This window comes from Belliella pelovolcani (assembly GCF_900156785.1).
GTDB lineage: Bacteria > Bacteroidota > Bacteroidia > Cytophagales > Cyclobacteriaceae > Belliella > Belliella pelovolcani.
The window spans coordinates 288357-403699 of sequence record NZ_FTOP01000002.1 but is presented as its reverse complement, the minus strand read 5'-3'; the positions used below and the strand labels follow the sequence as shown (position 1 = coordinate 403699).

The 115343-nt window shown below is 39.8% G+C and carries 99 protein-coding genes and 1 tRNA gene (2 of these 100 cut by a window edge); 39 read left to right on the top strand and 61 right to left on the bottom strand.

The window, feature by feature from the left end:
- Positions 1-198: the 5' portion of a hypothetical protein gene (locus tag BW935_RS03930; protein ID WP_076498759.1), read on the bottom strand. The gene continues 78 nt to the left of window position 1, outside the view; the window shows 198 of its 276 coding nt (coding positions 1-198); the start codon lies at positions 196-198; its stop codon lies beyond the left edge, outside the window.
- Positions 199-417: 219 nt separating this feature from the next.
- On the opposite strand from BW935_RS03930, the gene BW935_RS18300 reads away from it, so the two are divergent.
- On the top strand, positions 418-579 hold the full coding sequence (locus BW935_RS18300) for a hypothetical protein (RefSeq protein ID WP_175606632.1): 162 nt from the start codon (positions 418-420) through the stop codon (positions 577-579).
- Positions 580-634: 55 nt separating this feature from the next.
- Positions 635-1066 carry a DUF6169 family protein gene (locus BW935_RS03925; protein ID WP_076498757.1) on the top strand — a complete coding sequence of 144 codons (432 nt, stop codon included), beginning with the start codon at positions 635-637 and terminating at the stop codon, positions 1064-1066.
- Between the two features lie 293 nt (positions 1067-1359).
- On the opposite strand, the gene BW935_RS03920 is transcribed toward BW935_RS03925, so the two are convergent.
- Entirely contained in the window at positions 1360-2202 is an 843-nt protein-coding gene (locus BW935_RS03920; RefSeq protein ID WP_076498756.1) for a hypothetical protein, read from the bottom strand.
- A complete protein-coding gene (locus BW935_RS03915) occupies positions 2199-3026 on the bottom strand; it encodes a HipA family kinase (RefSeq protein ID WP_076498754.1) in 828 nt (275 codons plus the stop codon). Before BW935_RS03915 ends, BW935_RS03920 begins: the two co-directional genes overlap by 4 nt.
- 249 nt (positions 3027-3275) lie before the next feature.
- Here BW935_RS03915 and BW935_RS03910 point away from each other — a divergent pair, with 249 nt between their 5' ends.
- The 4 genes from BW935_RS03910 (at position 3276) to BW935_RS03895 (ending at position 6256) form a co-directional block, all read left to right on the top strand.
- Complete coding sequence (locus BW935_RS03910) at positions 3276-3935, top strand: hypothetical protein (protein WP_076498753.1); 660 nt, start codon at positions 3276-3278, stop codon at positions 3933-3935.
- Between the two features lie 74 nt (positions 3936-4009).
- On the top strand, positions 4010-4204 hold the full coding sequence (locus BW935_RS03905; protein WP_076498751.1) for a PLDc N-terminal domain-containing protein: 195 nt from the start codon (positions 4010-4012) through the stop codon (positions 4202-4204).
- Positions 4205-4316: 112 nt separating this feature from the next.
- Positions 4317-5219, top strand: coding sequence for a phospholipase D family protein (locus BW935_RS03900; protein WP_076498750.1), 903 nt, complete (start codon positions 4317-4319; stop codon positions 5217-5219).
- Positions 5220-5413: 194 nt separating this feature from the next.
- Positions 5414-6256 (top strand): tetratricopeptide repeat protein, encoded by an 843-nt coding sequence (locus tag BW935_RS03895; RefSeq protein ID WP_076498748.1) that lies wholly within the window; start codon positions 5414-5416, stop codon positions 6254-6256.
- Positions 6257-8104: 1848 nt separating this feature from the next.
- Here BW935_RS03895 and BW935_RS18535 read toward each other — a convergent pair.
- The 14 genes from BW935_RS18535 to BW935_RS03825 all read right to left on the bottom strand — a co-directional run bounded on the left by BW935_RS18535 (position 8105) and on the right by BW935_RS03825 (position 26253).
- On the bottom strand, positions 8105-8353 hold the full coding sequence (locus BW935_RS18535) for a hypothetical protein (RefSeq protein ID WP_076498747.1): 249 nt from the start codon (positions 8351-8353) through the stop codon (positions 8105-8107).
- Positions 8354-9829: 1476 nt separating this feature from the next.
- Positions 9830-10420, bottom strand: a complete 591-nt coding sequence (locus BW935_RS03885) for a precorrin-2 dehydrogenase/sirohydrochlorin ferrochelatase family protein (RefSeq protein WP_076498745.1) — start codon at positions 10418-10420, stop codon at positions 9830-9832.
- A 370-nt stretch (positions 10421-10790) separates the two neighbouring features.
- Positions 10791-11561: a uroporphyrinogen-III C-methyltransferase gene (cobA, locus tag BW935_RS03880; RefSeq protein WP_076498744.1), complete on the bottom strand. Its 771-nt coding sequence runs from the start codon at positions 11559-11561 to the stop codon at positions 10791-10793.
- Entirely contained in the window at positions 11558-13660 is a 2103-nt protein-coding gene (locus tag BW935_RS03875) for a HEPN domain-containing protein (protein ID WP_076498742.1), read from the bottom strand. Before BW935_RS03875 ends, cobA begins: the two co-directional genes overlap by 4 nt.
- A gap of 190 nt (positions 13661-13850) precedes the next feature.
- Entirely contained in the window at positions 13851-15107 is a 1257-nt protein-coding gene (locus BW935_RS03870) for a sulfate adenylyltransferase subunit 1 (protein ID WP_076498740.1), read from the bottom strand.
- Positions 15108-15424: 317 nt separating this feature from the next.
- The gene (cysD, locus tag BW935_RS03865) at positions 15425-16324 is read right to left on the bottom strand and encodes a sulfate adenylyltransferase subunit CysD (RefSeq protein ID WP_076498738.1); all 900 of its coding nucleotides are present in this window, start codon (positions 16322-16324) and stop codon (positions 15425-15427) included.
- Between the two features lie 480 nt (positions 16325-16804).
- On the bottom strand, positions 16805-17509 hold the full coding sequence (locus BW935_RS03860; protein ID WP_076498736.1) for a phosphoadenylyl-sulfate reductase: 705 nt from the start codon (positions 17507-17509) through the stop codon (positions 16805-16807).
- On the bottom strand, positions 17484-17756 hold the full coding sequence (locus tag BW935_RS03855) for a DUF2061 domain-containing protein (protein ID WP_009035139.1): 273 nt from the start codon (positions 17754-17756) through the stop codon (positions 17484-17486). The genes BW935_RS03860 and BW935_RS03855 overlap by 26 nt, the downstream gene beginning before the upstream one ends.
- Positions 17757-17829: 73 nt before the next feature.
- Positions 17830-18246, bottom strand: a complete 417-nt coding sequence (locus tag BW935_RS03850; RefSeq protein WP_076498734.1) for an RrF2 family transcriptional regulator — start codon at positions 18244-18246, stop codon at positions 17830-17832.
- Between the two features lie 90 nt (positions 18247-18336).
- Positions 18337-18717, bottom strand: a complete 381-nt coding sequence (locus BW935_RS03845; RefSeq protein WP_076498732.1) for a hypothetical protein — start codon at positions 18715-18717, stop codon at positions 18337-18339.
- Between the two features lie 52 nt (positions 18718-18769).
- Positions 18770-20452: a DUF885 family protein gene (locus BW935_RS03840; RefSeq protein WP_076498731.1), complete on the bottom strand. Its 1683-nt coding sequence runs from the start codon at positions 20450-20452 to the stop codon at positions 18770-18772.
- A 56-nt stretch (positions 20453-20508) separates the two neighbouring features.
- The gene (locus BW935_RS03835) at positions 20509-21498 is read right to left on the bottom strand and encodes a D-alanine--D-alanine ligase (protein ID WP_076498729.1); all 990 of its coding nucleotides are present in this window, start codon (positions 21496-21498) and stop codon (positions 20509-20511) included.
- Positions 21499-21613: 115 nt separating this feature from the next.
- The gene (locus tag BW935_RS03830; RefSeq protein ID WP_076498727.1) at positions 21614-23107 is read right to left on the bottom strand and encodes a RagB/SusD family nutrient uptake outer membrane protein; all 1494 of its coding nucleotides are present in this window, start codon (positions 23105-23107) and stop codon (positions 21614-21616) included.
- Positions 23108-23118: 11 nt separating this feature from the next.
- Entirely contained in the window at positions 23119-26253 is a 3135-nt protein-coding gene (locus BW935_RS03825; protein ID WP_076498725.1) for a SusC/RagA family TonB-linked outer membrane protein, read from the bottom strand.
- 322 nt (positions 26254-26575) lie between these two features.
- Here BW935_RS03825 and BW935_RS03820 point away from each other — a divergent pair, with 322 nt between their 5' ends.
- From BW935_RS03820 to BW935_RS03800, 5 genes are all read left to right on the top strand, one after another.
- Positions 26576-27466, top strand: a complete 891-nt coding sequence (locus BW935_RS03820) for a dihydrodipicolinate synthase family protein (protein ID WP_076498723.1) — start codon at positions 26576-26578, stop codon at positions 27464-27466.
- Positions 27467-27861: 395 nt separating this feature from the next.
- Positions 27862-29307 (top strand): aldehyde dehydrogenase (NADP(+)), encoded by a 1446-nt coding sequence (locus BW935_RS03815; RefSeq protein WP_076498721.1) that lies wholly within the window; start codon positions 27862-27864, stop codon positions 29305-29307.
- A 368-nt stretch (positions 29308-29675) separates the two neighbouring features.
- Complete coding sequence (locus tag BW935_RS03810) at positions 29676-30674, top strand: 4-hydroxyproline epimerase (protein ID WP_076498719.1); 999 nt, start codon at positions 29676-29678, stop codon at positions 30672-30674.
- A gap of 479 nt (positions 30675-31153) precedes the next feature.
- Positions 31154-32398: an NAD(P)/FAD-dependent oxidoreductase gene (locus BW935_RS03805; RefSeq protein ID WP_076498717.1), complete on the top strand. Its 1245-nt coding sequence runs from the start codon at positions 31154-31156 to the stop codon at positions 32396-32398.
- A 47-nt stretch (positions 32399-32445) separates the two neighbouring features.
- Positions 32446-33294 carry a DNA/RNA non-specific endonuclease gene (locus tag BW935_RS03800; protein ID WP_084565785.1) on the top strand — a complete coding sequence of 283 codons (849 nt, stop codon included), beginning with the start codon at positions 32446-32448 and terminating at the stop codon, positions 33292-33294.
- A 79-nt stretch (positions 33295-33373) separates the two neighbouring features.
- Here BW935_RS03800 and clpB read toward each other — a convergent pair whose 3' ends face one another.
- Both clpB and BW935_RS03790 read right to left on the bottom strand, forming a co-directional pair.
- A complete protein-coding gene (gene clpB / locus BW935_RS03795; RefSeq protein WP_076498714.1) occupies positions 33374-35986 on the bottom strand; it encodes an ATP-dependent chaperone ClpB in 2613 nt (870 codons plus the stop codon).
- Positions 35987-36283: 297 nt separating this feature from the next.
- Positions 36284-36763: a hypothetical protein gene (locus BW935_RS03790; protein WP_139325487.1), complete on the bottom strand. Its 480-nt coding sequence runs from the start codon at positions 36761-36763 to the stop codon at positions 36284-36286.
- Between the two features lie 157 nt (positions 36764-36920).
- Between BW935_RS03790 and BW935_RS03785 the strand changes: the two genes are divergently transcribed.
- Positions 36921-40052, top strand: a complete 3132-nt coding sequence (locus BW935_RS03785) for a histidine kinase N-terminal 7TM domain-containing protein (RefSeq protein WP_076498711.1) — start codon at positions 36921-36923, stop codon at positions 40050-40052.
- 78 nt (positions 40053-40130) lie between these two features.
- Here the strand turns inward: BW935_RS03785 and BW935_RS03780 are convergent, their stop codons facing one another.
- Entirely contained in the window at positions 40131-41372 is a 1242-nt protein-coding gene (locus tag BW935_RS03780; protein WP_076498709.1) for a dipeptidase, read from the bottom strand.
- 183 nt (positions 41373-41555) lie between these two features.
- Between BW935_RS03780 and BW935_RS03775 the strand changes: the two genes are divergently transcribed.
- The 3 genes from BW935_RS03775 (at position 41556) to BW935_RS03765 (ending at position 45029) form a co-directional block, all read left to right on the top strand.
- Positions 41556-42431, top strand: coding sequence for a YncE family protein (locus tag BW935_RS03775; RefSeq protein WP_076498708.1), 876 nt, complete (start codon positions 41556-41558; stop codon positions 42429-42431).
- Between the two features lie 130 nt (positions 42432-42561).
- Complete coding sequence (locus BW935_RS03770; RefSeq protein WP_076498706.1) at positions 42562-43563, top strand: acyl-ACP desaturase; 1002 nt, start codon at positions 42562-42564, stop codon at positions 43561-43563.
- Between the two features lie 611 nt (positions 43564-44174).
- Entirely contained in the window at positions 44175-45029 is an 855-nt protein-coding gene (locus BW935_RS03765; RefSeq protein WP_076498705.1) for a pirin family protein, read from the top strand.
- Positions 45030-45162: 133 nt separating this feature from the next.
- On the opposite strand, the gene BW935_RS03760 is transcribed toward BW935_RS03765, so the two are convergent.
- From BW935_RS03760 to BW935_RS03735, 6 genes are all read right to left on the bottom strand, one after another.
- Positions 45163-45939 carry a Rossmann-like and DUF2520 domain-containing protein gene (locus tag BW935_RS03760; RefSeq protein WP_076498703.1) on the bottom strand — a complete coding sequence of 259 codons (777 nt, stop codon included), beginning with the start codon at positions 45937-45939 and terminating at the stop codon, positions 45163-45165.
- A gap of 61 nt (positions 45940-46000) precedes the next feature.
- The gene (locus BW935_RS03755) at positions 46001-46663 is read right to left on the bottom strand and encodes a phosphatidylserine decarboxylase family protein (protein ID WP_076498701.1); all 663 of its coding nucleotides are present in this window, start codon (positions 46661-46663) and stop codon (positions 46001-46003) included.
- 212 nt (positions 46664-46875) lie between these two features.
- A complete protein-coding gene (locus BW935_RS03750) occupies positions 46876-48153 on the bottom strand; it encodes a Glu/Leu/Phe/Val family dehydrogenase (protein WP_076498698.1) in 1278 nt (425 codons plus the stop codon).
- 75 nt (positions 48154-48228) lie between these two features.
- Positions 48229-49086 carry a phosphatidate cytidylyltransferase gene (locus BW935_RS03745; protein WP_076498695.1) on the bottom strand — a complete coding sequence of 286 codons (858 nt, stop codon included), beginning with the start codon at positions 49084-49086 and terminating at the stop codon, positions 48229-48231.
- The gene (locus tag BW935_RS03740; RefSeq protein WP_076498693.1) at positions 49070-49276 is read right to left on the bottom strand and encodes a putative signal transducing protein; all 207 of its coding nucleotides are present in this window, start codon (positions 49274-49276) and stop codon (positions 49070-49072) included. Before BW935_RS03740 ends, BW935_RS03745 begins: the two co-directional genes overlap by 17 nt.
- Positions 49251-50210 carry a CPBP family intramembrane glutamic endopeptidase gene (locus BW935_RS03735; RefSeq protein WP_076498691.1) on the bottom strand — a complete coding sequence of 320 codons (960 nt, stop codon included), beginning with the start codon at positions 50208-50210 and terminating at the stop codon, positions 49251-49253. Before BW935_RS03735 ends, BW935_RS03740 begins: the two co-directional genes overlap by 26 nt.
- A 38-nt stretch (positions 50211-50248) precedes the next feature.
- Here BW935_RS03735 and dusB point away from each other — a divergent pair, with 38 nt between their 5' ends.
- On the top strand, positions 50249-51244 hold the full coding sequence (gene dusB, locus BW935_RS03730) for a tRNA dihydrouridine synthase DusB (protein WP_076498689.1): 996 nt from the start codon (positions 50249-50251) through the stop codon (positions 51242-51244).
- A gap of 67 nt (positions 51245-51311) precedes the next feature.
- Positions 51312-52211 (top strand): DMT family transporter, encoded by a 900-nt coding sequence (locus BW935_RS03725; protein WP_076498687.1) that lies wholly within the window; start codon positions 51312-51314, stop codon positions 52209-52211.
- A gap of 31 nt (positions 52212-52242) precedes the next feature.
- On the opposite strand, the gene BW935_RS03720 is transcribed toward BW935_RS03725, so the two are convergent.
- Genes BW935_RS03720 through gltX form a run of 5 tightly spaced genes read right to left on the bottom strand, consistent with a single transcriptional unit; the run spans position 52243 to position 56432 of the window.
- Positions 52243-53319: a DUF3810 domain-containing protein gene (locus BW935_RS03720; protein WP_076498684.1), complete on the bottom strand. Its 1077-nt coding sequence runs from the start codon at positions 53317-53319 to the stop codon at positions 52243-52245.
- A 6-nt stretch (positions 53320-53325) separates the two neighbouring features.
- Complete coding sequence (locus BW935_RS03715; protein WP_076498682.1) at positions 53326-53907, bottom strand: NifU family protein; 582 nt, start codon at positions 53905-53907, stop codon at positions 53326-53328.
- A 60-nt stretch (positions 53908-53967) separates the two neighbouring features.
- Positions 53968-54633 carry a porin family protein gene (locus BW935_RS03710; protein ID WP_076498680.1) on the bottom strand — a complete coding sequence of 222 codons (666 nt, stop codon included), beginning with the start codon at positions 54631-54633 and terminating at the stop codon, positions 53968-53970.
- A gap of 7 nt (positions 54634-54640) precedes the next feature.
- Positions 54641-54847: a hypothetical protein gene (locus BW935_RS03705; RefSeq protein ID WP_076498678.1), complete on the bottom strand. Its 207-nt coding sequence runs from the start codon at positions 54845-54847 to the stop codon at positions 54641-54643.
- 46 nt (positions 54848-54893) lie between these two features.
- Positions 54894-56432, bottom strand: a complete 1539-nt coding sequence (gltX, locus tag BW935_RS03700; protein WP_076498677.1) for a glutamate--tRNA ligase — start codon at positions 56430-56432, stop codon at positions 54894-54896.
- A 264-nt stretch (positions 56433-56696) separates the two neighbouring features.
- Between gltX and BW935_RS03695 the strand changes: the two genes are divergently transcribed.
- On the top strand, positions 56697-57596 hold the full coding sequence (locus BW935_RS03695; RefSeq protein ID WP_076498675.1) for a M23 family metallopeptidase: 900 nt from the start codon (positions 56697-56699) through the stop codon (positions 57594-57596).
- Positions 57597-57821: 225 nt separating this feature from the next.
- On the opposite strand, the gene rplS is transcribed toward BW935_RS03695, so the two are convergent.
- The 4 genes from rplS to BW935_RS03675 all read right to left on the bottom strand — a co-directional run bounded on the left by rplS (position 57822) and on the right by BW935_RS03675 (position 60075).
- Positions 57822-58193, bottom strand: a complete 372-nt coding sequence (gene rplS / locus BW935_RS03690) for a 50S ribosomal protein L19 (protein ID WP_076498673.1) — start codon at positions 58191-58193, stop codon at positions 57822-57824.
- A 90-nt stretch (positions 58194-58283) separates the two neighbouring features.
- Entirely contained in the window at positions 58284-58970 is a 687-nt protein-coding gene (gene trmD, locus BW935_RS03685) for a tRNA (guanosine(37)-N1)-methyltransferase TrmD (RefSeq protein ID WP_076498834.1), read from the bottom strand.
- Between the two features lie 2 nt (positions 58971-58972).
- Positions 58973-59503, bottom strand: coding sequence for a ribosome maturation factor RimM (gene rimM / locus BW935_RS03680; protein ID WP_076498672.1), 531 nt, complete (start codon positions 59501-59503; stop codon positions 58973-58975).
- A 14-nt stretch (positions 59504-59517) separates the two neighbouring features.
- Entirely contained in the window at positions 59518-60075 is a 558-nt protein-coding gene (locus BW935_RS03675) for a 30S ribosomal protein S16 (protein ID WP_076498832.1), read from the bottom strand.
- Between the two features lie 359 nt (positions 60076-60434).
- Here BW935_RS03675 and BW935_RS03670 point away from each other — a divergent pair.
- The 3 genes from BW935_RS03670 (at position 60435) to BW935_RS03660 (ending at position 61344) form a co-directional block, all read left to right on the top strand.
- Positions 60435-60506: transfer RNA gene (locus BW935_RS03670), tRNA-Arg, on the top strand.
- A 235-nt stretch (positions 60507-60741) separates the two neighbouring features.
- On the top strand, positions 60742-61098 hold the full coding sequence (locus BW935_RS18845; RefSeq protein ID WP_076498670.1) for an RDD family protein: 357 nt from the start codon (positions 60742-60744) through the stop codon (positions 61096-61098).
- Between the two features lie 12 nt (positions 61099-61110).
- Positions 61111-61344: a hypothetical protein gene (locus BW935_RS03660; RefSeq protein ID WP_076498669.1), complete on the top strand. Its 234-nt coding sequence runs from the start codon at positions 61111-61113 to the stop codon at positions 61342-61344.
- 304 nt (positions 61345-61648) lie between these two features.
- Here the strand turns inward: BW935_RS03660 and metK are convergent, their stop codons facing one another.
- The gene (metK, locus tag BW935_RS03655; RefSeq protein ID WP_076498667.1) at positions 61649-62902 is read right to left on the bottom strand and encodes a methionine adenosyltransferase; all 1254 of its coding nucleotides are present in this window, start codon (positions 62900-62902) and stop codon (positions 61649-61651) included.
- 328 nt (positions 62903-63230) lie between these two features.
- Between metK and BW935_RS03650 the strand changes: the two genes are divergently transcribed.
- The 3 genes from BW935_RS03650 to BW935_RS03640 are packed head-to-tail and all read left to right on the top strand — an operon-like array spanning position 63231 to position 65090.
- Entirely contained in the window at positions 63231-63677 is a 447-nt protein-coding gene (locus BW935_RS03650) for a hypothetical protein (RefSeq protein WP_076498665.1), read from the top strand.
- A gap of 1 nt (position 63678) precedes the next feature.
- Entirely contained in the window at positions 63679-64872 is a 1194-nt protein-coding gene (locus BW935_RS03645) for a GTP-binding protein (protein WP_076498664.1), read from the top strand.
- Positions 64873-64907: 35 nt separating this feature from the next.
- Positions 64908-65090 carry a hypothetical protein gene (locus BW935_RS03640; RefSeq protein ID WP_076498662.1) on the top strand — a complete coding sequence of 61 codons (183 nt, stop codon included), beginning with the start codon at positions 64908-64910 and terminating at the stop codon, positions 65088-65090.
- A 56-nt stretch (positions 65091-65146) separates the two neighbouring features.
- On the opposite strand, the gene BW935_RS03635 is transcribed toward BW935_RS03640, so the two are convergent.
- Genes BW935_RS03635 through BW935_RS03625 form a run of 3 tightly spaced genes read right to left on the bottom strand, consistent with a single transcriptional unit; the run spans position 65147 to position 67805 of the window.
- Positions 65147-65986: a mechanosensitive ion channel family protein gene (locus BW935_RS03635; RefSeq protein ID WP_076498660.1), complete on the bottom strand. Its 840-nt coding sequence runs from the start codon at positions 65984-65986 to the stop codon at positions 65147-65149.
- 35 nt (positions 65987-66021) lie between these two features.
- Complete coding sequence (locus BW935_RS03630; RefSeq protein ID WP_076498658.1) at positions 66022-66729, bottom strand: methyltransferase domain-containing protein; 708 nt, start codon at positions 66727-66729, stop codon at positions 66022-66024.
- Positions 66726-67805: a type III polyketide synthase gene (locus tag BW935_RS03625; RefSeq protein ID WP_076498657.1), complete on the bottom strand. Its 1080-nt coding sequence runs from the start codon at positions 67803-67805 to the stop codon at positions 66726-66728. The genes BW935_RS03630 and BW935_RS03625 overlap by 4 nt, the downstream gene beginning before the upstream one ends.
- A gap of 90 nt (positions 67806-67895) precedes the next feature.
- Here BW935_RS03625 and BW935_RS03620 point away from each other — a divergent pair, with 90 nt between their 5' ends.
- Entirely contained in the window at positions 67896-68786 is an 891-nt protein-coding gene (locus BW935_RS03620) for a UbiA family prenyltransferase (RefSeq protein ID WP_076498655.1), read from the top strand.
- Here BW935_RS03620 and BW935_RS03615 read toward each other — a convergent pair whose 3' ends face one another.
- A complete protein-coding gene (locus BW935_RS03615; RefSeq protein ID WP_076498653.1) occupies positions 68787-69899 on the bottom strand; it encodes an NAD(P)/FAD-dependent oxidoreductase in 1113 nt (370 codons plus the stop codon). It abuts the gene before it with no gap.
- Positions 69900-70019: 120 nt separating this feature from the next.
- On the opposite strand from BW935_RS03615, the gene BW935_RS03610 reads away from it, so the two are divergent.
- Together BW935_RS03610 and BW935_RS03605 are read left to right on the top strand one after the other, a co-directional pair.
- Positions 70020-72524, top strand: a complete 2505-nt coding sequence (locus BW935_RS03610; protein ID WP_076498831.1) for a zinc-dependent metalloprotease — start codon at positions 70020-70022, stop codon at positions 72522-72524.
- A gap of 161 nt (positions 72525-72685) precedes the next feature.
- A complete protein-coding gene (locus tag BW935_RS03605) occupies positions 72686-73108 on the top strand; it encodes a Fur family transcriptional regulator (protein WP_076498651.1) in 423 nt (140 codons plus the stop codon).
- On the opposite strand, the gene BW935_RS03600 is transcribed toward BW935_RS03605, so the two are convergent.
- Complete coding sequence (locus tag BW935_RS03600; protein ID WP_076498650.1) at positions 73105-73338, bottom strand: hypothetical protein; 234 nt, start codon at positions 73336-73338, stop codon at positions 73105-73107. The genes BW935_RS03605 and BW935_RS03600 overlap by 4 nt on opposite strands.
- 169 nt (positions 73339-73507) lie before the next feature.
- Between BW935_RS03600 and BW935_RS03595 the strand changes: the two genes are divergently transcribed.
- Positions 73508-73984, top strand: coding sequence for a YcxB family protein (locus tag BW935_RS03595; protein ID WP_076498648.1), 477 nt, complete (start codon positions 73508-73510; stop codon positions 73982-73984).
- A 242-nt stretch (positions 73985-74226) separates the two neighbouring features.
- On the opposite strand, the gene BW935_RS03590 is transcribed toward BW935_RS03595, so the two are convergent.
- Positions 74227-74727 (bottom strand): fasciclin domain-containing protein, encoded by a 501-nt coding sequence (locus BW935_RS03590; protein ID WP_076498647.1) that lies wholly within the window; start codon positions 74725-74727, stop codon positions 74227-74229.
- A gap of 187 nt (positions 74728-74914) precedes the next feature.
- On the opposite strand from BW935_RS03590, the gene rlmH reads away from it, so the two are divergent.
- The 4 genes from rlmH to BW935_RS03570 all read left to right on the top strand — a co-directional run bounded on the left by rlmH (position 74915) and on the right by BW935_RS03570 (position 82530).
- Positions 74915-75388 carry a 23S rRNA (pseudouridine(1915)-N(3))-methyltransferase RlmH gene (gene rlmH / locus BW935_RS03585; protein ID WP_076498645.1) on the top strand — a complete coding sequence of 158 codons (474 nt, stop codon included), beginning with the start codon at positions 74915-74917 and terminating at the stop codon, positions 75386-75388.
- A gap of 134 nt (positions 75389-75522) precedes the next feature.
- Entirely contained in the window at positions 75523-78321 is a 2799-nt protein-coding gene (locus BW935_RS03580; RefSeq protein WP_076498644.1) for a M16 family metallopeptidase, read from the top strand.
- Positions 78322-78761: 440 nt separating this feature from the next.
- Positions 78762-79496, top strand: a complete 735-nt coding sequence (locus BW935_RS03575; RefSeq protein ID WP_076498642.1) for a LytR/AlgR family response regulator transcription factor — start codon at positions 78762-78764, stop codon at positions 79494-79496.
- Positions 79486-82530 (top strand): sensor histidine kinase, encoded by a 3045-nt coding sequence (locus BW935_RS03570; RefSeq protein ID WP_076498641.1) that lies wholly within the window; start codon positions 79486-79488, stop codon positions 82528-82530. The genes BW935_RS03575 and BW935_RS03570 overlap by 11 nt, the downstream gene beginning before the upstream one ends.
- A 32-nt stretch (positions 82531-82562) precedes the next feature.
- Here the strand turns inward: BW935_RS03570 and guaB are convergent, their stop codons facing one another.
- Entirely contained in the window at positions 82563-84041 is a 1479-nt protein-coding gene (gene guaB, locus BW935_RS03565) for an IMP dehydrogenase (RefSeq protein ID WP_076498639.1), read from the bottom strand.
- A 541-nt stretch (positions 84042-84582) separates the two neighbouring features.
- On the opposite strand from guaB, the gene BW935_RS03560 reads away from it, so the two are divergent.
- Positions 84583-86049, top strand: coding sequence for a glycine--tRNA ligase (locus tag BW935_RS03560; RefSeq protein WP_076498829.1), 1467 nt, complete (start codon positions 84583-84585; stop codon positions 86047-86049).
- A 325-nt stretch (positions 86050-86374) separates the two neighbouring features.
- On the opposite strand, the gene BW935_RS03550 is transcribed toward BW935_RS03560, so the two are convergent.
- The 15 genes from BW935_RS03550 to BW935_RS03480 form a co-directional block, all read right to left on the bottom strand.
- Positions 86375-86899 (bottom strand): hypothetical protein, encoded by a 525-nt coding sequence (locus tag BW935_RS03550; protein WP_076498636.1) that lies wholly within the window; start codon positions 86897-86899, stop codon positions 86375-86377.
- Between the two features lie 264 nt (positions 86900-87163).
- Entirely contained in the window at positions 87164-88132 is a 969-nt protein-coding gene (locus BW935_RS03545; RefSeq protein WP_076498635.1) for a hypothetical protein, read from the bottom strand.
- A 336-nt stretch (positions 88133-88468) separates the two neighbouring features.
- Positions 88469-89566 (bottom strand): hypothetical protein, encoded by a 1098-nt coding sequence (locus BW935_RS03540; RefSeq protein ID WP_139325486.1) that lies wholly within the window; start codon positions 89564-89566, stop codon positions 88469-88471.
- A gap of 622 nt (positions 89567-90188) precedes the next feature.
- On the bottom strand, positions 90189-90863 hold the full coding sequence (locus tag BW935_RS03535; protein WP_245802633.1) for a 3'-5' exonuclease: 675 nt from the start codon (positions 90861-90863) through the stop codon (positions 90189-90191).
- Complete coding sequence (locus BW935_RS03530) at positions 90863-92809, bottom strand: DUF294 nucleotidyltransferase-like domain-containing protein (protein WP_076498630.1); 1947 nt, start codon at positions 92807-92809, stop codon at positions 90863-90865. Before BW935_RS03530 ends, BW935_RS03535 begins: the two co-directional genes overlap by 1 nt.
- A 241-nt stretch (positions 92810-93050) precedes the next feature.
- Positions 93051-94943: an acetate--CoA ligase gene (gene acs, locus BW935_RS03525; protein WP_076498628.1), complete on the bottom strand. Its 1893-nt coding sequence runs from the start codon at positions 94941-94943 to the stop codon at positions 93051-93053.
- Positions 94944-95044: 101 nt separating this feature from the next.
- Positions 95045-95401 (bottom strand): response regulator transcription factor, encoded by a 357-nt coding sequence (locus BW935_RS03520; RefSeq protein WP_076498627.1) that lies wholly within the window; start codon positions 95399-95401, stop codon positions 95045-95047.
- A complete protein-coding gene (locus BW935_RS03515) occupies positions 95394-98132 on the bottom strand; it encodes a sensor histidine kinase (RefSeq protein ID WP_076498625.1) in 2739 nt (912 codons plus the stop codon). The genes BW935_RS03520 and BW935_RS03515 overlap by 8 nt, the downstream gene beginning before the upstream one ends.
- Positions 98125-98334: a hypothetical protein gene (locus tag BW935_RS03510; protein WP_076498623.1), complete on the bottom strand. Its 210-nt coding sequence runs from the start codon at positions 98332-98334 to the stop codon at positions 98125-98127. The genes BW935_RS03515 and BW935_RS03510 overlap by 8 nt, the downstream gene beginning before the upstream one ends.
- A 111-nt stretch (positions 98335-98445) precedes the next feature.
- Positions 98446-100149, bottom strand: coding sequence for a sodium:solute symporter family protein (locus BW935_RS03505; protein ID WP_076498621.1), 1704 nt, complete (start codon positions 100147-100149; stop codon positions 98446-98448).
- 20 nt (positions 100150-100169) lie between these two features.
- Entirely contained in the window at positions 100170-100433 is a 264-nt protein-coding gene (locus BW935_RS03500; protein ID WP_076498620.1) for a DUF4212 domain-containing protein, read from the bottom strand.
- A 22-nt stretch (positions 100434-100455) separates the two neighbouring features.
- Positions 100456-101907: a porin gene (locus tag BW935_RS03495; RefSeq protein WP_076498618.1), complete on the bottom strand. Its 1452-nt coding sequence runs from the start codon at positions 101905-101907 to the stop codon at positions 100456-100458.
- 136 nt (positions 101908-102043) lie between these two features.
- Positions 102044-102466, bottom strand: coding sequence for an IS1/IS1595 family N-terminal zinc-binding domain-containing protein (locus BW935_RS03490; protein ID WP_076498616.1), 423 nt, complete (start codon positions 102464-102466; stop codon positions 102044-102046).
- 136 nt (positions 102467-102602) lie between these two features.
- Positions 102603-103376 (bottom strand): ZIP family metal transporter, encoded by a 774-nt coding sequence (locus tag BW935_RS03485; RefSeq protein ID WP_076498615.1) that lies wholly within the window; start codon positions 103374-103376, stop codon positions 102603-102605.
- A 31-nt stretch (positions 103377-103407) separates the two neighbouring features.
- Entirely contained in the window at positions 103408-104469 is a 1062-nt protein-coding gene (locus tag BW935_RS03480; protein ID WP_076498613.1) for an FAD:protein FMN transferase, read from the bottom strand.
- 150 nt (positions 104470-104619) lie between these two features.
- Here BW935_RS03480 and ruvB point away from each other — a divergent pair, with 150 nt between their 5' ends.
- Together ruvB and queG are read left to right on the top strand one after the other, a co-directional pair.
- On the top strand, positions 104620-105654 hold the full coding sequence (gene ruvB / locus BW935_RS03475) for a Holliday junction branch migration DNA helicase RuvB (RefSeq protein ID WP_076498611.1): 1035 nt from the start codon (positions 104620-104622) through the stop codon (positions 105652-105654).
- 157 nt (positions 105655-105811) lie between these two features.
- Positions 105812-106753 carry a tRNA epoxyqueuosine(34) reductase QueG gene (gene queG / locus BW935_RS03470; RefSeq protein ID WP_076498610.1) on the top strand — a complete coding sequence of 314 codons (942 nt, stop codon included), beginning with the start codon at positions 105812-105814 and terminating at the stop codon, positions 106751-106753.
- A gap of 29 nt (positions 106754-106782) precedes the next feature.
- Here queG and BW935_RS03465 read toward each other — a convergent pair whose 3' ends face one another.
- Positions 106783-106974, bottom strand: a complete 192-nt coding sequence (locus tag BW935_RS03465; RefSeq protein ID WP_076498608.1) for a hypothetical protein — start codon at positions 106972-106974, stop codon at positions 106783-106785.
- A 114-nt stretch (positions 106975-107088) separates the two neighbouring features.
- Here BW935_RS03465 and BW935_RS03460 point away from each other — a divergent pair, with 114 nt between their 5' ends.
- The 4 genes from BW935_RS03460 to BW935_RS03445 all read left to right on the top strand — a co-directional run bounded on the left by BW935_RS03460 (position 107089) and on the right by BW935_RS03445 (position 111703).
- Positions 107089-108540 carry a BatD family protein gene (locus tag BW935_RS03460; protein ID WP_076498606.1) on the top strand — a complete coding sequence of 484 codons (1452 nt, stop codon included), beginning with the start codon at positions 107089-107091 and terminating at the stop codon, positions 108538-108540.
- On the top strand, positions 108533-109612 hold the full coding sequence (gene aroC, locus BW935_RS03455) for a chorismate synthase (protein ID WP_076498605.1): 1080 nt from the start codon (positions 108533-108535) through the stop codon (positions 109610-109612). Before BW935_RS03460 ends, aroC begins: the two co-directional genes overlap by 8 nt.
- Before the next feature lie 19 nt (positions 109613-109631).
- Complete coding sequence (locus BW935_RS03450; protein WP_076498603.1) at positions 109632-110981, top strand: dicarboxylate/amino acid:cation symporter; 1350 nt, start codon at positions 109632-109634, stop codon at positions 110979-110981.
- A gap of 245 nt (positions 110982-111226) precedes the next feature.
- Positions 111227-111703 carry a DUF4890 domain-containing protein gene (locus BW935_RS03445; RefSeq protein ID WP_076498602.1) on the top strand — a complete coding sequence of 159 codons (477 nt, stop codon included), beginning with the start codon at positions 111227-111229 and terminating at the stop codon, positions 111701-111703.
- Between the two features lie 143 nt (positions 111704-111846).
- On the opposite strand, the gene BW935_RS03440 is transcribed toward BW935_RS03445, so the two are convergent.
- On the bottom strand, positions 111847-113319 hold the full coding sequence (locus BW935_RS03440; protein WP_076498600.1) for a glutamate synthase subunit beta: 1473 nt from the start codon (positions 113317-113319) through the stop codon (positions 111847-111849).
- A gap of 1 nt (position 113320) precedes the next feature.
- Positions 113321-115343, bottom strand: the end of a protein-coding gene (gltB, locus tag BW935_RS03435; protein ID WP_076498599.1) for a glutamate synthase large subunit. 2468 nt of this gene lie beyond the right edge of the window; only the last 2023 of its 4491 coding nucleotides appear in the window; its start codon lies off the right edge, out of view; its stop codon occupies positions 113321-113323.

The following is a 115343-nucleotide window of genomic DNA, read 5'->3' as shown; positions in this document are numbered from 1 at the left end:
TTTCATTCTCTTCTTGAGAAGTATATTATCTTCATTAGAAGGAAAGATAATCAATCTAGTGAAGGGATTTTCAAAGTTTATAGGTATAAGAGGGAAATCCTCTCTTCGGAAAGGTCTTCCCATTCTTTTTTGCAAGCATTCTAGACAGAGCATTCCATTCCCTACTCCATATTTATTCCAGATTTCTTTGGTCACCATATAGTAATTGCATCTAAGTTCTATGTCCCTATGTAAGAATTTGAAAATGAGTGCTTAATATCCTTATTTTCTATTTGAAAGAAATGGGAATTTGTATATATTAAATAATTATACATTATCTTTGCAATGTAGAAGGGTATTAATGCCTACTTGATTATTGGATTTAATATGTAATTTATAAATTCTGATAATTGGTTCTTCAAATAAATCGTAAATCAAATGGAAAAAGTAATTGTAAAAACTGAAAAGAATGCTAAAGTTTTCGATTACATTCAAAAAAAGGTCGAAAATAAAAATGCAATCATTTCTTATATTCGTGAGGGGAAGGATTTAAAAGAGCTCCAAGAAAATAGGGACATTAAATTTGTCAAACCTATATAAAATACACCAAACTGAATCAGGGTACTCCTTTGTTACAGACAAAGGAATACCTTATATGATTATTTTAGAAAAATCATCTTTCATTCCTCCTTATGGAGATTTTTTATATGATTTCTCATTTTTCCCATTAGCTGCTAAAGAGAAAAGAAATAAAGATCAAAACGGTTTTGATCACAAAATTCATCTAACACTCCTTAATTTTCTTGAAGATCTTTTCTCTCAAGATGTGAGAAATACAATAGTTTATATTTGTGATAGTCAAGATCAACGTGAATTTTACAGAAAGATTTTATTTGATAAATGGTATAATGAATTCTCAATAGAGAGATTTGAGAAACTTGATTTTAAACTCGTTAATGATGGATCAGATTATTTGATAACAACTTACATATCAATTGTTACTTTAAGGGAAAACCCTCATTTGGATGATTTGAAAGATTTCACCAAGTCAAATATGGAAGAATTTGAAAACTACAAGTTTGAATAGCTGACATTAATTCAATTCCCTTCTCCGCTTTTCGGAATTTGCAATTCCGAAACCAGATATTACCTGCTATTCGGAATTTGCAATTCCGAAACAAGATAAAAGGAATTTGTAATTCCAATCACCCTTCTGGTTCAATTCCCTATCGGTTCAAGTCTTCAGACCTGTCCGATGCAGGCGGGCTCAGACTTGGACCTAAACCATCGCAGTTTTCAAACTGAACCATATTGTTAAACTAGAAAATTAGCACAGGAAATTCATATAGGCCGTATCCATTATAATAAGTAGTTCAAAAATTATTCAACTTCAAAAGGTCTAACATCATGTTTCTCGAAGTATTCTTGGATACTTCCCAATTCATCAGGAGGTACTATTTCTACGATCTTTTCTTCAATCAATGGCGATTTTAACAAATTCTCCCAAATTTGATGTTGTTTGCTCAAATTAGACTCAGGTTTTTGGCCAACAATAAAAAATTTACCAATTTTATTTTCCTTGATCTCAAATGGTTTGATCAAACTTACATAGTTATTAACTCTGTGCTTGATAGTTTCTGCACTTGTTTGAAAATCAATAAATTGAGTCAAAACAGGAACCTCATTTTTCCCAATCATATCCACATTAAAATCAAATACTACGAAATCAAAGGATGATGCTCTTAAAGTGAAATTTACATTGACCCTATCTTTAACCTTTGGAATAAAGTTATGCTTTATATCCATTAGATTAGATTGAGCCTTTACTCCCAGATTTGGCAAGCTTGAAATTTTGTAAACATATTGCTCAAATAATTTATCGAAGACCGCCTGATTCGCATCAATATCTATGACCTTCGGTGGCGTTAGAGATATCAAATTATTGGTGTAGTTAGATAGATATTGGATATAATCAGCTCTTAGATTACTGTATGCCACCTGCAAATTATTGTCTGTATTTGATATGTTTTCAAATGATGACAATTGTATTTTCAATAATTTAAAGGACTCAGTAGATAGAAGCTTTTTTAATAAATATAACTTTTCCTCAGAAAATTTCATCATACTTATCCCATCCTCCTGAGAAAGTAGGAGACCTAAATTAATCCTTTCATTACCTAATGCTGAAAGTGAAGTATAAATAATGGAATAATATGTTTTCATGGTCTTTGGTACATTAAGCCTGCAAATTGAAGATATGTTTGACGGACTCTTCCCATCCACTCCTCAGAAAATAGATTTTCATTCAAAGATTCTTGGACTTGATTCCTATCATATCCCCACTCATAGGGTATCTGTTCAACGATTTGACTTAACTGACTGAAACATAAAGAGCATAAAGGTTGCAAAGATGCTTCAATTTCGTGAATTAATTTAATATTTCTTCTATTTCTTGATCCAAATACTTTACGAAAAAGATAAGTGTAAAATAAGGAATCCTCGTAAGTTATTTCCAATAAAGGCCTAAACAAACTACCTGAATTAAATATTTTCTCGTTATCAATAAGTATAGGTTTTAAAATATTTGAATCAAGATTTATTAATAGATTCATATTGCCAGTATTGCGATCCTCATTGCTTAACCAGATATCAAAAAGAGCTATTTTCAGCAGAAGGTGTTTATCAAATTTTGAAATTACATTAGAAGTATAACCTTGTGCTATTTCATCAATTAATTCTGTTATTCCTTGAATCTTAAGAGAACTTATTAAAGGAACTTCTATTGAAATGTAATTAAGCTGCATTCCAAGCATTTGGGCTGGAAGATGTTCTCTTTTTAAATCAATTAATTTCATCTCAGGAATTGGCAATCCCCAGATTTTAGCAAAATTATAGGCCAAGTATTCATTTAACAATTTTGAGTCTTGCCAGTGATACGGATACTTACAAATATAGAATTCCATATCCGAGGCATGAATCAAAAGTGGCCTACTGCCTGCTGTCTCATAACGCTTATTGACTTCCTCGATGGAATATAGTCTATCCATTTATCTGAAAAATTCATTTTGAACTTGAAACTATTATGAAATTTCTAAGCTCTTACTTCTTTTAATTTTCTTGAATATACTAAAATATTTATATCTGCTTTCACACCAGTAGCCATATTTTATTAGGTACATACCTAAAATTCAGCTATTGTCGACCGTCGTCAGTCGACGATTATCCGCTTGATCCTTTCGTTTTATTGAATTACTGGTGTCATTGCGGATAATCATAATATTTTAAATCTTTATAGAATGAAACAGTTTAAATCCTTAATTCTTATTTTAATTGGCACTTTCATCACAGCAAATAGTATTGCACAAGAGAAGGTGCCAGCAAAAACCCAAATCATGTTGGGTAACATTTTTTTAATCTATTCTAATGGTAGCCAAAAACAACTAACATATAATGAATCTGATATTGAGGCTTTAATTGTTCCTAATTCTAAGGAGGTGGTTTTTATTAGACAAGTGCCTAGGAGAAGTGGTAGTAATGAATATTTCGCCCATAAAATTATGATCGTGGATCATAGCACTTTGATTGAAAAAGTAATCACAGATTCCAAACCATATCTTGATGGTCTTGATGGAACCTCAGAGATTTTAAATGTAGGCAATCTAACAATATCTCCTGACAATCAATTTATCTATTTTATAACAGAAAAATATGCCACTAGTAGCATATTGGCGAAAGTAAATCTTAATTCCGGTAAATGGATTGAATTTTTTCCAGCTCAGTCATTCTCTATAGTAGAAAAAGGACAATTCAAAGGATCTTTTTTTGTTGGAGTAAGCGAAGTAGGGGCCAAAGGCAGAGATATTTATTATAAATTAGCTGATGAAAATGGTAAAATTCTAAAAGAATTTGAATCCTATGAAGCCATGATCAGCTTCAGAAACGAAATCCTCGATTAAATTCAAATCTAAAATCATAAATTCAATTAATAGGAGAGTTCCTCTTCTTTTGTTACCTTTAAACAAAACCTAAAATGGACAGTCAAGACTCAGTGATCTTAACGACTTATGGGTTCATTGCCTTCATATGGTTTATACCCATTCTAATCATTATTTTCTCTAGTAAAACATCTGGTAGCGAAAAAATAGCATGGATTCTCGCAGTATTATTTATCTCCTGGTTTGCATGGATTTTTTATGCACTTCTAGCACCTATCAAGAAGAGATAATTTATTCTTTAGATTAATTTTTTAATTATCCACCTATCATTTAACTACCAATGTTAAGCTTCATTTTAAATGAATTTTATATCTTCACCATTTCTCTATTTGAAGCACAGATATGGCAGAATTTTTAAATACAGCTCTAATTAATCAATGGATTCCAAGATTAATCAATGAATCAACCAACGAGCTAGTAATCATAGTTCCCTATATCAAAACGTCTGAAAATACTTTTAATCAATTATTAGAAGCAGATACAAGGGGAATTGAGATCACGATCATATACAGAGAAAATGAATTGTCTCAGCTAGAAAAGATAAAACTTAGTCAACTCAAAAACCTGAATTTACTTTGCCACCCAAATATCCACGCAAAGCTATACATGAATGAAAGGAACTTAATTATTTGCTCTATGAATCTTTATGAATATTCTGAGCGGAACAATAGAGAAATGGGAGTTTTATTCAATAGATGCTATGGGCATAGCGCTTTAAAAAATAGACTAAACGACTCAAAACCAGTTAAAGATGCAATTGATGAAATTCGACAAATTGTTAACGCCTCTACATTAGATAGAAAAAGTTGTTCTACTGAAAAATTTGGTTTAAATCTTGAAATATTAAAATCTACTAGGGAGTTGGCCGAAGAAGAGTATAGCTATTTGAAGGAAATTTTTAACCATAAAAAATTTGAATTTTATGAAGAGAATGAAAAGCTAATACCAATTTTTAAAAATTATTTCGATAGGGTAGATTTAATTTTGGGCGATAGGGCAAGTTTAAAATTAAACTTTGACGAGGAACGGAAATCGAAAATTTATGAAAAATTCATACCCTTAATCGAAGAAAATATCATTCCTGGATTTAAATTTTATTGGAATAACCACAAGAGCGATTTGATGCTTTATCGAAATTCTAAGATGGACACTTCATGGGATACACTTTCCAAAGACGATTGTATAATTAAAATGAAATCAGGTGTTGATGAAATCATTAAACTTCTAAAGCCCCACCTTTACTAATCAAAACCAAAATACAAGTTATTAAATTTTAAGTAATTTAAGACTTCTTATCTTCAAATCCTTCATACTTATCTTAGAGTGCTTAGCTCCTCCGCCGACCTTTGCGAGAATTCCTCCTAACCAAATATCTATCAAACTTTTAAAACTAAATTCCAAAAACCCGCTATATTTATAGTCATCTAGCATCTTTTAATATGAAAATTATAGCAACAATAGGCTTGTGCTTCCTTTTAAGCACAGCTGCTTTCTCTCAAACCGCCCAAGAACTCAATTATCAAGGTATTGAGTTTGCTAAAAATGGAAAATTCGACGAAGCATTTAAGATTTTTGAAAAAGCAATAAACCTGTACCCAGATGCTTCTGGTCCATATACGAATAGAGGAAACATTTATAGAATGCGCAAGTCCTATGATCTTGCTATAGCCGATTATTCTAAATCTATAGAATTATCTCCAGATAACTTGGACGTAAATTATGCTAGAGCGAATGCATACTTAGATGCAAGAAATTTCGAAATGGCAATTCTAGATTACTCTACAATTATAGAGCGAAACCCCTCTTTTAAGGACATTTTTTTCGATAGAGCTTATGCTTATATCATGTTAGAAAATTTTGAAGGAGCTAAAGCTGATTTAGAATCTCAACTGGAAATCACTCCTAGTGACTTTAAGTCTCAAGCAAACTTGATAAATATTAAAAAGAAACTTGAGTTATATGATGAAGCCATCTTAGACTATGATAAGTTAATCCGAGAATTTCCAAATCAACCAGACCTACATATAGTTTACAATAATAGAGCAGATCTTTATTCTAAAATCGGAAATCATGTATTGGCTTTACAAGATGTTAACAAAGCCATTGAAATTAACAATGAATATGATTTAGGGTTCTTAAATAGAGCTTCTATCCAACTTAATTTAGGCAATGAAAAAGAAGCCTGTAAAGATTTCAAAAAGGCAATAAAACTTGGTGTAGAAAATAATAAACACTTCAAAATAGATGATGACTATGAAAAACTAAAAAAGCTTTGTCAATAGCTTTAAAGTCCCTATCGATTCAAGTCTTCAGACCTGTCCGATGCAGGCGGACTTGGACCTAAACTACCCTTGTGGTTCAAGTCTCCTGACTTGGACTTAAACCATCACAGTTTTCAAACTGTCCAAACCGTCAGACGGTTCAATAACCTCCCGTCAATCCGCTTTTCGGAATTTGCAATTCCGAAACCAGATATAAAGAATTTGCAATTCTAATCACCCTTCTGGTTCAAGTCTTTCCGCTTTTCCGCTTCTCGAAATTTGCCCCGATTCCTCGGGGTTCGAGATAGAGATAAATAGAATTTGTAATTCTAATCAATATCTATCTATCTTCATGCTCCCCATGACCCTTCTGGTTCAAGTCTTCAGACCTGTCCGATGCAGGCGGGCTTGGACCTAAACCATTACGGTTCTCTAACCGCTCTCTAATCCACAATCTTGCAACCTATAATCCAAAATACAATCCCTCTGCGTTCCTCTGTGCCCTCCGCGGCAAAAACTAAAAGACCCAGTTCGTTCAAGTTTCTTCAGACCACAGTGTCCACCAGTGTTCATCTGTGGTAATAATCTATCAACGGAATCCGCACGAGCTCCCATTCTTTTAATCCCCAATCCACTAAAAAAATAAATTCCCCTTAATCCGCGTAATCTGCGAGAGCCCCAATCTTCTAATCCCCAATCCCCCAATCATCTAAAAAAATAAATTCCCGTAATCCGCGTAATCTGTGCGAGCCCCCAATCTTCCAATCAAAAATTCAAAATACAATCCCTCCGTGCTCCTCCAATCCTCCGTGGCCAACACCCGCTTCCCCCTACTTTTCTATCTCAATCCGATTTGTCAAAAACCAATCTTTTAGCCTTCTTATCTCCCTACTTTTTACATCGTACTTTATACCTTGCACACACTAAATTACCCTAATTTTTCAATATAAAAAAAGTACAAATCAATCTAAAATATTCATATTTTATTCAAAAATCACCCCATTTTCCCCCGTCTCTCTACCGACCGTGTTCCGACCGTGTCCCGTATGCCTCCCGACCATTCGCCGACTTTTGGCGAAAAACCAAGAAATCATATAATTATTCTAAGAATATAAACATTTGATTTTCAAGCCCATTTTCAGTACAATTTTTTAATCCACTATTTTCACATATTATTTATTATGCTTATCCGCTTTCGTACCTCCTAGATTCCTCAGCGAAACTCTGTGGAACCCCTAAAACCTACTGTATCAGAAAAATAATCAATTCAGCCATACCCCATAAAACTACCATACCCCTAAATCTGAATTCTACCATCTAAAATCTAAAATTCATTTGCTTTTCGGAATTTGCCCCGATTCCTCGGGGTCCGCATCCAGATAAAAGGAATTTGCAATTCCGATCATTAAATAATCCTTTATCCCCCTCAAATCACCCGCCCCTTATCGTCCCGATCTCGATTCCTTTCCCCCATATCTACATCCCCCGGGACTCACGGTCATTCGTGCGCACATCTCAACCCCGCACTGCGGCGCCTAGCGAATATTTTGACTACAACTACATCCTCACGCCTTGTACGGGGCTACTAAGTGTTAAGCCCACTCAGGAGCCTGCCCCGCAGCATTGCGGGGGCTTCGATTTGTGACTATTTGATTTCAATTTACGTTTAAATGCTTTCCTTCTTGATCTACTTTTCGCCCTTTGCATCTTGGCCGTACCCTCCCGAGTATCGGGACAAGTTCTGCTCGATCCATTCGTGCCAATCCCAGCACTTCAGCGCTCCAAATTCAAAAACTCCTAAAACTCCCTTAACCATCATTTTCAAAACCTCCTTCACATCTCAAACTCCTAAAATCCAATTTCGTGTAATTAGAGTAATTCGTGGTTCCCTTTTTTCTTTCCTCCTTTACTTGATTCACCTTGTCCGCCGTGGCGGATTGTACTTTGTACTTTGTACCCCTTTTCTCTTTCCCCTCCCATCCCCTCCGTTGCGTTCGCCGCGCCTTTCGTTGCGCCCGTTGCGAGAAATCCTTTACCCTTATTCCTTTTTTCTTTCACCTCAAACCCTCCATGCTCCTCCCAGCCTCCGTGGCAATTACCAAAAAAACCTCTGAGCATCCCATTCGTGCCAATCCCAGCGCTTCAGCGCCCCAAATTCAAAAACTCCTCAAACTCCCTTAACCATCATTTTCAAAACCTCCTTCACATCTCAAACTCCTAATACTCCCCTTCGTGAAATTCGCAAAATTCGTGGTTCCCTTTTTCCATTAACCTTTTATCTTTTCCCTTCCTCTTTCCCGCCTTACTTGGTTCAACTTGTCCGCCGTGGCGGATTGTACTTCGTACTTTGTACCCCTTTTCTCTTTCCCCTTCCACTCCTTTGCACCTCAGCACCCTCCCGTACCGGGACAAGTTCTGCGAGCAGGAGAGCCCTAGCAAAGTAGTACCAAAGTAGTATCAAAGTAACACCAAAGTAGTACCAAAGTAAGGGATAGTGCGACCTTTATGTTTAATTCCTTTCTCCTCTTATCCCATTTTCTTCCGATCCCCCGGGGCTAAAATAACCAACCTTACAACCTGGCCCGTCACTAAAATGATCCAATGGGATCATTTCTCAACGTTCCGTCCTCCTTTAACCTTTTATCTTTCCCCTAATTCAACTTACCCCTTATCGTCCCGACCTCAATTATCTTCCCCCATATCTATATCCAACGGGACTCTCGGTTGTACGTATGCACATCCCAACCCCGCACTGCGGCGCATATCGAACATTCTGACTACAGCTACATTCAAGCGCCTTGTACGGGGCTACTAAGTGTTGATCCCCCTCTGGGGATCCGTTTTGTGACTATATGATTTCAGTTTACGTTTAAATGCTTTCCTTCTTGATCTACTTTTCGCCCTTTGCATCTTGGCCGTACCCTCCCGAGTATCGGGACAAGTTCTGCTCGATCCATTCGTGCCAATCCCAGCGCTTCAGCGCTCCAAATTCAAAAACTCCTCAAACTCCCTTAACCATCATTTTCAAAACCTCCTTCACATCTCAAACTCCTAAAATCCAATTTCGTGTAATTGGAGTAATTCGTGGTTACCCTGGATATAACGGTTCGAATTGTGCCACCCTTTTCGGTCTAATTGTGCCAAGCATTTCGGTTCAAACTGTGCCATTTTGGGCGTTAAGCGTTCACTGTTAAGTGTACAAAAACCATAAATTCAAAACTTATCCCCACATTTAAATATTACCCTCCTTCCTAAACAGTTAAGCAGTTAAACTTAAAATGATTATTCGGTTATTTGACCCGAGGGGTCGGGGTTGTTTAATTGAAATGCTATTTGAGAGGTTAAGATAAACGATTAAGCAGCCCCGACACTTCTTGGCAGTTAAACATTGTTTTTTTCCTTCGTAATTCGATATTTTACTGATGAACTTCGAATTCTGACCAACTCTCCATATATCGCCGAAGGCAAATAGCTACTATATATCGCAAAGCATATATCAAACTCTACCCCATTTAACCTTTCTCCTCATTTCCCTCCTAAACAATTAAGCAACCCCGACACTTCGGGGCAATTAAACATTTTTCCCCTCATCCTTCAACTTTCCTTCCCCTTCTCCACCAATAACTCTGTGATGTCGTTCATGGCTTTGACCTTGTACTCAAAATCTCCTTTGAGCGTATCGCGATAGGCGTTGAGGTTTTGTAGCAGGTCATCAATTTCCTCGGGGAGCACTTCTTCCAGCAATTGTCGAAGCCTTTTGGCTGTAGTAGGAGATTTTCCATTGGTGCTAATCGCAATTTTCAGATTTCCTTTGGTCACAATTCCTCCCAAATAAAAATCACAAAGTTCTGGCGTATCAGCTACATTGACGAGAATATACCTTTCCTTGGCTTCATCATGAATCTGTCTGTTGATCTCGGTAAAGTTCGTCGCTGCAATGACGATATGTTTTCCCCCTAGGTACTTTTCATGATAAATATCTTGAATCAAAGTAACATTAGCCGCTGACTCTGCCAATTCCAAAAATTCAGCATTGAATTCTTTTGAAACTGCTGTCACCTGAGCTTCGGGACTACTTTTGAGCAGAAAACTCAGCTTTTCCGTTCCCACAAAACCTCCACCAACGAGCAGAAAGTTTAATTCATGGGCTTTGAGGAAGATGGGGTATAATGGATTCTTTGACATATATTTTGAATATTGACTAAATTACAAACAATCAAACAAATACAGAGATTATTTGATATTGATTGATATTGGATATTTATGGATATTGGTTCAAAACCTCTCAGTTTTTGGATTATAAAATCCATTTCCTTGTTATGTTACAATAGCTATTTGAGCTTAATTTTTCCGGATCAAAATTCATATTGTAGTAGATCAGTAAGTTGATAGATTGAAACAATAATTTCGTTTGGATCAATATCAATTAGTATCAACTAATATCTTTAAGGAAAAGAATAACAACAATTTTCATTCAATACAGAATTTACCAAATGACACATACTTTTTGGTACTAATATCTATTAGTATCCAATATCCACTAATATCAATTCTCCTATACCGCTATTTTTACTACTTCTTCATAAACCTCCTTTAGACGATAACTTTCCCTCACCACTTCCCCAATAATAATGATGGCGGGGGCGGCAATCTGGGAGAGGCGGGCTTTTTCTTCTATATCGGAGATGGTACCTGCCACCAATTTTTCTTCCTTGGTAGTTCCACTTTGGATGATGGCAATGGGCATGGATGTCCTGCCTTCATGCTGATAGCAAGCGACAATTTCCGATAGTTTTTTGGTCCCCATCAGTATCACTACTGTAGCGGTAGACTTGGCAGCAAGTGCTATGTCTCTGGACATTTCTCCCGAAGTAGTGGTGCCGGTGATCACCCAGAAACTCTCTGAGCTGCCTCTTTTGGTTACCGGAATTCCTACTGCCGCAGGAACAGAAATGGCGGAAGTGATACCCGGAACTACTTCTGTTGGGATGCCAAAGGCCTCGATATAATCAATCTCTTCTGCCCCTCTACCAAATACAAAGGGGTCGCCACCTTTGAGCCTGACTACATGGCCATGCTTGAGTGCATGTTCCACACAGAGCCTGTTTGTTTCATCCTGAGGACAGCTGTGCTTGCCCACTCTTTTGCCTACAAATATCTTGATGGCGTTGTGCGGGGCATGTTTGAGCAAGGATTTATCTATCAGCGCATCATAGAGCACTACATCAGCCTTGTTGAGCGCAAGGATTGCCTTGAGGGTAATCAGCTCTGGATCTCCAGGTCCTGCACCGACTAGGGTTACTTTTGGTTTTGTACGGTTTATCATGCGGTCACCTCCTTTTCTCTAAATGCACTGATAGCTTCAAATACCCCAGCGGCTAGTTCGTAATAAGTTTTTGCAAAATCCTGTGAAGGTTCTTCTTGCTGGATCTGATAGACTATCTCAGCAAAAGGCTTCCCTAGCTCTATCTTGTCAGTTTCGGTGAAAGTTTCGTCAAAAAGCTTGATGATGTTTGCGTAGGAATTGGTGCTTTTGCCCTCGCTGAGCAAGATGGCCTTAGCTGCATTGACCAAAGCGGCATAAGTGTGGTATATACTATCCGACCACCTGGCTTCTTTGTAGGCTTCTTCCGAAAGCTCCAATTTCTCTCTGGCTTCTAATAATAAGGTAGCCACCAAATCGATCACCACACCTGCACATTCTCCTACGCCAACTGCTACTTTATAGGCATCTTCATTGCCCCAGTCGACTTGGTCAGCTTCGGTCAGCGTGGCGGTGTCGGTCAGGACTTTCAGGATATCGTAGAAATATATCTGCCCTTTGCGGTCATAGTAGTCAAGGAAGCTCTCGGATTTTTCCCCAAAAGTTTCGAAGTCTTTGATCAGAATTCTCAAAGCTTCAGGTCCTCTTTTGCTCGGTATTTTGATCACCTTATCTGCAAATCTTCCATTTCCGTTGCCCAATGTTCCTCCTCCAAGCAATACCTGAAGTGCAGGAAACACTGTTTTGCCCACCTTCATGGACATTCCCTGAAAGCCTATGTGTGCCATGTTGTGTTGCCCACAGGCATTCATACAGCCTGAGATTTTAATGGTTAGATCAGTGTTTTTCAGGTATTGTGGGTATTCATTAAGAATCACTTTCTCCAACTCTCTCGCAATTCCGGTGCTGCTGGCAATACCAAGGTTACAGGTATCTGTACCAGGGCATGCGGTAATATCACCAAATGTATTATATCCTGCATCTGAAAGACCGATTTTCTGTAGTTCCTGATAGAAAAAAGGAACAGCTTCCTCTTGTACGTCACGGATCAGGATGTTTTGGCGCAGGGTAAATCTGATTTCGTTGTTGGCGTATTTTTGCACCAATTCCGCCAACTGTCTTGCCTGCTTGGTGCTGAAATCCCCCAAAAGCACTTTCACGCCTATAGATACGAAACCTTTTTGCTTTTGAGGAAATACATTGGTCAACTTCCACTGTTCGTAAGCCAATGACAATGGTGCCTCAACTGCAGGCACGACAGGTCTTGCCTGGGTAATGGTAGATTCGTAAGTCTTGTAATCTATAGGATATTTTTGATAAGGTAGTGCATTTTTTTCTTCATCTACCAACCTCAGAAATTCCTCCAAACCGATATCATTGAGCAAAAATTTCATTCTTGCTTTCATCCTCCTGGCACGCTCACCATGTCGGTCAAATATCCTCAAAACCCCTTCAATGAAAGGAATCAGTTCATCTGTTGGCAAAAACTCTTGGATCAAGTCCGCATGCCTTGGCTGAGAACCTAAGCCTCCTCCAAGAAGCACCTTGAAACCTCTTTGCGCTTGTCCATCGATATTTTTCAGTTGGGGGATAAAACCCAAATCATGTAGGTAAGTCAAGGCAGTATCCTCCTCCGAAGCAGAAAATGCCATTTTGAACTTTCTGCCCATTTCCTGGCAAATTGGATTTCGCAAAAAATACTGGAAAGTAGCCTCAGCATAGGGAGTTACATCAAATGGCTCCTTAGGATCCACCCCGGCGGTCTCAGAGGCCGTCACATTGCGGACAGTGTTTCCACAAGCCTCTCGGATGGTCACATCATCTTTTTCCAGCTCCGCCCAGAGCTGAGGTGTTTCATCCAGACTGACATAGTGGATCTGAATATCCTGTCGCGTGGTAATATGGAGCTTGCCCGTAGAGTATTTCTCAGAAACTTCACATATCCTTACCAATTGCTCACCTGTGGATTTTCCATAGGGCAATTTGATTCGGATCATTTGTACTCCCGGCTGACGCTGACCGTAGATTCCACGGGCCAGACGGAGGCTCCTGAATTTTTCCTCGTCGATTTTCCCATCCCTGAAAAGTTTGATCTTCTTTTCCAGTTCAATGATGTCCTTTTGGACGATGGGGTTTTCTATTTCAGTTCTGAAGCTTTCCATTTTTATTTATTCTCTATAGGTTTAGTAGGTTAAATTTTTGTACAAAGTACCAAGTACGATGTACAAAGATGGTCTGGGTCTTAATGTAGTGAAGGTCGACTTATTAGATACAAGAGTCAAGATGCAAGAATCAAGAAAGAAGAGCAGAAATCTGCAATCTTAAATCTTAGATCCCCCCGATCCCTCGGGGCTAAATTTCAATAAACCCAACACTCACCGTATCATAGCTGCCTTCATCAATCAGGATAAAGCTACCATTGGCTTTATTGACGGTATAGGCATCAAAGTGTATCGGCTTGCTCAGTCTGAAATTGACTTTTCCGATGTCATTGAGTCCCAGCTGGTCGCTTGCTTCTTCTCCTGAGAAGTCTGTATGCACTTTTGAGGAGATGCTTTCCACTTTGGCCAAAACCCTGTTTACGCCATGTTGCAGGGTGTACTTTTGCCCGACTCTTAACGGCTTATTGTTTACTTGACAGATGGTGGCAGAGATATTTTTCTCTGAATGGGGCACCTCACTTGATTTGACCAACATATCTCCTCTTGATATATTGACTTCATCTTCCAAGGTAATGGTAATGGAAGACCCTGGAGTGGCTTCTGTATACGCTTGATCAAAAAACTGAATGGACTTGATCTTGGAGGTAGTGAATGAAGGCAGGATAGTGACATCATCACCCACTTTTAGGTTTCCTCCGTAAAGCTTACCTGCAAATCCTCTGAAATCGTGAAATGCTTCTGTCTTTGGCCTTACAACATACTGAACCGGAAAACGCGCCAATGAACTTTGTTGCAAATCTTCTGGCTCCAATACCTCCAAATGATCCAGTAATGTATTGCCTACATACCAAGGCATCAGATCAGATTTTTTGGCAATATTTTCACCTTTTAGTGCCGAGATTGGGATAAAAGTGATCTGCTCAGATTTGAAGTCACTTTTTTCTACCAATGCCTCGAAGTCTTCACGGATTTTCAGGAATACGTCTTCGTCATAGTCTACCAAATCCATTTTGTTGATGGCTACCACCACATGGCCCATCCTGAGTAGGTTGCTGATGAAAAAGTGCCTATTGGTCTGTTCGATCACCCCTTTTCTGGCATCGATCAGGATAATGGCTACCTGTGAGGTAGAGGCTCCTGTGACCATGTTTCTGGTGTATTCGACATGACCGGGAGTATCTGCTACGATGAAGTTCGTCTTTTCGGTATTGAAATAGATATGGGCCACATCGATGGTGATCCCTTGCTCACGTTCTGCAACAAGACCATCCGTAGCCAAGGAAAAATCCAGGTAATCAAATCCACGCTGCTTGCTGGTCTTCTCAATGGCCTCCAACTTGTCCGTGGTCAGAGATTTGGTATCATAAAGCAGGCGGCCGATCAGGGTGCTTTTCCCATCATCCACAGAACCGGCTGTTGCTATTTTGATCAGTTTTCTATTTTCCATTTGTTAAGATTTTAGATGTGAGACATTAGACTTAAGACTTTGTCAAATCATCACTTTCAATATATTTTTTGCCTCGAAGGCGCAAAGACACTAAGATCAGTCTGAAGACTGTGGGTATTTTGATCCAAGACTGAAGCCCTGAAGCAAACGAGCTAAGACGCAAAGGTTTTTTAGAAAGAGCTTCAAGTGGTTTGAGAGATGCTCAATGCTTGAATTTTTATATCGCCGAACCTGCCTGCCTAAAGACCTTCGAGGTTTCGAAAACCTCAAAGGTCTTACTCGACTCTTATGTCTTGTGTCTTAGATCTTATGCCTTTTTAAAAATAACCTACCTTCTTCCTTTTCTCCATTGCAGCTTCAGAGCGTTTGTCGTCAATTCTGGCACCTCTTTCGGAGATGGTGGAGGCCCTTATTTCATTGACAACGTCTTCCAAACTGGTGGCTTCGGAAAGGACGGCTGCTGTACAAGTCATGTCTCCCACGGTTCTGAAACGCACCATTTTTTCTTCTACTTGCTCGTGTTCTTCTCTGAAAACATGTTCGTTGGCTGTCCAGATCATGCCATCCCTGAAGAAAACTTCACGCTTATGGGCAAAGTAGATAGAAGGAATCTGGATATTTTCTGTTTTGATATATTCCCAAACATCCAATTCAGTCCAATTGGAAATAGGGAAAACACGCACATTTTGTCCCTGCTCTATTTGTCCATTGAGCATGTCAAACAGTTCAGGTCTTTGGTTTTTTTCATCCCACTGTCCGAAGTCATCCCGCACGGAAAAAACACGCTCTTTGGCACGGGCTTTTTCTTCATCCCTTCTGGCGCCACCTATACAGGCATCAAACTTGAATTCTTCAATGGCATCCAGCAAAGTGGTCGTCTGAAGGGTATTTCGGCTGGCATATCTTCCTCTCTCTTCCGTCACTTTCCCTTGGTCGATAGAATCTTGTACATTTCTCACGATCAATTCAAGACCCAATTCAGCTACCAATTGATCACGAAACTCTATCGTTTCCGGGAAATTGTGCCCTGTGTCAATATGCAGCAGTGGAAAAGGAATTCTTGCTGGGTAAAATGCCTTTTGGGCCAGTCTCACCAAAGTAATCGAGTCCTTACCTCCAGAAAAAAGCAGGACAGGTTTTTCAAACTGTGCTGCCACCTCCCTCAAGATATGGATGGACTCGGCTTCTTTTGGATTAGGTATGAATAGGTTTGACATATTTATTTTAGATTTTAGAATTTAGATTTTTGTCGAAAATTGTGACAGCCATCATTTTCATGTTTTTATCTCATTGCCCATTTCTTTTATACTGATCAGGGCATCAGTTCAACCCCTTAAGGGTTGTTGGTACTTGTTTTAACCTTGCCCCCCGGGTTGCAACCCGGGGCTAATCAAAGTTTAATCCCCTTCGGGGTTGAGACTCAGTACAGTCTGAAGACTGCTAGTTCCTGGTCCAAGACTGAAGTCTTGAACCAGGAACCGGGTTTACCGACTTCATTATTCGATATTCAGCGTTCATCATTCGATATTTTAAATCTTGAATTCTGAATGATGAACTCCGAAGTTTAGGAGAGCACCTGTCTTGTGTCTTGTATCTTTCGTCTTGCATCTATAATGATGAATTTCCAAGTTTAACCTCAATTGACGCTTTTCTTATATCGCCTAAGGCATATATCTATTTATATCACGAAGCATATATCATTTTATATGCAACCCACACTCCTTCTTCGACTCTTCCCACCACCATCTCCCGGCTCTTGGATCTTCGCCTTCGGTGATGGCTCGGGTACATGGGGCGCAGCCTATGCTGATAAAGCCTTTGTCGTGGAGCGGATTGTAAGGAATATTGTTTTCATTGATATAGGCGATCATCTGATCGTAAGTCCAGTCGAGTAAGGGGTTGAACTTGATGATCTGATTGGCTTCGTCCCATTCGATTTTTTTCATATCAGCCCTGTTTGGGCTTTGCTCAGCACGGAGGCCTGTTACCCAGACACTGTTACCAGCAAGTGCTCTTTTCAGAGGCTCTACTTTACGTACAAAGCAGCAGTATTTTCTATTTTCCACCGAATCATAGAATCCATTGATGCCGATATCGGCCACCAACTTCTCTACGGAAGTCCTTTCAGGGTAAAGCACTTCAATTCTTTTTTTGTACTTACTTTCAGTCCTGGCAACCAGATCCAAAGTCTCCGGAAACAAGCGGCCAGTATCCAAAGAAAAGATGTGGATATCAAGTAGGTTCTCCGCGATCAACTGCGTGATGACCTGATCTTCTTGTCCCAGTGAAGTAGAGAAGACTACTTTTCCGGGGAAAAGATCCGAAAGCAGTGCCAAGCCATCGGACAGACTTAGACTATCCAGCTTTTCGCCAAGACTATGCAAATTCGTTTTTAGGCTCATCTTTTTTGATTTTGGTTGCTCCTTCCCAAGCACGCTCGTGCAGGTAATACAAGGCGATTTTGGTGACTACCTCTATTGACCCAATGGATAGGGCCATGACCAATTGGCCAGTGACGAAAAAGGAAATCACCATGGTATCGAGTGTACCGACTATTCTCCAAGATATGGATTTGAGAAAGCTCTTGATGTTAGAATCTTGGCCTTTGCTGTTTACAAACCACTTTTTGATAGGTTGGTCTAGGATCATATACTTTTCCAGTTTCAGAATAACAAAAGTATATAAAACCTATAAAAAAGATGGGGTAATTAGGGAAAAAATTTTATTCTTTATCTAAAATATCTGCTAAAGTCTTATTTTCCAGAACTTTAAGCATTTCGTCCCGTACTTGGATCATGACCTTATTTAGCCCACATGCTGCTTCGGACTTGCACTCTATGCAGGGTTCGTAGTAGTTGAGGCTCACACAGGGAAGTAGTGCTATGGGACCGTCCAGCAGCCTGATGACTTTGGAGAGGGCTACATCTTTGGGCTCTTTGATCAGATAATAGCCGCCCCCTTTTCCCTTTTTACTCCCCAGGATCCCGGCTTTTTTCAACTCCAAAAGTATGTTTTCCAAAAACTTATGGGAAATCCCATATTCCTCAGAAATGTCCTGAATCAATACCGTCTTCTGATCACGGTGCTTGCCCAAATAAGTAAGGGCATGAAAAGCATATTTGGTTTTTTTGGATAGCATGGTTACAAAAATAGGCTTTTTATCCGATTTGAAAAGTAGGCTTTGGCGGCTAATATGGATTATGCCAAAGTAAGTCAGCTAATTGGTCTGCTATTTAAATTCAAGGAAGTATTTTAAAAACTTTTCTGGTAAATACTCTCTTCCATAAAGTCTGTACTTTAAAGGCTTTGACTCATCTTTCAAGAAGTTTTGAATACTTGTTTTGATAATTTTGGATGAATTTTCAGCACTTTGGATTGATGGGAAAACTCTAAAAAACACTAACTCATTTCCCTCCCTTCTATAGCTGAGTTTATTTTCTTCTATAAAAGCAAGTAGGTTCGATGATACTTCTGATGCTGACGTTTCCATAGTGGCGACAAAATAAACCTCAGGATATAAAAGTAGTGAAGAATTGCCTTTGGATAGGTTTTCTTGTGCAAAGCTCGGCAGTGCCAATAAAAGGAAAAGAAAGAAAGGGAGCGTCTTCATACTCCTAATACGAAAGTGGAGATGAAAACGCTACAACACATTAAAGCATTATTTATTTCAAAAACTTCCAATTGCTCTTAAAATCTCTTGGTAAATCTTCCTTCATCCTCGCTCTAAGCAATTCTATAGGCATGTAATTCTGGGTGATGAAATAATCGTGGAATTCTTTTTCTGACATCTTGCCACCTTCTACCATCTCTTGTCTCAATTGGTAAACTTGGATACCTCCAATCATGTAGGCCAGTTGATACAAGGGGCCATAGCTTCCTTCGAATGACCTACGAACTTCTGCTTCTGCATTGGCTCTTTCATGTCCTACCGCATCGACAAGATAATCTATACATTGCTGCGGCGTCCATTCTCCAAGATGATACTTGAGCGAAAACACAATCCTAGCAGCTCGGTGCATTCTCCAAAATAGCATGCCGATTTTATCCTCCACATTTCTTGGGAATTCTTTGTCCCATAGGTTAAACTCCCAATATAGCGTCCACCCCTCTACCCAAAATGGTGTATTGAACATCCTTCTATGAGGAAAGTGACGCTGATTCATAAACTGCTGCAAGTGATGACCAGGAATCAATTCATGGTGTACCACAGCCCTCGAAAAATGTGGGTTATTGCCACGCATACTCATCAGCTTATCTTCGTGGGACATCTCTGAAGTAGGATAGGAAATGATAATTGTCTCCCCTCCCAGAAAAAATGGACTTACTTTTTGCCTTTCTGCCGACATCATAGTTGTCCTCCAAGTTTCTTTTGCCATTTCAGGAATAGTCAACAAATCACGCTCCTCCACAAATTCAACGGCCTCTTCAGCCATTTCTACCACCATTCCTGGCCAAACACCAGCAGGAACATATTGGTTTTTGACATATTCGAGTGCTTTTCGCCAATCTTTACCAAAGCCCAACTCTTCTGATGCCTTGATCATTTCAGCCTCACACCAAGCGTACTGCCTTTCACCTTCTTTGATCAGCTCCTCTGCAGTATAGGAGATCATGTTGTATTGGAGTTCTTTTTCAATATTGACTTTACCAATAGGCTTTCCGATGATTCCTGAGCCATCATCTTTGACTATGGTGTTTTCAAAATGATTTTTCAAGAAACTGGAATATGCTCGGAGTGTTTGGTTCAAGCTTTCCATTGGTTTTTTCATCCACCAAGTAAACTCTGGATCATAGTCGAAATAAAAATTGTAGGCTTCATCTGTACTCCTTCTCAAAGACTCTACTACTGATGCAGCCAATTCAGCTTGTTGCCAAGAGGTATAGGGCTTGGATTTTTTCATCTGCTCCATTTTTACTTTAGCGGATCGCTCTACTTGATCAAAAGTGGCTGCTAGTTTCTGAGCATTTGGCTTGATAGCAGCTCTTCTTTTTTGGTAAAAATCTTCCAATGGAGCTCCAAAATCTACCACAGGTTTCACAGCCTTAAACTCTTCATAAGAAGCTTTGTGAAAATACTGCTGCTTCTCTAGATAGTTTTTAAAAATCTGATAGTCCAACTTTCCATCCATGGAATAGCTGTCATAAGGCATCGCCTCAAGCGCTTTCAACCAATCAGAATATAGCTTATCAAATCGCTGAAAATATTCTTCTGAATTGGAGTTGTTGTATTTCCTACTCAAGGCGCTTACATCCGCTTGGTAGCTACTGATAGCAGGATACAATTCGGTAGCAAAGGATGTTTGGATAATCAAAAAACTAAAGCAGAGTAGGATAAGGTTTTTCATATTCGAATGATATTAGTGAATCTTAGATTGAAATATACTAGAAATAAAAGTAGATTTTACTTTTGAAACATCTCTTCGATTAATTCTGAGTAGAATTCTTTTAATGTTTTGCCGATGGCTCTTACCTGCTGACTGATCAAACTGGTCTCTGTCTGTCCTGGGACGGTATTGATTTCGATAAAGTAGAATTTCCCTGTTTCATATTCCAAGAAGTAATCTATGCGCACAGCTCCCTTGCAATTGAGTTTCTGATAGACCTGAGAAATAATTCTATTTACCCTTTGCAATTCCTCGTCAGACATTCTTCCTGGAGTGATTTCTTCGGTGATTCCTGGGGCATACTTGGCCTCGAAGTCAAAGAACTCTTTGCTACTCACAATCTCTGTAGCAGGCAGGACAGTAGTTTGTCCCTGGCTATGATAAACACCAATGGAGAATTCCCTGCCAGATACAAATTCTTCCACCAAAACCTGTGTATCTTCAGCGAATGCCTTATCCAATGCTTCCTGCAATTCGTTTGGATCCTTTACTTTACTCATGCCAATACTACTGCCGCCATTGTTGGGCTTTACAAAAAGTGGCAATCTCAGTTCCTTTAAAAGCTGAGTTGGGTCAAGTTCAGATTTCTTAAAAAGCTGGACTGACCTAGCGACAAAGAGCTCTGGAATATCCTGCACTATGGCTTTGGTATACCCCTTGTTCATAGTGATGGCAGAGGTCAAGGCATCACAGGTGGTATAAGGCAAGCCAATCATATCAAAGTATCCTGCAAGCTTCCCATCTTCTCCAGGAGAACCATGAAGGATATTAAATACACCATCAAAAGTTATTTTTGAGCCTTGGATAGCAATGGAAAAATCATTGAGATCAACAGGCACTTTCTGACCATCAGCTGTTTGATGATACCAATCACCTGGGTAAATCAAAATCTTATAAACGTTATATTTTTCCCGATCGATCTGGGTTTCGACCATGGCAGCACTTTTCAAAGAGATCACGGACTCACCTGTAAAGCCTCCTGTGACCAAGGCAATTCTTTTCTTCATGGGGGTAAAGTTAAGGAGGAATTGGCTTCCTAAAAATGAAGATATAAAATGACTGCGTAAAAAAGAAAAAGCCTGCTCAAATGAACAGGCTTTTTGTATACTATAAAATTTTTACTTACTCGTCGGGATTTTGTACCATAGCAGGATTAGCATTCAACTCCGAAATAGGAATTCTCCACTGCCAATCGGCGGAGCCAGCTGGTACATTAAACAAGTTATTGATTACAGAACCTACGTGATTTGCTCCTGTTCTATCTAGTGGCAGATTTAAACGCTTCAAATCATACCATCTGAAACCTTCACCCCAAAGTTCAATTCTTCTTTGGATCATGATTTCGTCAATCAATGCTTGACCTGTATTAGTAGATTTAGTATACTCCTCATCTCTAGCAGAAACTAAATCAAATAGTACATCTTGTGCAGCTGCATTCTGACCAGCTCTAGCCAAAGCTTCAGCCTCGATCAAGTACATCTCAGCAGCTCTCATATAAGGCACATCACCCACAGAAGAAGCATTACCTTGAGCAATGAATTTTCTATTCATGTAATTGAACTTAGAGAAGTTGGAAAGTGTAACTTCATTTATAAAAGGATCTCTAAGTGCAGGGTTTGCAGCATTCGGATCCCATAGGCCTTTTCTTGCATCTGAATCAGAAATTTGTGCATAAAGCGAGCTGTTTATTGCTTTAGGGTTAGTTCTGATATTTGTTGAGTTGAAGTTAACTGACATGTATGCAAAGAAAGAAGCAAAGAATGTCTGCTGATCGTCGATCTGACGGCTACCCCACATCCACTCAGGATTGTCCACATTGTTGAAGCCTTCATACAACTGAGCGGTAGACATCAATGGATAACCTTGTCTGGCTTGGTTTGCTTGCTGTGCAGCTACTTGATAGTTACCTTGTGTAAGGGCAACTCTGGCTTTGATTCCTCTTACTACAGATGTATTGAAGTGTGATTTCGCATTTCTTCTTTCTGTCAAAAGTGTCAAAGCTTCATCCAAGTCAGCATTCACTTGTGCATACACTTCAGCAACAGTATTTCTAGGCCCACCCTCTGTAATTGGTTCTGTTACAATTGGAACACCCAATTGCGTATTAGCTCCTCCTGGCTCAAATCTTTTAGCAAAAAGCTGCACCAAATTGAAGTGTGCCCAACCTCTATAAGCTAAAGCCTGACCTTTGATTTCTCTTTTGTCTTGTGCAGGACCTTCAGCATTATCAATATTGGCAATGATCATGTTAGCATTTGCAATGATCTTGTAATAGAATCTCCAGACAAAGCGAACATCACCTGCATTTTCATTAATATGTGTTAACCACCTTGAGTTACCCACATGCCATCCATTTCCTTGAGAAGTCAATACAACATCTTCTGCCATCACTTCTCTATACATCATCACACCACCTTCACCTGGCTGACCTTGAGAGTCATATCTAATGAACATGGATCTGTGAATACCATTGATGGCAGCCCAAGCATTACCAGTTGTGGTAAATACTAAATCTTCTGATACCGCATCTGTAGGAATCTGATCCAAGAAATCCTCTGCACAACTCATGGAGAGGAATGCGGCTACTATAAATATCTTACTAAATAACTTTTTCATGACCTTTCGAATTATAGGTTAACATTTACACCCAAAGTGAATGTTCTCGCAGGAGTGAAAGTATTGGAGCTCGTACCAGAGAAAGTACCAGATACATACATTCCTCTTCTTTGAGACCACCATCCCATGTTTTCACCAGCTAGATAAACAGTAGCACCTTTTACTTTAAGTTTTTCTAACATAGGTTTAGTCAGTGTATAGGAAAGGTTGATGGATCTGATGTTCAAATAAGACGCATCAACTAACCATCTATCAGATGCACCATCAGACTGGGCTGCTGTAGTGACGTCCATCCTAGGTACATTAGTGATGTCACCTGGCTGTCTCCATCTGCTTAACAAGTCTGTATGAGATGCTCTACCATTGGGATCTGCACTCATCAAGCTAGCATAAGTGCCATCGTAGAATTGACCACCCACAGAGTAGGAGAGTAAAACACTTGCAGACCAATTTTTGTATCTGAAGGTATTGTTGATACCCCCAAAGAAATCAGGAACAGCCGTACCGTTGAAGTGGAATCTAGCTTGGTTGATCACAGAAGTCAAGGTATCAGAACCAATGATTCTGTGAGCGGAGTTGTTTTCATCATAATTGTCAACTCTGTAAAGACCTTCTCCAGTCTGAGGGTCTACACCCCACCAGTCTCTCAACCAGAAGTCATAAATACCTCTACCTACAACTAGCTTCTTAGTGCCAGAAATCAATTCATCGAAAGGAAGCTCTTTGAATTGGTTGGTATAGGTAGAGATGTTGAAGTTTACATTCCAAGTGAAGTTACCTCTTTTGTAAACATCACCAGCGATGTTGAATTCAATACCTTTGTTTTGCATGGTACCTGTATTTCTGGTGATAGAAGTGATACCAGTAGTCAAAGACAATGGTACATTAAACAACAAGTCAGCTGACTGTCTGTTGAAATACTCCAAGGAACCTGAGAATTTGTTAGCAATGGCAAAGTCCAATCCAATATCCCAAGTTGCGTTAGTTTCCCATTTCAACTCAGGGTTAGGCAATGAAGCCTGAAGGATACCTGGCTCGTTGGCATTGTTGAAACCTAGGTCATAAAGTGCTTGAGAAGCATACAAAGAGCTTACAGAGTTGTTACCCACCTCACCGTAAGCTGCTCTTAATTTCAACATCTGGAAGAAGTTAGAGCTGAAGAAATCTTCTTTGTCAATACTCCAAGCCGCACCCACAGAGTAGAAAGTACCCCATCTTGACTGAGGAGAGAATCTAGAAGATCCATCTCTTCTCAAGGATGCTGACAAAGAGTATTTGTCATCATACACATAGTTTGCTCTACTTAAGTAAGATTCAATTGTCTCTCTGTCAAATCTACCGCTGGCACCATTGATGGTTACAAAGTTATCTGGCTCAGTATTACCTTGAAGCACTTGATCTTGCTTAGAGATAGACTGTGTCTGGAATCTGTAATCATACGTCTCGTGACCTACCAATACTTCTACGAAATGCTTCTCGTCAAAAGTCTTAGAGTAAGTTAACAATTGGTTAATAGTAAAAGAGTCCGTTCTGTTGTTGGTTCTTCTAGATCTACCAGCTGGAGCACCATCCCCAATAATGGTATTGTCATAACCAATATTCAACAATGAAGTGAAGTCATTGGCTACATTCATTCTGAAAGTGAAGTTCTTTAAGAAAGATGCCTCAATATAAGCTCTAGTAGAGATCGCTGCTCTATCAAATAGATCGTCATTCAACAAAGTTTCCTGAACAACGTGTCTACCTGGGAATGAACCTGCACCACCTACTGGAAGACCAAACTGAAGTAAATCCCTTGAGTCATATATTCTATTACCATCTGGATCAAGAATAAATCCACCAGTCTGCATATTTTGAGCATATACTGGGTAGATAGGACCTATCGCTCTAGCAGTAAAGAAAGGGTTGACAAAAGAGGAAGAACCACCAGTTCTTGCATTGTTTCCTTCACTTCTTGTAGCAGCGATATTGATTCCCGTTTTCAACCAATCAGTAGCTTGTGTATTTACATTCAATCTACCTGTGATTCTTCTGAAATCAGATTTTTGGATAAAACCATCTTCATTCAAGTAGTTGATTGAAGTATAGAAATCTGATCTGTCGTTGGCACCAGAGTAAGTCATGTTGTACTCACTTCTTTGACCGACTCTTTCGATTTCATCCCACCAATTCAAACCTTGGAAGTTAGTCACTGCGTTAGGGTTGAATGTACCGTCAAGACCTACCAACTGATCGTTAGGAACATTGAAAATGTTATAACCTAAAGTTGGAATCAATTGATTTGTTGCAAACTGAGCAGCAGGACCTGGCTCTATGCCAGCAGTTAGTCTTGAGTTTCTCAAAGCCTCCCACTGCAATACATAATAATCTGCAGCACCTACTCTATCATACTCAGGAAGTGCTCTAGAAGCAGTACCGTGTTGTGCTTTGAAGTTAAAGTTTGATCTAGATTTTTTACCTCTTTTGGTAGTGATCATGATCACACCGTTTGCCGCTCTGGAACCGTAGAGTGCAGCTGAAGAAGCATCTTTCAAGATGGTCATGTCTTCAATATCCTCAGGGTTCAAGTTGGAAAGGTTACCATCAAAAGGCACACCATCCACTACATAAAGAGGAGAAGAAGATGCATTAACGGAACCAATACCTCTGATTCTGATACCTGGAGAAGAACCTGGTTGTCCAGAGGCTGAAGTAGTGATTACACCCGCTACCTGACCTTCGATTGCATTCGCAACGTTGGCAATAGGTCTGTTGGCAATCTGATCAGACTTCAAGGCGATCGCAGAGCCAGTAAAGTTACCTTTGTCTGCTGTACCATAAGCTGTGATGATTACCTCTTCAAGATTTTGGGTGTCTGGATTAAGTGTAACGTTGATGATAGATCGGTTGCCTACTACCTCTTGCTTGGTAGTATAACCGATAAAACTGAAAACAAGGGTAGCATTGTCACCCTGCACCGCGATGGAGTACTCTCCATCCAAATCTGTGATTACCCCCGTAGTTGTACCTCGTACGACTACGTTCACGCCTGGCAATCCATCTGGCTCGTCATCTGACACTACCTTTCCTGTAATGATCCTCGTCTGGGACCACGCCATAGAGATAGTCAAGAGCACTAAGACGAAACTTAGTAAACCTTTTCTCATAAATTTTGTGGGATTAATTTGATAAATTGTTTAAAGACCGAATTCTCGATCTTTCTGTAAGGTAAAGATATAGAAGCATTTTTTAAATTTTTACATTTTTTAAGATTTCAGCCTAAAAAAAATCCTATTAATTTGATCAAAGGCATGATTGTGAATTAAATGGTTGAAATTTTAAATCAATATCATCTTAAATTTCAAAATGTGTCCGATTATGCTCATAGTGGGCATTTTTCATATTCGTTCAAAATATTTATACAGTTATATTATTTCATATTCTTCACTAAATACCTAACTTTCTTCTTTCTTGATAAAATTAAAATTTATGAATTGGCAAGGCGTATTTCCTGCAGTAACCACCAAGTTTCACCAAGGTGGCAGCTTGGATATGGACATGTTTTTCAAAAACATCGACTTTCAAATAGAGTCTGGGGTGAATGGAATTATTCTGGGCGGTACTTTAGGTGAATCCTCCGTGCTGTCGCTAAATGAAAAAATCCAACTAACTACTGAAACTGTAAAGTATCTCGATAGTAAAGTACCGGTGATCCTCAATATTGCCGAAGGAGCAACCAGGGATGCTATTTTCTGGGCCGAAAAAGCCAAAGAAATGGGAGCTTTAGGCCTTATGCTATTACCTCCTATGCGCTACTCCGCTGATCACAGAGAAGTGGTGACATACTTCAAGGCAGTAGCAAATAGTACCGACCTACCTATCATGATCTACAACAACCCCGTCGATTATAAGACTTTGGTAACTATTGCCATGTTTGAAGAATTGGCAGCATGTGAAAATATCCAAGCCATCAAAGAATCTACAAGAGATATTTCCAATGTGACACGCATGCGCAATCGCTTTGGAAATCGGTACAAAATCCTGTGTGGAGTGGACACTTTGGCCATGGAGGAATTGGTCATGGGGGCAGACGGCTGGGTAGCAGGCCTGGTTTGTGCTTTCCCCAAAGAAACAGTTGCTGTTTTCAATCTTGTCAGGGCTGGAAAATATGAAGAAGCCCTACAAATTTACCGTTGGTTTCTGCCTCTTTTAGAATTGGACATTCACCCTAAACTGGTACAATATATCAAATTGGCCGAGCAAATGGCCGGAATTGGAACCGAATGGGTCAGAGCACCGCGATTGACTTTGGTAGGAGAAGAGAGAGTAAAAGTTGAGAATATCATTAAGAGGGGCTTGGAGCATAGGCCGAAGATTTAAAAATACTTCATGATATATACTTCATGAAATATAATGGAAATATGCTATGCGAAATATGGTAGAAATACGCCTACAGCGAAATAAATAGAAATATGATTGATATATACTTCGTGAAATAGATAGAAATATGCGGTAGAGGTAGTTCCACCTTGTTTCAATTTATCCCGAATCGCTCTGCTCTCAGGATCTTCTATAAAGCTCCGGTTTTTACCATATTTCAATTTATATCCATTGTATTTCTAAATTATTTCAAATCACTTTGCTCTTAGGGATCCCGCTAAATATTCAGTATGACCCATGTTTCCACTATATTTCAATTCTATTTCTACCATATTTCTATATATATTTATTGTATTCCAATCACTTAAAGCCATTTTAATTTTAAAAAAGAAATCATGAACTACGACCAAATATTCCAATCCGCTCAAGATGCTTTTTTACATTTCAAAAATGTTTCAGGAAAGGATAAAGGCAAATTTTTAAGACGGATCGCTGAAGGAATAGAGGCGGAAAAAGCGACTTTAATCCCTATTGCTGCCGGAGAATCCAATTTACCAGAAGGAAGGATTTCCGGTGAGTTGGGAAGGACAGTTGGACAGATCCGTTTGTTTGCCAATTTGGTGGAGGAAGGGTCTTGGGTAGAGGCTGTAATCGATCATGCTAATCCAGACAGAGCCCCTGCCCCCAAGCCTGATTTACGGAGATATTTGACACCCTTAGGGCCTATTGTGGTTTTTGGAGCAAGTAATTTTCCGTTGGCATTTTCTACCGCTGGTGGGGATACAATTTCCGCTTTGGCAGCAGGTTGCCCAGTGATTTACAAAGGCCACCCAGCGCATCCAGACACCTCCAAATTGGTAGGACAGATCATCCAAAAAGCTGCCATAGATTCCGGATTGCCCGTAGGATTATTTACCCATGTAGAAGGAGGAATAGCCGAAGGTCAAGCTTTGGTGAAACACCCTTTGGCTAAAGCAGTGGCATTTACGGGATCATTTACAGGTGGAAAAGCCTTATTTGACCTTGCTCATCAAAGAGAAGAACCGATCCCTGTTTTTGCAGAAATGGGCTCTGTCAATCCAATCATTACTTTTAAAAAGAAGCTTGCAAACAACTTAGAAGTTTTGGCCAAGCAATTTGTCGGTTCTCTGACACTCGGAGCGGGACAGTTTTGTACCAACCCCGGATTAATCATGGTACCCAGCGCGCATGCAGAGGATTTTGCTGAGGCTGTAAAAAAAGAATTGGAAGAAATCGCAGCAGCTCCAATGTTGCACGAGGGAATAGCAGAGGCTTACTATAAGTCGTTGGAGAGCATGAAGGAGCGCAAAGAACTCCATTGGGTACAGGTAGCTGAGGCAAAAGACCTGATCAAAGCCTATCCTGCTTTGGCCAAAATCAAGGCTACAGACTGGCTAGAGGATGATCATTTTCAGCAAGAAGTATTCGGTTCATTTGCCTTGATGGTGGTGTATGAAAATTTCAATGAACTCTTTGCAATTGCGCAGCGGCTTCATGGTCAATTGACGATCACCCTTTGGGGGGAAGAAGAAGAGTTGGCCAATAAAGCCGATTTGATCAATCAGTTGGAAGAAAAGTGCGGCAGGTTGTTATTCAAAGGAGTGCCAACCGGAGTAGAAGTAAGCCATGCCATGCAACACGGAGGTCCCTATCCGTCTACCAGCGATAGTAGATTCACATCTGTTGGCTCCTATGCTATCAAGCGATTCGCTCGGCCGATCGCATTCCAAGACATGCCACATGAACTACTCCCTGATGCACTGAGAGCCGATAATCCGCTGGGGATTTGGAGAATGGTGGACGGGGAATTCAAAAAATAGAAATGAAGTATACCTTCGGTGAAATAAAGTAGAAATATAGCTTCGCTGAAATATATTGAAATAGATATTGATGGATATTTGCAGTGCGATATTTGTGGATATTGACCCTCACCTTAATAAAAAGATTTGAAATATGCTTCGCGAAATAAAGGTGAAATACACTTTGTGAAATAAGATAGAAACTGGAACTTTAGCGGAAGTCTCGATAGCGGAGCGCTTTGGGATATGCTTCGCTGAAATATACCTTTGGTGAAATAGGGTAGATATATAGCTTCGCTGAAATATGCTTCGTGAAATATTTATCCCCCTATTTCAATATATTTCAACTGTATTTCTACAGTATTTCTACAGTATTTCAATAATAAAACATGAAAAAAACCTTCCAATGCATAGATGCCCATACTTGTGGCAATCCGGTGAGAGTAGTAGCCGGCGGAGTTCCGTTTCTACAAGGTGATACTATGTTGGAAAAAAGGAAGTTCTTCCTGGAAAACCTAGATTGGATCCGGACAGGGCTGATGTTTGAACCTAGGGGACACGATATGATGTCCGGATCTATGCTTTTTCCTCCACATGATCCTGAAAATGATTTTGCAGTCCTTTTTATAGAAACATCAGGTTGCTTGCCTATGTGTGGACATGGAACTATCGGAACAATCACTGTAGCCATAGAGGAGGGATTGATCCAGCCCAAAACACCAGGTTTCCTGAGAATGGAAGCCCCCGCAGGGTTGGTTTTGGTGAAATACAAGCAGGAAGGTAAAAAAGTAACTTCGGTAAAACTGACAAATGTAAAGAGCTTCCTTGCAGCGGAAGGATTGGAGATTGAAACTGATGAACTGGGTAAGCTTACGGTAGATGTGGCCTATGGGGGCAATTTCTATTGTATTGTAGATCCTCAGGAAAATTTTGCCGGGCTTCAGCATTTCAAAGCAGAACAGCTGATCTCTATGGCAAGAAATCTTCGTCAAAAGATGAATGAAAAGTATGAGTTTGTGCATCCCGAACATCCTCAGATCAAAGGCTTGACACATGTGCTGTGGACAGGTGAGACCATAGATGCCTCAAGTACTGCCAGAAATGCAGTTTTTTATGGTGAAAAAGCCATAGACCGCTCTCCATGCGGAACTGGAACCTCGGCAAGAATGGCACAGTGGTTTGCCAAGGGTTGGCTGAAGCCTGGTGATGAATTCATCCACGAGAGTTTTATTGGATCTAAATTTACCGGAAGAATTGAAGAAGTCACTGAAATTGCGGGCAGACCAGCTATCATCCCAAGCATAGAAGGTTGGGCAAAAGTCTATGGCTACAATACGATCATACTGGATGATGATGATCCTTATGTGCATGGATTTCAAGTGATATAGAGAATGGAACTCGGAAGACGCTGATTTGGCGGATGAACACGGATTTTTTATCAGCGATCATCCGCATAATCCGCGTCATCACGATACTCGGGACAGGTTCTGCGTTCCGTCCAACCCAGAATTTTTTCATAAATCAGATTTTCTTATTCTACACATTTTTGATCTGCGACTATCTGCTCAATCCGTGTCATCAGTGTTCCATCTTAAGACAGGATTATTTTTCTATTAGGTAAATTATCCGATATTTTTTTATTATTAATAAAAATGGCCATCTGAAAATCATCAAGAGTTTATGACCAATCCTTAAACTTTATCAAACCAAATATTACCCTTCAATAATTTTTTCTGACTCTATTTTTCCAAAAAACATTATCTTTCTTGAAGAAAAGAATGTTAATGCAAAGAGCCAAAACCCTTAACTTTCTTTAAATGAAATCCATGTCTTGGTACATGGTACTTCATACATTGTACAATAAAATATGAAACCAACCATCATCATCGGCGGAGGCATTATTGGACTTTTTACTGCTTACTATTTGGTAGAAGCAGGAGTGGAAGTTGTGATTGTAGATAAAGGTGACATGCAGGTGACTACTTCTACCGGAAATGCAGGCATGATTGTGCCGAGTCATATTATTCCTTTGGCTGCTCCAGGGATGATTTCCAAGGGAATCAGTTGGATGTTTTCTTCTAAAAGTCCTTTTTACATTCATCCACGATTGGATAGGAAACTGCTTGAGTGGTCCTGGTTATTTTATCGTGCTGCCAATCCACAACACGTGGAAAAAAGTATCCCTTTTTTGAAAAATATCAGTTTGTTGAGCAAATCACTTTATCAAGAATTCAAATCAAAACATACTGATGCAGACTTAGGCTTAGTAGAAAAGGGATTGATGATGCTTTATCAAACTCCAGAAGTGGAAAAGGAGGAAATTGAATTTGCCCACTTGGCGAGAAAGCATGGCTTGGAAGCTGAAATTCTTAGCCCAGATGACATTGCAAACCTAGAACCTAATCTGGAAGTAAAAGCGCGTGGAGCAATATTGTTTCCCGGTGATGCGCATTTATCTCCTTCCGCATTATACAATTATCTAAAGACTTACCTCAAATCAAAAGGCGTTACATTCAAATCTAATTTATCGGTTTTGGGTTTTGAGAAAAAAGGAGCTAAAGTCAGCGCAGTCGTTACTCCTGAATGGGCAATAGAGGGTGATCAATTTATCCTCTGTGGAGGAGCTTGGTCAGGTGAGTTGGCCAAAATTTTAGGATTCAAACTGCCCATGATGGGAGGAAAGGGCTACAGTTTCGTTCAAGAAAATCAACCAGAGATCAAGCAGGCATCCATCCTGACTGAGATGAAGGTGGCCGTAAGTCCTTATGGTAATCAAGTGAGATTTGGCGGAACGATGGAAATAGCAGGTACCAATGAAAAAATAAATATGAATCGGGTCAGAGGGATTTTTGAATCCATCAACCGCTTTTATCCTGATTTTCAATCAAAATTTCCTGAACCAGAAGAGATCTGGAAAGGACTTAGACCTTGCTCACCAGATGGTCTTCCATACATAGGTAAGGCACCTGGTATGGAAAATGTATTAGTCGGCTCTGGTCATGGCATGATGGGGATTTCCATGGCTCCAGCCACAGGGAAAATCCTCACCCAAATCCACCAAAAAGAAGCCACTGGGATTCTGATTGATGGATTTGGGGTGGGGAGGTTTTGAGAATTTATCTTTACTTTGGAAACCAAACCTTAAAATAATTACAAAAAATGAAAAGGATATTGCTTGTTGTTTTGCTATTTGTATTGGTCACCAATTGCAAAACACTGGAGCAAGGCTCAAAAAGTAGCCCTTCACCAGCTTATCCATCTATTGAGCCAGCATTAAGTGAAATTGAAATAATCCCTACTATAGATCTCTCATTTGTCAAAGAAGCTTATAGAAATTTTGTACCTGAAGTTATTTCTAAAGACTACTTTTTGGATTATAATGGCTTTGTTCTAGAGTTTGATACGTTGACCAGACATGCCAAATGGGTAAGTTACTTGCTATGCAGAGCACATCTAGGCTCGGGCGAAGAGCGATCGAGTAATTTTAGAATGGAAAGAAGACTGGGTGAACTGAGTCCTCGTGACGCAGCCTACCGCAACTCTGGCTATGATAGAGGACATTTAGCACCAGCAGCAGATATGAGTTATAGCGCCGAGAGCATGTATGATAGCTTTTTCTTGACCAATGCAAGTCCGCAAGTTCCTGGGTTCAATCGTGGAATTTGGAAAAGACTTGAAGATCAAGTCAGACGTTTTGCTTCAGAAAAAGACAGCATCTATATCGCCACAGGCCCCATCTTACATGATTCGCTTCCTACTCTAGGAAATAGTCCTATCAGGATCCCGACATATTATTACAAAGTTTTGCTCAGAAAATCTGTCAACAATCCACAAGGGATTGCATTTGTCATGAAAAATGAAGCAGCAAGTGGTGACCTCAGCCATTACGCGGTGAGCATAGATAGTGTAGAAGTACTGACTGGAATCAATTTCTTCCCCCTTCTCAATACCGCAGAGGAAGCCCAAGCAGAAGGCCGATTTGACTTGACTTATTGGTTTGGGAATTAAAAAAGGCCCCAAGAGAATTCCCCTGAGGCCATAACCAATCTACACCAAAAATTTTATCTAAACCACCATCATTTTACTTTCAAACTTCCACCGACTCGATGTTTTTGAAGTATACTTGATTGTCAGCATCCAAGTCCACCAATACTGCTGAATCATTCTTGATGTATCCTGATAAGATTTGCTTAGAGAGTTCATTCAAGATCAATCGCTGCATGGTTCGCTTGAGAGGTCTCGCTCCAAACTGCGGATCAAAACCAACTTCTCCCAAGTAATCCAAAACCTCTGGCGTAGCCTCTATCTCAATGTTGGATTCTTCAAGACGCTTTTGAATCTCTCTCCATTGGATATCCACGATTTTCCTAATTACTCCTTTGTGAAGTGGTTCGAACATGATCGTCTCGTCAATCCTATTCAGAAATTCTGGTCTTACCGATTTCTTCAAAAGATCATAGACCTCTGCCTTTGTTTTCTCCAGTATCTCCTCCTTGTTCCACTCCTCCATCTCGGCAAATCGCTCTTGAATCAATGCTGACCCAATATTTGTAGTAAGGATGATGATGGTGTTTTTGAAATTGGCAATCCTACCCTTATTATCTGTCAACCGACCATCATCTAATACTTGAAGTAGGATGTTGAACACATCAGGATGGGCTTTTTCAATCTCATCAAGTAAGACAACAGAATAGGGTTTTCTTCGCACAGCTTCTGTAAGTTGACCGCCTTCATCATACCCTACATAGCCTGGAGGTGCTCCTACCAGTCTGGATACGGCATGTCTCTCTTGGTATTCTGACATGTCTATCCTGACCATAGCATTGTCATCATTGAAGAGGTATTCTGCAAGGGCTTTCGCCAATTCTGTTTTTCCAACTCCCGTGGTACCCATGAATATGAATGAACCAATAGGACGCTTGGGATCCTGAAGTCCAGCCCGGCTTCTTCGGACTGCATCTGACAATGCTACGATTGCTTCTCGCTGCCCAGCTACTCTTTTCCCCAATTCTTCTTCTAAGTGGAGCAGTTTTTCGCGCTCACTTTGAATCATTTTGCTCAATGGGATACCCGTCCATTTGGAAACCACAGCGGCAATATCTTCATTGTCTACCTCCTCTTTGAGTAGCGGAGAGCCTTGTTGCATTTCTTCTAATTGACTTTTGAAGGACTCTAGTTTTTTCTCCGCTTCCACGATTTTACCATATCTGATCTCGGCTACTTTACCAAAATCGCCTGCTCTTTCTGCTTGCTCTGCCTCCAGCTTGAATTTATCGATATTCTCCTTTTCTCTTCTGATACCAGTGATGACAGCTTTTTCACTTTCCCACTTGGCTTTGACACTCTGTCTCTTCTCAGATAATTCTGCAATTTCCTTACTTAGAATTGCTTCTTTATCCTTGTTGTTTTCTCTTCTGATTGCTTCTCGCTCGATTTCTAGCTGCATGATCCTCCTATTGAGCTCGTCCAATTCCTGTGGAAGTGAATCGATTTCCATTCTCAATTTGGCTGCAGCTTCATCCATCAAATCAATTGCTTTATCAGGTAGAAAACGATCAGAAATATACCTTTGTGAAAGTTCTACTGCTGAAATCACCGCATCGTCCTTGATTCTTACACCATGGTGGAGCTCGTATTTATCTTTGATCCCTCTCAAGATTGATATGGCATCAGCGGCATCAGGTTCGTCCACTATCACTGACTGAAACCTTCTTTCAAGGGCTTTATCTTTCTCGATGTATTTCTGATATTCTTTCAGCGTGGTAGCACCGATGGCATGCAATTCTCCCCGAGCCAATGCAGGCTTGAGCAGGTTTGCAGCATCCATTGCGCCTTCTCCTCCTCCACCTGCTCCAATAAGGGTGTGGATTTCATCAATGAATATGATAATCTCCCCATCTGAATCTGTCACCTCTTTGATGACTGCTTTGAGTCTTTCTTCAAATTCTCCTTTGTATTTGGCACCAGCTACGAGCAAACCCATATCCAAGGAGATCAATGTTTTTGATTTGAGATTCTCTGGGACATCACCACTGACGATTCGCTGAGCGAGACCTTCCACGATAGCTGTTTTACCAACCCCCGGTTCCCCGAGAAGAATAGGGTTATTTTTGGTCCTCCTAGCTAAAATCTGTAATACTCTCCTAATCTCTTCGTCACGGCCAATGACAGGGTCTATTTTCCCTTTTTTGGCCATTTCATTCAGGTTCTTGGAGTATTTCTCCAATGCCCTATATTTAGATTCTGCATTTTGGTCTGTCACTTTATTTCCTTGTCTTAGTTCCTTGATGGCTTCGATCAAGTTCTTTTCATTGAGCCCTTGATCTTTTAATAATTGTGCTGCCTTGTCTGATCCATTCAGTACTGCCAGAAGCAAATGTTCAATAGCCACAAACTCATCCCCAAAGGTCTTGAGGTAATCCTTGGCTTTGGTAAGTACTTGATTGGCTGAATTGGATAGATAAGGTTGCTGACCACTTACTTTTGGGAAGCTTTTAATAAGCTCTTCCAATTTTTGGGCGATCAGATTTTTATTCACTGATAATTTTTTAAAGATAAAATCAGTGACATTCTCATCTTCTGAAAAGATTCCTTTCAAAAGATGTGCTGGCTCTATGACCTGCTGTTGCTCGGCCAAAGTCAATTCTGCGGCCTTTTGAATAGCCTCTTGAGACTTGATGGTGAATTGTTTGAAATCCATTATTTGATAGTTTTTCTGTTGCTGTGGTAGTTAAGCTATATAGATCGATATGATGTTAGTGTTTCCAACCTTCAGTATAGCTCACATCAAGCAACTCATCAAATGCTCAACCAGAGCGATTTTGCTGAAAAAATGTCCGAAAAAATCACTTACAGCGCTCGATTTCAAGACTATTTGGCAGAATTCTCGAAGGCCTAGCATCAAAATCAGGTAAGGAAGTCTGATCAAAGTGAAATAACTGGGACATAAAAAAAACCCACGAATGTGGGCTCATTATTTTGATTAGAATAAGGTCAATTAATTCTCCTTTGACTTGTATCTTTCAAGATCTCTTTCAAATTTGGAGATTTCAGAGTTGGCCTTTTCTACATTGATTTCTAGTTGCTTTTGTTTCAATTCCATTTTTGCTACTTTTTCATTTGTAGTACCTTTTTGAATAGCCTTCTCTATTTTCAAGTTTTGTTGAGCCAATTTGATTTCTGCTTTTTGCCGCTTTGTCACAGCTTTATCATAATTTTTTTGCGCCTTTTCAAGGTTTTTTACTCGCTTTGCTTCTGCTTTTTCTGCAGCTTGCATTCGCTTTACCTCGGCTTGTTGCGCTTTAAGTTCTTTCTTTTCCTTTGCCAATCGCTGTTTTTCCTCCTTTTGAGCCTGTTTCATTTCAGCTATCTCAGACTTACTCATTTCTTTCTTTTCAGCAGCTCCTTGAGCTTGCACTCCAGCAGAGGACAAAAGCATACAAAATAGAAAGCCAAAAGTTAAAGTTAAATTTTTCATAAGAGTTCAGTTTTTAGAATGTCATTATTTAATCTGCTATGTAGTTCAACAACTATACCAAGGAATCATAAGAAGTTTAAATTTATCAATTAAATATTGTTTAATGTATATTATTGAGTGTTTTTTGTAATTTAGGTTTAACTTTTAAAGACATATTATGTTTGAGCAGTTTCAGTTTAATTTGATTTCCATACCTGTATTTACCACAAGTATCCTTTTTCTCTTTTTGATCATTCTAAGTAGAAAAAAAAACAATGAGTATGGGGAAAAATACTTTACCTATCTTCTGATTTCATGCTTTTTATATGCAGTGCTATATGGGTTTGAAATCATTTCTACCTCAGAATTTTACATCGTCGGTTTTTATAAATTAGAGTTCATAGGAGGTGTTTTTATCACACCATTACTGTTAGCTTTCACTCTAAAATACAGCGGAAATGGAAAGTTCTTAAATACACTTGGCAAATCCTTCCTTTTTGGCTCCGCAGTGATTTTTCTGCTATTGCTTTTTACAAATAATTTTCATCAGCTCTTCTATAAAAGCTTTGGAACCCTTTCACATGAACTCTACACTTCCATCGTCTTAGAGCCTGGTATAGTTCATTGGTTGTATGGTATTTACAATATCATTTTGGTGGTTATCACCAATATTCTGTTAATCAGAATGCTATTATTTGTTCCAGATGCATTTTCGAAGCAAGTTGTCATCATCCTGATGGCTACATTGATTCCTTGGTTGACACATATTTTAGATTTATTTGAGTTTTATGAGACACCTCTAGATCTAGTTCCTTTCTCATTGGCACTGAGTGCCATCTTCATGTATTGGGGACTATTCAAATTGGGGCTTCTTAAGTCAATGCCCATAGCATTCGAGAAAATTTTTAATGAACTCAGTGACGGGGTTATTATTTTGGACAAAACAGGAGAAATCATCACCTATAATAAGACAGTATTGAGGTTGCTTAAACTCCAAGGAGCTTTAACTAAATCAAAACTTTTGGCTGAATGGCCTGGCACTAGTAGCTATTTAGACATCAAAAACCCTGCTTCTCCATCTGAGTTACATCCACATAATGGCCAAACTCTCCTCCTCAGCAGGGAATCTGCGGTAGAACAGGGTCATGGTGATGATCCTATTCATTACATCATGCTGAGGGATATTTCAGCGGAGAAAAAAACACAGATCATCCTCAAGTCCAATGAACAAAAGCTTCAAAAAGCAAATGCTAACCTACTGAGGAATGAACGTATGCTCAAGTCTATAGCTTTGGCCACTAAGGAACTGCTATCAAACCGAGATTTTGCAATTGCAACACAAAAAGCCATCACTATTCTTGGAGAAGGGGCAGGGGTAGATCGAGCTTATTTATTTGAGAATAGCCAAGATGAAGAGGGCAACTTGTATAGTTCACAGCGATTTGAATGGAGTGCATCAGGCGTGCCACCAGAAATCAACAATCCGAATTTGCAAGGCTTACCTATGGATCTATATGGAGAGGCTGTAGATTTTCTCAAAATCAATAAGACTTACCAAACAATTGTCTCACAACTCAGAGACATTGAGCTCAAAAGCTTACTAGAAGGACAAGAAATCAAGTCTATACTACTCATTCCAATATTTGTAGGTGATGATTTTTGGGGCTACGTGGGATTTGACGATTGTGCCAATGAAAAAGTTTGGAGCGATGCAGAAGCAGCCTTGTTGCTGAGCTTTGCAGACAGTATTTCTAATGCAATTGAAAGAAAAACATTAGAACAAAACCTTTTCAAGTCAATGCAACAAGCTAAAGAAGCCAGTATTGCAAAATCAGAATTTTTGGCCAATATGAGTCATGAGATTCGAACACCACTCAATGGCGTAATCGGATTTTCAGATCTATTGATGCGTACTAGCTTAGACCAAACACAAAGAAACTACCTCAAATCCATTACACAGTCAGGCAATCTGTTGCTTGACCTGATCAATGATATTCTAGATTTCTCCAAAATTGAAGCTGGGAAACTTGAGCTCAGCCCCATCAAATTGAATTTGAAAGAATTGGCAGAGGAAACTCTCACAGTCATCAAGCCTTTGGTAGAAGAAAAAAACCTGAAGCTATTACTTAGCCTAGATCTCAAACTTCCTCAAGTAGTTTTGTTAGATATAACTCGGATCAAGCAGATCCTGATGAACTTGCTTAGTAATGCGGTCAAATTCACAAAAGAAGGGGAGATAGAACTATCCATTCAAGCAAAATCTATCGATTATAAAAATCAACATGCGGATTTGACATTTGCTGTGAAAGATACTGGAATTGGCATTTCTAAGGAAAAAGAAAAAATCATTTTCGAGGCATTTGCTCAAGAGGACAATTCTACCACAAGAAAGTATGGAGGGACAGGCTTAGGTTTGACCATCTGTAACAAACTCTTAGAACTGATGGATAGTAAACTAGAGCTGGAAACCAAAATGGGAGAAGGAAGCAGATTCTACTTTACTATCACTGTACCTTTTGAAAACCCAGATGGACTAGAATTACCTTCAAAACCTGATGAAGAAAGTCCTATTGAAGAAGACTTATTGGCAGTTAAAAACCGAAAAATTCTCCTTGTTGATGACAATCCAGTAAATATGTTGTTGGCCAAAACAATCGTCAGAAACCTGATTCCTTCAGCAGCAATTTACGAGGCTAAAAATGGATTGGAAGCAGTAGAGTTATTCAAAATCTACAAACCAGAAATCGTCTTTATGGACATACAAATGCCAGAAATGAGTGGCTATGAAGCAACACAGGCCATCAGGGCATTTGAAATAGGGAAGAAAACACCAATCATCGCACTCACTGCTGGGACAGTAAAAGGGGAGTATGAAAGATGCTTAGAAGCAGGTATGGATGATTACTTGAGCAAGCCCATTTTGGTTTCTGATATTTCTGAAAAACTCTTTCAGTACCTAGATAATAAAGTAGAAGAGAAGGTATTTGAATCTAAATTTGAAGAGTATAAATCAACCGATCCTGATTTTTTCAAGGAACTGATCGTAGTCAGCAAAGAAAATTTGATAAAGCTTCAAGAACAGATCGTTGTTGATATTTCCGGAAAAAGCCTGAATAAGATTAAACAAACTGCTCATGCCATTAGAGGAATTGCTTTGAATCTTGATTTGAAAAAACTGTCTGAAATAGCAGGGGAAATAGAAAAAATTAAAGAGCTATCTGTTGAAGAGAATCTGATGCTTTTCAAACAGCTAGAAGAAGAAATCAATCAGATTCTTCATAAACTTGAAAAGGAAATCAATGAAATATGATCATTCATGATTGGATGGATAAAAAAAGGGAAGCGCTGCTTCCCTTTTATGGTTTTATGGTTTATGAATATATAACAATTATTTTCCTGCCGCAGCTTCAACAGCCTTCCAAACACGGAAGAAATTTTGATAACAAATCTTCTCTATGTCGGCTCTAGAATACCCTAGTTTCAACAATTCAGCGATCAAGTTAGGATACATAGAAGCGTCTTTTAATCCTTCAGGAAGGGAGTCTCCTACTCCATCAAAATCTGACCCCAAACCTACATGATCTATACCAACTAACTTGACCACATGATCTATATGCTCAGCTACTTTACTTACATGTACAGTAGGCTTATTAGCTTCCATGTATTCATTGATGTATTCCTGAGCAGCTTCATCTCTTCTTGTTAGGCCATTTTCTTCTAGCCATGCTGCGATATGCGCTCTATTGGCACTGTTTTTCTCAGAGTATGCTTGATCCAAAAAGCTACCACCGAAGGTGATCATGACCATTCCGTCTTTCTCTGCTATTTTTTGGATGATTTCATCTGACACATTTCTTTCAAAGCCGGGTGTGAATTTCCTGGCTGAGCTGTGAGTAGCCACGATCGGTGCCTTGCTAAGCGCTGCTACATCAAAGAAAGTTTTGTCAGTAATGTGAGATACATCGATGATCATACCCAATCTGTTCATCTCAGCCACAACCTCTTTTCCAAATTCACTTAACCCGCCGTGCGTTTCTGCATCATCATAAGAAGAATCCCCAACCAAGTTATCTTTACCATGGGTCAGCGTCATATATCTAATGCCTTTGTTGTAAAAATATTCCACATTACTCAAGTCATCTTCTATAGCAGCAGCATTTTCTATTCCCATAGGAAGCGAAAGCAGACCTTTTTTGAAATTAGCCTCAATCTCTTCTGGAGATTTGGCCAGAGCAATTTTATCGGGCCAAGTAGTTGCTAACCTTTCGACCATCATGATCAAGGTATCAGCCAAATCTTTTGCCCCACCTCTATCCTGATATCCTGCTGGAATATAGATCGCCATAAACGGCGCATCCATTCCACCTTCCATCGCTCGAACATAATCTATGTTTCCTGACTCTTGTCGATTGATGAAGTCATAGACTTCACCTGTCATGGTGTTGCCTTGGTTGTACATCCTAAATGGAAGATCCATGTGGCCATCTACAATGATGGTATTTTTAGCGATTTCTTTGGCTATTTCCAGCCTTTCCTCATCAGTGAGTTGGGTGTAATCCACTTCTACAGCCTTTTCGCTACAAGCAAAAGCCATGGCTACCCCAAGTGTAAGTGATAAAATTTTTCTCATAAAGTACAGGTTTAGATTTCAATTTAAATAATACACAAATACCCAAAACTATAAGATTTATAAACGGTTATTATTTGGGTTTAAACCTATGTAAAGGAAGTCAAAACACTACTTTTAAAATGGTTTGGACAAAAATTATTAACTTAACAAACTATTCATTTTCAATTTATTAATTCAAAAAACATGAAAAACTCATTATTTATTCAACTCTCGCTGTTAGCGACTTTCCTTTTGGTGTCCTGCGGAAACGGCTCTAATGAAACAGTCATTGAGGATGAAAATGAAGACGAAATCACACCAACCCTAACGCTCTTATGGGAGACTGATGATACTTTAATCACCAATGAATCTGTGCTGTATGATGAAGCGACAGGCACCATCTATGTTGCTAACATCGATGGCAATCCCACAGAAAAAGATGGCAAAGGTTCCATCAGTATCATAGACAAAGAAGGTAATATTATAGAGCAAGAATGGGTCACGGGAATTGATGCGCCCAAAGGTATGGGAATCACCAATGGCAAACTCTATGTAACCAATATTGATGAACTGGTTGAAATAGACATTGAAACAGCTAATATCAGCAACAGATATGCGGTAGAAGATGCTGCTTTCCTCAATGATGTGGATGTACACAATGATAGAGTTTATTTCTCTGACATGGCAACTGGCAAGATCCACTTTTTATTAGCTGGTGAGATTTACCTTTTTGCAGAAGGACAAAATAACATCAATGGGCTGAGAGTTGGAGGAGATGGTACATTATATGGCTTGGATGCAGAAGGCTTAAAAAAGTACGATGAAAAAGGCAATTTTGAAATGATCAACCAAGAAGTCACTGGTGGAGATGGGCTGATCATCATAGACGATAGTACTTTCTTAGCAAGCAGATGGCAAGGTGAAATCTACCTCATCCAGAATGGCATCGCAACATTATTATTGGACACCAAAGCTGAAGATTCCAATACTGCCGATATAAGTTTTATTCCTTCCGAGAATATTGTCCTTGTGCCTACGTTCTTCAAAAATAAAGTAGCAGCATACCGCTTGTCCTATTAATTGGATACTCGATTTAGAAATCTGGTTTTCTCTATACGAATTCAAGTGAATGTCCTTACCTTTAAGGTAGATTTCCTCTAAAAAATTATGCTCTCCAAGCATATTCCGAAGAGGTAAAGTGAACGCAATTATGAATAAGTCAGAACACATCAATTACGAATTAGAAAAAAATCTTGAGGTCATCAGTCAACTCGATGACTTTGTGGGTTATGCAGTAGACAATACATTGGTAGACCCAGATGACTGCTGGCAACCCACAGATTTTCTCCCTGATATGGGAGAACCAGATGCTTTTGACCAAGTCAAGCAGCTACAAGAAAGAGCCGCTGGAATTCCAGATACCATCATTACTTCCTTGATTGGAAATATGATCACTGAAGAGGCCTTACCGAGTTACCAGACTTATTTCAATCTATTGGAGGGAATCAATCCAGAGGGCAACCTTCTCAGTCCATCTGGCTGGGTAAGATGGTCTAAGGCCTGGACAGCTGAAGAAAATCGTCACGGTGACCTGCTCAACAAATACCTTTACCTATCAGGTAGAGCTGATATGAAGAAAGTGGAGCAGACCATACATAGACTCATCTACAATGGTTTTGATCCTAAGTCTGAAAAAGATCCATATCAGGCAATCATCTATACTTCATTCCAAGAAAGAGCAACCAAAATCTCCCACGTGAATACTGGAAAACTAGCTGATAAAGCTGGTGACGATGTGCTTTCAAGAATTTGTAAAACCATCGCTGGTGACGAGGCAAGACATGAAAAAGCATACAAATCTTTTATGTCTGAGATCTTCAATATTGATCCAAATGGAGCAATTCTCGCTTTTGAAAAAATGATGCGCAAGCAAATCGTCATGCCTGCAGTTCTGATGGGAAAAGGAAGTGCTAACCCTAGCCTATTTGATCAATTCTCTGCAATCACCCAAAAAATCGGTGTTTACACAGGTTGGGATTATGCTAGAATCATCGACCATTTGGTGAAACTTTGGAAAATCGAATCTCTTACAGGTCTATCAGATGCTGCTGCCAAAGCTCAGGATTACCTCTCAGGCTTATCAGACAGATACATGCGCGTAGCTGATAGAATGAAAGCTCCAGACGAAATTCAACTCGCTTGGTTGAAGTAATGATTTATTCATAAGCGAAACTCGGAAAGTAATAAAGTAAAACCCTGATATATCTTAATTAGATATTGATTGATATTAGGTACTAATAGATATTGACCAAATGCAAATGTTAATTTTGGAACCTGAGGTTATTGGTATTAAAGTGAATTAAAAGTATTCACATAATTTGAGATATTATTAAAAGCACTGAGCTAAGACTCGGTGCTTTTTTTCTTGCTCAACTATTTCATAACCGGTCTTTGATTCTTATAGCTAACCTTTTCTATCATAGTAAAACACATCGAATACGCAGTGGAGAGCATTAAAAAAACTGCGATAATCTGTAAGATCAGCGCCATCCGCGTTCCATAATAGTAGCACACAGATTTGGCAGATTTGCACAGATTTTTTATCACACTCTTTGTGTATCATTATACTCTTTGTGGCTATGAATACCCTAACCAAGGAGAAACACAATGAATACGCAGAGAAAAGAATCAAAATATATCTGCGATAATCTTTAAAATCAGCGTCATCAGCGTTCCATCAAGATTAGAACTTATAATATTTTTCAAGAAAAGGGAACAAAATATACAATTTCTCGATTTCATGTATATACATTAAATACCACTATGAAAACAATTAAGAGAATACACCCCGCTGCATATCATCCAATCGCTGATCTGATTACATACAATCCACTGCCTTCACATAACCTAAGGCAGATAGATCCATTTATTTTCCTCAATCACCATGGGCATCAGACTTACCCAAAAAATAATAATGGTCTACCTTTTGGCCCTCATCCTCATCGAGGAATGGAGACGGTCACCTTCATTTTAGAAGGAGACATCATGCACATGGATTCTGGGGGCCATGAATCTGTCATCGAAGCAGGTGGAATCCAGTGGATGACTGCTGGAAGTGGTTTGATCCATGCTGAAGTGAGTTCTGAGAAATTCAAAAAAGAAGGAGGAGATCTTGAAATCCTTCAATTATGGGTCAACTTACCTGCCAAACACAAAATGACCAAACCAAAATACATTGGTCTACAAAAAGATGAAATCACAAGTTTCAAACTAGATAATGGAAAAATCAACGTACAACTCATAGCTGGAGAATGGAATGGTAATCAGGGTTCATTTGAAACCATCTCTCCGATAACTCTGAGCACTATTCACATGAGTGAAGGAAGTAGTCTCACCAAGGAAATTCCTCAGGAAGAAAACATCTTCTTTTACATCGTCAAAGGAGCAGTACAGGTACAAGGAGAGACTATTCCTTTTCGTAACCTAGTCGAATTCAACAATGATGGAGAAAGTCTGACAGTGAAAGCTTCGGAGGATGCTATTATCATTCTTGGTCATGCCAAGCCTTTCAACGAGCCTATGGTTGCCCAAGGACCTTTTGTCATGAATACGCAACAAGAAATCATGCAAGCCTATCAAGATTACCAAGCAGGAAAATTTGGGACTTGGGATCATTAATTAAATTCTGCTGACAAAAACCACACATATTCAATTGCTAAGAGTTTGTGTGGTTTTTTTATTTTTGTCATCAGCAATCCTAAAAATTAAGAATTTTTCAATCTTCAAATCTTAAAAATTCATAATCTACTCCTCAATTAACATCAATGATATCCTGTGAAATCAACTTGTAGATTTCAGCAACCTGTTCATTGTAACTCAAAAACTGATAATGGCTATCCAAGGTGTCATAATCTCCTCTGACAGCAGGACCTGTCTGCGCTTTTTTTGCCCCTAGCTGGAGACTTTTGCTGATGGATTCAATAATCAATGGCTTGAGCATTTCAAAATCCAAACCTTGCCTGCCCATTATTTCCTCTGAGAGTCGAATCATATGATTGGTGAAATTACTAGCAAATACAGCTGCCACATGTAGCGCCAACCGATCCTTCGACTTAACTAGGTAAACCTGGTTTGAAAGGCTTTTGGCAAGTTTTTTAATTTTTTGTAAAGTCTCTTGATCTTCTGATTCTATCAAAAAAGGAACATCTTCAAAATCTACTTCCCTGCCTTTGGTAAAAGTCTGCAATGGATATAGGATCCCAGTATAGGCAGCAGAACTATATCCAAGTATGCTTAGCGGAACTGTCCCAGAAGTATGTACAAGTATGCTTTCTTCAGGAAGGATGATTTCATCTGCTACATTTGATATTGCGGCATCACTAAGAGCTAAAATAAAAATCTCCGCTTGACTATCAGAGAAATCCAAGTCCTCCTTTGGCTCAGCTACATATACAGAATCGCAAAGTTTAGCAGCTGCTGCTATATTCCTGCCATAAACTTCGGTCACTGTGTGTCCTGCATTTTCCAAAGCAGGGACCAAGTGGGAGGCAACATTGCCAGTGCCTAATACTGCGATCTTGAACTTCATAATGAAAGATATAAAAATTCAATGAAGGCCACAGGGAAAAATCAAATTTCCCAAGAGCTTATCAGCTCTTCAGCCTGGCTATTGGGGTTCTTCCACCTTTGGTTTTTTGATCCATGTGAACCAAAACCTCAGCATCCAAAGGAAGAAATACATCTACCCTAGAACCAAATTTGATAAAGCCATATTCTCCACATTGCTGAAGGGGTGATCCTGCATCTACATACCATTTGATTCTCCTTGCCAATGCACCAGCAATCTGTCTTACCAGTAGCTTGGTCCCATCAGTACCTTTGATAACCATGGTGGTTCTTTCGTTCTCAGTACTTGACTTTGGATGCCAAGCCACCAAGTATTTTCCTGGATGGTACTTGAAAAATTCTACAATGCCTGTTATCGGAGATCTATTCACATGGACATTGAAAGGAGACATGAAAATGGAAACTTGCTTTCTTCTATCCTTAAAGAATTCATCTTCTACAACTTCTTCAATTACAACCACCTTCCCATCTGCTGGAGCATAGACCATTCCATCATCATTTCTGACTGGCACGAAGGGGTTCCGAAAAAACTGTAAAATGATCACATAAAAAACCACACTAACTAAAAGCACAACGTTGAGAAGCACTTCTTGAGAGGGGAAGTAATAGTAAAGTGCATAATTGAGGGCTGTCAAAATAATCAGCAGCCAAAACAAGAGCTTTCTTCCTTCTTTATGTATCGTCATGATTGTGTAGATTTCGTCTATCAATTAATTTTATTTTCAAACCCTTTTACCAATCTCAAGTCCCGAGTAACATATCTCATTAGAACTTATGGTAGAACTTTTGAATATGCTCTCTACAACCAATGCTTATAATTTTCATCTTATTGGTATAGAAAAAGGTGTGAAAGCAAAACTTCCACACCTCAAATATAATAAACTTTAGATTCCTGCTATTAGAAGCCTCCTCTGAAAGTGTAAGTCTTAGCGACTTTGTCAATAGCTACAATATAAGCTGCAATTCTCATTGGTACATCATACTTAATGGAAGCTTCATAGACGTGATCGAAAGCATCTTTCATGATTCTATCAGATCTTCTATTGACTCTCTCCGCAGTCCACTTGTAGCCCAATCTATTCTGTACCCATTCGAAATAGGAAACTGTCACACCACCAGCGTTAGCTAGGATATCTGGAACAGCCATGATTCCTTTTTCATTGATGATCGCATCTGCTTTGGCTGAAGTAGGACCATTTGCACCTTCTACGATTAGTTTGGCTTTGATTTTATCCACATTATGAATGGTGATCACATCTTCCACTGCCGCAGGTACCAAAACGTCTACATCAAGCTCTAATAGCTCCATGGGATCATTAAGCTTTTCAGCTCCTTTGAACCCTTCCAAAGTTCCATTATTACCATCTCTGTAAGCGATAGCTTCTTGGATATTGATACCATTTTCATTGTGATAGGCTCCTGAAATATCAGAAATCGCTACAATCTTCAGACCTCTTTCCTCTAATAGTAAGGAGGCCCAAGATCCCACATTTCCAAAACCTTGAACTGCACAAGTAGCTTGGAAAGGGTTGATTTTTAGCTTTTGCATAGCAGCAAGTGCTGACACCATCACGCCACGACCAGTAGCCTCAGTTCTGCCAAGCGAACCACCCAATACGAGCGGCTTACCTGTCACTACAGAGTTCACAGTCATTCCTTTTGCCTTAGAATACTCATCCATCAACCAAGCCATTTCTCTTGGTCCAGTACCCATATCTGGAGCAGGAATATCCTTATCCGGTCCAAACACGTCTAGCATCGCTAGGGTATAAGCTCTCATTAATCTTTCGATCTCTCCTTTGGACATCTCACGTGGATTACATCTCACGCCACCTTTACCTCCACCATAAGGGATGTCTACTACGGCGCATTTCCATGTCATCCAAGCTGCCAAAGCTTTTACTTCGTCTAGGTGAACATCGGGAGCAAATCTAATCCCTCCCTTTGCAGGGCCCAAGATATTAGAGTGAATTACACGGATTCCTTCAAACACCTGGATTTTCCCATTGTCCATGGTGATTGGTAGGGATACGATAACTTGTTTGGCGGGATTTTTTAAAACATTGTAGACTTCATCAGAAAGTCCAAGTTTTTCAGCTGCGAGGTTAAACCTTTCCATCATTGACTCCAACGGATTCTCTGCATCCTTAATGGGAGCCGGTTCAATGTAAGCCATATTGGGTTTTTTTAGTTGAGCTTGTTGAATTACAATACAATATTAAGGAGTATTTTCAATATCGAACAGGCATTTTTAAAAGATTTTCAAAAAGGCTGCGATAAATGGTGCCGATAATAACAATCCGTCAAAACGGTCCATAAATCCACCATGTCCTGGGAGAATTCTTCCCGAGTCTTTGATCTCAATACTTCGTTTGAAAAGGGACTCAATGAGGTCACCATAAGTACCTGCTATGATGATGATTGTAGTGATGCAAAACCACTGCCATTCTGGTAAAGCAGTGAAATATTTGCTCAAAACATAGGCAACTGTATATGCTAAAATTGCGCCTCCAAGGAAGCCTTCCCAGGATTTCTTGGGAGATACTCGCTCAAATAATTTAGTCTTACCAAACTTAGTCCCTGCAAAATAAGCCCCTGTATCAGATGCCCATAATATAAATAATGCACCCACGATCACTTCATAGTGGAAGGTACCATCTACCGAAAATGCCGCAAGGTTCAATAAGGCAAAAGGAACTGCCACATAAAATATTCCTAAGAAAGTAAATGCCACTCCAGTGAAGGGTTTTTTATCTGATTTTCTATACAGCTTGATGAAAAACACCAAGGATGACAATGGAAAGATCAAGAAGTAATATTTGTCTTGCAAGTGCTGCATCTCGATTAGAAAAGAGAGGGAGAAAATGATTACACCAAGAAGGGTCCCAAAACTTTTCAATGGCAACATTCCGTCAAGTCCAGATAATTTATAGAACTCCATTTGGGAAAAAGCCAATATAGTCCCGAAGATCAGGAAATAGCTCCATTCGCTATACACTGAACCAAAGACAATCACAGTCGCCCCAATCAATGCGGTAATGACACGTTGTCCAAGATTACTATAATTATTGATATTAAATCTTGACCTGAGCTTAAAAGGTGATCTCATTCTGAATGATTTTTGAGGCTTCTTGATGGTCTTTTTCTGGCACCATCACTTCTGAATACCCGTGTATTTTGTAGGCAGATTCTTTTTTGTTGAGGATAAAGGCTGGTATTCCATGAGATTCCAAGACACCTTTGACGATCTCAGCCCTGACTGGTGATCCGTCCTCAAACACTTTGCTCCAATTTTTCATCGGTAATAATGGGTTTACATTTGTCTTTAAAAAGCCTCAGACTGATCAATAATATTATCAAACCTCCCAAAGCAATTGGCCAAGAAACGGTGTCTGTTTGTTCTATATCAAATTCCACTTTGCCCAATTTGTTCAAATATACTAAAACTACGGTAAAGGTATTGTTCAAGATATGGGCGATGATCGGATAGACCAAACTTCCAGAATAAAGATAGAGGTAACCAAATATTCCTCCTAATAACATTCTTGGAAAAAATCCATAAAACTGGAAATGAATCGCGGAAAAGATAAATGCTGTAATCCACACACCAAGGTGTGCATTGCCAGTATACTGATGGAGCTTGGGTTGCAATACCCCCCTGAATAATAACTCTTCACCAAGGCCAGCCAAGACACCTATCACCAAAATCCCCATCATCAATTCAGCAGTAGAGTCAAAATCTGTCAGGTATTTGGTCAAAGCCATAAGCTCATCTTCCTTGTCTCGCAAAACTTTCTCTAGCTCTGACAAAAAGGCTGGAAACTGTACATTCCCATTCAAATCGATCAATAGTGCATTGAACATCATTCCTCCAAAAAGTAAAAACAACATGATTATAAAAGGAATGAACTTAAAGTTAGCAATTTGATGTTTGAAGCCCATATCTGCTTTGTCTATAACCTTGGCTATCAGGAAAGCTGCCACGATAAATCCAAACCCTGCTCCAAGTCCTTGCACAAACAAAAAGGCCATGCGGGCATTGGGGTTGGCGCTTTGGGAAGTCAATACTGCGACAAGCTCGTCGAGTGGGATATTAAAAATTGGGTGAACCAAAAGTACAGCTAGTCCTTGAAGCAGGGCAAGTACTCCAAAACTCACCAAAACAGTAACGACTAGAGACAACAACCAGTTACTTTTACTGGCAATTGCGGATCGGGTTTTATAAATCTCCATAATTGCGGTAAATTTACACGATTAAATAGATTTGAGAAGTGGTTAAGATAGGAAACTTAGAATTAGGGGAATTTCCATTGCTTTTGGCACCTATGGAAGATGTCAGTGACCCACCTTTCCGGGCTGTATGCAAGGAAAATGGAGCTGATCTGATGTATACAGAATTCATCAGCTCAGAAGGGCTGATTCGAGATGCTGCCAAAAGTGTTCAAAAACTGGATATATACGATTACGAAAGACCGATAGGAATACAGATTTTTGGTAATGAAATCGAGTCCATGCGTGAAGCAGCTGCCATCGCAGCGGAGGCAGGACCGGATATTCTGGACATCAACTATGGCTGCCCAGTCAATAAAGTAGCCTGTAAAGGAGCTGGGGCAGGCATTTTATTGGATATCGATAAAATGGTTTCCATGACTGCGGAGATCGTAAAGGCCGTCAACATCCCTGTCACTGTCAAAACAAGATTAGGCTGGTCTCAGGACACCATTCGAATCGTGGAAGTGGCAGAAAGGTTGCAAGATGTGGGTATACAGGCTATCAGCATACACGCCCGTACCAGACAACAGATGTACAAAGGCGAAGCAGACTGGTCATACCTCAATCAAGTGAAAGCTAATCCAAGATTACATATTCCCGTATTCGGTAACGGTGACATTGATTCACCTCAAAAAGCAAAAGAATACCGGGAAAAATATAATGTAGACGGTATGATGATCGGAAGGGCATCTATAGGATACCCATGGATTTTCAATGAAATCAAGCATTACTTTGCCACAGGCGAAATGATGGAAGCACCTAGTTTACAAGAAAGGATCAATGTCACCAAGAAGCACCTCGACTTTTCAGTTCAGTGGAAAGGTGAAAAGCAGGGCATCCTAGAAATGAGGAGACACTATACCAATTATTTTAGGGGTATGCCAAACTTCAAACCATTCAGAACAGAGATGGTTACTGCTGAGGGCTATGAACAAGTACTCGGACTTTTGGACCAAGTCGCAGAAGTTTATGCTGATTATGAATTTTCTAAATAAATAAAGATGAAATATGGAGTCAGTACCTCAGTATTGGCTCCTTCATTTTAACCCACCAAAACCATCAATGACCCGAGACATCCAAGCAGAAAGCACTCTTAAGGCATGGGGCTTTCTTATCATCCTAGCACTCATCTGGGGAAGTTCATTTATTTTGATCAAAAGAGGTCTTGAAGTCTATTCACCTGGAGAAGTTGGGGCATTCAGAATTGTAGCAGCTGGAATGGTACTACTTCCTTTGTCTTTGCCTAGGTTGAAATCATTGAATAAAAGACAGGTTAAAAACCTGATTATAGTAGGACTGGTAGGGAGTTTTATTCCCGCATTCCTTTTTGCCAAAGCTCAAACCCAGCTCAGTAGCTCTTTGACTGGCGTATTCAATGCTATGACGCCACTCTTTGTGGTTATCATTGGAGCAATTTTTTTTGGCGCAAGGATCACAAGGAGAAATACGATAGGTTTATTGATTGCGTTTGTGGGAGTTGTAATCCTACTGACCGTAAAGGAGGGTGTAGGCTTTGGGACATTTTCTGAGATCAATTCCTATGCATTCTATGTCTTACTCGCTTGCGTTTGCTATGGAATCAATTTGAATATCATCAAATACAAGTTTGTGGAGCTGAAACCTGTAGCCATCACAGCAATCTCCCTATTGATGGTGCTTCCTGTCGCTTTGGTCTTTTTATTTGCAGCTACAGATTTTTCATTTAAGATTACCCATGCAGAAGGAGGCCTACTGGCTGCTGGCTATATTACTATTTTAGGTGTAGTTGGTACTGCCCTTGCATTAATACTGTTCAACATCATGGTGAAGGTGGCCACACCCGTTTTCGCAAGCTCAGTCACCTATTTGATCCCAATTGTAGCGATTATGTGGGGAATTCTAGACGGTGAGGTTTTATTGCTAGGTCATTATTTGGGTATTGCTGCTGTGATCTTTGGTGTTTGGGTAGGAAATAGACGGTAAACTCCGATTAGCAACTTCACAGAATAACACATTAATCTTCAGACTTCAATCGCTTTCTCCATGCATGTGCCAGCATTGGCAATTGTTGATAGCTTAATACCCCTGCTTTTACTCCTTGTGTTTTCAAAAATAAGTCATTGGACTTTCTACTGATTTCAAGATTAATTGGTTTATACTTTTCCGCATTTCTATTAATAGCTATCAGGTCATTTCTAATGCCTACAGGCAAGGTTCTGTAAAAATGAGTGTACAATTCCTTAGACATTCTATAGAGGTCATTCATCTGATAGCGAAGTAGTCTGAGTTGAGCCGAATACTGTAATAAAATATCATCACTATTGGAGCCGATTACCCAAGCAATAAAATTAGCCTCACCTTCATCTGTGACTCCATAGCTATGGGCCATTTCATGAGCAATGGTAAATGGCTTCTCCAAGGGGTGCAGTGTTGGATCAATATAGCTTTCGCCTGTATATGGAAAATAGATTCCCAAAATACCCATTTTACGCATAAACCCTGCAGGGTAGAACTCCTTCGTTCGAGGCTCTCCTGTAAAATTCAGCCCCAACAAATAGAGATGCTCCCGCATATTTCCACGTACCATACGCTCTAACTCTGAGTAGGGCATAATTGAATCTATCGCTACAGTATCATCTAAAATCAATGGTCTAAGCTGATTCAAGAGATTTCTGGTCAATTCCAATTCTGGGATCAACTCTTCTTCGATCATAGGTCGAGGTTGCATCCCTATCTGCTCAAATACGGGAATACGTTGGTAATTATAGCCCCAAAGTACAAGAAAAAAGAAAATCAAAGCCCCTAGGTAATTAAACAGAGAGCGAATAGTATAGCCTAGTTTTGATTTCCAGCCAACTTTCTTGGAAAAATAATAGGCAAAAATCCCAAAAAATAGAAAAATGGATGCAATAAAAATATATACTGTAGGAAATGGCAACTTGGAAATACTCAGGTCTATTACATTCCGGATTCCAGGAAAAAACTTTCTAGAGTATATCTCTTCTGTTTTTTCAGGTGACTGAATAGCAAAATGCCTGATCAGCAAACTGATCAGGCCTAAAATGCTCCAAGTCCAATTTCCTCTTAACATTCTGAATTAAACACCTTGTGCCTGAACTTCCTTTACTTCAGGAAGCATTCTCGTCAATAGATTTTCTATTCCTGCTTTCAAAGTCACTGTGCTAGATGGGCATCCTGAGCAGCTTCCTTGTAGAAGTACCTTGACTATCCCATCCTGAAAACTATGAAAAACAATGGCTCCACCATCTTGTTCTACCGCAGGTCTGATATATTCATCAAGAATACCTTTTATTTTCTTTACTACTTCAGAATCATTTTCATCAAAGAGTGGATCTTGATCGAATTCCGCCTTTACAGGAGCTTGGCCAGATTCTAAATAGGTTTTTATTTGGTTTCTTACGATATCCTGAATTTCTATCCAGTCTACATCTTCTTTTTTGGTCACTGTCACAAAGTTAGATGCAATGAAAACTCTGTCTACCGCAGCAAAATTGAATAGCTCTAGTGCCAATGGAGAATTTCCAGCACTTGCTGCATCTGGGTAATCGAAACTAATGCCATCATCTACCAACATAAAGTTCACCACAAACTTCAAAGAGTTTGGGTTTGGGTTGGCTTCCATATAAATTGTGGTAGGTCTTTTTTGCGCTTGTAACATGATATGAATTGTCTTAGTCAATATGTTTAGATAAACAGCAAAAGCGCTGTTAAGTTCCTTTTATTTCTGGTTTTGCCATTTAGGCTTGATGATTTGAAAAAGATAAGATAATGTAAATTCTAGATTGGTACTGGTCATATCAAAAATCCTGTCCTGAGTCTCAGGTCTACTGAAATCATACGAAAACCGAACTTCTCCAGCCAATGTACTTTTTCCAAAAAGTTTTGATAATCCAGCTCCAGCGGAAAGTCCATATAGCAATCTTCTAGGGCTATCCTCTACTCCACCATAGGTAGGTAATAGCCCACTTGCTTCGTACTCACGTTGCGTATCTGAAGCATTGAGTAGATAGCCAAAATGTGTCCCTAATTTGATATGAAACCTCCCTTTATTTCCAAAATAAAAATTGGACATAAATGGTACTTTGAGGTAATCCAAGCGAGTCTGATTGGTTCTATCCAAGGTGTCTCGCTGTGTATACCCTAGCTGTATGTACTGCAACTCAATTTGAGCTCCTGCATTTTTGGCCAAAAATTGCTCTATGACAAAGCTATATGTTGGGGCTGTGATTCCAGGGGATCTGGTAGTCCTAGCCCCAGGAGTAAATCTATAGCTGTAATTCGAGACAGAATAACCTCCACGGAATCCTACGCTCGTTTGAGCATAGACTGATTCGCTTAATAGACTTGCAATAAAAATGAAAAAGAGAACAAGGGTATTACGCATAAAAAACTTATTTGTCTTTCCCTTTTTTGATGTCATCAATGTCTTCTCTGTCTTTGAGTTTTTTGTCCTCCACATTTTTATTGAGAAATTCATTGAGCTTGTCAATAGGAAAAGAACTCGATATTTCCCCAAAAGAATCAATATTCATTTTAAACCCCTCCAGGTCTTTATGTACCTTGGGTGTTTCTTCCTTTTTTTTGGACTTTTTAGCCATTAGAAATGATATTTAAAAGGGAGAGCTTCCTCTCCCTATTGTGAATTTATGATTGTACCTGTAAGGTATCTAACGCAAAAGCAATTCTTTTGATCAATTCATCTTTGCCAATGATCGCAAACACAGCCATCAAATCTGGTCCAGCTCCCACACCTGTGACAGCTAACCTTACTGCTTGCATTACTTTTCCAAACTTGATTTCATTCTCAGTCGCCGCAGCTTCAAGCAAGGCCTTTGCTGATTCTGGTGTCAACACTTCTTGGCTAACTTCCAACTTATTTTTATAAGTCGTCAGCACTGTTACTGCCTCCTGATTCCATTTCTTAGAAGCCACAGTTTCGTCAAAGTGCGTTGGTGCTACCAGCATAAATCTGCCTTCTCTCCATAAGTCAGCTGGGAAAGTAGCCCTCTCTTTCATAATTGCAGCTATTTGTGCTGCTTTATCTGCTGCCACCGACAAGCCTTCTTTTTCCACGTCAGCAATTAGATATGACGCTAGTTCTTCATCAGACTTGTTTCTAAGGTATTGCTCATTGTACCACTTGGCCTTATTGATATCAAACTTAGTTCCTGACTTACCAATTCTCTCAATAGAAAAAGCTTCTATCAATTCATCCAAATTGAAAATCTCCCGATGGTCACCAGGGTTCCAGCCTAAGAATGCAAGGAAGTTCAAAAATGCATCTGGTAAGTACCCTGCTTCTCTGAAACCAATAGCTTTATCACCAGAATTAGGATCAGTCCAATCCATCGGGAATACTGGAAACCCGTGCTTGTCGGCATCTCTTTTAGAAAGCTTGCCATTACCATCAGGTTTCAACAACAATGGTAAATGTGCAAACTGTGGCATGGTGTCTTCCCAGCCAAAATACTTATACAATAACACATGAAGGGGAGCAGATGGCAGCCACTCTTCACCTCTGATGACGTGGGTGATACCCATCAAATGGTCATCTACAATATTAGCTAAGTGATAAGTAGGCATACCGTCAGATTTCATCAGTACTTTATCATCAAGGGTATTGGAGTGCACCATAACCCAGCCACGAATCATGTCATTCAGCCTTACTTCTTCCTTTCTAGGGATTTTGATTCGAATGACATATGGTTCCCCAGATGCAAGTCTTGCCTTTACCTCATCTTCTGGTAAAGTAAGGGAATTTTTCATTTGCGTTCTGGTGATGGAATTGTACTGTGGGGATACTACTCTTGCCGCAGTCAAGCGCTCACGCATAGCATCTAGCTCCTCAGAGGTATCAAAAGCATAATAGGCATGCCCTTTTTCTACCAAATCGAGCGCATACTGCATGTACATTGGCTTTCGCTCTGATTGTCTATATGGACCACAAGCTCCGGGATTCCAGGGACTCTCATCAGGAGCTATCCCCAGCCAATCCAAAGCTTCTTTGATATATTCTTCAGCACCCGGTACAAAACGAGTCTGATCAGTATCTTCTATTCTCAATAAAAATTTCCCCCCCATCTTACGGGCAAAAAGGTAATTGTAAAGGGCTGTTCTTACACCCCCAATATGAAGCGCCCCTGTAGGAGATGGTGCAAATCTTACGCGTACTTCTCTATTCATTTGATGTGATTTTCTGATTAATTGAAAATTTGATGTTCCATGTATGTAAAACTGCAAATATCAATCTACAAAGATAAGGAAATCAAAGGTTGAAACCTTATTTTTCCACAGGATCGGGATAAAAAAGAAAATTGGGGAAAAGAGATAAGGCCTTTAGAGTGAAAAATTGCCAATTGATTTTTTACATTTAAACTTTAATTTTAATTCTAAACTCTTTTTATTTGAAATTCCATTTTACACATAACTAAATACACGTTTAATTTTATGAAACTACGTTTATTAATTTTCACTTTATTTTTAGTTTTCTCTCATGCCTATCCACAAATCGCTTTAAAATCAGAAAGAGATGCTGATGGTAATGTAATCATGTATGCAGAGAATAGCACCCCTATACCATATTCAGTCACAATCTACTATAAAAACCTTCAAAACTTGATACCTGATGGAGGAATGACAACAATCAAAGTCGTACCCCCAGGACAAACACTGGTTGGCAAACTCAAAAAAAGCAACCCTTCACAATCTTCAACAAACCTAAACTACAGTTTTATTTCTAGGCCAGGAGACTACAGAGCGAAAACCGATGATAATATTATATACCTACCGCCTGTCAAAAGTGGGGTGGTGATTAAAGCTACACCAATGACCCATATTGAAAACGCCCTTCGAGGTGAGGAAGTCAATGATAGCTACGTAGGCCTTTCTATCACTTTTGAGGAGCCTACCATTATCTCGGCTCCAAGGAAAGGCATAGTTTCAGACATGAAAATAAATGAGAAGATTGAAGGAAATAATGTGTATTTCAATGCAATAGACAATTTTATAGAACTCTATCATGGAGATGGTGTCTTTACAAGGATCAAGGTGCTCAAACCTGGAAGTGCAATGGTAAAGGTTGGTGACACTGTTTTTCCTGGGGATCCTTTGGCAGAATCAGCAGGTGAAAATTATGGAGCCGGACCTCACGTAAGGATGGTACAAAGTAGGTTGGTGAAATCAGGTGAGGAAGTGACTCGTGAAAACATTGAAGTTCTTTTAAGGGGATCTGAGGGTAAAGGTATTCAAATCAAGGAAATGACTGAGATAACGGTAGAACATCCCGAGGAATTGATTATTTTAGAAATGACTAAAAAAGAAAAGAAAAAGCATTTACATAATCTATAAATACGAGTATCCGCAAATTTACACGTTAAGAAAAAGAGGCATTATATCATGCGGATACTTGTCCACAGACAGCAGCCCACAGCTCGTGTGCCGTGGCATAGTCAACTGAAGGTGAAATCATACACTCTTGTATTAATTTTTGGGCTACGTGAAAGTAAACTGATAATCACAAAACACAAAAAGGAAATCCAGATGGATTTCCTTTTTATCTTGAAACAAGAAAGCTTAAGAGTCTTTTCTCACTCTGATTTTTTCCTTGATTCTTGCAGCTTTACCTTGACGTCCTCTTAGGTAGAACAATCTCGCTCTTCTTACTTTACCTTCTCTTAGCAATTCGATTTTCTCGATTGATGGAGAAAGGATAGGGAAGATTCTTTCTACCCCGATACCGTTAGAGATTTTTCTTACTGTGAACGTCTCACCGTTGGTGTTCACATTTTTTCTCTGGATTACAGTACCTTGGAACTGCTGGATACGCTCTTTGTTACCTTCTTTGATTCTTACGTGAACATTGATAGTATCTCCTGCCTTGAAAGAAGGGAATGAAGATCTTACTTCATTGTATTCCGCTTCTACAAATTTGATTAGTTCGCTCATAGCTTTGTATTTTATGTGCTTGTAGCAATCATCCTTGGGATGATTTTCTGTTAAATTCTTTTATTTATCGCTTGTTGCTGTCATCGCCACTTAGAAATCTTTCCTATCCATCAGGTCAGGTCTTCTTTCTTGTGTTCGGCGAACCGATTGCTCAAATCTCCAATCCTCGATCTTGGCTTGGTGTCCTGAGAGTAAGATTTCTGGAACTTTCATTCCTTCATATTCTGCAGGTCTAGTAAATACTGGAGGAGCGAGTAATCCATCCTGAAAGGAATCAGTCAGTGCAGAAGTTTCATCATTGAGCACTCCTGGGATCAAGCGAATGATCGCATCAGCTAAAACTGCGGCGGCCAATTCTCCTCCAGAAAGTACAAAGTCACCGATACTGATTTCTTTGGTGATGAATCTCTGTCTAACCCTTTCATCTACTCCTTTGTAATGCCCACACAACATCATCAAGTTTCCTTTTAAAGACAATTCATTCGCCATATTTTGGTTGAATGTACTGCCATCGGGAGTTAGATAGATGATTTCGTCATAGTCTCTCTCACTTTGGAGCTCTTGAATACATTTTGCGATAGGTTCTATCATCATGACCATGCCTGCTCCGCCACCAAAAGCGTAGTCGTCGACTTGCTTCTGCTTGCCAGTGGCATAATCTCTCAAGTTATGTACTTTGACTGTCGCTAGACCTTTTTCTTCTGCTCTTTTCAGAATAGAATGTGAAAATGGACCATCTAATAAGCCTGGTACTACCGTGATGATGTCTATGCGCATCATTATTCCTCTAGATATATTTCAAGTAAGCCTTCTGGGAGCTGACAGTAAACTTTTTTAGCTGTCTTGTCTACCTTTTGGATAATTCCGTCTTGAATGGGAATCAGAACTTCTTTTCCTTTATGGTCTACACCCAATAAATCTTGTGTTTGAAGATCATAGATAATTTTGATTTCCCCGATTGACCCGAGGGATGCATCTACTACTTCGAATCCTATCAGTTCATGGAAATAATATTGGTCTTCACCCAATTCCTCCAGTGCCGTCAGCGGTAGGTATAATTCCGAACCGACTAACTTTTCTGCATCGTCCATGGTATTGTAATCTTCAAATTTTGCCAACACCTTATTGTTTGGCTGAAGATCAAAATACTCAAGAAAGAAAGGAACGAGTCTGGATTTTTGATCGATAAAGACATGCTCTATGCCTTCATACGCTTCTGGATAATCCACATCCAATACTATTGTAACTTCCCCATGAAGACCATGAACCTTAGCAATATAGCCCAATTGAAAACAATTGTCTTTGTTCATGGCAAGGTAGGATATTAGGCTTGAGTTTCTTCACCATCAGCAGAAGCTTCAGGAGCTTCTTCTGCAGGAGCATCAGCAGCTTCTGCAGCCTCAGCGGCAGCAGCAGCTTTCGCTTCGTCTTCTTTAGCTTTGATAGCATCAAGTCTAGCTTGGTTTTTAGCTGTTTCAGCATCGAGTGCTTTCTGACGAGCATCCGCTTTCGCTTTAGCCAATTTGTCAACTTTGCCAGTGATTGCTTCTTCTTTGCTCGCTTTCCAAGCTTCGAATTTTTTGTCAGCCTCTTCCTGAGAGATTGCTCCTTTCAAGACACCGATTTGAAGGTGCTTCTGAAGTAATACACCTCTGTAAGAAAGCATTGCCTTTACAGTGTCTGTAGGCTGCGCACCATTCAACAACCATTTAAGAGCACGCTCATTGTTGATGTTGATTGATGCAGGGTCAGTGTTTGGGTTGTAGGTACCCAATTTCTCGATAAAGCGTCCATCACGTGGAGCTCTAGCATCAGCTACTACTACGTCATAGATGGCTAATCTTTTTCTACCTCTACGCGCTAATCTGATTTTTACTGCCATATTATATTGATATTTAGTGAATTGATGGATCCCGTCCATCTTGATTTTTGGACTGCAAAGATAGCGCTTTTAAATTGAAAGTCACAAGTAGTCAGAAATATATTTGCTTTGGTCGAAGGTTTTGAATTAAATTAGCATTTCTTCGAAGGTGAAGGGTGGAGATAATGGTCGAGATGGTTTGAAAATGTACAAAATACGAAGTATGATGTACAAAGAAATAGAGCACAATTCTGGTAATACTCGATCAAAAAAAGACTGAACATCTTGAAGTATGTTATAATTGAGAAGAAATTGGCACACGAGAAATTTTTCTTAAATCAGGGGCAAAAAAGGAGTTTCTGAAATGTTTGAAATAATATGGCTGCGTAGTTCAATGGATAGAACAAGCGTTTCCTAAACGTTAGATCTAGGTTCGATTCCTAGCGCGGCTACTAGAACCAAGCAGAGGTGCTTGGTTTTTTTATGCCTTGAAATTGTTGAGCTGATATCTGTGCCGCACATGAAGATTCTTTTTAGTGAAGGTGGAAGGGTTAACCAAAGTGAAACCGTCAGACGGATTGAAAAGGCCCAATAACAGTAAATATGATTATAAAGCCATACTAGAAACTAATAAATAAATTTCTTCTTTTAATAAACTTTTTATATGTTAGCAGAAATTTAGTTATAATGAATTTCAAATATAGAATTGTAAATTTTCTTGTTGATATTTCAGCCTTTTTGGTTTTTTCAATAGTAATCTTGTGGGTTTTCAAAGGGGTTATTGAAAAAGAATCGGTTAGAAACTTCCTCATTGGATTTTACTTTTTCTATTATTTTACAAGTGAATTGGTTTTTGGACAAACGCTCGGTAAGATGCTTACCAAAACAAAAGTTGTAGACAAAAGAACTGGCGAAAAAGCAAAGGCCTATCAAATTTTGATTAGAACATTCTTAAGGGGACTCCCCTTCTATTTTCTTTCTTATTTCATTACCGAAAAAGGTCTTCATGACCATTTTTCACAAACTATATTAATCAAATTCTAAATTTTCAATCCAATGAAAAAAACAATCACAAAATTGCTTTCCATGGTTTTGATCATGGCATCATTGTCAAGCTGCGCTACCATCTTTGGTGGACCGGTGACAGAATATCAAAGAACGAAGCCAGGGCCAGGTGAGCCTCAAAGAAAGGTGAGGGTTGGTGCTTTGATTGCCGATATCATTCTTTTCTGGCCGGGAGCCATTGTAGATTTTGCAACAGGTGCAATCTACAAGCCAGAAGGAAAATAAAAAAGGAAGCCATCCAGATATAATTGGATGGCTTTTTATTTTACTTATTATCTCAGAAGAATATTTTGAGGTGCTTTCTAAAATCAATCAACTAAAAGCGGTATCTTCCTACAAATCTTAAAATCATGGCAAAAGAACACACCGCAAAAAAAGCCGAAAAGAAAAAACCTGAGAAGAGTTTAAAGGAAAAAAGGGCTGACAAAAAAGCCAAACAAGAAGATAAGAAAAAAAGAGACTAATCATTTTTTTCTAATTGCTTGCACAAATAAAAAAAGCGGCTTTCAAGCCGCTTTTTTTATCTATATCAAAGCCCAAAAGCCTTTTTGATCTTATCTACATAGTCTAGTTTTTCCCAGGTAAACAACTCCACATCCAAATCAATGGACTTGCCATCGGGCGTAAAGAAGGTTTTGCTGACTACTTCATTTTTTCGACCCATGTGACCATAAGCCGCTGTCTCTTCATAGATCGGATACCTCAACTTGAGTCGCTGTTCTATGGCATAAGGGCGCATATCAAATATTTCCTCTACTTTCTTGGCAATTGCTCCATCGGAAAGTCCCAATTTTGAAGTCCCATAAGTATTCACATAGATCCCCATGGGCTTAGCCACTCCGATGGCATAGGATACCTGAACCAAGATCTCGTCTGCAATACCTGCAGCCACCATATTTTTAGCGATATGTCTAGTCGCATAAGCAGCAGATCTATCCACCTTGGAAGGATCTTTACCAGAAAATGCTCCCCCACCATGGGCGCCCTTGCCGCCATAAGTATCAACGATGATTTTCCTGCCAGTCAATCCAGTATCCCCATGTGGCCCTCCAATGACAAATTTGCCAGTAGGGTTGATGTGGTAAGTGATATCCTCAGTGAATAAGGCTTGAATTTCTGGTTTCAATTGAGCTTTTACTCTTGGAATCAAGATAGCAATCAAGTCTTCCTTAATTTTGGCAAGCATGGTAGGCTCATCTGCAAAGTCATCATGCTGTGTAGATATCACAATGGCATCGATGCGCTGAGGTACATTATCATCAGAATACTCGATCGTCACCTGAGATTTAGAATCTGGTCTAAGGTATTTGATTTGATCATTTTCTCTTCTCAATGCTGCCAACTCTCTCAATATTCTATGCGAAAGGTCCAAAGCCAAAGGCATGTAATCTTCGGTCTCTTTGGTGGCATAGCCAAACATCATCCCTTGATCTCCTGCTCCTTGTTCTTCTGGACTGTTCCTGTCTACTCCTTGATTGATGTCTGGTGATTGCTCATGAATGGCCGAAAGTACACCACAAGAATTACCGTCAAACATATACTCTCCTTTGGTATAACCGATTCTATTGATTACATCTCGGGCAATCTTCTGTACATCCAAATAGGTATCAGAATTAACTTCCCCTGCCAAGATTACTTGCCCAGTGGTAACCAAAGTCTCGCAGGCTACCTTTGATCGGGGATCAAAAGCCAAAAAATTATCAATCAATGCATCAGAAATCTGATCTGCAATCTTATCCGGATGTCCCTCAGAAACTGACTCTGAGGTAAATAAATATGGCATATATATACTGCTTTTTTACTGATTCTTAAATAGTGCGTAAAAATACGGTTTAGGAGCGAAATAAAAAATGAAGCACTCAACCTTATGATGGATGGGGATGGATTCAAATCAGTTTTAATTAACTTTGAAATTATGATCTCCACAATTAGAAAATTAATTTTGAAGCAAGAAGAAAATTAAATGCAACACTGTTGCATATTAAAAATATTCAGAATACCTTTGGAACCTAATCATTCATATAGTGTTCTCTTCATTTGAATGATGATGGTTGACAATTAGACTCCAGTCTTCGGGCTGCAGTCTTTAATTAGAAAAATCAAGAACACCTATGAAAAAGTTAGCTTTGACACTTATTGGAGGAATGCTTCTCCTGAGCAGCATGGTAAGCCCAGATCCAGATATGTGGGCCATGTTTTCCAAAACCCGCTTTATAGAAAAACTGAATAGGGAATTTGGGATGTATTTTTTATATCCTAAATTTTCAGATGAACTCAAAGCGCTAGAGGGAACAACAGTGACTGTGTCGGGGTTTTATATCCCACTGGAAATGAATGCTTCCAATATTGCAGTGATCTCCAAGTTCCCTCAAGCTGAATGTTTCTTTTGTGGGGGGGCAGGTCCAGAGAGTATTGTAGTCGGCTATCTCAAAAAGAAACCCAATCGCAAAATCAAAACCGATGAAATCGTCAAAATAAGAGGAAAACTGAGGCTCAATGAAGACGATATCGAAGAGCTGAATTTTATCCTCCAAGATGCCGAGATCATCTTAGACTAAAATGCAAAAAAAACTTCCTGTAACTGTTCTTAGCGGATTTTTAGGAGCTGGCAAAACAACCCTCCTCAACCACATTCTCCACAATAAAGAAGGCCTCAAGATTGCTGTCATCGTCAATGACATGAGTGAGGTCAATGTAGATGCACAACTGGTCAGACAGGAAAACACCTTATCGCGTACCGAAGAGCGCTTAGTAGAAATGAGCAATGGCTGTATCTGCTGCACCCTCCGAGAGGATCTTATGATTGAAGTAGAGCGATTGGCCAAGGAAAATCGTTTTGATTATTTATTAATCGAAAGCACAGGGATCTCAGAGCCTCTTCCAGTTGCTCAGACATTTAGCTTTGTGGATGAAGAAAAAGGCATAGACCTTTCAAGATTCAGTCAATTGGACACCTTGGTTACTGTAGTCGATGCTTATAATTTTTACAAAGATTTTGGAAGTGCAGATACTGTCTATTCTAAAAATCTCAACGATGATCCAGAGGATCAAAGAAGCATTGTCAACTTACTCACTGATCAAATAGAATTTGCCAATGTCATTCTGATAAATAAGGCTGATTTGGTAGAACCGAGTCATTTGGCCGAACTGAAAGCAATCATAGCCAAACTCAATCCAGCAGCTAAAATCATCATCACAGAAAACTCCAAAGTCAGCCCTTCTGAGATATTAAACACCGGTATGTTTGACTTTGAAGAAGCCTCCAATTCTGCGGGGTGGCAGGCGGAGCTTGAAAAAGACCACACTCCTGAGACGGAAGAATACGGTATTTCTTCTTTTGTATTCAGAGATAAGCGTCCTTTTCACCCCCAGAGGTTTTGGGACTTTATTTCATTCAACTGGCCAGGCAATGTGATTAGGAGCAAAGGGCTATTCTACATTGCTTCAAGAAAAGACCAAGCCATCTCTTGGTCACAAGCAGGCGGATCTGTCAAAGCAGAACCTGTTGGTGTATGGTGGGCCAGTATGCCATTCAAGGATAGGACGCGATATGCTTCTTACTTAGACAATCAAATATTGATAGAGGCCAAATGGGATAAGAACTTTGGTGATCGGAAAAATGAACTGGTGATCATCGGTCAAGACTTAGATCAGGAATTGATTCAGGGAGAATTACAAAAGTGCTTGCTCAATCCCAGTGAAGTGGCAGCATTTCTGAAAGGGCAAAAGTTTACCGACAACTGGCCTATTTAAGTTGCACTTTTTCCCGCTAGCTTCGTTATACTACTATGGATCAAAAACCTAAAAAATCAGAAGAGGAAGCCGAAGACTGGGATTTCAGCGAAGGTTTTGGAGGGATTCCAGATGATTTGGATTTGACCAAGAACATCGGCTGTACTGGAGGAGGAAGTAGAAAGAAGCAAAAAGAAAATTCTGCTCAACCTGAAAGCGGTAAAGAAAATCAAGATTAAAACCAAAATAGCTACCCAAATGGGTAGCTATTTTGGTTTTAATCACAAAAGGCTGATTATTTTTTGCCTTCTGGATAATAGTGATTGACATCTCTCTGAGGGAATGGAATTTCGATGTCATTGGCTTCAAATGCTTCTTTGAGCGCTTCCATATTATCCCAATAGACTGGCCAAAGGTCTCCTGCGTCTGCCCAACATCTTACTACCAAATCCAAAGAACTATCTCCAAAACTAGTAAACTTCACTACAGGCTCTGGGTCAGCATGAATTCTCTCGTCTTTTCCTAACGTAGACAAGATCACCTGTCTGGTTTTCTTCAGATCAGTACCATAAGCTACACCTATAGCCATCTCCACCCTTCTGGTAGGTTTCTGAGAAAGATTTACAATTGAATTATTTGCCAAGGCGCCGTTTGGAATGGTCACTACCCTATTGTCAAAATTTCTCACTTTGGTATATAAGATATCTATACTTTCTACGGCTCCCAGTGTGCCTTGCGCTTCAATGGTATCTCCTACTTTGAATGGTTTAAAAATCAAGATCAAAACTCCTCCTGCAAAATTTGACAAGGAACCCTGTAAGGCCAAACCCACAGCCAAACCCGCCGCACCGAGAATAGCGATAAATGAGGTAAGTTCCATTCCAACTTGAGTCGCAATAGAGATAAATAAGAGTACAAATAGTAATGCCCTTGAAAAGCTTGTTAAGAATGTGGATAAAGAAGCATCGATTTCATATTTATCAAAAACCTTATTGAGACCCTTCATCAATAAATTGATGATGTAACGCCCAATAACAAAGGTAATAAGTGCTCCAAGTAAGCTTGGGCCGTACTGAAAGACAAAATCAATCGCTCTTTCTTGAATCTTTTCTACTGTTTCTAAATCTAATTCCATATCTGAAAGTTTAAGTTTAAAATGAGTTTACAAATTTAAGAATTCCATACAATTACCTGCCATCTGAATGCCCAAAACCACTTTATCGCATACGATTTGATTTGGCTATGCTTCAGAAGCTCTTTCCAATCTGCCCTAGAAAAAGCCCTCAATACTGATAGTGGCCCGTCATTTTTGACCATGTCTGACTTAGAAAAGAATCTCGTCAGCAACGTGATGCTGTAATATGCTACGCTATGCCTGTGTAGGTCATTGATCACTATACCTAATTTTGCCTGATCGAGCAGTGATTTCAAGAGCATTTGTAGTTCTGAATCCGTAAAGTGATGGGTAAAGAGCGTACAGGTGATGATATCTACTTTTGTCCCCAAAAACCCTGCCTCAAAGACATTTTTGACTAAAAATTCTACATTGTTCAGGTCAGCTAATCGCTCTTTTGCAAATTCAATGGTATTCGGATTGGCATCTACTCCAATGAAATGCAGGTTTAGGTTCTTTTTTATTGCCCAATCTCCCATCACCCTGATCATATCCCCTCCTCCACAGCCAATATCTGCGATGGTATAGGATGCTTGGGGAAATTTGGCTGTGATTTTATCCAACCCATCGGTAGTGACATGATTTCCACCTAGGAGCTTATTGATAGACTTGAGCTCTTTTAAAGTCTGATCCAACACAGGCCCATCGCATGCGAGGTCATCCATAATCTCTTTCTCTGAACTGCGTTGGTTGAAATCTATCATGACTTATCCAATAAAAGTGTTTCTAATGTCAAGCCAGGCCCAAAGCCCATTGCTAAAATATTACCCTTCCTATTTTCATCTTTGAGCCACCGCTCAAGTACAAAAAGGATTGTCACCGAAGACATGTTGCCATATTGCTTCAATACATCATGTGAGTGATTGTTTTGAAGTGTTGATATCCCAAAAGCTTCTTCCACTTTTTGTAAAATCTGCTTCCCGCCTGGATGCACTGCAAAATGTTCCACTTTAGAAAGTTGATGCAATTGCTCCAAATAATCAGACAGTTCTGCTAGTCCCTTGTGTAACAGCTCTGGGACATATTTGCTCAGCTTCATTTCGAAACCAAAGTTACCAATTCTCCAGGCCATATCCTGTACCCCTTCTTTGATAATCTGACTGCCGTAATTTTTAATAGCCAACCCCGTGCTGGCTTTTGTAACCAATGCAGCTGCCGCTCCATCTCCAAAAATCGCATTGGCAATCAGGTTGTCTTCATTGTATTCCTTCTGAAAATGAATGGTGCATAGCTCTATAGACAAGATCAATACTTTGGCAGGGGGATCAGCATCGCAAATTCTATCTGCTAGCTTGATAGCATTGAATGCAGCATAACATCCCATAAAATGAATGCAATATCGCTCCACATTACTAGGAATCCCCAGCTCGTGGATCAAGTCGACCTCCAAGCCTGGGGCATACATCCCAGTACAGGATACCAAGATAAGATGGGTAATTTCATTTGGTAATACATTTACTTTACCAAGACAATTGCCTACTGCGGCAATACTCAATGCCAGCGCTTCCTTTTCGAATACTTGCATACGCTGGTCTGTAGAAGGAAATGGCTCTAGGGCTTCATTGGGAGGAAAAAATCGAAAATCCTCCGGGTTATCAAACTTGAAATCCTCCAATGCACTATGCCTGAAGTCAATTCCCGAAGCCTTGTATACAAAATTTAGCTTCCTGCCTTCTATTTCATCCAGTTGATGCGCAAGTTTCATAAACTTACTGATTTGCATCTGGGGAATTGGGGCTCCTGGGTTGGCTGTGCCTATACTCAAAATATGGTTTTCCATCAAAACGGTATCGCTGTTAAAATTAAATTTGGATGACTAAAATGAAACAAGTACTTTCCACAAAAGTTAAGAAAAACAATTCATAATCTTATGTTCAGTCTATCTAGTTGGAAGCATTTAAGGATCCCTTTTTCTTTTTACCTCCTTCCTGTTTTTATTTTTGCCTTGGCTTTTACTCCCAATCACAATCCAGAAAGGATGCTTTTGGTTTTTCTCAGCCTCCATCTATTTCTATATCCCTCCAGCAATGGCTACAACTCCTATTTTGATAAAGACGAGGGTAGCATCGGGGGTCTAAAAAATCCTCCAAAGGTGAACAAAGGGCTATACTACCTCTCTTTGGCTTTTTTCCTTATTGCAATAGTTTTAGCTGCTTTGATCAATCCCTCGTTTGCTGGTATGGTCATCGTGTATGGTCTAGTATCTATGGCCTACAGCCACCCGAGCATCCGACTCAAAAAAATGCCTTATATCAGTTGGCTTGTCGCTGGTTTTTTTCAAGGGTGCTTTACTTTCTGCATGGCCTATGCGGGTTTGAGTGATTTTGGGTTTGAGGTATTGACAAGATCACATGTGTTGATTCCTGGACTTCTGACTTCCCTAATGCTATGGGGTTCTTATCCACTGACGCAAGTATATCAGCACGAGGAAGATGCCAAAAGAGGAGACATTACCCTCAGCTTGAAACTTGGTATCAAAGGCACATTTCTTTTTGCTTCAATTTGGTTTTTGGTCGCAGGTGTAGCCTTTGCATGGTTTTTTCTAGATAGAAATCAAAGTTGGGCGTTTTATGGCTTTTTGATAGCCATGACTCCAGTGCTATTATACTTCCTCTTATGGTTTTCATTCGTGAAAAAAAATCCCGAAAAATATACCAATTACGCTTGGGCCATGTGGATGAACAGAATATCCGCTATAGCTTTGAATGTTTTCTTTTTTTGGTATTTCTTAGAAAACACTCAAATCCTCCAAGTAATCTGATCAGACAGCCTCTCCATGAGTTCGCTTCATGATTTGATTGGCTATAAACGGTGATCTCTTGATCAAGCTTACGGAAAATTCTGAGACTCCTTTTGCCCCAAAAAGCCTCTGAACATTTCGACCCACCCAAAGCCTTTGCTTGAAATGGGCATTCCACTTTGAGGTATAAAAGCGCTCAATTTCATTTCTTTCTTTAAACTTAATAAGTGCCTCAGCTGCCAGCTTACCTGTATGGATAGCGATTGCCATCCCATTGCCACAGAGAGGGGTGATCAGACCTGCTGCATCCCCCGCCATAAGGATATGGTTTTCTACAGGTTGCTTAGGGGAAAAATTGATTTCATTGATCACTTCAGGTCTTTCAAACAGAAACTCACTGTTTTTCCAAATGCTTTTTAAGAAAGGGTTTTTCCACAGAAAATCTACTTCCATTTGCTCAATAGTGCCAGCAGCTCTGAGTTGTTCTCTAGAACCTAGATAGCACAAATTAAAGATGCCATCTTCTACCCGATTGATTCCACAGTAGCCTCCTTCAAAGTTATGAAGTGCCACTGTGTTTGGATCATAATCAATTTGGATATGGTACTTCACTCCAATATAAGGACTCCGCTGAGACATAAAACCTCTTCCCAAAAACTTATCAACTTTCGAACGTTTTCCATAAGCCCCTATCAAATGATTACAACAAAGCTGACTACTATCACCCAGAGTAAGGATAAATTTCTTTCCCTGATCATCGAAAAACACCTCTTCTACTTGATGCTGTAGCAAAAACTCTGCTCCATTTTTCTTAGCCTTATGATAGAGAAAATTATCCAAGGCATACCTACTGACCCCAAATCCGCCTAGGTCTAATGGCATACTCACACTTTTGCCCTTGGTTGAGGTAAGTTGAAAAGTATGGATATCCCCAATATCCAGGTCGCTTGGAAATAGTTCCTCCTTCATTAAAAAATCCCGCACTTCATTACTGATATATTCTCCACAAACACGATGGAATGGATAAGCCTTTTTTTCAATCACCAAAACTCGTTTACCTGCTTTTCCAAGCAAGTTAGCAGCAATCAACCCTGCCAATCCTCCACCAATAATTATAATATCTTGTACTTGCATGGATTTATATACCTTTTATTTGGATGATTTACCGCTTATCAAATTTAGCCAAGGACTATTAAGAAGAAAGCCTTTTTGAGGGTTAATTTCAAAACTTATTAAATGTCAACTACAATCTATATGAAGAAGTTTTCCCAAATTAATTTCCGTCATGGAATCATGGGTCTTCTTTTCTTGGGCTCCATGCTTCTTACTGATGATGCATGGTCTCAAAGGAAAAAGAAAGAAGATCCAAAAGCTGCTGCTCCAGCAGCAGCACCAAAACCACAAGCCAAGCCAGGTCCTAAAGCATTCTCGGAAGTAATCACTTCAAAAGCTAAAACCAAAGAAGGTCTCTTCAATGTGCACGAGATCGAAGGGAAGTATTTCTACGAAATCCCAGAAGAAATGCTGGGAAGAGAAATGCTAATCGTGACGACTATTGCTAGAACCGCTGATGGTATTGGCTATGGTGGAGAGCGTACCAATACCCTACTAGTAAGATGGGATAGAGAACGTGATAATGTACTCTTGAGGGTGGTTTCCTACAGCAATGTAGCAGCTGACTCCTTGCCTATCTCTATCGCTGTGAAAAACTCAAACTTGGAGCCAATTCTCCAAAAATTTGACGTAAAAGCGCTTTCTAAAGACGAAAAAGGTGTTGTCATAGAAGTGACAGACTTATTTGCTAAGGATGTACAGGCGATCGGACTCCCTAGAAATAGAAGAACAGAATTTAAAGTTTCGAGACTGGATACAGACAGATCATACATCGAAAGAATCAGTCCTTATCCAATGAATATCGAGGCACGCTACGTGATGACTTATGCCGCTACTGAGCCCCCTTCAAATTCTAGCACAGGCTTGATCACTGTAGAGATGAACTCTTCTATGGTATTGCTTCCAAAAGAACCTATGATGAAGCGTCTTGCTGATAGGAGAGTGGGCTGGTTCAGCAGATCTGTAGTGGACTATGGACTTGATGAGCAAAAAGCTACTTCAAGAAGATTCCTTGACAGATGGAGATTGGAAGTCAAAGAAGAAGACTATGACAAATACAGAAGAGGTGAATTGGTAGAACCAAAGCAGCCGATTGTATTCTATATCGATCCAGCTACACCAAGTCAGTGGGTGCCTTACTTGAAGCAAGGGGTAGAAGATTGGCAAGCTGCCTTTGAAATGGCGGGCTTCAAAAATGCCATCATTGCCAAAGATGCGCCTAGCAAAGAAGAAGATCCAGATTGGAGTCCAGAAGATGCGAGATATTCTGTCATCAGATACTTTGCTTCTGATATCCAAAATGCATACGGTCCTCATGTATCTGATCCAAGATCTGGAGAGATCATCGAGTCTGATATCGGATGGTACCACAATGTGATGAACTTGTTGAGAAACTGGTTCTTTATCCAAACTGCTGCTGTAAATCCAGAAGCTAGAGGCGTAAAATTCAGAGAAGAGGTAATGGGTAGATTGATTCAGTTTGTATCTTCTCACGAAGTAGGACACACACTAGGTCTACCTCACAACTTTGCCTCTTCGCATGCTTATCCGGTAGATTCATTGAGATCAGCTACTTTTACAGCAGAGTATAGTACTGCTCCATCTATCATGGACTACGCGAGATTCAACTATGTGGCTCAGCCAGGGGACAAGGATGTAAGCTTGATGCCTAATGTAGGTCCTTATGACAAATACTCCATCATGTGGGGATATAAGCCAATTTTGGATGCAAAAACTCCAGAAGATGAACAGCCGATCTTAGATCAGTGGATCTTGGAAAAAGCAGACGATCCAATCTACAGATTTGGCCGTCAAGGCAATAGCTATGACCCTAGTACACAAAGTGAAGACTTGGGTGATGACGCCATGAAAGCCTCAGACTATGGTATCAAAAACTTGAAGGTAATCCTTCCAAACTTGATGGAGTGGACTGCTGAGGAAGATAAGCCTTTCAAAGACTACTCAGATCTCAATGAAATGTACGGCCAAGTAATCGGTCAATACAACAGATACATGGGTCATGTGAGAACCAATGTTGGTGGTGTGTACGAATTGTATAAATCTGCTGGGCAAGGTGAGGCTGTCTACGTACATACTGACAAGGCTACTCAGAAGAGGGCAGTACAATTCTTGAATAAAGAGCTATTTACCACACCAACTTGGTTGATGGATCAAGAAATCATCTCTAGAATCGGTGACTTTGGTGCACTTGAGAGAGTGAGAGGTGTACAAGTGGGTACATTGAATGGTATCCTTGAGTGGGGAAGATTGGGTAGAGTCATCGAAAATGAAGCCTTGAATGGCAAAGATGCCTACAGCATGACTGAACTATTCGATGACCTAAGAGCAGGAATCTGGGGTGAATTGGCATCAGGTAAAACAATCGATGTACACAGAAGAACGCTACAGCGAGCTCATATCGAAAGGTTAGAATACTTGATGACCAACGACGAACCAGCAGCAGCCAGAAGATTCGGTGCGGTAATCAATGCATCTCAGTCAGACATCAGACCAATGGTAAGAGGTGAATTGAAAACACTTCAAAGGCAAATCACTGCTGCTATCGGCAGGACTTCTGATAGAGCATCTAAACTCCATTTGGAAGATGCGCTAGAAAGAGTAAAAGCTGTTTTAGATCCTAAATAGGATTTCATTTCGAATGAATGAATACAAAACTGCCTCCAAATTGGGGGCAGTTTCATTTTTTTTAAGCAAATAGTATCTGCGAATCAATCAAGTCCGTAATCATACAAGAGAACAAAAAATAATCTTTATTTTTACGATAGATTGGAATAAATAAGCAAATCATGGCATTGACTCCTTTAAAAATACTTCAAGATCACAAACTCAGAATCACCAATTGCAGACAAGAGGTGCTCAGGACATTTTTATCAAAAGATTCTGCGCTTTCACATGCTGACCTAGAGGATGTGCTCAAAAACGATTTTGATCGAGTGACACTTTACAGGACTTTAAAGACCTTTTTGGAAAATGACTTGATTCATAAAGTACTTGATGATAGCGGAGCTACCAAATATGCGCTCTGTTCACATGATCACGATGGAGAGCACCATCATCATGACCATGAACACGTACATTTCAAATGTGAAAAATGTGGTAAAACCATGTGCTTAGAAGAAGCCGTGCTTCCAAAAATCGATTTACCAGATGGCTTTGTGAATAAAGAAGTGAGTTTATTGGTACAGGGTATCTGCGATAAGTGTAATTAAAAATTGACTGGCGTTTTGTCTTTTTTTCTTTTATCGACATCAGAAGGCCAAACTACACCTGGAGGCAGGTCTATTTTGGGTGGTGTATAATCTTCTATCCCGCCATCACCATCATCTCCACTGTTATTTCTTCCACCGTCGAGTCGGGCTTTGGTCAGGGTAGCTACGAAGTAGATCAACACTACATAAGTGAGACCAAGGAGAACCAAATCGACTAGTAGACTACTCATAATCAGAAAAATTTTTCCTTAAGTTAAGATTTATAGTTTTATATATCAATTAATTAACAAGCTCAATCTCATAATGATTAGAGAAAAGCTAAAAAATTTCAAAGGTTTTTTGATTGGCTTGGTAAATAAGCGATATCATCGGATATTTGCGGACTGAAAATTTAGCATAATGATAGTAAAAACAAAAAAATACAAACTCGAAGCAGGTACCTACATCAAAATGGGATTGGTAAATGTCCTTAAGCAACAATGGTGGGTAATCCTGATCGCAGTAGCAATTGCATGTGGCTATTTCTGGATTGCCTCTTGGTGGTGGATCAGCATGGCCATATTAGCTTATATTTTATATGTTTTGTTTTGGGTGATACAGTTTACGGGTGTCACTCAGATGGAGCAAAACAAGGTGATGTTTGAAAAAATGGCCTACGAGATCGATAGCAGACAAATTCTGATGAAAATCAATACAAAGCAAGGTATGCCTGTCAACTGGAACATGATCAAAAGTGTACAGCTGACCAAAGATGCTTTTGTACTAGTCATGTCCAAAGCTCAATTTATCCATCTCCCTTTCAAGATTTTCAATTCTGATAATGACAAGAAGTTCGTCGAAACCATCTTGAAAAGAAAAGGGTATATTGGTGAATAATATCCTATTTATCTTCAAAATGTAAGAAGGGATTATAAACCTTAAATTGATACTTATTAATATTATTTCCATTTAGAGATGTGTTTTTAAGCTATACTTTCGGATTACCATAAAATGAAATATGATAGTTTAAAGTCAAAACCCTTACACTCGAAATTTAAAAAAAGCCTTGCAGACAGCATCTGCAAGGCTTTTTAGCATTTAAGCCACACTTTTTGATGAGAGAAAATTTACTCTCAATCTTACATTGGAGGAAGAATCACGGAATCAATCACGTGTACTACACCATTTGACGCTTCAATGTCAGCGGTCGTTACAGTAGCACCATTTACCATGGCTTTTCCATCCTTCAATGAAATCTTGATATCCTTACCTTGAGCAGTTGTAGCTGTCATGCCATCAGATAGATCCTTAGAGTACACTTTTCCTGGCACCACATGATAAGTTAATACTTGTACCAACTTATCTTTATTCTCAGGCTTCAAAAGATTCTCTACAGTGCCTGCCGGCAATTTTGCAAAGGCATCATTGGTAGGAGCGAATACAGTAAAAGGTCCATCACCTTTCAATACATCTACTAAATCGCCAGCTTGTACTGCTGCAACTAGGGTAGACAAAAATTCTGTTTGAGCAGCTAGATCTACAATGTCATTATCTACACTGTTGTTAGCGTCATTGTTTAGGGTAAATGCGGTGGTTGTAAAAAAAGCAACCATCAACGCAAAAGACAATAATTTTTTCATAATAATAATAGTTTTGGTTTGTGTGTAATAAATCCATAAACCTATGTGATTGTTTATCAATATTATGTGATCTTTTTGCAATACCTATTGATTTACATTTTCCCGCACTTCAATACTAATTATGAACCACTCAGGTATTTTTCAAAGATTTTTTTACACAAACGGTTCGTACTTGTAACTTTGCGAGATGCAGATCAAACTTATCGCTGTAGGAAAAACTGACAGCCGTGCCATTCAGGAGCTGATTGATGAATATGTCAAAAGATTGGGGTTTTATATCAAATTTGAATTTGAAATAATACCAGATCTCAAAAACACCAAGTCACTCTCTGAGTCTAGTCAGAAAGAAAAAGAGGGAGAACTTATTCTTAAAAAGCTTCAAAATTCAGATGAGCTTATCCTGCTTGATGAAAATGGCAAGCAATTCTCCTCTATAGACTTCTCCGATTATTTACAAAAGAAAATGAACTCAGGGCTCAAGCAGCTGGTGTTCGTGATTGGAGGTCCTTATGGCTTTTCTGAAGCAATTTATCAGCGTGCCAATGGAAAAATCTCCCTATCAAAAATGACCTTTTCACATCAGATGGTTCGTGTGTTTTTTATTGAACAAGTATATAGAGCATACACCATTCTAAGAAATGAACCCTATCATCACCAATAAGTACTTTGGCCATCTTATCCTGATAGGCGGTAGGTATATTCGACAATCGGTATTTTTTAACATTTTTTCATCAACTTATCCTAACTAACTAAGATAATTTTATTAGTTTACAATGCAATTTTAAATTAAAACATATGAAGTATACAAGAATCATCATTTTGATGGCTTTTTGGCTAGGAACTACTCTAGCCCTCACGGCACAAAGCCAAGAAAAAGTCCCCTTAGACTCCAGAGTGAGAACAGGTAAACTAGCCAATGGACTTACCTACTACGTCCAACAGAACCCTAAACCTGAGAAAAAGGTAGAATTGAGGCTTGCTGTCAATGCAGGCTCTATTCTAGAGGATGATGACCAAGCAGGCTTAGCTCACTTTACAGAGCACATGGCTTTCAATGGGACCAAAAATTTTGAGAAAAATGAACTCGTAAGCTACTTACAATCGATCGGTGTTTCTTTTGGAGGAGACTTAAATGCTTATACCAGCTTCGACGAGACAGTTTACATTTTACCTATTCCTTCTGATGATGAAGAAAAACTGAAAAGTGGTTTTTTGGTATTGGCCGATTGGGCAGGTGGTGTATTGATGAATGAAGAAGACATTGATGGTGAGCGTGGTATCATCGTAGAGGAGTGGAGAACAGGACAAGGTTACAGTCAAAGAGTAAGAGATCAGTTCCTGCCTGTGTTACTTCATGACAGTAAATATGCAGATAGATTGCCTATTGGTAAGATGGAGGTTGTCGAAAACTTCGAATACGAAACGATCAGAAGATTTTACAGAGATTGGTATAGACCAGATTTGATGGCTGTAGTAGCTGTTGGGGACGAAGATCCTGATAAGCTGGAAGCATTAATCAAGGAGTATTTCTCCGGCTTGGAGAATCCTGCCAATGCAAAACCTCGTGAACATTTCCCTGTTCCTGAGCACAAAGAAACTTTTGTAACAGTAGTGACCGATCCTGAGTCTCCAGGGATTCAAATCCAACTTTACTACAAACACAAAGCATTACCGACCAGTACTAAAGAAGATTATAAAAACATCCTCAAAAGAAGACTTTACAGCGGGATGCTAAATCAGCGTTTGGATGAAATCAGACAAAAACCTGATGCTCCATTTATCTACGCAGGTACTGGCTATGGCAATTTTGTAAGAGATATGGATTATTTCTCAGCTTCTGGCGCAGTGGCTCCAGGAAAAACAGCAGTTGCAATCAAAGCATTGATCGAAGAGAATGAAAGAGTTGCTCAGTTTGGCTTTACTGAAAGCGAGCTAGAAAGAGTCAAAAGGTCATTGCTTAACTCAGCCGAAAGAGCTGCCAAAGAAATGGACAAAGCAGAGTCTGGTTCACTTGTAGGCAAATATGTATCGCATTACCTTGAGGGAAGTTTTGCCGAAGATCAGCAATGGAGATACGAATTCTATCAAGATGTCATGCCCCAAATCACTGTGGAAGAAATCAATGCTTTAGCTAAAGAATTGGTAAGGGATGACAATAGAGTAGTGGTGATCTCTGGCCCAGAAAAGGACAAGGAAACCCTTCCAACAGAGCAAGAAGTATTGGCGCTATTCACTGCTGTAGACAATATGCAGCTGACACCATACGAAGAAAAGCTCCTTGCAGAAGACTTGATCACTAATCTACCTGCAGCTGGAAAAGTAAGCGGAATGAATAAAATATCAGGAGTGGACATTCAAGAAATCACCCTTTCGAATGGAGCAAAGGTATTTGTAAAGCAAACTGATTTCAAAAATGATGAAATTCTGATTTCAGCCACAGGTAAAGGTGGTACTTCACTCTATTCAGATGAAGACCATCTGACTGCTAGCAATGCAGGTGTGATGGTCAATGTGATGGGTGTTGGAGATTTCTCTCCTACAGATTTGAGAAAAGTGCTTTCTGGCAAGACTGTGTCCTTGACTCCAAATATTGGCACTTATTCCCAAAACATCTCTGGCATAACCTCTCCAAAGGATTTGGAAACTGCCATGCAGTTGATGCATTTGTATTTTACCAAGCCAAGGAAAGATGCTGATCTATATGAAGTATATAAAACTAACCAAAAGACGCAGTTAGCAGGAGCACAAGCTAATCCTGATTACCAATTTTCTAGAGCAGTCAATAAAATAGTGGCTGGTGGAAATCCACGTGCTATGGGGATTCTTGATCCAGAAGATTATGACAAAATAGACATCGACAGAGGTCTTGAAATCTTTGCTGATAGATTCTCCAATGCCGCCAATTTTGAGTTCTTTTTCACGGGCAATATTGACATGGATACATTTATTCCATTGCTTGAGCAATATATCGGAAGCTTACCAGGAGATGCTAACGCTAAGGATAGCTTTGTAGACTTAGGTATCAGAACACCAAGAGGTAAAAAAGAGAGAATAGAGGTTGGTACAGATGAAAAATCTCAAGTGATCATGTTCTTCTCTGGTGAGACTGATTATGATAGAAAAAAATCAACCGACATCAGCTATTTGGGAGAAATCCTTACGATCAAATTGATCGAAAACCTACGAGAAGAGATTGGTGGTGTATATGGTGTAGGAGCAAGTGGCAATATGAGTATTCAGCCTGTAGGTAACTTCAGCTTTTCGATATCTTTCCCTTGTAGTCCTGACATGGTCGATAAGCTCACGGAAGCCGCTTGGGCAGAGGTGAAAAAAATCCAAGAAAATGGCCCTACTGAAGATGATCTGAACAAGGTCAAAGAAAAACGAAGAATCGCCTACGAGGAAAACTTAAAGCGAAACAATTACTGGAACGGACAGATGTCTGCTGTACGAACTTATGATCTGCCTTGGGAAGTAATCCTAGAAGGTAGAGCATCTATCGACTCCGTCACTCCTGAAAGAATCCAAAATGCAGCAAAAGCTTATTTGGTAAAAGAAAATCTCCTAGAAATTCAGAGATTCCCAGCGAAATAAGTCATCGCAATCAACATTATCGAATGATGATTATAAAAAGCAGCCGAATCAGAAGATTCAGGCTGCTTTTCTTTTTTGGGTCAATCGCTGTCAATTCAGCTTCTTCATTTAGTTTAATCTTTAAGTTTGGGGTGAGAAATATATGGAATAGCTCATCTTATTCCATAAAACTAATTTCCCAGCAAACGACCGCTAGAAACCAATATCTAAGTATCCTTATGTCAATCAATAACTTGGCTGCAGCGGATCGGTCTCATTTAAAAAACAGGATGCTGCATGGTCAATGGCATAAGGTTTTGAGATTAAAATGTTTAAGATTTGGTCAAAAATACCCTGAACATGGTATTTTTTGCTGAGGTACGAGGGTGTAATTTTATCCAATTGAAAATAATCACCCCAAGTTTTCAAAATTTCATTCCCAAAAAAGAAGAAAGTAAGCTATGATCAAAGTGATAATCATTGATGATGAGCATATGGCTCGGGAGTCCATTCATATATTATTGGATAAGTATTTTGAAGGTCAGTTTGATGTCGTTGCCAAGGCTTCATCCGTTGTAGAAGGAATCAAGGCCATCAATAAGTTCAACCCTGATCTGGTATTTTTGGACGTTCAGATGCCTGAGCAAAATGGCTTTGACCTATTTGAGGCTTTTGACAAAATTGACTTCAAAGTGATTTTCACAACCGCTCACGAGGAATATGCCCGCAAGGCAATCAAGCATCAGCCATTTGACTACCTACTCAAGCCCATTGACCTACAAGAATTGCGAGATACTATCTACAGGTTAAAATCAGAAATCACTACAAATAAAGATGCCATTTTAGATAGGTTGGATCAATTAGAATCTAAGCTCAACGGAAAGCGTATGGAGATCTTCAACACCCAAGAAGGAGACTATGTGGTAAATTTTGATGAAATCATCTACTGCAAAGGAGAAGGTAATTACACCGAGATCATCAGGACTAATGGCGATAAAATCCTAGTTTCCAAAAACCTTAAAAAAATAGAAGAAATTCTCCCGGCTGATGAATTTATTAGGGTTCATCAATCTATCTTAGTCAACCGATCACAAATTGATCGCTATGACAAAAAATTGCTCAATCTGCACCTCAAAAACGGCGAAAAGCTTTCTGTTTCCATGAGGAAATTGTCCAACATCTTCAATGGTTTCTAAAATCAAAGCATGCACTTCCTTATTGTTGACATGGGTTCTGAGCTGCAACCTTTTGGCACAACAGTATCCCAGTGCGCATTATACCACATCAGAAGGCCTGCCTAATAATGCTATCCGTGCACTTTACAATGACTCGAGAGACTTACTTTGGATCGGCACAGAGAATGGTGTAGCTATAAGAGAAAATGGTGCTTTTAGAAACTTCACCACAGCCGATGGCCTTGCTTTCAACAGCTGCTGGGCTATTGCAGAAGATATTCTTGGTAATATCTGGCTCGGTAGCTATGGAGGAGGTTTGAGTTTCTTTGATGGAGAGAAGTTTACTGCTTTTGGAACAGCTGAGGGTGCTTTTGATGGGAGAATTAGGACGATCTACCCCTACAAAGACGATGTATTCATTGGTACTGAAAATGGCGTAGCCATCATCAATATCCTTACCCATGAAGTAACAATCATTCCTGAAAGTATCTTTGATAGTCCACAGAGTTATGTTTCCGGTTTTTTTGAATATGAAGACAGGGTATTTTTTACTACTTACGGGGTAGGCTTACACGAAATCATCTTTTCTGATAATCGTGTTTCTGCAAAAAAAATCAATGACCAGAAATTGATTTATTCTATTGGTTTGATCGATGATAAGCTCTTTACCAGCGACAAGGAATTGTTAAATGAATTTTCATTAGAAAATTTCATAAAAGGTGAAGATCCTGAAAACACTTATGGTTCAACCATTTTTTGGGATTTTATCAAAATCCCCTCCGGTGAAATTCTCGGTGCAGCTTGGGGGATTTTTAGTAAAAATGGAGGAGTATATCACCTGAAGGATGGTCAACTCACATCTATGGAAGTACGCTATGGAATTCCATCTAAGGAAGTTTTACAGCTTGAGTTTAGCCCAAAGCGAAATAAGCTATTTATAGGGACAAAAGATCAAGGATTGTTTGTAATTAGACTCGATGATGGCTTGATCTACCATGAATCTGATCAATATGAAATTATCAACATTCAAGAACTCGGCACTACTCAACTACTCCTTCAAGAAAATGGCCTGAAATTCACTAAAAAAGACCAGAATAGTGATTTATTGATATCCAATCAAGTATTCAAAGAAATCCAAAAAAGAGACTATCGATCAGGCATGAAAGTCCCCAAATTTGAAGATGATTTCTTTGAATTGAGAGCGGATATCAAAGCTTCAGCTATTGAATTCTATGGAATGCAAATCCATCAAAACCTCGCATGGGTCAATACCAGTATCGGTATATATGCATTTAATGAACAAGGGGGTTGCCTTAAATACTTGCCTATTCATACTTTTCAATTTTCATTTACCGAAGAGGGTAAGCTTGTCGAGACAAATCCATATGGAGGAGTTAGGATATATGAAGATTTGGATAGGCTACACTACCAGTATTATTCAAAAGACCTCCCTTCTACACCTACTCAAATCACAGGTATAGCAGCGAGCAATGGCAGCCTATATTTCGCTTCTGTCTTCACCGGCTTATATGAATGGAATGGAAAAGAATTTATTTCATACTTAGACCAAGGAATCTGGCCTGAACTTAAATTAAAACATATCAAGCCCTACCAAAAGGACCAATTGGTATTGGCATCAGAATTTGGTTCCATCTATATCGTAGAAACAAAACCTTCATTTCGAATTGTACAGGAAATCAAAAGAGACGAGATTTCTGGTAAGAATATACTGTTTTTAGAAAGCTTTGAAGGGCATCTTTTGATCGGTACTGAAAAGGGGGTGAATATTTACTTTGAAGGAAACATAAGGTTGATCAATGATGAAAATGGGATAAATCTAACCAGTTTCAATCAACCAAGTTTGCTAGGAAGCTCTCTTTACTTACCAGTTAACCAGGGGTACTACCACCTTTCTCTAAATAAAATTTTGGCTCCAGAACCTAGGCAATTTGATTTGGGTATAGGCAGATTGACTATCAACCATGACCCAGCGCCAGAGAGTGATTACTCTTGGTTCAAATACAAAAAGAAAAGCATCACGCTTTCACATCAAAACAACACCATCTATCTTGACTTGAAGCCTGAGGGAAGTGTTTTTCCAGACCAACTTCAATACAGATACAGACTGAATAGTGATGCCTCATGGAGTCCTTATACTTATGATAGAAGTTTGGCATTCCCATATCTTCCGACAGGGAAATACATATTGGAAGTCGAAGTACTGGATACACATACAGGCTCCGTTAATAGCTTCCGTCTACTTACCATCCAAGTCAACCCACCTTTCTATCTGAATCCTTGGCTTATCGGCTTTTCTTTGCTTGCGTTGATCTTGGTAGGGATCGGGATTTATCAAAACAAAATCAAAAACTACAGAAAAAATGAGCAAAAAAGAATATCCATCCAAAATCGGATCAATGATCTCAAAATCGAAGCACTGAGAAGTCAATTGAACCCACATTTTATCTTCAATGCTATCAATTCCATTCAGTACTACATACTCAACAATCAGGAAGAAGATGCTGTAGAGTTTTTGGGAAAATTCTCCAAGTTGATGCGTCAAACTTTGGACATCAGTTCTAAGAAGCTAATTCCCTTGCAAGATGACATTACTTTCATTCAATCTTATATCGAAATCGAAAATGAAAGAATAGGAAATCGGCTTCACTGGAAGATCAATTTTGATTTTATAAAGGACGAAAAGGACTTGATCAATTTGAAAAATTACCTTGTACCTCCGATGTTGACCCAGCCTTTTGTTGAAAATGTCTTTGTACATGCATTCAGTCGTCAACATCCCAACCCTGAATTAACCATCAGCTACTATACCCATCAAGAGGGAATCCTAAAATGTGAAATCACTGACAATGGTAGGGGAATTCAGAAAAAGAAGAAAGCCAGTCTACATGAATCTCGAGGGGTGCAGTTGATTGAAGAAAGGGTCAGCCTAGTTCTTCAAAATCCTGAGCTCAAACCTGTCACCATGACCAGTCAGCCTGACAAAGGCACCCAAGTGACTTTATTGATACCATATGAAAAAGCCCCACCGAAATGATCCGATGGGGCTGAAATATTCAATCAAATATCCTACATTTTTGCAGAATAGTTTGGTGCTTCTCTCGTGATGCTGATATCATGCGGATGTGATTCCTTCACACCAGCAGCAGTGATCTTGACAAATTTGCCATTTTTTTGGAGATCTTCCACGGTTTTGGTTCCGCAATAGCCCATCCCAGCTTGAAGTCCACCTACCAATTGGTAAAGCACTTCTTGCACAAGACCCTTGTAAGCTACTCTACCCACGATACCTTCTGGAACTAGCTTTTTGATGTTGTCTTCCGCATCTTGAAAATACCTGTCTTTGGAGCCTGATTCCATAGCTTCCAATGAACCCATTCCTCTATATGACTTGAATTTTCTTCCTTCAAAAATAATCATTTCTCCAGGAGCTTCTTCCGTACCTGCTAGAAGTGAGCCAATCATAATAGAACTCGCACCTGCTGCTACCGCTTTGACCAAATCACCAGAATACCTGATACCACCATCTGCGATCACAGGGACATTCTTTCCTTTCAATGCTTCAGCGCATTCAAATACAGCCGATAGTTGTGGTACACCCACACCTGCGATCACACGTGTGGTACAAATACTTCCAGGACCTACTCCGACCTTTACCGCATCAGCACCAGCTTCAGCCAATGCAATAGCCGCCTCAGGCGTAGCAATATTCCCAACGATCACATCCAAATCAGGGAAGGCATCTTTGATCTTTCTACAAGTTTCGATCACACCTCTGGAGTGTCCGTGAGCAGTATCGATGGATACAACATCCACTCCAGCGTTTTTCAATGCTTCTACTCGCTCTACAATGTCCGCAGTCACACCGACAGCTGCTCCTACTCTAAGACGACCATACTGATCTTTACAAGCATGAGGCTTATCTCTTCTTTTCAAGATATCCTTATATGTAATCAGGCCTGTCAATCTGTTTTCATCATCAATGATCGGTAGTTTTTCGATCTTGAACTCTTGCAGGATTTCTTCAGCCTCTTCCAAAGTGATCCCCGCCTTTGCGGTAATCAAATTTTCTTTGGTCATGATTTCTTTGATATCTCTGTTTGGGTCTTTGATAAATCTGAGATCCCTATTGGTGATGATACCCATCAAAATCCTGTTTGCATCTACCACTGGGATACCACCGATGTGGTACTCACTCATGATTTTTTCAGCATCGCGAACTTTAGAGTCTATATGAAGTGTGATAGGATCTAAAATCATCCCAGATTGAGAACGCTTCACCTTTCTGACTTGAGCAGCTTGCTTCTCAATGGACATGTTTTTGTGGATAAAACCCAATCCACCCTCCAAGGCAATAGCAATAGCCAATTCTGCTTCGGTCACTGTATCCATAGCAGCAGAGACCAAAGGAATATTTAGCCTGATGTTTTTAGTAAGTTGGGTGGAAGTATTGGTGTCTCGCGGTAGGACTTCTGAGTATCCTGGGACAAGTAGCACGTCATCGTATGTGAGTGCTTCGAAGAGGAATTTATCTGAATTTCGATTCATAGCAAATTTGGTTAGGTAACCCTATTTGCCCGTCAAAGATACAAACAATTCTGATTGCCAATCAACTCTGATGTAAAATAAATTTCAAATTAAAGCTGACATACTGAAAAAAAGAGAAGATTATTCGGAAGGCATTCGGGTAACTGTTGAATAGTTGATTAAGTTATTGGGGATTAGTTGTAATAGTTATTGAGTAACTGATTAATCGAGTAAAGTTGAGAGTGGTCTAATCACAATTCACCTCTTGATAAGCTTTAAAAATATTTCATGATTATCCGCTATCTTGCTGGTAGAACCTAAAGACCGGAATAAACCTATGATTTCAAGCAAATATCAATGAATATCCAATCCCGAAGCCTCGGGATCGGGTTGATCCAAGACTTAATTTTCAATTGGTTAGTTGTCTAATTGCGGAAATAAATAAAATATTTTGCAATAGCATCTTGGTACATCGTACTTTGTACTTGGTACTAGAAACATGCAATTTTTTCTAGCTTCATTTTTCACCGCCTTTCTCAAGAATTTCTTTAATTTTGCAGCTATGGCAAAAAATGAACTAACGGCGGAAAACGCACAACTGAAAGATATAATTTCCCACGCCAAGGAATACGGCTTTGTCTACCCTTCTTCTGAAATCTATGATGGCTTACAGGCTGTCTATGATTACGGAGCCTATGGAGTAGAGTTAAAAAACAACCTCAAGAGACTTTGGTGGGAAACCATGACCCGTCTCAATGACAATATCGTCGGAATCGATGCGGCAATTTTTATGCATCCTACTACATGGAAGGCTTCCGGTCACGTGGACAGCTTCAACGATCCCATGATCGACAACAAAGACTCCAAAAAAAGATACCGTGCTGATGTCCTGATCGAAGACAAAGCTGCGGCATACGAAAACGCTGGAAATAAGGAAAGAGCCCAAGAATTACTTAACGCCATGGGCAGACTCTTGGAAGCAGAAGATCTTGCTGGGGTGAGAGACTTGATCATCAACGAAGAAATCAAATGCCCAATTTCAGGCACTTCAAATTGGACAGATGTACGTCAGTTCAACCTGATGTTCTCTACCCAAGTAGGTTCTGTTGCAGAAGACTCCTCCACAATTTATTTGAGACCCGAGACTGCTCAAGGAATCTTTGTAAACTTCCTCAATGTGCAGAAAACGGCCAGAATGAAGGTTCCTTTTGGCATTGCGCAGATTGGTAAGGCTTTCAGGAATGAAATCGTAGCCCGTCAGTTTATCTTCAGAATGCGTGAATTTGAACAAATGGAAATGCAATTCTTCGTAAGACCTGGCTCTGAACTCGACTGGTACAAAGAGTGGGCAGAAACTCGTATGAAATGGCACAAAGCGCTGGGCATCCCTGAAGAAAAACTCAGAAGACATGACCACGAGAAATTGGCTCACTATGCCAATGCTGCCATGGACATTGAATACCAATTCCCATTTGGGTTCAAAGAAGTAGAGGGTATTCACTCTAGAACAGATTTTGACTTGAAGAGCCACCAAGAGTTCTCCAAGAAAAAGCAACAATACTTCGATCCTGAGATCAACCAAAACTACATTCCTTACGTGATTGAGACTTCAATTGGAGCAGATCGTCTATTCTTGATGACGCTGTGCAATGCCTATGTAGACGAGGAAGTAGAAGGCAAACAAAGAACTTACCTCAAGTTCCACCCAGCAATTGCCCCTGTCAAAGCTGCCATCCTACCACTCACGAAAAAAGATGGCTTGCCTGAAAAAGGAAAAGAAATCTTCGATACTTTAAAGTATGATTTCAATATTATCTATGAAGATGCTGCTTCAATTGGCAAGCGTTACACCCGTCAAGATTTGATCGGTACACCTTTCTGTATTGCGGTGGATCACAAGACATTGGAGGACAATACCGTCACCATCCGTCACCGTGATACCACTGAACAAGAGCGGGTCGCTATCTCTGAGCTTCATGGAAGATTGGCTGAGTCTTGTAGCTTTAGGAGGATTTTTGAGAAGGTTTGAACGATTAAAAGATTGAAAAATTAAAAATTGAAAGATTAGTTCAAGCTTGATTATTGATTGTGATTCCAATACGCTAAGCTCTAAATGGAACTTTGATGATTATAAAAACAACAACAGCAAGTCAAACCGACTTGCTGTTATTGTTTATGGCACTAGTATAGGAAACTTCAAGATTGAAAAAGAGTTGAAGGTCAAAATGTTGATTCTATGCTTTTTTGCTAGGGTAACTTTACCAAAGTTTAGATTTGAAACCAATGATCATTTTAAGTTTTTATCCAACTTTGGAAAAGTTAAAAATCACGAGATAAACAGTTTTAGATAATCATCAATCACAAGTCCCAAAAAGCTTATAGGATGTATCGATCAATATGGGTTGGCCTGCACCTCTACTTACGGTAAACCTTTCTTCTATGGCATCACAGGTATTCCAGTCTGATTCTTTGGGCACTTTCAGTTCATAAGCTGGAGCATTGATGGCTTCTCCATTGATGCTTCTAATAAATGGTCGGCTATTGTTGGAAGACTTGATTTGAAAAGCGTAGATGATGTCTGTGGGCGTGTTATAAATCTTCAGGTCTATAAAAAATTGTGCATTGAAGCGATGAATGCTTTCTTGTAGTACCCAGGACGCTGGCGTCGAATTGAGACAACTGCTTTCACATTCCTCATCTCCATATTTTTTCATAGTAGCAAAAAACTCCCCATGGGTAAAGCTTTCCAACATGATACGCTCAGCCTCCGATTGCTGATCTTGATCATCAAAATCTGGGTCTATATCTTCCTTTTTGGAGCAGGAAAAGAACATCAAAACTGCTATTACTGACAAGAAATAAAAGGAATATCTTTTCATTAGAATTCAATTTTGAGAAAACCTTCACTAAATAGCTGATAATTATACAATAAGTCAAATTTTTATAAGTAAAAATCAACTTTTAATTCTTGGCATCAAAAAGCCCCAGCAGACCACGATGGATCTACTAGGGCTTTGACTTTTTGTTTGCTAGAAGATTGAAAATCCTGCGTGTAAAACCTGCCAGGTTTTTGAAAGTATTCTTAAAATTTAAAAATACCGTTTGAAACCTGGCAGGTTTGGTTTATTCAAGCGCTAATCAATTCAATTACAAGCAGCAGTGATGTTGTTTTTCAACTTATTGCCGCCAAACTCACCACCTTGAACCACGAAGTTGGTCATCAAGTTAACACTGCTTGGTGTAGTATTTTTATTTCCTTTGCTATTAGAATTAGAAACTTCACATGCTGGCTTAAACTGCAATTCAAACGTGATACCATCACCACAAGCAGCCAAGTCACCTGTCCATCTGATTCCTCCATTGGCACCGTTACCAAATTCTTCATATGACTTACCGTCCAAAGCTTCCCAATCTGCAATTTGAGGTAAAGTCATTTGGATGGTTACATCTTCCAAAGCTTCATTAGAAATGTAAGTGAATCTATACGCGTTCTCCATTCCCTCTATGGCTTCTACCATGAATTCTTCACAAGTATCGATTACACAAATATCAAATAGTGCATAGGAAGTGGAAAAAACCACAGTATTTCCAGTTGCACCAGCATTTGAATTGCTATTGGTGCTTCTCACTTCAATATCATCTTTGATTTCTGTACATGCAACAACTGATTCTAAAGCAACTTCATAAATAAAAGGCTCAGCAGCTGCTTGATTGCTTGCATAAATATCTGAACCATTGAAAGTAATCTTTTTTAGATCATTCCCTTGACTACTTCTGAATTCATATACCATCACCTCGCCTTTTTGGTAGGTGTTTACGAAAATCTCATTTCCATTTTGGAAAGACGCTGTATAGCTTTCAACAATAAAGGTACTTGCATCTTCAGGATTGATACAGTAATCATCGCAGGAAACGTCTTCGTGAGTTCTGAAGTTAGCAGCATTTATACCGCCTAGTGGAGTGAGTTTGAAGCCATCAGCGGTGGCTTCGATTTGATTGTCTTGGATCGCATCCGGATGAATATCCTCAAGCTGACTACAAGAAAAAAGCAACATAGCAGATATCACAGCAACTACTGAATATCTACCCCCTAACATAGTAGATCTTTTCATTTTATTTTGGTTTTGTTTGTTAATAATGACTCAAAGAAAAAAGAATAAAATTTAAAAAGCAAATTTATGTATATGTAAAACTTTTTTATGTTTGTATTAAATAAAAAAAGCTACCCGAGGTGGGTAGCTTTTTGAATTACTTGCATAAAATATTCACTCATAAACACATCTGAGATTTAATCGAAATATTTATAAAATTTTTCCTTCAAGGAGGCATACTTTTCAAATCTGCATAAATATCGAGTTGAATGATACTTTAAAAAGTCCTGTAAATTATGACCAAAAAAAAGTCCACTCAATTTAAAGAGTGGACTTTATTATTTAAGTGAAATATAGTTAATTTTCAGGCTGGGTTACTGGCTTACATTTTCCAGTTATTTTAGCATAAAGGCCTAAATAATATAAATCCTCTGTAATATTTGTAAATGTTACAGTTCCGCCTGTTTCAGTTGTACGGATATCATTAAAGCTATCTCTATTTAAACCACTAATAGCAGAACTACTATAGAAAGTACCCCATTCGTCAAATGAATACGCAGCATCAAGAACCTCAAATTTAACTTCTATTTTATATATTGGATTTTGACCTGTACCTCCGTCTCTATCTCTTTTATAGGTTGCCTGACCTACAACATTTGTTCCATCCATTAGCAAAAACTTATCTGACTCGAATTCTTCACTCGCTTCACCATTGTTACTTCTCGTAACACTTCTAAACCAAGTATCTGTACAAGATACAGCACATGTTTGAATTGAATAAGACATAAACATTGCCCAGTTACCTTTTCCATCTGAATTGAATGCTTGACCTTCAGCCCAAGCTCCTTCAGTTTTATAGGAAACAGCTTCAGTTCTATCTTCATTAAATTCAGTGACATTAATTACACTAGCGTGAACAGCTACGTCAAATTCACCCATACCCCTTAACTCCTCACTGATTGTAAGTTTATAGGTATACTCTTGATCTGCAACGCTAAAATCTACAGGCACAACTTCATTAATTGGAAATTTTCCTGGCGCAGGATTAACTATTTTGTTTTTTCCTTTGGCAACAAAATCCACAGAAGTTTGACCTGCGTAAATTTGAATATGTTGAAGGAACCAATCACCATTGTCAAATCCTTCTCCTTTTTCAATACTTACAGTCACATAAAATTCATCCTCAGTGTTAAATACTGTCACCTCTCCAATAGGAGTTTTTTGACCTGCCAATAATCTCGCGGTCAATGGAGTCCCACATTCCATGCCTAGGTAATCTTTCCCTACTCTTGCGTTAGGATCAGTACTTTTAAAATTCACTGGAATCTTTGCTTGAGCCACGCTCAAGTCCTGCGTTTCAAATGTCTCAACTTGGCTACATGAAAAAAGCAGCCCCGCGCTCAACAAAACAGCCATGCCGTTTTGGAACATACTAAATAAATTGGTTTTCATCATTAAAATTAGTTTTGGTTATAATTTGAGCAGAAAAGTAAATAAAAAGATTCTAAAAGCAAATTTATGTATATAAAATGCATTTTTATTGATTTGACAAGGGTCGCGTTTTTATAAGCTTAAAAAGTCATTGCTTTTTGCTTCTCAAAACTAAATTCAAAAAAATTGACTTTTTGGTAGATTAAATAGCCTATTAATTAACATAAATTATTTTTATGTTAATTCTAAAATTTACATGAATGGTGAGGATAAGAAGCCGGAATATTGAAAATATTGATTTATTAGAATAAGTGTTTTTGATACGAATGGATGTTAAATATTATGTATATCCGCTTTCTTACCAGTAGAACCTATAAAGTGGTATAAGCCTATGATTTCAAGCCAATATCAATGAATATCTAATATCTATTAATATCGGATTAATCTAGGAACTTATTTAATTTGGTTAGTGGTATAATTGCGGATAATCATATTAAATATTAAGATATCAATTGATTCCAAACACGTGATCGTACTATTAACAAATGCTCGTGAATATATGTGTTGATCCGAGCTAATATCCATTAATTTCTTTATTAGAAGCATTGAATTACTTCAGTGAAAAGTTCTTCCTCAAATTCTGAAGTCAAATTAGTTCTCCATAAGTCCTGATCCCCTTCTGCTCAGCCAATTTCAGCAGCTTCATCAGCAACTGTGCTGTGAGGAAGGCGTCACCAGCAGCTGTATGCCTATCATCCAAGGCTATGCCATAGCGCTCACAGAGTGCGTCTAGCGCATACTCCCCCCGCTTACCCATCCTTGGGTCATAATGGGGACCCTTTTCCAATCGCATCGCTAAGGCTTGGGTATCAATGATGGGATTCAATAAGTTCCGCAAGCCGTACTGCTTCAGTAGCTTCTCTAGCATCCCTAAGTCAAAGCAGATATGGTGACCCACGATGATATCATTGCCTACATAATGTAAAAAATCTTCGGCAAAATCCCTCAATGGGGAAATCTCAATGGGATAAAGAATCTCGTGCACCTTGAGAGAATCTGCCTTCTGAATGGGTGTATTGAGATAGACTTCTTTGCTTTGGTTGAGTTGCAGGCGATAACCTATCACTTTGACCGCACCAAAGGAAACGATGTAATCCTTCTTCACATCAAAACCTGTGGTCTCAGTATCCAAAACAGTAAAGTTCAATTGCGAAATAGGTCGCTGATCTGGAATATTTTTAGCGAATAATGCTTCATAAGCCTCCACAAAAGTAGTTTTGGCAACCTTTTTACCGAACAAAAAATCTAACCAACCCATCATCAGCTATTGAAATAGTCTAATTGAAACCGCACCCGCATAACTTGTTGCAATTCATCGATTGGAGCAAATGCATTTTTTAGCAGTTGCCGTTGTAGTTTACCCAAAGCTTCGGGTTGAATATACCTGCCTGATGAACCCGAGCGCAGGCCCTCAATGGCTCGCATTCGCATCAGGATTTCATAAGCTTTGCCAGCCTCAAGCATGAGTTCACGATGATTGGGTTCCAGTTCAGCGATCTTTTCAAAACGCTTGAAAGTATTGTTGATACCCACCACGCGATGACTGAGTACAAGCAACCTGCCCATATCAGTCAAGGGCATCATTGCACGCAGCTTGATGTCAAACTTGTCGCGATGCTCCCCGCTTTTTTCTACGATGAAGTTTTTGAAGAAACCCAAAGGAGCTGGATTTAGCAAGGCGTTTTTGGCAAGAAAATTTAAGAAAACTGACTTGCCCGATATTTCTTGATAGATATGCTCCGTCATGGCATCTGAAAGTGGTCGATGACCAAACACCGGACGAAAGTCAAAGAAAATCGTCGCATGCATTAGCGCCTTTTGATTGGGGCTCAAAATCCAATCAGAAAAATACCGCTTCCACTGTGTGAGTGACTGACACCATTCAGGATTATTAGCCATCATATCGGCAGGACATGCTTGAAATCCACAAGCCAGCAAGATTTCAATAATCTCTTCAGCTATCAGTAGCATATATTTCCTGACGGCTGCCTCATTTTCGGCGGGTACATCTTCATAAACTATGGCATTGTCAAGGTCTGTCCGCAGCAGTTGCTCTTCTCTACCCTCACTACCCAAGGAAAGGAAACAGAATTTCACATTAGCCGCTTCTGGGTGATCAGCATCATGCTTTTGCTTTGCTAACTGGACAGCGCGCTGTATGATGATGTCATTGATTTCTGAGATGATATTGGCGACAAAGTCCATCGCTACTTCATTCTCCAAATAATATTTGAGCAGCAATTCGGCTCTATCTCTTACCTTGGCCATCTCGCTAACCTCCCATGTGTTCATCAGCGCATTGATCAATACCGCCGGGCTATTTCCTTGAGAAAGCAGGATATCATGATCCGATAAAATCCCCGTGACAGGACTTTGTACAGTTCCATCTTCGGTGAAAATCAGGTGATGCAGCCTGTTTTTAATCATCGTCAAATAGAGATGGGCAAAACCAGCATCCTTCCGCTTGGTAATAACTGGCGAGGTCATAACCTCCTCCACTTTGACTTCATAGGAAAGTCCTTTTGCCATCACCCGATTGCGGAGGTCTTTATCCGTAATGATGCCAACAGGGAATTTGCGATCGTCTGTTATCACCACCGAACCTACTCCCTTTTCGGCCATGGCCTTTGCGGCATCTCCGATACTTGTACCTTGACAAACACAGAGGACATCCTTCGAGAAATTCATATCAGACTGCCCCGTGAAAATCAACAAACCGTTATCCTGAGAGCTCTCCTTCAGCTCACTTCTGGCCTTCTGGCCCTGTGAAAGATCCCTTCTTACTACCACCTGTCCTGAAGCAAATCCTGCGGCAAAATAGAGACTCACTCGGCTATTTTCTTGAAGCACTTTTTCGAAAATGGCCACTGGAATGGCATAGACTAAGCTATCCTCCTTCACCAAAGCATTGAGAATATAAGGTCGCTTACCTAATAAGGCCAATACCCCAAAAACATCCCCCTCGTCACAGATTTCCACGATTTTCTCTCCTTTATCTTCCTGATCTATCAGGTGAATGGAGCCCTCTCGGAGCACGAAAAAGAAGTCCTGTGCTGGATCTCCTTTTTGAAACAAGTATTCGCCTGCTCCAAAATACCTGACCTCAACAGCCTTTGCCACAGCCATAAGTGTCTTTTCATCCAAAAAATGAAAAGGAGGAAATCTGTTGAGGAATTCCTTGACTCGGTTGACGATGACGTTTGACATGTTTTATTTGGTATGTGAGAAATCCAAAATTAAGACATTGAAGTTTGAACTTGATATGTGATGGAAATATGGTTGAAATAAGGTGGAAATATTATAGAAATATGCCTCGACGAAATAAAGCATAACTATAACCTCACTTTTATACACAAGAAGAAATATTTTTCAATTTTATCTATTTCGCATAAAATATTTCGACGAAGGCATATATCAACTTTATTTCGCGAAGCTTATTTCAAAATATTTATAGTCTGCCTTCGATAATCTCCTTCACCACTTCAGGATCGAGGAGGGTAGAAGTATCTCCGAGGTTGTCGACAGTTCCTTCTGCGACTTTTCTCAGAATTCTACGCATGATTTTGCCTGATCTGGTTTTAGGAAGGCCTGATACAATCTGAATCTTATCTGGTTTGGCAATTGGCCCAATGATCTTGGACACGGTATCCTTGATTTCATTGGTAAGGTTCTCAGCTGTTCTATTTTTCATATCACAGATGACATAGGCATAGATTCCCTGACCTTTGACTTCGTGAGGATAGCCAACTACTGCAGACTCGATTACCAGTGGATGCTCGTTGATGGCGTTTTCTACTTCTGCGGTGCCCATTCTATGGCCTGACACATTGATCACATCATCTACTCTACCGAGAATTCGATAATAGCCATCATGATCGCGCTTGACGCCATCACCTGTAAAATACATGTTTTTGTAGGTAGAGAAATACGTTTGCTTGCAGCGTTCGTGATCACCATAGGTAGTTCGGATCATCCCAGGCCATGGAAATTTGATGCAAAGATTCCCCTCCACTGAATTCCCTGTCAATTCCTTCCCTTCTGCATCTACAATACACAGCTGAATTCCTGGAAGTGGCAAAGTCGCATAAGCAGGCTTGGTAGGTGTGATACCTGCTAATGGTGAAACCATCATCCCACCTGTTTCAGTCTGCCACCAAGTATCAACGATAGGACATCTTGACTTGCCAATGTGTGTATGATACCAATGCCAAGCTTCTTCGTTGATAGGTTCTCCTACGGATCCAAGGACCTTCAGCGAACTCAAGTCATAAGGCTCGATCGGGTCGGTACCATATGCTTGTAGCGCACGAATAGCTGTAGGTGCAGTGTAGAAAATATTCACCTTGTACTTCTCTACCACAGCCCAAAATCTACCCGCATCAGGGAATGTAGGCACACCTTCAAACATCAGGGAAGTCCCTCCTGCCAAAAGAGGTCCATATACAATGTAAGAGTGACCTGTGATCCAACCTATGTCGGCAGTACACCAATAGACATCACCGGGAGAATACTGAAATACATTTTCAAATGAATATTTGGAGTAAACCATATAACCTCCAGTGGTATGGACTACACCTTTTGGCTTACCCGTGGAGCCCGAGGTGTAAAGAATAAATAGCATATCCTCACTATCCATCTCCTCAGCTTTATTCGTATCCGCTACACCTTCGATGACATCATGCCACCAATGGTCTCTCCCAGCTTTCATATTCACTTCCTGATTGGTTCGCTGATAGACGATGACCGTTTCTACAGGAGCTTTTTCCATGGCTTCGTCTACCACAGCTTTGACAGGTATTTTTTTATTCCCTCGGAAATTCCCGTCAGATGTCAAGACAGCTTTTGCACCACAATCGATGATTCTGTCAGACAAAGCCGAAGAGCTAAATCCTGCAAAAACAACAGAATGAATAGCACCAATCCTAGCACAAGCTAACATCGCTACTGCAGCTTCAGGAACCATCGGCATGTAGATGATCACCTTATCTCCTTTGCCTATACCTTTTGCTTTGAGGGCATTGGAAAATTTACAAACTTCATGGTAAAGATCTTTGTAAGTAATCGTCCTTCCGGCTTCGTTGGGATCGTTTGGCTCCCAGATAATCGCAGGTCTGTCTCCAATGGTGAACAGGTGTCGCTCGAGTATATTTTCGGTAATATTCAATTTGCCATTGACAAACCAATTCACATTAGGCTCTTCAAAATTCCAATCGAGCACCTTATCCCATCTTTTTCTCCAATGGAAAGAGTCCGCGATTCTCGCCCAAAACTCTTCAGGCTGTGTCACTGATTTCTGGTATTCATGGAAGTACCCGCTGAGGGTATGTATTCTATCACTCATGGTATGGTTATTTTGAATTTAAGATTTATGATTTAAGATTTTAGATTATTGATTTTTGCCCCGAGGTGTCGGGGTGAATTAAGATTTTAGAATCTGAATGATTAGTCTAGAAGTCCCTTGACTTTACTTACTAGGTCTTTGTTGCCAAATGGCTTGGTCAGGTATAGGTCGGCACCAAGCCCTAGTCCTTTTTCAATATCCTTCTGCTTACTTTTGGCTGTGAGAAAGACGACCTTCACTGCATCACTTTTTTGCCTGATGTATTTGCATACTTCATAGCCATCTACCTTGGGCATCATGATATCCAAGATCACCAATTCAGGAAGATCTTCCTCCACAATCCCCAACGCTTCCTCTCCATCTCTTGCTATAAAGACCTGAAAACCCTCTTTCTTGAAAAGGTATTCTAAGGACAAGAGGATATTGGGTTCATCGTCTACGATCAATATTTTACTCATGATTACTTAGTTGATTTAATTTCAAAACATCTTTATTGACAGGCAAAGAGAACTCAAAGCAAGTTTCTCCTTTCACTATATTGACTATTATTTCTCCTTGGTGATAAGTGATGATTTTCTTCGAAATCGCCAAGCCAAGACCTGAGCCGATTGGTTTTTTGCTTGTTTGATTTTTCGCTTGGAAGAACTTATCAAATATATACGGAATCTCCTCCTGAGGAATGCCCTTCCCATCATCTTTGACCACAACTCTCAAAAAACCATCTTTGACATCGGCTATTAACGATACGCTGGATTTTGCAAACTTGGAGGCATTAGAAAGCAGATTTAAGATGACCTGCTTGATTCTATCTTCATCAAGATCAAGCGTCAGGTCTTCAAAATTCAGCTCAATGGTGAAATCCAAGCCTTTTTCCTTCATCACCTGATACATGGAATCTGTCGCTTCTAGAATCAAGATTTTTACATCTGTAGGCTCTATGTTCAACTCTTGCCTACCAGAATCAAAACGCTCCAGATCCAAGACCTGATCTATCAACCTACTCATACGATTGGCTTCCTGTATGATAATATCTAGGAACCTCTTTCGCTCTGACTCTGGCAAATCATCATCGAGCAGGATTTCTGAGAATGCTCTGATCGAAGTGATCGGTGTTTTCATTTCGTGCGTTACCGTAGAGATAAATTCATCCTTGAGCATGTCGTTGAGTCGCAGTGCCTCATTCATGGCTTGCAACTTTTCAGAAGCCTGCTTCAACTCTTCACTTTTACCTCTAAGTTCTTCATAGAGTGACTTGAGTTCTTGTGTCTCCCTGAGAATGTCCAATACTTCCTCCATACTGATCTCCTCTTCCTTGACTACTGAGGATACTAAAATTCTGGCAGAAGCAGATCCAATAATCCCGGACAGTAGACGCTCCGAATAATTTACCAATTCAGGATCCGCAAAATTCTTTTGACTCAATGCCTTCCCCGTCTGAGCCATAAATTGATTGAGAGCCTCTTCGGTCTTTTCACTTCCAAGGAAATTCACTAATAAAGCTTTTAGGTCTGGGAGATATGCCTGCCCTTTCCAAATCACTGATGCATCCAACGAAGTACTGAATCTGAAAATATCCACAAAAATCACCGCTTGATTATGTTCCTTGGAGGTCTGCACTGTGAATAAGCTGATCAGTACATAAAGTAAGGCATTTATAGAAAGGGAAAAGAACAAACCGTGAGTGATATAACTCATTTCATCGAATCCCAATAGAGATTGTGGTCTGAGAAAACCTAATCCAAACAAACCCTCAGTCAATAATTCCTCAGAAATATATCCTGCCGTCACCATAGTAGGCACCACTAGGGTATAAAACCAGATTAAAAAACCAGCGATGATTCCTGCCAAAGCGCCAGGTCGAGCACCCTTTTTCCAAAATATACCACCGATAATGGCGGGCGTAAATTGAGCAATAGCTACAAAGGAAATCAAACCAATGGAAACTAGCGTGAATTGACCAGCAACTTGCTTGTAGTATAAATACGCAGCTAGAATGATCAGGAAAATTGAAATTCTTCTAGACCAAATCAAAATATAGCCTAGCCTATGCTGATATCTTTTTTGAAAGCTTTCGTTGATCAGCAGTATAGGCATGACAAGGTTATTACTTACCATGGTGCTAAGCGCTATGGTAGATACAATGATCATCCCCGTGGCAGCAGAAAATCCACCCAAATACACCAATATAGCCAACCACTCTTGATTGAATACAATAGGAAATGCCAAGACAAAGGTATCTGCTTCAAAACTTCCAGATGGGAAATAAACTAACCCTCCCAAGGCAATCGGCAGCACAAAGACATTGATCAGAAGAAGGTACAATGGAAATAGCCACATAGCTGTATCTATGTGTTTCTCGTTGGTGTTTTCGATCACTCCCATCTGAAACTGTCTTGGGAGGAACAAAATTGCCATCATGGATAATACTGACATCCAGAACCACTCCGAAATGCCATTATCCCCTTGCATAACGAAAAGGTGTTCCAAGCCAGAGCTCGTAGCCTGACTAAAAATATCCGCAAAACCATCAAAAACGATGAAGCTGACAAATACCCCAACTACCAAAAAAGCAATCAACTTAAAGATGGATTCAAAAGCAACTGCCATCACCATACCTTCGTGCTGGGCCGTAGCTTCTATATCCCTAGTACCAAAGAGTACAGTAAATAATGCCAATCCAATGGCTAGATAAAATGCTGTGTCTTGATAGAAAGGAATATTCGCCAAAATTTCCGTGGCATTAGATTCCTGCAAAATCTGAAAAGAGGAAGCTACGCCCTTTATCTGAATGGAAGTATAAGGTAAAATCCCAAGTAAACAGAAGATGGTCACCACTCCTCCAAGGGTCACATTTTTCCCATACCTACTTGAAATGAAATCTGCTATGGAGGATATGCGCTGAACTTTAGAAATCCGAATAATCTTCCGCATGATGACCCACCAAAGTGGTGCAATCAAGCTAGGTCCGATATAGATTGTCAAAAACTCTAGCCCATTGGTAGCTGCTCTCCCAACTGAACCATAATACGTCCATGCAGTACAATAGACCGCCAAGGTCATAGCATAAATGGCAGGGTGATTAGAAAGTTTACGCCCTTTTTTTGCAGTACGCTCAGAAAACCAAGCGATTGCAAAAAGCAATGCCAAATAGCCAAAAGTAAACGATATGATCAGCAGATTACTAAACATGCTTATCTCGTTCAGATTTTCTTACTGCCCAGAAAGTCAATACAATCAATAGCACCCAAAAAGCAAACACAAAGAAGTAAAGCACAGGAATTCCAAACCAAACCTCTGGAATATCATAAATTGACAGCACAGGATAGTTTAGCAAAAACATTCCTAAAAAAAACACTGCCCATAAATATTGCTTCTTTAATCCTTCCTTCATCTAAATATCCTCGATTTTATCTTTTCAAATTACGGCATTTGTCTGATGGATAAAAGGGAAACCCGGACAATCTTGTCTGAGCTTCCCGAATGATTATCCTCGATATTTACTTTAATGATCATGTGCTGCACCAGCACCTCTAGGAATTCTGATCTCTTGAATCATATCCTGTACTTGCTTAGGTGGTGCAGGTGTAGCTTTGGAGACGAAATAACAAACTATGAAATTCACCAACATCCCAACACTTCCAATTCCTTCTGGCGAGATTCCAAAGAGCCAATTATCCGAAGAAACCATCTCAGGTGCCAACCCAAATAAAGTTACACCAAATTTGAAGAAGGTAATGTAAGCCAAGGTGAACACCAAGCCGGACACCATACCTGCTATAGCCCCTTCTTTGTTCATCCTAGTCGAAAAAATCCCCATGATGATCACTGGAAAGAAAGATGCTGCGGCTAAACCAAAAGCAAAAGCAACTACTTCCGCCACAAATCCTGGAGGGTTTACACCAAAGTAACCTGCTAATCCCACTGCTCCAGCAGCGGAAATTCGAGCGATCAGCAATTCTCTTTTCTCAGTCATATTAGGCTTAAAAGTCCTGAACAAGTCTCTAGAAACTGAGGTAGAAATCACCAAAAGTAACCCTGCTGCTGTGGAAAGCGCTGCCGCCATCCCGCCTGCTGCTACAAGTCCAATTACCCAATTTGGTAACTTGGCAATCTCAGGGCTCGCAAGCACCATGATGTCTTTATCTATGTTCAATTCATTTGTTTCTGAGTTAGCGGTATACTGAACAATACCATCTTGATTTTTGTCATTGACGGTGATTAGGTTTGTTTTTTGCCAATTATTCACCCATTCTGGTAGGTCATTGACAGGTTTGTCTGCTACTGTTTCGATGGCATTGTAAATTCCAAAAGCCGCTACAGCTGGCGCTGTGGTATAAAGAATGGCAATAAACACCAAAGCATATCCTGCTGACAACCTTGCATCTTTTACCCTTGGTACAGTGAAAAACCTCACGATCACATGAGGTAATCCAGCCGTACCTACCATCAGTGCCAGAGTAATGGCAAAAATATCTCCCATACTTTTTCTTCCTGAAGTGTATGCTGCAAAGCCCATTTCGCCCAATACACCATCCAATTTATCTAAAAGGTAGGAACCATCTGCAACAGTGCTCCCTAGGCCCATTTGTGGAACTGGATTTCCTGTAAGCTGCATAGAAACGAAAATCGCTGGCACCATAAAAGCAAAGATCAGTACACAATACTGTGCTACTTGGGTGTAGGTGATCCCTTTCATGCCACCGAGTACTGCATAGAAAAAGACAATACACATCCCGATAATCACACCTGTATTGATATCTACTTCAAGGTATCTGGAAAATACGATCCCAACACCACGCATCTGACCTGCCACATAAGTAAAAGAAATAAATAGCGCACAAACTACAGCGACTACACGAGCCTTGTTGGAATAATAGCGATCTCCAACGAAGTCAGGCACAGTAAACTTCCCAAATTTCCTCAAATAAGGTGCAAGCAATAAGGCAAGTAAAACATAACCACCAGTCCAGCCCATAAGATAAACAGAGCCATCATATCCAGAGAAAGCAATGATTCCCGCCATGGAGATAAAAGAAGCCGCCGACATCCAATCTGCTGCTGTAGCCATTCCATTGGCCAGAGGAGAAACACCTCCACCTGCTGTATAAAACTCTTTTGTAGAGCCTGCTCTCGTGTAGATCGCAATTCCTATGTAGAGGGCAAATGATAAGCCCACTAAAATATATGTCCAAGTTAAAATATCCATTATTTTTATTGTTTAGAGGCCTATTCTTCATTTACATCAAATTCCTTGTCGAGCATGTTCATGCGAACTACATAGACAAAAATCAACACGACAAATGCGTAGATGGAGCCCTGCTGAGCAAACCAAAATCCTAACTTAAAGCCTCCCAAGCGGATGGCATTGAGGGGTTCTACAAGTAATATCCCGAATCCGAAGGATACGACAAACCAGATGACTAGAAGTACACTGAGTATTTTCAGGTTCTTTTTCCAATAGGCTTCTTTACTGAATTTATTTTCTGACATGGTTATTGGGTTTTAAATGTTTCTACAAGAAGATATGTGTTTGTAATATGAACTCGCCGGCTGAACCTGATCTAATGAAGTTTTCAAACAGTGGTCTTTGGCTATACTGCAAGGTGACTTTGGCTTGGTGGGCATTGATGTAATAATTCATCCCCAAATCATACTGCCAACTGCTGTCATTGAAGAATTCGAAGTTTTTGTGAGTCAAAGCCCCAAAAGGCTGCAGTCTTCCCTTATCCCCCAAAATATCCTTTGGAAGTAAAAATCCACTTTGGGTGTAAAAGATATTCCCAGTTCCTATGGTGGGCTGTGCATTGCCAGGGCCATTTTGCGTGGTTCCAGCGCCAAAGCCTACGTTCATAATACCTACATTACGCATGTAATTTGGTCCAAAGTCATAATGGTAAAATACTGCATAAGTAGTCAGGGCAGTGCCTGAAGCTTTGTTTAGAGGAAGGTCTAAGAAAGTATCCAATCCAAAAAGCTTGATATCATGGTTTTGAATTGCCCCAGATGCATTTCTTGAATTTGTAGCTTCAGGGTGATAATGCCAACCACCGCCTATATTAAATACCTTTTTAGTACCCAAATAAGAGCCTACAAAGAATGGAAGCTTGTTATTTTCTTTCTCCAAAAACTGATAAGCTATATACCCTTGTGTAGCCCAGTGATCATTGACTACATTGGCCGCCACAGGCCTATTGTTGGCCTCGTCAAATCTACCGCCAGACCCGATAGAAAAGGGCTTGTTCAATGCCAGCCGATAATCCCATTTTCCAACTTGACCTTTGGCATAAAAACCAAACTGTCGAGCAAACTGATCGGTAAGTTCAATCAGAGGCCAGTTGAAAATCGGGGCATCTATAGCCATAAAGTTTAAGGTACTATGGCTGGTCATTCTCGAGATACCATTCCAATAATGTAACCCCATCCCTACATAAAGCTCTGGAACCACCTTAAATTCAGTCCAGATATCGTGGAAGAAGAGTTGGGGCTTCTTGGCTGACATACCAGATGCAGTACCTTGACCTGTAGATGGATCCACAGACACTGGAATTGCTCCTGGGTTTCCTGTAAAGCCACCTCCAGGGGCTCCACCATTGGTGAAGGTTTGATTGTTGATCCCCCAGTGGGATAGAATAAGAAATCTTGGAGAAATCTCAGCATAAGCTAAGACCCTTGCTCTCCTGATTCCTATGTCAGTAGAAGTCGCTTGAGGATTGCCAGATACATCAATTGTGCCTGGGTTATTTTCTGTCACTCTGGCCCACATCTGATTCCAAAAAAGGAACCTGATATATTTGGAACCATCATCACTGAGCTTGAGGGTGAGTGGCTTATAAGTATGGTCTATGAAATCTCCAGCTTTTTGTTTAGATAAGATAGTCTCAGGAATGGTATCCTGTGCTTGGCTAAATGTGAAAGTAGAGATCATCAAAGACATGCCTAATAGCCATGCGAAATGATGTTTCATTGTTTTTTGGGTTATTGTTGTCTTTCTTGCCCAGGCCCGGTAACAAGTGAAGTCTAAATTGAAAAGTTACCCAACAAAAGAAAAGTCAAGCATACATATGCGTTAAGTTACTATAGGAAAAAAAATATTATTTGGCTTATCGGTTTTTAAACCGCTCCCATTTGATAATCATGAATTTGTCCCCAAGCTCGGTGATCAACATCCCGGTATCCAAAAGATTCTCCTTTATCGCCATAAATTTGACCAATTCAGTATGATTGAGTACTTTATAAGTAGGCCGGTAATCATAGCTTTCTGGTGCTTTGATCTTGTATTGCTTCACCCAATTCATGACCGATACGTGACTGACACCTAATATTCTTTCGATTTCTCGATAAGAGATTCCTTCGATATACAGCTGAAGCGCCTTGACTACATAGTATTTGTCGATGGCTTTCCCGAGTTTATTTACTGTAAAATGATACCCACACTTCTTGCATTTAAACCGCTGCCTTCCTCCTACTATACCACTTTTGACAATTTTTGTATGCTCACATTTTGGACAGATTGGCTTTTCCATATCCGGTTATTTAGGGTTTGATATATCAATTTAGCGAATGTATAACTTATTAGCAATATATAGCTAAGTTTCGATATTCAAAAGCCTGAAACCAAATATAATACTGAATTTTGAGCTTAATTCAGACATTAAAAGATCAAGCAAGCATTTCAAACGATATAGCCAAGGCAAAGGCAATGATACTTATGATTACTTTGTTCAAATGAAACCTATGGTCAGGACTACTTTCAAAGAAAATGGTAGTAGAGATATGTAGAAATCCACCTGCTACCATACCATAGAAGACATTGAGAGCCCCTCTCCCAATAAATTCTGTGTCGAATAGGAAAGAACTCAAAATCATCCCTAGTGGAGAGGCCAAAGCAAAAATGATTAAAAGCACAAAAACCCATCTTTTTTTCAAAGCCGTCATCAGTACAGCAACCAGCGCAAATGCCTCCGGCCCTTTGTGCAACATGATACCGAAAAGTAAATTTCCGCTTCCATGATGGTGGTGATGGTCATGCCCATGATTACTGTGATCGTGAGCTACCAACACTCCATCGTGAGAAAGTAAGGTACCTTCCAAGAATGCGTGTAAAAACAATCCAATCATCAAGGTCCATACCCCTGACTCTATGCCATGATGATGACCATGATGATGAATATGCCCATGCTCCACTCCAGATGAAAGCAACTCTAATACTTGTTGTAGAAGAAAACCAAGAAGTATATACAGACCCATCTTGGTGGCATCTTCAGTCCCTACAAATAGCTCAGGAAGAATATGTAATACCGTGATGGCAAATAGATAGGACCCTGCAAAAACCAATACTAATTTAAAATAACGCTCTTGCCAATTGGGAATAAAATAAGCCAGACCGCCTGCGATCATGGCTGTGAAAAAGAGTAAAAGAAAGTTTGTTAGCATGAAAGGTGTCTTAAATAATTTAGGCAATGTCTCAATTCACAGTAAAAGACAAATAAGGCTTCATACCTTCACTGGCATAAGACTTAATTTGTCCATTTTCGTCATTATAAATCAGGTAGATTTCAAATCCACCCTTTTGATTTTGCAAGGCAATAGCTGCTTCAGTTCCCATTACCATCAATGCCGTAGCAATGGCATCGGCTTTCATACAGTTTTCAGCCACTACTGTTGCGCTAAGCAATCCATGTCGTACAGGCCTACCTGTTTTAGGGTTGATGGTATGAGAAATCTTCACCCCATCTACTTCATAGAAGTTCCTATAATTACCAGAGGTTGCGAGTCCTTGATTATTGAGAGCTATGATGCCAAACAGTTCATCGTTGGGACTTTCTTCATCTGGTGTGCTGATCCCTACTTTCCACAACTCCCCTGATTCATTGAGCCCTCGAGCTACCAATTCCCCTCCTATTTCTATCAGCATATGCTCAATACCCTGATTCGATAAGTAATCCACCAAAACATCTACGCCATAGCCTTTTGCAATCGCAGAAAAATCCAAATACATTTCTGATCTTGGCTTCCAGACTTTTTGATCATCAAATTGAATCGCTGCAAAATTGACCAAAGAGACCATTGCGTCGACATTGACGCTGTCTTTCAATTGTGGGCCTCCAGGTCCAAAGCCCCAGAGATTGACTAAAGGACCTACTGTAGGGTCGAAAGCTCCAGCAGTCATTTCATAGGTATTCTTGCTTTCTTCTAAAACTGGTAAAAAATAGGGCAAATCAAAATATAAAGTATCGTTCTGATTGAAGCGACTGATTTCGGAACTTGGAATATATGTAGAGAGGGATTCATTGACAATAATCAATATAGAGTCTATTTGCGTTTTGAAGTTTCGCTCCTCAGAATCCAAATAGACTACCCGGTAACTCGTCCCCATAGTATTTCCCGAGAAAGAAATTTTACCAGTAGATAACTCTACAACTTGCTCTGTGGGCTTTTTTTGATTTTCTCTATATAGATATACAATCGCCACTAAGAGCAGTAATATGATGGAATAGATGATATTTTTATTGGCATTACTACGCATATCTCAAATTTTTGCGAAAGTTAACGCTATTTTTCAAAATCATGGGCGACAAAGGTCACTGAATTGCAATCCTATTGCAGGCGTCAACACAAAACAAAGGTTCATGCCTTCATTGATTTTTCTATATTTGTAACAAGACAAGCAGGAAGTATGAGAGAAGATTATTTGAGCGGAGATTCGGAGCATCTGAGTTCTTCAGACAAGGAAATCGAAAAAGCATTGAGGCCTTTGAGTTTTGATGATTTTACAGGACAATATAAAATCGTAGAAAATCTCAAAATTTTTGTGGCTGCAGCAAAGCGAAGACAGGAACCACTTGACCACGTATTGCTTCATGGCCCTCCAGGATTAGGCAAAACTACCCTTTCCAACATCATCGCCAATGAATTACAGGCTGGTATCAAAATCACTTCAGGTCCTGTGTTAGATAAGCCTTCAGATTTGGCAGGGCTACTTACCAATTTGGAAGAAGGTGATGTATTATTTATAGACGAAATCCACAGGCTAAACCCCATCGTTGAAGAATATTTATATTCTGCCATGGAGGATTTTAGGATAGACATTATGCTAGATTCAGGGCCTAATGCGCGTACTGTTCAGATTTCACTCAGTCCATTTACATTGATTGGGGCGACGACCAGGTCGGGATTATTGACTTCTCCACTGAGGGCAAGGTTTGGTATTAATTCAAGGTTAGAGTACTACGATGCTAAATTACTGACAGATATCGTGACTCGCTCGGCGGGAATTCTTCAAACACCCATAGACGAAGTGGCCGCCTTTGAAATCGCAAGGAGAAGTAGAGGTACTCCAAGGATAGCTAATATGCTGCTCCGAAGAACTCGTGACTTTGCTGAAATCAAAGGAAATGGAAAAATCAACCTAGAAATCTCCAAAATCGCTCTAGATGCTTTGGATGTAGATGAAAATGGGCTTGATGAAATGGACAATAGAATCCTGATGACGATCATCGAGAAGTTCAAAGGAGGACCAGTGGGGTTGAGCACCATTGCTACGGCATGTGGTGAGGAAGCCGAAACCATTGAAGAAGTCTATGAGCCATTTTTGATTCAAGAAGGTTATCTCAAAAGAACTGCTAGAGGCAGAATGGCTACAGAGCTGGCTTACAAGCACCTCAAGATCAAACCCAACTTTGGGGGAGAAACGGGAAGTTTGTTTTCATGAAATAAAAAGGAATCAGCCAGATAGAGTCAAACCTAGTAATCCAAATATTTCTATAATATTTCAACCTTATTTCTACTATATTTCTAAGTATTTCAACCCTATTTCTACTGAATTTCTATCAAGATATCGAAAAAATCAACCATTGTATTGATACTAAATGAGCTTAACCATTTCCAAAGAAAAATATGCCCAAATTATAAAATCCCAGGCTAATCGTCTGGGCTTTGACTTTTGTGGCATTGCCAAAGCTGATTTTTTGGAAGAGGAAGCACCAAAACTTGAAAATTGGCTCAACCAAAATTATCATGGTGAAATGGCTTATCTGGCCAATCACTTTGATAAGAGACTAGACCCTAGAAGATTAGTAGATGGTGCTAAAACGGTGGTGAGTCTGATCTACAGTTATTACCCAGAATCCAAACTTCCAGAAAATACGGAAGACTATAAGTTAGCGAAGTATGCTTATGGTAAGGATTATCATTTTGTAATCAAGGACAAACTCAAAAGTTTGCTCCAGTCACTTCAGGAAGAAATCGGAGAAATCAATGGAAGGGCTTTTGTTGACTCAGCGCCTGTAATGGAGCGTCAGTGGGCTCAGAAGGCTGGGTTGGGTTGGTTAGGAAAAAACAGCCTGTTGCTCAATAGAAAAATGGGGAGTTTTTTCTTCTTGGCAGAACTGATCATTGATTTAGAAGTCGCTCCCGATCATGCCATGACCCAAGACTATTGTGGCACTTGCACCAAGTGCATTGATGCTTGTCCTACCGATGCCATCATAGAGCCTGGCGTGGTCAATGGTGCTCAATGCATTTCCTATTTCACTATAGAACTCAAAGAATCTATACCTAGCGAAGTCAAGGGTAAATTCGAAAATTGGATATTTGGTTGTGATATCTGTCAGGATGTTTGCCCTTGGAATAGATTTTCTAAACCACATCAAGAGCCTGAATTCAATCTCCATCCTGAATTGATGGCATTTTCAAAAAAAGATTGGGAAGAAATCACGCAAGAAACTTTCAATAAGGTATTTCAAAAATCTGCTCTAAAGCGAACTAAATTGGAAGGTTTGAGAAGAAATATTTCATTTGTGAAAAAGTAAAAGGCTCCTTTTTGGGGAGCCTTAGATGTTCAGCCAGCGAGCTTGACAAAATATTTATTCAATACAGATTCGTACATATTTGCGAATGTTCTGTAACACCAGGCCTTAAATTCCTTGATCTCTGCAGGCAGTATCAAGTTAAGGCTTTTTCTCAGCTCTTTTTCGAAGAGCGCTTTGTCAAAACTCACTTTCATCAAGACAGTCTTAACATATTCTAGCATGGCTCAAAATTAATTATTGGTTAAACAGAAACAACTTTATATCCATACGATAGTCCATATCGTTTGTTGCATATAGAATATAAAGTTAATTTGCGGTCATAATAAACAAACACTATGATTAGAACGAAGGCCTATTGGGTTCTGGTATTGATTTTAAGCATTATCTCCTTAAATGTTTTGGCACAAGAGGTGAAAATTGAACTTGGCCCGAGTGAGATTGCCCTCAATGAAACCTTCACCATTAAAGTAACTATTTCTGATGATAAAATAAAGTCTTATGACCAATTTCCTGAGATATTAGGTTTTCAAAAGCAGGGAATTCAGCAGTCCTCCTCCATGAATATCATCAATGGGCAGATGAGCTCTACCAATAGCATCATACAATATTACAAGCCAAGTAGAAAAGGGGAGTTCCAACTTGACAGGTTTACATTGAAAATCAATGGGAATGACTATTCCTCACCTGGAAAGACCATCACCGTAGTAGACGCCCGTGCTTCCCAAAGACAGTCCAATGTTTTAGATCCATTTGATGAACTTTTTGGAAGAGGGAGTAGGGAAGAACCAGAATTTATAGAAATAGATGATGAAGCATTTTTTGCAGCTTCCGTAGACAAATCAGAGGTTTTCGTGGGTGAGGGGGTAAATGTCAGCTTGGCATTTTACATGTCAGAAGAGAACCAAGCACCTTTCCAATTTTATGAACCAGGCCGACAGCTAGATAATATTCTCAAAAAACTGAAACCAAGTAATGCTTGGGAGGAGAACTTCAACATTACCAGTATCCAACCAGAAAGAGTCAGTATTAACGGCAAAAACTGGATCAAGTATAAAGTATATGAAGCCAGTTTTTTCCCTTTTTCAGATGGAGAGATTACTATTCCATCCATATCTTGGGAAATGATCAAATACCGAGTCGCTAAAAACCCTACATTCTTTGGTGCCAATAGACTAGAAGATTACAAGACATTCTATTCAGCGGCCAAATCTATCAAAGTAAAACCACTCCCCCCACATCCACTGAAAAATGAAATCAGCGTGGGAGAATTCCAGCTTAGAGAAAACTTCAAAGAAAAAAATGCAGAAACAGGTGAGGGTATCACCTACAACTTTGGTATTTCTGGTGTAGGCAATGTAAATTCTATATCCAAACCACGAACACGACAAATCCAAAAACTCAATACATACGACCCCAATGTAAGACAGCAAGTCAATAGAGGAATGAGTAGAGTCACTGGAATCAAAGAATTCAGCTATTACCTCACGATCAATGAGCCTGGAGAAGTAAAGCTTTCTGACCATTTTGAGTGGATATATTTCAATCCAAGGCTTGCCAAGTATGACACACTTCGTCCGCAAGCAGTCTTGAATATCACAGGAGAATCTAAGGTCAACCAAGCCATTTCCAATCAAAGGCTGGGGGGGATTTATGATTTGATCGAAGTAGAAAGCAATAAACTTTCAAACCAGCGATATAAGTCTTATTTTTCCATCTTTATCAATATACTATTGGCGGCATCGGTGATTCTGATAGCTGTCCTGATCGTGAAAAAGAGTAATGGGTAATTCATTCGGAAAGATATTTAAAATAAGCACCTTTGGTGAGTCCCACGGTAAGGGGCTTGGAGTAGTCCTTGAAGGCTGTCCAGCAGGATTGGCAATAGATGAAGATTTCATCAGAAATGAAATGCAGCGCAGGAAGCCTGGCCAATCCAAAATTACCACCCAGAGAAAAGAAGAAGACGAGTTCCAAATCCTATCTGGCGTATTTGAAGGAAAGAGTACTGGTACACCTATCGGTATGGTCATCATGAATACTGACCAGAAAAGTAAAGATTATGGGCATATCTCAGATAAATTCAGACCTTCACACGCTGACTTTACCTATTTCGAAAAATACGGAATCCGTGACTACAGAGGAGGAGGAAGAAGTAGCGCTAGGGAGACAGCTGCTAGAGTAGCTGCAGGAGCTATAGCCAAGATGTTTCTCAAGCACTACGGCATCAGTGTAGACGCTTATGTGAGTCAGGTTGGAGAGTTTAAGCTGAATAAGCCTTATCAAGAGCTAGACCTATCTAAGACAGAAGATAATATCCTTAGATGTCCAGATGCAGAAATGGCTGAGCAGATGATCGAACTTATAGATAGCGTCAGAAAATCTAGAGATACAATCGGTGGAGTTGTTTCCTGTGTAGCCAAGGGGGTACCAGCAGGGATAGGTGAACCAGTATTCGATAGGCTCCATGCTGAATTAGGCAAAGCCATGCTGAGTATCAATGCTGTCAAAGGTTTTGAATACGGAAGTGGATTTGAAGGGATCAAAATGCGAGGCTCTGAGCATAATGACAGCTTCTACACAGATGAAGCGGGCAAAGTTAGGACTAAAACTAACCATAGCGGAGGCATTCAAGGAGGTATTTCCAACGGAGAGGATATCTATTTCAATGTGGCTTTCAAACCTGTAGCTACAATTATGATAGATCAAGACTCTGTCAACGAAGCAGGCGAGTCAGTGACCGTATCAGGAAAAGGAAGACATGATCCTTGCGTAGTTCCAAGAGCTGTTCCAATCGTGGAAGCTATGGCTGCATTGGTTCTTGCAGACTATCTCCTGATCAGTCGTACAAACAAACTGTAATACATTTAACCCAAATATTATGTTCAAAAAGATACCTTTACACACCCAGATTATAGCTGGATTGGTACTAGGTTTGATTTTCGGTTTGGTAATCATCCAATTTGGAATCTCACCGGAATTTACGGTAAACTACATCAAGCCCATTGGGACTATCTTTATCAATGCCCTAAAAATGATTGCAGTGCCCTTAGTACTGGCATCTTTGATTGTAGGTGTTGCTAATCTTGGAGATATTTCTAAGCTTTCTAGAATTGGTGGTAAGACCATTTTGGCTTATTTGATCACCACCGTAATTGCGATCACACTCGGCTTACTACTAGTAAATATTTTTGAACCAGGTGAGCAGCTGCCTCAGGACACTAGAGATAAGTTGATGGCGCAGTTTGATTCCCAAGCAGGATCCAAAGCAGAAACTGCCTCGGCTATCAAAGACCAAGGGCCCCTTCAGCCATTAGTTGACATTGTACCTGAGAACTTAATTGCCGCAGCAGCTGATAATGGAAGTATGTTGCAGGTGGTGTTTTTTGCCATCATTGCAGGGATCGCATTACTTCAGATTCCCAAAGACAAGGCAAAAACATTCACAGATTTCTTTGATGCACTCAATGATGTGATCATCAAAATTGTAGAATACATCATGATGATTGCTCCTTACGGGGTGTTTGCCCTGATGGCCTCACTGATAGTCGAGATCGCAGGTGATAATCCTGATTCGGCTGTAGAGTTACTTTTAGCGCTATTGAAATATACACTAGTCGTAATGGGTGGCTTGCTTTTGATCATAGTAGGTGTGTATTCTACCATGCTGAAAGCATTTACAAAAATCTCTTTTCTTGATTTTATCAAATCCCTCAGACCAGCTATGTTACTAGGGTTCTCAACATCATCCAGCTCTGCGACACTACCTGTGACTATGAAACTGGTTGAAGAGGAGATCGGTGTATCTGAAGAAGTGAGCAGCTTTGTATTGCCCCTCGGTGCAACGATCAACATGAATGGTACGAGTCTTTATCAAGCAGTTGCTGCCGTTTTTATCGCGCAGGCATTGGGGATGGACTTGACATTATCTCAGCAATTGACCATTGTATTGACCGCTACATTAGCAGCTATCGGCTCTGCTGGAGTACCAGGAGCTGGTTTGATTATGTTGATTATTGTTCTGGAAGCCATTGGCGTACCTGGAGCTGGTGTGGCTTTGATCATTGCTCCGGATAGAATTTTGGACATGTTCAGAACGGTGGTGAATATCACAGGTGATGCTGCAGTTTGTGTGACGGTAGCCTCCACAGAAGGGGAACTCCCTGCTGGACTCATCAGAGACTCTAACCCTTTCACGCCCAATGTAGAAGAATTAGAAAATAATCAATAACCCAATAATAACCCTAAAGCAAGCTACTCTGGTGACGGAGTAGCTTTTTTTTATGCCCTACCCCTCACGTAGAAAGCTTTTAAGATTTGTTAACATTTTTCTTAGATAGTCTATTTAAACCTACGAGCTAATATCTGGTCTAATAGACAAGTTTCACAAATGAATGGAAACTAAGCCAACATACCATCACACCCGGGTTAGTGATGGATTACAACAAAAAACAAAACTACTAAATCAGAGAAATCATGAAAAAGTTATTGATAATTGCCGCAGTATTTTCCTTTGGAATCTTATCCGCCCATGCCCAAAGAGGTCCAATGCAGAGAAGTGGAATGAATGCAGAAAAAAGAGCCGAAATGGCAAGTCCAGAAAAAAGGGCTGAGATGATGACAAACAGGATGGCAGAAAAACTTGAGCTCAATGAAGCACAAAAGCAAGAAGTATATGCCATACATTTGGAAAATGCCAGCAAGCGCCAAGCAGAAATGGAAGCTAGAAGAGCCGAAATGAAAGCCAAAAGAGAAGAGATGCAGGCCAAGCAAAAAGAGCAGCAAGCTAAAATTGAAGCTGTTTTGACTCCCGAACAAAGAGAGAAATTTGTCGAGCTAAGGGATGAAAACAGAGAAAGAATGAACACGATTCGCGACGCAAGAAATAATCCAGATTCTGAAAAACTTCAACAGCGAAGAAGAGGAAATATACGCCCAAGAGGCCAAAGATAAATTTTCATAAAAGGTTGGTTAATTGAAAGTCTGAGTAATCAGATGAAAAGTAAAGAGCAGGCTTGTGGCCTGCTTTTTTAATAAAAAAACCGACCCGAGAAATCCCAGATCGGTTTAGGTTGAACTAGTGGTTTATCGTAAAATCATAAAGTGACTTCTTCCTCTACTTGATAGAAGCCTTCATCTTTTCTAGGTAGGGATGAGCTTCCCATTAGGAATTCATCCACTCTCACAGCAGCTTCTCTACCTTCGGAGATGGCCCACACTACCAAAGATTGGCCTCTACGCATATCCCCCGCCAAAAAGACTTTTTTAGAAGTAGATTGGTAATTCTTTGATTTAGGAAGGCTGTTTTCCATCTTCTCAACCTTAAAAGCTTCCAATAATCCATTCTCAGCAGGACCTATATACCCTATAGCTATGAATGCTAAATCGCAAGGAACTGTACGCTCTGTACCTGGAACTTCCACAAACAGCATCCTGCCATTTTCTTCTTTCCACTCCAGATCGACCAATACTAGTCCTGTGACTTCCCCTTTTTTATTTCCAACAAACTCCTTGGTGAGTATTGAGAATACACGCTCAGCTCCTTCTTCGTGTGAACTTGAAGTCTTGAGCGTCATAGGCCACTCAGGCCAAGGATTAAGTATAGTCCGTTGCTGTGGTGGCTTTGGAAGCAACTCTAGCTGGGTGATACTTTTGGCTCCGTGGCGGTTAGACGTTCCGATACAATCTGAGCCTGTATCTCCCCCACCTATGACAATTACATCTTTACCTTTGGCCGAAATCGGGTTTTCTTTGATTTCACCTGCGATTACCTGATTTTGTTTGCCTAAGAAATCCATGGCAAAATGAACCCCTTTTAGATCTGAACCCTTGATGTTTAGAGATCTAGGTTGTGCAGCTCCTGTTGCCAATACTACTGCATCATAATTAGAAAGGATATTTTCCGCTTTGATATTGAAGCCAATTTCCGTCTCGGTTGAGAAAATCACACCTTCTTGCTCCATCACTTCCACACGACGGTCAATCACCCACTTCTCAAGTTTGAAATCTGGAATTCCATAGCGCAACAATCCACCGACTTTTTTATCCTTCTCGAATACTGTCACTTCATGCCCTGCTTGATTCAATTGATCGGCAGCAGCCAAGCCAGCTGGTCCAGAACCTATCACAGCTACAGTTTTGCCAGTTCTACCTTTAGGTAGTTTTGGTTTCACAAATCCAAGCTCATATGCTTTCTCAGCGATATTTTTCTCAATTAATTCTATGGCTACAGGATCTTTGTTGATCCCCAATACACATGATGCCTCACAGGGCGCTGGGCAAATCCTACCGGTAAATTCTGGGAAATTGTTAGTGCTTCGTAAAATATGAAAAGCTTCCTCCCATTCATTATGGTACACAGCATCGTTAAACTCGGGTATTACATTGCCCAGCGGGCATCCCTGATGGCAAAATGGTATGCCACAATCCATGCATCGAGCTGATTGTTCATTCAACTTTTTGGCATCAAATGGCTTGTATATTTCTTTGTAATCGTTGATTCTTTCTTCTGGAGAGCGTGATTCTGGTAGCTCTCTCTTGTATTGGATAAATCCTTCTTTCGCTCCCATGTTACACTAATGTTTTTGATTGTTCCAAAGCTCTTTTTCTCAGCACTTCTTTGTAATCTCTCGGTATTACTTTAGCAAAATGCCCTTTATAATCTTCCCAGTGATCCAAGTAATATGTAGCAAGCGGGCTATTGGTAAGTTCCTGATGCCTTACTATCATCCCCTTGATCGTGACGAAATCATCCTCATTGAGCGGGTCTATATCGACCATCTCTGGATTGATCAAATGAAGGTAGTCTTTGAGAATATAAGCAATACCGCCACTCATCCCCGCAGCAAAGTTGCGTCCGATCTCACCCAAATTGACCACAAGACCTCCTGTCATGTACTCACACCCGTGATCTCCTATCCCTTCTACCACTGTGCTCACCCCTGAGTTACGAACACAGAATCGCTCACCTCCTTTGCCATTGATATAAGCTTCTCCCGATGTCGCTCCATAAAAAGCTACGTTACCGATTATGATATTATCCTCAGCCTTGAAGCTGGCGTTGCGACTAGGGTAGACAATGAGTTTTCCCCCTGATAGCCCTTTTCCAAAGTAGTCATTAGCTTCTCCTTCTAGTTCAAAAGTCACGCCTTTGGTCAGGAAGCCAGCAAAAGTCTGACCGGCCGAACCGATAAATTTGTACCTGATGGTGTCTTCTGGAAGTCCAGGGCTACCATATATTTTTGAGATCTCATTAGATAGCATGGCTCCTACTGATCGATCTGTATTTTTAATTTCAAATTTCCCATTTACAGGGTTGGCTTGCTCTAGCGCTGGAAGTGCTGATTTGATCAGCTTCCTATCCAGTACTTTTTTCAACTCAAACTCCTGATCGATCTGCTTGTGGATACCAACATGATCTGGTACCTCTACCTTATGGAATATTGGTGTGAGATCTACCTTGTCCCATTTCCAATGATTCATATTCCCAGTAGCTTTCAACACATCACTTTGACCCACCATTTCATCAATAGTTGCAAAACCTAAGGAAGCCATGATTTCTCTTAGATCTTGGGCTAGGAAAGTGAAATAATTGACCACATGGTCTGGATCTCCTGTGAAAAGCTTTCTCAGGTCTGGATTCTGTGTGGCGATTCCTACTGGACAGGTATTGAGATGGCATTTACGCATCATGATACAGCCTTCTACTACTAGGGCGCCTGTGGATATTCCCCACTCTTCAGCACCAAGTAGCGTAGCGATGGCGATATCTCTACCTGTTCTCAGCTGTCCATCAGTCTGTAAGACCACGCGGCTTCTGAGGTTGTTTTTGACCAAGGTCTGGTGAGCTTCTGAGAGTCCAAGCTCCCAAGGCAAGCCTGCATGACGAATCGAGCTGAGTGGAGATGCACCAGTACCACCATCTGCACCAGATATCAGGATGACATCAGATTGTGCTTTGGCTACACCTGCTGCCACTGTGCCGACACCAGCTTGCGATACCAACTTGACATTGATTCTGGCTTTTCTATTGGCATTTTTGAGATCATAGATCAATTGAGCTAAGTCCTCTATTGAATAGATATCGTGGTGAGGTGGTGGAGAGATCAGGCCTACTCCTGGTGTAGAGTGTCTCACCCTACCGATCCAATCATCCACTTTGTGGCCAGGCAGCTGACCACCTTCCCCAGGCTTAGCACCCTGAGCCATCTTGATTTGAATTTCTTCGGCATTACTGAGGTAGTTGGACGTCACACCAAATCTTCCAGAGGCTACCTGCTTGATTGCAGATCTCTCCCAATCCCCATTCTCTTTTCTTTCGAATCTGATTTCATCTTCTCCTCCTTCTCCACTGTTACTTTTAGCGCCAATTCTATTCATGGCTATTGCCAATGTAGTATGCGCTTCATGAGATATCGAGCCAAAAGACATCGCTCCTGTGGCAAATCTCTTCATGATAGATTCTACAGGTTCTACCTCTTCTATTGGAATGGATATTCTTTTTTTGAATTCAAATAATCCACGTAAGGTCAGGGCATCTTTGGTCTGTACATTGATTTTTTCAGCAAACTTTTTGTAAAGTGCATAATCATTG

Bases quoted from the DNA above. Each gene is read 5' to 3' on its own strand.
- BW935_RS18300 (WP_175606632.1), top strand. From the start codon at position 418: ATGGAAAAAGTAATTGTAAAAACTGAAAAGAATGCTAAAGTTTTCGAT.
- BW935_RS03925 (WP_076498757.1), top strand. From the start codon at position 635: ATGATTATTTTAGAAAAATCATCTTTCATTCCTCCTTATGGAGATTTT.
- BW935_RS03920 (WP_076498756.1), bottom strand. From the start codon at position 2,202: ATGAAAACATATTATTCCATTATTTATACTTCACTTTCAGCATTAGGT.
- BW935_RS03915 (WP_076498754.1), bottom strand. From the start codon at position 3,026: ATGGATAGACTATATTCCATCGAGGAAGTCAATAAGCGTTATGAGACA.
- BW935_RS03910 (WP_076498753.1), top strand. From the start codon at position 3,276: ATGAAACAGTTTAAATCCTTAATTCTTATTTTAATTGGCACTTTCATC.
- BW935_RS03905 (WP_076498751.1), top strand. From the start codon at position 4,010: ATGGACAGTCAAGACTCAGTGATCTTAACGACTTATGGGTTCATTGCC.
- BW935_RS03900 (WP_076498750.1), top strand. From the start codon at position 4,317: ATGGCAGAATTTTTAAATACAGCTCTAATTAATCAATGGATTCCAAGA.
- BW935_RS03895 (WP_076498748.1), top strand. From the start codon at position 5,414: ATGAAAATTATAGCAACAATAGGCTTGTGCTTCCTTTTAAGCACAGCT.
- BW935_RS18535 (WP_076498747.1), bottom strand. From the start codon at position 8,353: ATGCTCAGAGGTTTTTTTGGTAATTGCCACGGAGGCTGGGAGGAGCAT.
- BW935_RS03885 (WP_076498745.1), bottom strand. From the start codon at position 10,420: ATGTCAAAGAATCCATTATACCCCATCTTCCTCAAAGCCCATGAATTA.
- cobA (WP_076498744.1), bottom strand. From the start codon at position 11,561: ATGATAAACCGTACAAAACCAAAAGTAACCCTAGTCGGTGCAGGACCT.
- BW935_RS03875 (WP_076498742.1), bottom strand. From the start codon at position 13,660: ATGGAAAGCTTCAGAACTGAAATAGAAAACCCCATCGTCCAAAAGGAC.
- BW935_RS03870 (WP_076498740.1), bottom strand. From the start codon at position 15,107: ATGGAAAATAGAAAACTGATCAAAATAGCAACAGCCGGTTCTGTGGAT.
- cysD (WP_076498738.1), bottom strand. From the start codon at position 16,324: ATGTCAAACCTATTCATACCTAATCCAAAAGAAGCCGAGTCCATCCAT.
- BW935_RS03860 (WP_076498736.1), bottom strand. From the start codon at position 17,509: ATGAGCCTAAAAACGAATTTGCATAGTCTTGGCGAAAAGCTGGATAGT.
- BW935_RS03855 (WP_009035139.1), bottom strand. From the start codon at position 17,756: ATGATCCTAGACCAACCTATCAAAAAGTGGTTTGTAAACAGCAAAGGC.
- BW935_RS03850 (WP_076498734.1), bottom strand. From the start codon at position 18,246: ATGCTATCCAAAAAAACCAAATATGCTTTTCATGCCCTTACTTATTTG.
- BW935_RS03845 (WP_076498732.1), bottom strand. From the start codon at position 18,717: ATGAAGACGCTCCCTTTCTTTCTTTTCCTTTTATTGGCACTGCCGAGC.
- BW935_RS03840 (WP_076498731.1), bottom strand. From the start codon at position 20,452: ATGAAAAACCTTATCCTACTCTGCTTTAGTTTTTTGATTATCCAAACA.
- BW935_RS03835 (WP_076498729.1), bottom strand. From the start codon at position 21,498: ATGAAGAAAAGAATTGCCTTGGTCACAGGAGGCTTTACAGGTGAGTCC.
- BW935_RS03830 (WP_076498727.1), bottom strand. From the start codon at position 23,107: ATGAAAAAGTTATTTAGTAAGATATTTATAGTAGCCGCATTCCTCTCC.
- BW935_RS03825 (WP_076498725.1), bottom strand. From the start codon at position 26,253: ATGAGAAAAGGTTTACTAAGTTTCGTCTTAGTGCTCTTGACTATCTCT.
- BW935_RS03820 (WP_076498723.1), top strand. From the start codon at position 26,576: ATGAATTGGCAAGGCGTATTTCCTGCAGTAACCACCAAGTTTCACCAA.
- BW935_RS03815 (WP_076498721.1), top strand. From the start codon at position 27,862: ATGAACTACGACCAAATATTCCAATCCGCTCAAGATGCTTTTTTACAT.
- BW935_RS03810 (WP_076498719.1), top strand. From the start codon at position 29,676: ATGAAAAAAACCTTCCAATGCATAGATGCCCATACTTGTGGCAATCCG.
- BW935_RS03805 (WP_076498717.1), top strand. From the start codon at position 31,154: ATGAAACCAACCATCATCATCGGCGGAGGCATTATTGGACTTTTTACT.
- BW935_RS03800 (WP_084565785.1), top strand. From the start codon at position 32,446: ATGAAAAGGATATTGCTTGTTGTTTTGCTATTTGTATTGGTCACCAAT.
- clpB (WP_076498714.1), bottom strand. From the start codon at position 35,986: ATGGATTTCAAACAATTCACCATCAAGTCTCAAGAGGCTATTCAAAAG.
- BW935_RS03790 (WP_139325487.1), bottom strand. From the start codon at position 36,763: ATGAAAAATTTAACTTTAACTTTTGGCTTTCTATTTTGTATGCTTTTG.
- BW935_RS03785 (WP_076498711.1), top strand. From the start codon at position 36,921: ATGTTTGAGCAGTTTCAGTTTAATTTGATTTCCATACCTGTATTTACC.
- BW935_RS03780 (WP_076498709.1), bottom strand. From the start codon at position 41,372: ATGAGAAAAATTTTATCACTTACACTTGGGGTAGCCATGGCTTTTGCT.
- BW935_RS03775 (WP_076498708.1), top strand. From the start codon at position 41,556: ATGAAAAACTCATTATTTATTCAACTCTCGCTGTTAGCGACTTTCCTT.
- BW935_RS03770 (WP_076498706.1), top strand. From the start codon at position 42,562: ATGAATAAGTCAGAACACATCAATTACGAATTAGAAAAAAATCTTGAG.
- BW935_RS03765 (WP_076498705.1), top strand. From the start codon at position 44,175: ATGAAAACAATTAAGAGAATACACCCCGCTGCATATCATCCAATCGCT.
- BW935_RS03760 (WP_076498703.1), bottom strand. From the start codon at position 45,939: ATGAAGTTCAAGATCGCAGTATTAGGCACTGGCAATGTTGCCTCCCAC.
- BW935_RS03755 (WP_076498701.1), bottom strand. From the start codon at position 46,663: ATGACGATACATAAAGAAGGAAGAAAGCTCTTGTTTTGGCTGCTGATT.
- BW935_RS03750 (WP_076498698.1), bottom strand. From the start codon at position 48,153: ATGGCTTACATTGAACCGGCTCCCATTAAGGATGCAGAGAATCCGTTG.
- BW935_RS03745 (WP_076498695.1), bottom strand. From the start codon at position 49,086: ATGAGATCACCTTTTAAGCTCAGGTCAAGATTTAATATCAATAATTAT.
- BW935_RS03740 (WP_076498693.1), bottom strand. From the start codon at position 49,276: ATGAAAAATTGGAGCAAAGTGTTTGAGGACGGATCACCAGTCAGGGCT.
- BW935_RS03735 (WP_076498691.1), bottom strand. From the start codon at position 50,210: ATGGAGATTTATAAAACCCGATCCGCAATTGCCAGTAAAAGTAACTGG.
- BW935_RS03725 (WP_076498687.1), top strand. From the start codon at position 51,312: ATGACCCGAGACATCCAAGCAGAAAGCACTCTTAAGGCATGGGGCTTT.
- BW935_RS03720 (WP_076498684.1), bottom strand. From the start codon at position 53,319: ATGTTAAGAGGAAATTGGACTTGGAGCATTTTAGGCCTGATCAGTTTG.
- BW935_RS03715 (WP_076498682.1), bottom strand. From the start codon at position 53,907: ATGTTACAAGCGCAAAAAAGACCTACCACAATTTATATGGAAGCCAAC.
- BW935_RS03710 (WP_076498680.1), bottom strand. From the start codon at position 54,633: ATGCGTAATACCCTTGTTCTCTTTTTCATTTTTATTGCAAGTCTATTA.
- BW935_RS03705 (WP_076498678.1), bottom strand. From the start codon at position 54,847: ATGGCTAAAAAGTCCAAAAAAAAGGAAGAAACACCCAAGGTACATAAA.
- gltX (WP_076498677.1), bottom strand. From the start codon at position 56,432: ATGAATAGAGAAGTACGCGTAAGATTTGCACCATCTCCTACAGGGGCG.
- BW935_RS03695 (WP_076498675.1), top strand. From the start codon at position 56,697: ATGAAACTACGTTTATTAATTTTCACTTTATTTTTAGTTTTCTCTCAT.
- rplS (WP_076498673.1), bottom strand. From the start codon at position 58,193: ATGAGCGAACTAATCAAATTTGTAGAAGCGGAATACAATGAAGTAAGA.
- trmD (WP_076498834.1), bottom strand. From the start codon at position 58,970: ATGCGCATAGACATCATCACGGTAGTACCAGGCTTATTAGATGGTCCA.
- rimM (WP_076498672.1), bottom strand. From the start codon at position 59,503: ATGAACAAAGACAATTGTTTTCAATTGGGCTATATTGCTAAGGTTCAT.
- BW935_RS03675 (WP_076498832.1), bottom strand. From the start codon at position 60,075: ATGGCAGTAAAAATCAGATTAGCGCGTAGAGGTAGAAAAAGATTAGCC.
- BW935_RS18845 (WP_076498670.1), top strand. From the start codon at position 60,742: ATGAATTTCAAATATAGAATTGTAAATTTTCTTGTTGATATTTCAGCC.
- BW935_RS03660 (WP_076498669.1), top strand. From the start codon at position 61,111: ATGAAAAAAACAATCACAAAATTGCTTTCCATGGTTTTGATCATGGCA.
- metK (WP_076498667.1), bottom strand. From the start codon at position 62,902: ATGCCATATTTATTTACCTCAGAGTCAGTTTCTGAGGGACATCCGGAT.
- BW935_RS03650 (WP_076498665.1), top strand. From the start codon at position 63,231: ATGAAAAAGTTAGCTTTGACACTTATTGGAGGAATGCTTCTCCTGAGC.
- BW935_RS03645 (WP_076498664.1), top strand. From the start codon at position 63,679: ATGCAAAAAAAACTTCCTGTAACTGTTCTTAGCGGATTTTTAGGAGCT.
- BW935_RS03640 (WP_076498662.1), top strand. From the start codon at position 64,908: ATGGATCAAAAACCTAAAAAATCAGAAGAGGAAGCCGAAGACTGGGAT.
- BW935_RS03635 (WP_076498660.1), bottom strand. From the start codon at position 65,986: ATGGAATTAGATTTAGAAACAGTAGAAAAGATTCAAGAAAGAGCGATT.
- BW935_RS03630 (WP_076498658.1), bottom strand. From the start codon at position 66,729: ATGATAGATTTCAACCAACGCAGTTCAGAGAAAGAGATTATGGATGAC.
- BW935_RS03625 (WP_076498657.1), bottom strand. From the start codon at position 67,805: ATGGAAAACCATATTTTGAGTATAGGCACAGCCAACCCAGGAGCCCCA.
- BW935_RS03620 (WP_076498655.1), top strand. From the start codon at position 67,896: ATGTTCAGTCTATCTAGTTGGAAGCATTTAAGGATCCCTTTTTCTTTT.
- BW935_RS03615 (WP_076498653.1), bottom strand. From the start codon at position 69,899: ATGCAAGTACAAGATATTATAATTATTGGTGGAGGATTGGCAGGGTTG.
- BW935_RS03610 (WP_076498831.1), top strand. From the start codon at position 70,020: ATGAAGAAGTTTTCCCAAATTAATTTCCGTCATGGAATCATGGGTCTT.
- BW935_RS03605 (WP_076498651.1), top strand. From the start codon at position 72,686: ATGGCATTGACTCCTTTAAAAATACTTCAAGATCACAAACTCAGAATC.
- BW935_RS03600 (WP_076498650.1), bottom strand. From the start codon at position 73,338: ATGAGTAGTCTACTAGTCGATTTGGTTCTCCTTGGTCTCACTTATGTA.
- BW935_RS03595 (WP_076498648.1), top strand. From the start codon at position 73,508: ATGATAGTAAAAACAAAAAAATACAAACTCGAAGCAGGTACCTACATC.
- BW935_RS03590 (WP_076498647.1), bottom strand. From the start codon at position 74,727: ATGAAAAAATTATTGTCTTTTGCGTTGATGGTTGCTTTTTTTACAACC.
- rlmH (WP_076498645.1), top strand. From the start codon at position 74,915: ATGCAGATCAAACTTATCGCTGTAGGAAAAACTGACAGCCGTGCCATT.
- BW935_RS03580 (WP_076498644.1), top strand. From the start codon at position 75,523: ATGAAGTATACAAGAATCATCATTTTGATGGCTTTTTGGCTAGGAACT.
- BW935_RS03575 (WP_076498642.1), top strand. From the start codon at position 78,762: ATGATCAAAGTGATAATCATTGATGATGAGCATATGGCTCGGGAGTCC.
- BW935_RS03570 (WP_076498641.1), top strand. From the start codon at position 79,486: ATGGTTTCTAAAATCAAAGCATGCACTTCCTTATTGTTGACATGGGTT.
- guaB (WP_076498639.1), bottom strand. From the start codon at position 84,041: ATGAATCGAAATTCAGATAAATTCCTCTTCGAAGCACTCACATACGAT.
- BW935_RS03560 (WP_076498829.1), top strand. From the start codon at position 84,583: ATGGCAAAAAATGAACTAACGGCGGAAAACGCACAACTGAAAGATATA.
- BW935_RS03550 (WP_076498636.1), bottom strand. From the start codon at position 86,899: ATGAAAAGATATTCCTTTTATTTCTTGTCAGTAATAGCAGTTTTGATG.
- BW935_RS03545 (WP_076498635.1), bottom strand. From the start codon at position 88,132: ATGAAAAGATCTACTATGTTAGGGGGTAGATATTCAGTAGTTGCTGTG.
- BW935_RS03540 (WP_139325486.1), bottom strand. From the start codon at position 89,566: ATGATGAAAACCAATTTATTTAGTATGTTCCAAAACGGCATGGCTGTT.
- BW935_RS03535 (WP_245802633.1), bottom strand. From the start codon at position 90,863: ATGATGGGTTGGTTAGATTTTTTGTTCGGTAAAAAGGTTGCCAAAACT.
- BW935_RS03530 (WP_076498630.1), bottom strand. From the start codon at position 92,809: ATGTCAAACGTCATCGTCAACCGAGTCAAGGAATTCCTCAACAGATTT.
- acs (WP_076498628.1), bottom strand. From the start codon at position 94,943: ATGAGTGATAGAATACATACCCTCAGCGGGTACTTCCATGAATACCAG.
- BW935_RS03520 (WP_076498627.1), bottom strand. From the start codon at position 95,401: ATGAGTAAAATATTGATCGTAGACGATGAACCCAATATCCTCTTGTCC.
- BW935_RS03515 (WP_076498625.1), bottom strand. From the start codon at position 98,132: ATGTTTAGTAATCTGCTGATCATATCGTTTACTTTTGGCTATTTGGCA.
- BW935_RS03510 (WP_076498623.1), bottom strand. From the start codon at position 98,334: ATGAAGGAAGGATTAAAGAAGCAATATTTATGGGCAGTGTTTTTTTTA.
- BW935_RS03505 (WP_076498621.1), bottom strand. From the start codon at position 100,149: ATGGATATTTTAACTTGGACATATATTTTAGTGGGCTTATCATTTGCC.
- BW935_RS03500 (WP_076498620.1), bottom strand. From the start codon at position 100,433: ATGTCAGAAAATAAATTCAGTAAAGAAGCCTATTGGAAAAAGAACCTG.
- BW935_RS03495 (WP_076498618.1), bottom strand. From the start codon at position 101,907: ATGAAACATCATTTCGCATGGCTATTAGGCATGTCTTTGATGATCTCT.
- BW935_RS03490 (WP_076498616.1), bottom strand. From the start codon at position 102,466: ATGGAAAAGCCAATCTGTCCAAAATGTGAGCATACAAAAATTGTCAAA.
- BW935_RS03485 (WP_076498615.1), bottom strand. From the start codon at position 103,376: ATGCTAACAAACTTTCTTTTACTCTTTTTCACAGCCATGATCGCAGGC.
- BW935_RS03480 (WP_076498613.1), bottom strand. From the start codon at position 104,469: ATGCGTAGTAATGCCAATAAAAATATCATCTATTCCATCATATTACTG.
- ruvB (WP_076498611.1), top strand. From the start codon at position 104,620: ATGAGAGAAGATTATTTGAGCGGAGATTCGGAGCATCTGAGTTCTTCA.
- queG (WP_076498610.1), top strand. From the start codon at position 105,812: ATGAGCTTAACCATTTCCAAAGAAAAATATGCCCAAATTATAAAATCC.
- BW935_RS03465 (WP_076498608.1), bottom strand. From the start codon at position 106,974: ATGCTAGAATATGTTAAGACTGTCTTGATGAAAGTGAGTTTTGACAAA.
- BW935_RS03460 (WP_076498606.1), top strand. From the start codon at position 107,089: ATGATTAGAACGAAGGCCTATTGGGTTCTGGTATTGATTTTAAGCATT.
- aroC (WP_076498605.1), top strand. From the start codon at position 108,533: ATGGGTAATTCATTCGGAAAGATATTTAAAATAAGCACCTTTGGTGAG.
- BW935_RS03450 (WP_076498603.1), top strand. From the start codon at position 109,632: ATGTTCAAAAAGATACCTTTACACACCCAGATTATAGCTGGATTGGTA.
- BW935_RS03445 (WP_076498602.1), top strand. From the start codon at position 111,227: ATGAAAAAGTTATTGATAATTGCCGCAGTATTTTCCTTTGGAATCTTA.
- BW935_RS03440 (WP_076498600.1), bottom strand. From the start codon at position 113,319: ATGGGAGCGAAAGAAGGATTTATCCAATACAAGAGAGAGCTACCAGAA.